Source organism: Stappia sp. TSB10P1A, from assembly GCF_900185725.1.
Classification (GTDB): domain Bacteria; phylum Pseudomonadota; class Alphaproteobacteria; order Rhizobiales; family Stappiaceae; genus Stappia.
The window spans coordinates 55150-169694 of the sequence record NZ_FYAU01000035.1 but is presented as its reverse complement, the minus strand read 5'-3'; the positions used below and the strand labels follow the sequence as shown (position 1 = coordinate 169694).

The 114545-nt window shown below is 68.1% G+C and carries 97 protein-coding genes, 5 tRNA genes and 2 CRISPR repeat arrays (2 of these 104 only partly in view); of the genes, 61 read left to right on the top strand and 41 right to left on the bottom strand.

Features of this window, described 5'->3' with window-relative positions:
• Positions 1-45: the end of a phosphodiesterase gene (locus TSB10P1A_RS18090; RefSeq protein WP_186389337.1), read on the top strand. It extends 777 nt beyond the left edge of the window; 45 of the gene's 822 nt are visible here — the last part of the coding sequence; the start codon falls outside the window, past its left edge; it ends in the stop codon at positions 43-45.
• A gap of 32 nt (positions 46-77) precedes the next feature.
• On the opposite strand, the gene TSB10P1A_RS18085 is transcribed toward TSB10P1A_RS18090, so the two are convergent.
• Complete coding sequence (locus tag TSB10P1A_RS18085; protein WP_186389336.1) at positions 78-1676, bottom strand: Na/Pi cotransporter family protein; 1599 nt, start codon at positions 1674-1676, stop codon at positions 78-80.
• Positions 1677-2021: 345 nt separating this feature from the next.
• Here TSB10P1A_RS18085 and TSB10P1A_RS18080 point away from each other — a divergent pair, with 345 nt between their 5' ends.
• A complete protein-coding gene (locus TSB10P1A_RS18080) occupies positions 2022-4163 on the top strand; it encodes a bifunctional diguanylate cyclase/phosphodiesterase (protein ID WP_186389335.1) in 2142 nt (713 codons plus the stop codon).
• 201 nt (positions 4164-4364) lie between these two features.
• Here the strand turns inward: TSB10P1A_RS18080 and TSB10P1A_RS18075 are convergent, their stop codons facing one another.
• Positions 4365-5378, bottom strand: a complete 1014-nt coding sequence (locus TSB10P1A_RS18075; RefSeq protein WP_186389334.1) for a 1-aminocyclopropane-1-carboxylate deaminase — start codon at positions 5376-5378, stop codon at positions 4365-4367.
• 162 nt (positions 5379-5540) lie between these two features.
• Here TSB10P1A_RS18075 and TSB10P1A_RS18070 point away from each other — a divergent pair, with 162 nt between their 5' ends.
• From TSB10P1A_RS18070 to cas2e, 9 genes are all read left to right on the top strand, one after another.
• Positions 5541-6020, top strand: coding sequence for an Lrp/AsnC family transcriptional regulator (locus tag TSB10P1A_RS18070; RefSeq protein WP_186389333.1), 480 nt, complete (start codon positions 5541-5543; stop codon positions 6018-6020).
• 164 nt (positions 6021-6184) lie between these two features.
• A CRISPR array of direct repeats spans positions 6185-7067; the repeat unit is 29 nt; unit sequence GGTTCCCCCACACGCGTGGGGATAGGCCC.
• 113 nt (positions 7068-7180) lie between these two features.
• Positions 7181-9769 (top strand): CRISPR-associated helicase Cas3', encoded by a 2589-nt coding sequence (gene cas3 / locus TSB10P1A_RS18065; RefSeq protein ID WP_186389332.1) that lies wholly within the window; start codon positions 7181-7183, stop codon positions 9767-9769.
• The gene (locus TSB10P1A_RS18060; RefSeq protein WP_186389331.1) at positions 9766-11364 is read left to right on the top strand and encodes a CRISPR-associated protein Cse1; all 1599 of its coding nucleotides are present in this window, start codon (positions 9766-9768) and stop codon (positions 11362-11364) included. Before cas3 ends, TSB10P1A_RS18060 begins: the two co-directional genes overlap by 4 nt.
• Positions 11354-11935 carry a hypothetical protein gene (locus TSB10P1A_RS18055; protein WP_186389330.1) on the top strand — a complete coding sequence of 194 codons (582 nt, stop codon included), beginning with the start codon at positions 11354-11356 and terminating at the stop codon, positions 11933-11935. Before TSB10P1A_RS18060 ends, TSB10P1A_RS18055 begins: the two co-directional genes overlap by 11 nt.
• On the top strand, positions 11932-13077 hold the full coding sequence (gene cas7e, locus TSB10P1A_RS18050) for a type I-E CRISPR-associated protein Cas7/Cse4/CasC (protein WP_186389329.1): 1146 nt from the start codon (positions 11932-11934) through the stop codon (positions 13075-13077). The genes TSB10P1A_RS18055 and cas7e overlap by 4 nt, the downstream gene beginning before the upstream one ends.
• Complete coding sequence (cas5e, locus tag TSB10P1A_RS18045; RefSeq protein WP_186389328.1) at positions 13070-13813, top strand: type I-E CRISPR-associated protein Cas5/CasD; 744 nt, start codon at positions 13070-13072, stop codon at positions 13811-13813. The genes cas7e and cas5e overlap by 8 nt, the downstream gene beginning before the upstream one ends.
• Positions 13810-14574 (top strand): type I-E CRISPR-associated protein Cas6/Cse3/CasE, encoded by a 765-nt coding sequence (locus TSB10P1A_RS18040; RefSeq protein WP_186389327.1) that lies wholly within the window; start codon positions 13810-13812, stop codon positions 14572-14574. The genes cas5e and TSB10P1A_RS18040 overlap by 4 nt, the downstream gene beginning before the upstream one ends.
• 3 nt (positions 14575-14577) lie before the next feature.
• Positions 14578-15465, top strand: a complete 888-nt coding sequence (gene cas1e, locus TSB10P1A_RS18035; RefSeq protein ID WP_186389326.1) for a type I-E CRISPR-associated endonuclease Cas1e — start codon at positions 14578-14580, stop codon at positions 15463-15465.
• Entirely contained in the window at positions 15465-15782 is a 318-nt protein-coding gene (cas2e, locus tag TSB10P1A_RS18030; protein ID WP_186389325.1) for a type I-E CRISPR-associated endoribonuclease Cas2e, read from the top strand. The genes cas1e and cas2e overlap by 1 nt, the downstream gene beginning before the upstream one ends.
• A gap of 54 nt (positions 15783-15836) precedes the next feature.
• Positions 15837-17634: a CRISPR direct-repeat array (repeat unit 29 nt; unit sequence GGTTCCCCCACACGCGTGGGGATAGGCCC).
• Positions 17635-18192: 558 nt separating this feature from the next.
• Here cas2e and TSB10P1A_RS18025 read toward each other — a convergent pair.
• Both TSB10P1A_RS18025 and TSB10P1A_RS18020 read right to left on the bottom strand, forming a co-directional pair.
• Positions 18193-18268: transfer RNA gene (locus TSB10P1A_RS18025), tRNA-Arg, on the bottom strand.
• A gap of 257 nt (positions 18269-18525) precedes the next feature.
• A complete protein-coding gene (locus tag TSB10P1A_RS18020) occupies positions 18526-18831 on the bottom strand; it encodes an ETC complex I subunit (RefSeq protein WP_186389324.1) in 306 nt (101 codons plus the stop codon).
• Positions 18832-19092: 261 nt separating this feature from the next.
• On the opposite strand from TSB10P1A_RS18020, the gene TSB10P1A_RS18015 reads away from it, so the two are divergent.
• A tRNA-Pro gene (locus TSB10P1A_RS18015) sits at positions 19093-19169 on the top strand.
• Positions 19170-19402: 233 nt separating this feature from the next.
• On the opposite strand, the gene TSB10P1A_RS18010 is transcribed toward TSB10P1A_RS18015, so the two are convergent.
• From TSB10P1A_RS18010 to TSB10P1A_RS18000, 3 genes are all read right to left on the bottom strand, one after another.
• Positions 19403-20383 (bottom strand): diguanylate cyclase, encoded by a 981-nt coding sequence (locus TSB10P1A_RS18010; protein ID WP_186389323.1) that lies wholly within the window; start codon positions 20381-20383, stop codon positions 19403-19405.
• A 711-nt stretch (positions 20384-21094) separates the two neighbouring features.
• The gene (locus TSB10P1A_RS18005; RefSeq protein ID WP_244293176.1) at positions 21095-21604 is read right to left on the bottom strand and encodes a DUF192 domain-containing protein; all 510 of its coding nucleotides are present in this window, start codon (positions 21602-21604) and stop codon (positions 21095-21097) included.
• A 161-nt stretch (positions 21605-21765) separates the two neighbouring features.
• Positions 21766-22350 carry a cold-shock protein gene (locus tag TSB10P1A_RS18000; RefSeq protein WP_186389322.1) on the bottom strand — a complete coding sequence of 195 codons (585 nt, stop codon included), beginning with the start codon at positions 22348-22350 and terminating at the stop codon, positions 21766-21768.
• Between the two features lie 338 nt (positions 22351-22688).
• Here TSB10P1A_RS18000 and gloA point away from each other — a divergent pair, with 338 nt between their 5' ends.
• Entirely contained in the window at positions 22689-23129 is a 441-nt protein-coding gene (gloA, locus tag TSB10P1A_RS17995; RefSeq protein WP_186389321.1) for a lactoylglutathione lyase, read from the top strand.
• 370 nt (positions 23130-23499) lie between these two features.
• Complete coding sequence (locus TSB10P1A_RS17990) at positions 23500-24414, top strand: restriction endonuclease (protein ID WP_186389320.1); 915 nt, start codon at positions 23500-23502, stop codon at positions 24412-24414.
• 28 nt (positions 24415-24442) lie between these two features.
• Here the strand turns inward: TSB10P1A_RS17990 and TSB10P1A_RS17985 are convergent, their stop codons facing one another.
• Entirely contained in the window at positions 24443-24586 is a 144-nt protein-coding gene (locus TSB10P1A_RS17985) for a hypothetical protein (RefSeq protein WP_186389319.1), read from the bottom strand.
• 244 nt (positions 24587-24830) lie between these two features.
• Positions 24831-25169 (bottom strand): helix-turn-helix transcriptional regulator, encoded by a 339-nt coding sequence (locus TSB10P1A_RS17980; protein ID WP_186389318.1) that lies wholly within the window; start codon positions 25167-25169, stop codon positions 24831-24833.
• 338 nt (positions 25170-25507) lie between these two features.
• On the opposite strand from TSB10P1A_RS17980, the gene TSB10P1A_RS17975 reads away from it, so the two are divergent.
• From TSB10P1A_RS17975 to TSB10P1A_RS17965, 3 genes are all read left to right on the top strand, one after another.
• Positions 25508-25583 (top strand) — tRNA-Glu (locus TSB10P1A_RS17975).
• Between the two features lie 305 nt (positions 25584-25888).
• Positions 25889-27088, top strand: a complete 1200-nt coding sequence (gene chrA / locus TSB10P1A_RS17970) for a chromate efflux transporter (RefSeq protein ID WP_186389453.1) — start codon at positions 25889-25891, stop codon at positions 27086-27088.
• On the top strand, positions 27088-27525 hold the full coding sequence (locus TSB10P1A_RS17965; RefSeq protein WP_186389454.1) for a YqaA family protein: 438 nt from the start codon (positions 27088-27090) through the stop codon (positions 27523-27525). Before chrA ends, TSB10P1A_RS17965 begins: the two co-directional genes overlap by 1 nt.
• 236 nt (positions 27526-27761) lie before the next feature.
• On the opposite strand, the gene TSB10P1A_RS17960 is transcribed toward TSB10P1A_RS17965, so the two are convergent.
• Positions 27762-28541, bottom strand: a complete 780-nt coding sequence (locus TSB10P1A_RS17960; RefSeq protein ID WP_186389317.1) for an IclR family transcriptional regulator — start codon at positions 28539-28541, stop codon at positions 27762-27764.
• A 277-nt stretch (positions 28542-28818) separates the two neighbouring features.
• Between TSB10P1A_RS17960 and TSB10P1A_RS17955 the strand changes: the two genes are divergently transcribed.
• The 6 genes from TSB10P1A_RS17955 to menC all read left to right on the top strand — a co-directional run bounded on the left by TSB10P1A_RS17955 (position 28819) and on the right by menC (position 35287).
• The gene (locus TSB10P1A_RS17955; RefSeq protein ID WP_186389316.1) at positions 28819-30396 is read left to right on the top strand and encodes an ABC transporter substrate-binding protein; all 1578 of its coding nucleotides are present in this window, start codon (positions 28819-28821) and stop codon (positions 30394-30396) included.
• Between the two features lie 182 nt (positions 30397-30578).
• On the top strand, positions 30579-31496 hold the full coding sequence (locus tag TSB10P1A_RS17950; protein ID WP_186389315.1) for an ABC transporter permease: 918 nt from the start codon (positions 30579-30581) through the stop codon (positions 31494-31496).
• Between the two features lie 4 nt (positions 31497-31500).
• Entirely contained in the window at positions 31501-32400 is a 900-nt protein-coding gene (locus tag TSB10P1A_RS17945; protein ID WP_186389314.1) for an ABC transporter permease, read from the top strand.
• Positions 32397-33248 carry an ABC transporter ATP-binding protein gene (locus TSB10P1A_RS17940; protein WP_186389313.1) on the top strand — a complete coding sequence of 284 codons (852 nt, stop codon included), beginning with the start codon at positions 32397-32399 and terminating at the stop codon, positions 33246-33248. The genes TSB10P1A_RS17945 and TSB10P1A_RS17940 overlap by 4 nt, the downstream gene beginning before the upstream one ends.
• Positions 33245-34072, top strand: a complete 828-nt coding sequence (locus TSB10P1A_RS17935; RefSeq protein WP_244293175.1) for an ATP-binding cassette domain-containing protein — start codon at positions 33245-33247, stop codon at positions 34070-34072. The genes TSB10P1A_RS17940 and TSB10P1A_RS17935 overlap by 4 nt, the downstream gene beginning before the upstream one ends.
• A 72-nt stretch (positions 34073-34144) precedes the next feature.
• A complete protein-coding gene (gene menC / locus TSB10P1A_RS17930; protein ID WP_186389312.1) occupies positions 34145-35287 on the top strand; it encodes an o-succinylbenzoate synthase in 1143 nt (380 codons plus the stop codon).
• A gap of 944 nt (positions 35288-36231) precedes the next feature.
• Here the strand turns inward: menC and TSB10P1A_RS17925 are convergent.
• A complete protein-coding gene (locus tag TSB10P1A_RS17925; protein ID WP_186389311.1) occupies positions 36232-37308 on the bottom strand; it encodes an ABC transporter ATP-binding protein in 1077 nt (358 codons plus the stop codon).
• 238 nt (positions 37309-37546) lie between these two features.
• Between TSB10P1A_RS17925 and TSB10P1A_RS17920 the strand changes: the two genes are divergently transcribed.
• From TSB10P1A_RS17920 to TSB10P1A_RS17890, 7 genes are all read left to right on the top strand, one after another.
• The gene (locus TSB10P1A_RS17920; protein ID WP_186389310.1) at positions 37547-38245 is read left to right on the top strand and encodes a GntR family transcriptional regulator; all 699 of its coding nucleotides are present in this window, start codon (positions 37547-37549) and stop codon (positions 38243-38245) included.
• Positions 38242-39156, top strand: coding sequence for an alpha/beta hydrolase (locus TSB10P1A_RS17915; RefSeq protein ID WP_186389309.1), 915 nt, complete (start codon positions 38242-38244; stop codon positions 39154-39156). The genes TSB10P1A_RS17920 and TSB10P1A_RS17915 overlap by 4 nt, the downstream gene beginning before the upstream one ends.
• 34 nt (positions 39157-39190) lie before the next feature.
• The gene (locus TSB10P1A_RS17910; RefSeq protein WP_186389308.1) at positions 39191-40408 is read left to right on the top strand and encodes a sugar ABC transporter substrate-binding protein; all 1218 of its coding nucleotides are present in this window, start codon (positions 39191-39193) and stop codon (positions 40406-40408) included.
• Positions 40409-40550: 142 nt separating this feature from the next.
• Complete coding sequence (locus tag TSB10P1A_RS17905) at positions 40551-41468, top strand: carbohydrate ABC transporter permease (protein ID WP_186389307.1); 918 nt, start codon at positions 40551-40553, stop codon at positions 41466-41468.
• Complete coding sequence (locus TSB10P1A_RS17900) at positions 41465-42298, top strand: carbohydrate ABC transporter permease (RefSeq protein ID WP_186389306.1); 834 nt, start codon at positions 41465-41467, stop codon at positions 42296-42298. The genes TSB10P1A_RS17905 and TSB10P1A_RS17900 overlap by 4 nt, the downstream gene beginning before the upstream one ends.
• A 20-nt stretch (positions 42299-42318) precedes the next feature.
• Positions 42319-43206: a sugar phosphate isomerase/epimerase gene (locus TSB10P1A_RS17895; protein ID WP_186389305.1), complete on the top strand. Its 888-nt coding sequence runs from the start codon at positions 42319-42321 to the stop codon at positions 43204-43206.
• The gene (locus TSB10P1A_RS17890) at positions 43203-44198 is read left to right on the top strand and encodes a Gfo/Idh/MocA family protein (RefSeq protein ID WP_186389304.1); all 996 of its coding nucleotides are present in this window, start codon (positions 43203-43205) and stop codon (positions 44196-44198) included. Before TSB10P1A_RS17895 ends, TSB10P1A_RS17890 begins: the two co-directional genes overlap by 4 nt.
• Positions 44199-44253: 55 nt before the next feature.
• Here TSB10P1A_RS17890 and TSB10P1A_RS17885 read toward each other — a convergent pair.
• From TSB10P1A_RS17885 to TSB10P1A_RS17840, 10 genes are all read right to left on the bottom strand, one after another.
• Positions 44254-44329: transfer RNA gene (locus TSB10P1A_RS17885), tRNA-Val, on the bottom strand.
• A gap of 173 nt (positions 44330-44502) precedes the next feature.
• Positions 44503-45399: an aspartyl/asparaginyl beta-hydroxylase domain-containing protein gene (locus TSB10P1A_RS17880; RefSeq protein ID WP_186389303.1), complete on the bottom strand. Its 897-nt coding sequence runs from the start codon at positions 45397-45399 to the stop codon at positions 44503-44505.
• 164 nt (positions 45400-45563) lie between these two features.
• Positions 45564-45839 carry an HU family DNA-binding protein gene (locus TSB10P1A_RS17875; protein ID WP_186389302.1) on the bottom strand — a complete coding sequence of 92 codons (276 nt, stop codon included), beginning with the start codon at positions 45837-45839 and terminating at the stop codon, positions 45564-45566.
• 184 nt (positions 45840-46023) lie between these two features.
• Entirely contained in the window at positions 46024-48447 is a 2424-nt protein-coding gene (gene lon / locus TSB10P1A_RS17870) for an endopeptidase La (protein ID WP_186389301.1), read from the bottom strand.
• A 452-nt stretch (positions 48448-48899) separates the two neighbouring features.
• Positions 48900-50165 (bottom strand): ATP-dependent Clp protease ATP-binding subunit ClpX, encoded by a 1266-nt coding sequence (clpX, locus tag TSB10P1A_RS17865; RefSeq protein WP_186389300.1) that lies wholly within the window; start codon positions 50163-50165, stop codon positions 48900-48902.
• Positions 50166-50409: 244 nt separating this feature from the next.
• Positions 50410-51048, bottom strand: a complete 639-nt coding sequence (locus TSB10P1A_RS17860; RefSeq protein WP_186389299.1) for an ATP-dependent Clp protease proteolytic subunit — start codon at positions 51046-51048, stop codon at positions 50410-50412.
• A gap of 288 nt (positions 51049-51336) precedes the next feature.
• Positions 51337-52677: a trigger factor gene (gene tig / locus TSB10P1A_RS17855; protein ID WP_186389298.1), complete on the bottom strand. Its 1341-nt coding sequence runs from the start codon at positions 52675-52677 to the stop codon at positions 51337-51339.
• 124 nt (positions 52678-52801) lie between these two features.
• Positions 52802-52886: transfer RNA gene (locus TSB10P1A_RS17850), tRNA-Leu, on the bottom strand.
• 125 nt (positions 52887-53011) lie between these two features.
• On the bottom strand, positions 53012-54547 hold the full coding sequence (locus TSB10P1A_RS17845; RefSeq protein WP_186389451.1) for an NAD(P)H-hydrate dehydratase: 1536 nt from the start codon (positions 54545-54547) through the stop codon (positions 53012-53014).
• On the bottom strand, positions 54547-54969 hold the full coding sequence (locus tag TSB10P1A_RS17840; protein WP_186389297.1) for a VOC family protein: 423 nt from the start codon (positions 54967-54969) through the stop codon (positions 54547-54549). Before TSB10P1A_RS17840 ends, TSB10P1A_RS17845 begins: the two co-directional genes overlap by 1 nt.
• Before the next feature lie 407 nt (positions 54970-55376).
• On the opposite strand from TSB10P1A_RS17840, the gene TSB10P1A_RS17835 reads away from it, so the two are divergent.
• Positions 55377-55715 carry a P-II family nitrogen regulator gene (locus TSB10P1A_RS17835; protein WP_186389296.1) on the top strand — a complete coding sequence of 113 codons (339 nt, stop codon included), beginning with the start codon at positions 55377-55379 and terminating at the stop codon, positions 55713-55715.
• 126 nt (positions 55716-55841) lie between these two features.
• Positions 55842-57251 carry a type I glutamate--ammonia ligase gene (gene glnA / locus TSB10P1A_RS17830; protein ID WP_186389295.1) on the top strand — a complete coding sequence of 470 codons (1410 nt, stop codon included), beginning with the start codon at positions 55842-55844 and terminating at the stop codon, positions 57249-57251.
• A 93-nt stretch (positions 57252-57344) separates the two neighbouring features.
• On the opposite strand, the gene TSB10P1A_RS17825 is transcribed toward glnA, so the two are convergent.
• Positions 57345-58169: a cyclase family protein gene (locus TSB10P1A_RS17825; protein WP_186389294.1), complete on the bottom strand. Its 825-nt coding sequence runs from the start codon at positions 58167-58169 to the stop codon at positions 57345-57347.
• 140 nt (positions 58170-58309) lie between these two features.
• Here TSB10P1A_RS17825 and TSB10P1A_RS17820 point away from each other — a divergent pair, with 140 nt between their 5' ends.
• Entirely contained in the window at positions 58310-60208 is a 1899-nt protein-coding gene (locus tag TSB10P1A_RS17820; RefSeq protein ID WP_186389293.1) for an ABC-F family ATP-binding cassette domain-containing protein, read from the top strand.
• A gap of 20 nt (positions 60209-60228) precedes the next feature.
• The gene (locus tag TSB10P1A_RS17815) at positions 60229-60927 is read left to right on the top strand and encodes an HAD family hydrolase (protein ID WP_186389292.1); all 699 of its coding nucleotides are present in this window, start codon (positions 60229-60231) and stop codon (positions 60925-60927) included.
• A gap of 19 nt (positions 60928-60946) precedes the next feature.
• On the opposite strand, the gene TSB10P1A_RS17810 is transcribed toward TSB10P1A_RS17815, so the two are convergent.
• The 3 genes from TSB10P1A_RS17810 to TSB10P1A_RS17800 all read right to left on the bottom strand — a co-directional run bounded on the left by TSB10P1A_RS17810 (position 60947) and on the right by TSB10P1A_RS17800 (position 63742).
• On the bottom strand, positions 60947-62434 hold the full coding sequence (locus TSB10P1A_RS17810; protein ID WP_186389291.1) for a diguanylate cyclase domain-containing protein: 1488 nt from the start codon (positions 62432-62434) through the stop codon (positions 60947-60949).
• Positions 62435-62588: 154 nt separating this feature from the next.
• Positions 62589-63296: a bifunctional 2-polyprenyl-6-hydroxyphenol methylase/3-demethylubiquinol 3-O-methyltransferase UbiG gene (locus TSB10P1A_RS17805; RefSeq protein ID WP_244293174.1), complete on the bottom strand. Its 708-nt coding sequence runs from the start codon at positions 63294-63296 to the stop codon at positions 62589-62591.
• Positions 63293-63742 carry a DNA polymerase III subunit chi gene (locus TSB10P1A_RS17800; RefSeq protein ID WP_186389289.1) on the bottom strand — a complete coding sequence of 150 codons (450 nt, stop codon included), beginning with the start codon at positions 63740-63742 and terminating at the stop codon, positions 63293-63295. Before TSB10P1A_RS17800 ends, TSB10P1A_RS17805 begins: the two co-directional genes overlap by 4 nt.
• 302 nt (positions 63743-64044) lie before the next feature.
• Here TSB10P1A_RS17800 and TSB10P1A_RS23905 point away from each other — a divergent pair, with 302 nt between their 5' ends.
• Positions 64045-64167: a hypothetical protein gene (locus tag TSB10P1A_RS23905; RefSeq protein WP_256376471.1), complete on the top strand. Its 123-nt coding sequence runs from the start codon at positions 64045-64047 to the stop codon at positions 64165-64167.
• 147 nt (positions 64168-64314) lie between these two features.
• Here TSB10P1A_RS23905 and TSB10P1A_RS17795 read toward each other — a convergent pair whose 3' ends face one another.
• Complete coding sequence (locus TSB10P1A_RS17795) at positions 64315-65811, bottom strand: leucyl aminopeptidase (protein WP_186389288.1); 1497 nt, start codon at positions 65809-65811, stop codon at positions 64315-64317.
• A gap of 306 nt (positions 65812-66117) precedes the next feature.
• On the opposite strand from TSB10P1A_RS17795, the gene lptF reads away from it, so the two are divergent.
• The 6 genes from lptF to rsmA all read left to right on the top strand — a co-directional run bounded on the left by lptF (position 66118) and on the right by rsmA (position 74044).
• A complete protein-coding gene (gene lptF, locus TSB10P1A_RS17790) occupies positions 66118-67305 on the top strand; it encodes an LPS export ABC transporter permease LptF (RefSeq protein WP_186389287.1) in 1188 nt (395 codons plus the stop codon).
• Positions 67305-68411, top strand: coding sequence for an LPS export ABC transporter permease LptG (lptG, locus tag TSB10P1A_RS17785; RefSeq protein WP_186389286.1), 1107 nt, complete (start codon positions 67305-67307; stop codon positions 68409-68411). Before lptF ends, lptG begins: the two co-directional genes overlap by 1 nt.
• Positions 68411-70852 (top strand): LPS-assembly protein LptD, encoded by a 2442-nt coding sequence (locus TSB10P1A_RS17780; protein WP_244293172.1) that lies wholly within the window; start codon positions 68411-68413, stop codon positions 70850-70852. The genes lptG and TSB10P1A_RS17780 overlap by 1 nt, the downstream gene beginning before the upstream one ends.
• Positions 70853-71257: 405 nt before the next feature.
• Positions 71258-72175, top strand: coding sequence for a peptidylprolyl isomerase (locus TSB10P1A_RS17775; RefSeq protein WP_208984612.1), 918 nt, complete (start codon positions 71258-71260; stop codon positions 72173-72175).
• Between the two features lie 10 nt (positions 72176-72185).
• Positions 72186-73205 (top strand): 4-hydroxythreonine-4-phosphate dehydrogenase PdxA, encoded by a 1020-nt coding sequence (gene pdxA, locus TSB10P1A_RS17770; protein WP_186389285.1) that lies wholly within the window; start codon positions 72186-72188, stop codon positions 73203-73205.
• Positions 73202-74044: a 16S rRNA (adenine(1518)-N(6)/adenine(1519)-N(6))-dimethyltransferase RsmA gene (gene rsmA, locus TSB10P1A_RS17765; RefSeq protein WP_186389284.1), complete on the top strand. Its 843-nt coding sequence runs from the start codon at positions 73202-73204 to the stop codon at positions 74042-74044. The genes pdxA and rsmA overlap by 4 nt, the downstream gene beginning before the upstream one ends.
• A 9-nt stretch (positions 74045-74053) precedes the next feature.
• Here rsmA and gmk read toward each other — a convergent pair whose 3' ends face one another.
• The 7 genes from gmk to fabD form a co-directional block, all read right to left on the bottom strand.
• Positions 74054-74749: a guanylate kinase gene (gene gmk / locus TSB10P1A_RS17760; RefSeq protein ID WP_186389283.1), complete on the bottom strand. Its 696-nt coding sequence runs from the start codon at positions 74747-74749 to the stop codon at positions 74054-74056.
• 16 nt (positions 74750-74765) lie between these two features.
• Positions 74766-75662: a YicC/YloC family endoribonuclease gene (locus tag TSB10P1A_RS17755; RefSeq protein ID WP_208987133.1), complete on the bottom strand. Its 897-nt coding sequence runs from the start codon at positions 75660-75662 to the stop codon at positions 74766-74768.
• A gap of 54 nt (positions 75663-75716) precedes the next feature.
• The gene (gene mltG, locus TSB10P1A_RS17750) at positions 75717-76895 is read right to left on the bottom strand and encodes an endolytic transglycosylase MltG (protein WP_186389282.1); all 1179 of its coding nucleotides are present in this window, start codon (positions 76893-76895) and stop codon (positions 75717-75719) included.
• 155 nt (positions 76896-77050) lie between these two features.
• Positions 77051-78316 carry a beta-ketoacyl-ACP synthase II gene (gene fabF, locus TSB10P1A_RS17745; protein WP_186389447.1) on the bottom strand — a complete coding sequence of 422 codons (1266 nt, stop codon included), beginning with the start codon at positions 78314-78316 and terminating at the stop codon, positions 77051-77053.
• Between the two features lie 60 nt (positions 78317-78376).
• Entirely contained in the window at positions 78377-78613 is a 237-nt protein-coding gene (locus tag TSB10P1A_RS17740) for an acyl carrier protein (RefSeq protein ID WP_186389281.1), read from the bottom strand.
• A 292-nt stretch (positions 78614-78905) separates the two neighbouring features.
• On the bottom strand, positions 78906-79643 hold the full coding sequence (gene fabG, locus TSB10P1A_RS17735; RefSeq protein WP_186389280.1) for a 3-oxoacyl-[acyl-carrier-protein] reductase: 738 nt from the start codon (positions 79641-79643) through the stop codon (positions 78906-78908).
• A 38-nt stretch (positions 79644-79681) separates the two neighbouring features.
• Positions 79682-80623: an ACP S-malonyltransferase gene (gene fabD / locus TSB10P1A_RS17730; protein WP_186389279.1), complete on the bottom strand. Its 942-nt coding sequence runs from the start codon at positions 80621-80623 to the stop codon at positions 79682-79684.
• Positions 80624-81021: 398 nt separating this feature from the next.
• Here fabD and rpsF point away from each other — a divergent pair, with 398 nt between their 5' ends.
• The 4 genes from rpsF to tyrS all read left to right on the top strand — a co-directional run bounded on the left by rpsF (position 81022) and on the right by tyrS (position 84036).
• Positions 81022-81474, top strand: a complete 453-nt coding sequence (gene rpsF / locus TSB10P1A_RS17725) for a 30S ribosomal protein S6 (protein WP_186389278.1) — start codon at positions 81022-81024, stop codon at positions 81472-81474.
• A 12-nt stretch (positions 81475-81486) separates the two neighbouring features.
• The gene (rpsR, locus tag TSB10P1A_RS17720; RefSeq protein WP_186389277.1) at positions 81487-81735 is read left to right on the top strand and encodes a 30S ribosomal protein S18; all 249 of its coding nucleotides are present in this window, start codon (positions 81487-81489) and stop codon (positions 81733-81735) included.
• A 90-nt stretch (positions 81736-81825) separates the two neighbouring features.
• Positions 81826-82410 carry a 50S ribosomal protein L9 gene (gene rplI / locus TSB10P1A_RS17715; RefSeq protein ID WP_186389276.1) on the top strand — a complete coding sequence of 195 codons (585 nt, stop codon included), beginning with the start codon at positions 81826-81828 and terminating at the stop codon, positions 82408-82410.
• A 372-nt stretch (positions 82411-82782) separates the two neighbouring features.
• Positions 82783-84036, top strand: a complete 1254-nt coding sequence (gene tyrS, locus TSB10P1A_RS17710; protein WP_186389275.1) for a tyrosine--tRNA ligase — start codon at positions 82783-82785, stop codon at positions 84034-84036.
• A gap of 79 nt (positions 84037-84115) precedes the next feature.
• On the opposite strand, the gene TSB10P1A_RS17705 is transcribed toward tyrS, so the two are convergent.
• Positions 84116-87388, bottom strand: coding sequence for an AsmA-like C-terminal domain-containing protein (locus TSB10P1A_RS17705; RefSeq protein WP_244293179.1), 3273 nt, complete (start codon positions 87386-87388; stop codon positions 84116-84118).
• Positions 87389-87586: 198 nt separating this feature from the next.
• Here TSB10P1A_RS17705 and TSB10P1A_RS17700 point away from each other — a divergent pair, with 198 nt between their 5' ends.
• The 3 genes from TSB10P1A_RS17700 to TSB10P1A_RS17690 all read left to right on the top strand — a co-directional run bounded on the left by TSB10P1A_RS17700 (position 87587) and on the right by TSB10P1A_RS17690 (position 90488).
• A complete protein-coding gene (locus TSB10P1A_RS17700) occupies positions 87587-88057 on the top strand; it encodes a peroxiredoxin (RefSeq protein ID WP_186389273.1) in 471 nt (156 codons plus the stop codon).
• Positions 88058-88138: 81 nt separating this feature from the next.
• The gene (locus tag TSB10P1A_RS17695; RefSeq protein ID WP_186389272.1) at positions 88139-88990 is read left to right on the top strand and encodes a ferritin-like domain-containing protein; all 852 of its coding nucleotides are present in this window, start codon (positions 88139-88141) and stop codon (positions 88988-88990) included.
• A 118-nt stretch (positions 88991-89108) separates the two neighbouring features.
• Positions 89109-90488, top strand: coding sequence for a peptidoglycan DD-metalloendopeptidase family protein (locus tag TSB10P1A_RS17690; protein ID WP_186389271.1), 1380 nt, complete (start codon positions 89109-89111; stop codon positions 90486-90488).
• A 90-nt stretch (positions 90489-90578) separates the two neighbouring features.
• On the opposite strand, the gene prfB is transcribed toward TSB10P1A_RS17690, so the two are convergent.
• The 3 genes from prfB to TSB10P1A_RS17675 all read right to left on the bottom strand — a co-directional run bounded on the left by prfB (position 90579) and on the right by TSB10P1A_RS17675 (position 95936).
• Positions 90579-91710 (bottom strand): peptide chain release factor 2 gene (gene prfB, locus TSB10P1A_RS17685; protein ID WP_186389270.1). Its coding sequence is split into 2 segments (ribosomal slippage): positions 90579-91640 and positions 91642-91710, totalling 1131 coding nucleotides; the frame shifts between segments, so codons are not numbered across the junction.
• A gap of 203 nt (positions 91711-91913) precedes the next feature.
• Entirely contained in the window at positions 91914-94364 is a 2451-nt protein-coding gene (locus TSB10P1A_RS17680) for a penicillin-binding protein 1A (RefSeq protein WP_186389269.1), read from the bottom strand.
• Between the two features lie 237 nt (positions 94365-94601).
• Positions 94602-95936, bottom strand: a complete 1335-nt coding sequence (locus tag TSB10P1A_RS17675; protein WP_244293171.1) for an N-acetylmuramoyl-L-alanine amidase — start codon at positions 95934-95936, stop codon at positions 94602-94604.
• A 916-nt stretch (positions 95937-96852) separates the two neighbouring features.
• Between TSB10P1A_RS17675 and TSB10P1A_RS17670 the strand changes: the two genes are divergently transcribed.
• The gene (locus tag TSB10P1A_RS17670) at positions 96853-99519 is read left to right on the top strand and encodes a ribonuclease E/G (protein ID WP_186389268.1); all 2667 of its coding nucleotides are present in this window, start codon (positions 96853-96855) and stop codon (positions 99517-99519) included.
• Between the two features lie 275 nt (positions 99520-99794).
• Here the strand turns inward: TSB10P1A_RS17670 and TSB10P1A_RS17665 are convergent, their stop codons facing one another.
• Both TSB10P1A_RS17665 and TSB10P1A_RS17660 read right to left on the bottom strand, forming a co-directional pair.
• The gene (locus tag TSB10P1A_RS17665) at positions 99795-100316 is read right to left on the bottom strand and encodes a DUF4405 domain-containing protein (protein WP_186389267.1); all 522 of its coding nucleotides are present in this window, start codon (positions 100314-100316) and stop codon (positions 99795-99797) included.
• Between the two features lie 1389 nt (positions 100317-101705).
• Positions 101706-102866 carry a pyridoxal phosphate-dependent aminotransferase gene (locus TSB10P1A_RS17660; RefSeq protein WP_186389266.1) on the bottom strand — a complete coding sequence of 387 codons (1161 nt, stop codon included), beginning with the start codon at positions 102864-102866 and terminating at the stop codon, positions 101706-101708.
• A 307-nt stretch (positions 102867-103173) separates the two neighbouring features.
• Here TSB10P1A_RS17660 and TSB10P1A_RS17655 point away from each other — a divergent pair, with 307 nt between their 5' ends.
• The 6 genes from TSB10P1A_RS17655 to aat all read left to right on the top strand — a co-directional run bounded on the left by TSB10P1A_RS17655 (position 103174) and on the right by aat (position 108721).
• Positions 103174-104658 carry a M48 family metalloprotease gene (locus tag TSB10P1A_RS17655; RefSeq protein WP_186389265.1) on the top strand — a complete coding sequence of 495 codons (1485 nt, stop codon included), beginning with the start codon at positions 103174-103176 and terminating at the stop codon, positions 104656-104658.
• 64 nt (positions 104659-104722) lie between these two features.
• On the top strand, positions 104723-105475 hold the full coding sequence (locus tag TSB10P1A_RS17650) for a DsbA family protein (RefSeq protein WP_186389264.1): 753 nt from the start codon (positions 104723-104725) through the stop codon (positions 105473-105475).
• 160 nt (positions 105476-105635) lie between these two features.
• Positions 105636-106076, top strand: a complete 441-nt coding sequence (gene aroQ / locus TSB10P1A_RS17645) for a type II 3-dehydroquinate dehydratase (RefSeq protein WP_186389263.1) — start codon at positions 105636-105638, stop codon at positions 106074-106076.
• A 50-nt stretch (positions 106077-106126) separates the two neighbouring features.
• The gene (accB, locus tag TSB10P1A_RS17640) at positions 106127-106585 is read left to right on the top strand and encodes an acetyl-CoA carboxylase biotin carboxyl carrier protein (protein ID WP_186389262.1); all 459 of its coding nucleotides are present in this window, start codon (positions 106127-106129) and stop codon (positions 106583-106585) included.
• A 14-nt stretch (positions 106586-106599) separates the two neighbouring features.
• Positions 106600-107949, top strand: coding sequence for an acetyl-CoA carboxylase biotin carboxylase subunit (gene accC, locus TSB10P1A_RS17635; protein WP_186389261.1), 1350 nt, complete (start codon positions 106600-106602; stop codon positions 107947-107949).
• 82 nt (positions 107950-108031) lie between these two features.
• Positions 108032-108721, top strand: a complete 690-nt coding sequence (gene aat, locus TSB10P1A_RS17630; RefSeq protein ID WP_186389260.1) for a leucyl/phenylalanyl-tRNA--protein transferase — start codon at positions 108032-108034, stop codon at positions 108719-108721.
• Positions 108722-108727: 6 nt separating this feature from the next.
• Here the strand turns inward: aat and parA are convergent, their stop codons facing one another.
• Positions 108728-109378: a ParA family partition ATPase gene (gene parA / locus TSB10P1A_RS17625; protein ID WP_186389259.1), complete on the bottom strand. Its 651-nt coding sequence runs from the start codon at positions 109376-109378 to the stop codon at positions 108728-108730.
• Between the two features lie 223 nt (positions 109379-109601).
• On the opposite strand from parA, the gene TSB10P1A_RS17620 reads away from it, so the two are divergent.
• On the top strand, positions 109602-110309 hold the full coding sequence (locus TSB10P1A_RS17620; protein WP_244293170.1) for a fumarylacetoacetate hydrolase family protein: 708 nt from the start codon (positions 109602-109604) through the stop codon (positions 110307-110309).
• A 4-nt stretch (positions 110310-110313) separates the two neighbouring features.
• The gene (locus TSB10P1A_RS17615; protein ID WP_186389257.1) at positions 110314-111102 is read left to right on the top strand and encodes a 1-acyl-sn-glycerol-3-phosphate acyltransferase; all 789 of its coding nucleotides are present in this window, start codon (positions 110314-110316) and stop codon (positions 111100-111102) included.
• 45 nt (positions 111103-111147) lie between these two features.
• On the opposite strand, the gene TSB10P1A_RS17610 is transcribed toward TSB10P1A_RS17615, so the two are convergent.
• On the bottom strand, positions 111148-111996 hold the full coding sequence (locus tag TSB10P1A_RS17610) for a hypothetical protein (protein WP_186389256.1): 849 nt from the start codon (positions 111994-111996) through the stop codon (positions 111148-111150).
• Between the two features lie 268 nt (positions 111997-112264).
• On the opposite strand from TSB10P1A_RS17610, the gene TSB10P1A_RS17605 reads away from it, so the two are divergent.
• The 4 genes in view from TSB10P1A_RS17605 to TSB10P1A_RS17590 are tightly spaced (at most 3 nt apart) and all read left to right on the top strand, a layout consistent with a single transcriptional unit that may run on beyond the window.
• Positions 112265-112537, top strand: a complete 273-nt coding sequence (locus TSB10P1A_RS17605; protein WP_186389255.1) for a phosphopantetheine-binding protein — start codon at positions 112265-112267, stop codon at positions 112535-112537.
• Positions 112534-113751 carry a beta-ketoacyl synthase gene (locus TSB10P1A_RS17600; RefSeq protein ID WP_186389254.1) on the top strand — a complete coding sequence of 406 codons (1218 nt, stop codon included), beginning with the start codon at positions 112534-112536 and terminating at the stop codon, positions 113749-113751. Before TSB10P1A_RS17605 ends, TSB10P1A_RS17600 begins: the two co-directional genes overlap by 4 nt.
• Positions 113752-113754: 3 nt before the next feature.
• Positions 113755-114159, top strand: a complete 405-nt coding sequence (locus TSB10P1A_RS17595; RefSeq protein ID WP_186389253.1) for a hypothetical protein — start codon at positions 113755-113757, stop codon at positions 114157-114159.
• Positions 114156-114545 carry the 5' portion of a MaoC family dehydratase gene (locus tag TSB10P1A_RS17590; protein WP_186389252.1) on the top strand. Its footprint extends 30 nt past the window's final position, so 390 of the gene's 420 nt are visible here — the first part of the coding sequence; the start codon lies at positions 114156-114158; its stop codon lies off the right edge, out of view. The genes TSB10P1A_RS17595 and TSB10P1A_RS17590 overlap by 4 nt, the downstream gene beginning before the upstream one ends.

The window sequence follows — 114545 nt, the reverse complement described above, 5'->3', positions numbered from 1 at the left end:
CGCGGCCCGTTCCCGTTCTACGCCGACGAAGGCGTGAGCTGGTAGGCAGCCGCCAGCCTCGCAGCCGGCACTCGACCTCACACGCGGGAGAGATGGCGCACGATCCGCCACTGGTGATGGGCGACCCGTGCCAGCCATCTCTGCCCGTCGAGGCGGGCCAGCGCGGTTTCCGCGTCGATCTCGCGCGCCGCGGCGGCATCGATCGCCCCGGCGCGCAGCCGGTCGCTCTGCTTGCGCAAGGTGTGCTGGAACCGGGCGAGCCGCGCCTCCGCCGGCAGCCGGCCGCTCTCCCCGCCGCCCTGCGCGCCCACCTTGCTCATGTCCGAAAGCTGGCCCGCCGCCAGCCGCGCCAGGCCGGCCAAAAGGTGCGCCCGCCGGCCGAGGCGCGCATCGTCGTGCAGCCCGGTGATCCGCCGGTCCTCCCCCGCCCGCGCCGACAGCCGCGACAGATGGTCGAGCGCGTGGCGCAGCGACAGGTTGCGCGAATGCGCCGCCCGGTCGCCCCGGTCGGTGCGCAGCCCGTCGACATAGGTCCGCAGGGCGGAAATGCCCGCCGCAACCTCGTCCAGCCGGCCATTGCCGGCGTCCGGCTCGTCCGCCTCCAGCTTGTCCGCCACCACCGTGAAGAGGCCGGCGGCAAGCTCGCGCGCGCTCACCCCGGCCGCATCGAGCGCTGCCGCCGGTTCGGCCAGCAGTGCCGGATCGAGCCGCCCGGCGGCCAGCGGTTGACGGTCCGGCACCATCCATTCGATGACCCTGGCGAACGTCCCGGCGAAGGGCAGGATCACCAGCACCCCGAGCACGTTGAAGCCGGTGTGGAAGGCGACCAGCGCCAGTTGCGCATCGCCCGCCCCGCCGCCGCCGCCCGCGGCCAGAATCGAGAACGGCGTCAGCAGCGCGAAGGCGAGCGTCGCCGTCATCAGGTTGTAGACCACATGGGCAACGCCCGTGCGCCGCATCGCCACCGAGCCGCCGAGCGAGGCGAGCAGCGCCGTCGCGGTGGTGCCGATGTCCATGCCGATCACCAGCGCCGCCGCCTGCGGCAGCGAGATCGACCCGGCGGCGAGCGCCGCCAGCGCCATCACCACGCCGGCGCTCGACGACTGGGTGACCAGCGTCACCAGGATGCCGATGCCGACCAGTTGCAGCCGGCCGAACAGCGTGTCGCCGGGAAAACTCTCCGGCGTCACCACGCCCTGGAAGGCGGCGAGCCCGTCCTTCAGCGCGTCGACGCCGAGGAACAGCAGGCTGAAGCCGGTCAGCGCCCAGCCCGCCTGCGCCATCCGCCCCTGCCCCAGCAGCCGCAGCAGGGCGCCGGCCAGCAGCAGCGGCAGGGCCACCATGCCGAGATCCAGCTTGAAGCCGACCAGCGCCACCACCCAGCCCTTGGCGGTGGTGCCGATATTGGCGCCGAGCACGATGCCGAGCGCCTGCGGAAAGGTCATCAGGCCGGCGCCGACGAAGCCCACCGCCGTGACGGTGGTGGCACTCGACGACTGCAGCACGGCGGTGCAGCCGGCGCCCGCCAGCACGCCGCTGGCCGGGCTGTCGGTCATGCGGGCGAGCGTGCGCCGCAGCGAGCCGCCGGCCAGCGCCCGCAGCCCGTCGGTCAGAATCACCATGCCTGTGAGGAACAGCCCGACCCCGCCGAGCGCCAGAAGTCCGTCCGCGATCATGCGCCGATCATGCGCTGGCCAACGGCGCAGGGCAATCGCAAGCCGCGTGCTGCGGCCGCCTGTCCACCGGCTCGCGCAGCGCGAGATTTGCAATTTGCGAGCGCAAGTGCAGCGTAAGACGCGCGTATACCAAAAACCAAATCAGCGGGCCCGGCGGCAGAATTATCAATTTTCATTATGCGTATAATGGACTTACACTCGTCAGGCGCGCATCGGAGGGGCCGTGGCGCGCTGGCGGCTGCAACCGTTCGCCGCACCATCGACAGGTCAGGTCGGCGTCCGCCGGTCGGTATCCGCCGATCGGTGACGGCCGGTGAATGTCAGCGAAAGAGCCGGACGGAAGTCGTGACGAGTACATCGGCGAAACCGGGATCCAATGAGCGCAGCAGCGCGAAAGCACCTGCGCTCGACAACCCGGCGGCACGGTTGATGCTGACCAATCTCCTGCCGGTGGCCATCATGCGCCTGTCGCGCACCCCCTCGCGCGGGTTCCAGATCGACTATCTCAGCGAGAGCAGCGAAGCCCTGTGGGGCCTGTCCCTGCCGGAGATCGGCAAGTGCCCGCGCCGCCTGTGGCGCCGCATCCATCCCGACGACCTGCCCCATCTCCACGACCGGCTGCGCGAGGCCGGGAAAGGCCGGACGGAGTGGTCGGCGACCTTCCGCATCCGCACCGAAGGCTCCGAGAAATGGGTGGTCGGCCGCGGCCTTCCCCGCCCGGACCTGCCGGGCGATGCCTGGAACATCACCGTCACCGACATCACCGCGCAGATCCAGGCCTATGCCGACCTGCAGGCCAGCGAGGCCCGCTTCCGGGCGCTGACCGAGAACATCCCCGGCGCGATCTTCCGCTATCGCCTGCGCACCGACGGCACCCACCAGATCTTCGACATGACGCCGGGCTGCATCGGCATCTGGGAGCTCCCGGCGGAGGTGATCAACACCGATCCGACGCCGATCTGGAACATGATCCATCCCGACGACGTGCCGCCGATGCGGGCCTCTGTGGTGGACTCGGCGCGCAGCCTCAAGCCCTGGCACTATATCTGGCGCCTGACCACGCCGTCCGGCCGCTTCAAGTGGCTGGAGGGGCGCGGCCTGCCGCATCGCGAGGCGAATGGCGACACGGTCTGGCACTCCGTCATTCTCGACGTCACCGAGCAGCGCAGGAAGGACGAGGAGATCCGCCGGCTTGCCGAGCGCGACGAGCTCACCGGCCTTGCCAACCGCACCCTGCTGCGCCGCCGCCTCGAAACGGCCCTGCGCCAGCGCCTTGCCGATCGCGCCGGCGGCGCGCTGATCCTGATCGATCTCGACCATTTCAAGGACATCAACGACACGCTCGGCCACGATGCCGGCGACATCTTCCTGCGCGCCACCGCCGAGCGGCTGACCGAAAGCGCCGGGCGCGACGACGTCGTCGCGCGGATCGGCGGCGACGAATTCGTCGTGGTGCTGCCGCGGATCTCCGGCGAGCAGGCCGTGCTCGACACCATCGCCCGCATCGACGCGCGCCTGTCCCAGAATGTCCATATCGACGGGCGGGATCTCTCGGCCACCGTCTCCATGGGCGTCGCGCTCTTCCCCCGCGACGGCGACACGCCCAACACCTTGCTGAAACACGCCGACATCGCCCTGTTCGAGGCCAAGGCCGCCGGGCGCCAGACCCATGTGTTCTTTTCCCGGGCGCTGAGCGCGGTGCGCGAACGCCGCCAGAGCCTGGCCGAGGCGCTGCGCGGGGCGATCGTCGCCGACACGCTGCGCGTCGCCTTCCAGCCCATCGTCGAGGCCGGCAGCGGCCGTCACAAGGGCTTCGAGGCGCTGGCCCGCTGGACGCTGGACGGACAGGCGATCTCGCCGGCCGAATTCATTCCGCTGGCCGAGGAGACCGGCCTTGCCGTGCCGCTCGGCCGGCTGCTGCTCACCCGCACCCTGCGCCTGGCGCGCCGGCTCGCCGACACCGGCATCGACCCCGGCACCATCTCCGTCAATGTCTCGGCCGCCCAGCTTCGCGAGCCGGACTTCGCCGCCAGCATCGCCGCCGCCCTGCGCGACTACGGCTTTCCGCCTCAGCGGCTGGAGATCGAGGTGACGGAAACGGTGATTCTCGGCCGCTCCGCCGAGCGCATCGCGCTGACCCTGCGCGAGTTGCGCAGGTTCGGCACCCGCATCGCGCTCGACGATTTCGGCACCGGCTATGCCTCGCTCGCCCATCTCAAGCGGATCCGCGTCGACCGGCTGAAGATCGACCAGTCCTTCGTCCGCGACATCGAGACCGATGCCGACGACGCGGTGATCGTGCGCACGGTGATCAGCCTCGCCAAGTCGCTCGGCATGGACGTCGTCGCCGAAGGGATCGAGACCCGCGAGCAGCTCGCCTTCCTGCGCCACTATGGCTGCGATCTCGCCCAGGGCTATCTGTTCGGCCGCCCGACCACCTCCGAGACCGACCTCGTCAGCTATCTCTCCGGCATCGGCCAGGCCTGATCCGAGCGCACCTGACCCGGGCGCACCTGACCCGGCCCCTCTCCCGCCCCGTCTCGCAGGCCCCGCTCGGGTCCCGGACACGCGCACGGGCGCGGAACCCTCGTCCCGCGCCCGCCCGCTGTCTATCGTTCATCCCAGGACCGGGAACGCCCCAGCCCTTCGGCCCGTCAGCCGCTGCGGCCCGTCAGCCGTTGCGGCCCGTCAGCCGTTGCGGAACGTGTAGCCGTAGCCGTTCAGCGCCGGGGCGCCGCCCAGATGCGCGTAGAGCACCTTGGAGCCTTCCGGGAAATAGCCCTTCTTGACCAGGTCGATCATGCCCTGCATCGACTTGCCCTCGTAGACCGGGTCGGTGATCATGCCTTCCAGGCGCGCGCACAGGCGGATCGCCTCCTTGGTCTCGTCCGACGGCACGCCGTAGATCGGATAGGCATAATCTTCCACCAGCACCACGTCGTCCTTCTCGATCGGCCGGCCGAGTTCGACCAGTTCGGCCGTGCGCGAGGCGATCTCCAGCACCTGGTCGCGGGTCTGTTCCGGGGTTGCCGAGGCGTCGATGCCGATGACGTTGCGCGCGCGCCCGTCCTTGGCAAAGCCGACCAGCATGCCGGCATGGGTGGAGCCGGTCACCGTGCACACGACGATATAGTCGAACCTGTAGCCGAGCGCCTCTTCCTGCGCCCGCACTTCCTCGGCGAAGCCGACATAGCCGAGGCCGCCATACTTGTGCACCGAGGCGCCGGCGGGGATGGCGTAGGGCTTGCCCCCCGAGGCCTCGACCTCGGCGATCGCCTCTTCCCAGCTCCGGCGGATGCCGATGTCGAAGCCCTCGTCGACCATTTGCACGTCGGCGCCCATGATGCGGCTCAGCATGATGTTGCCGACCCGGTCATAGACCGCGTCCTCATGCGGCACCCAGCTTTCCTGCACCAGGCGGCACTTGAAGCCGATCTTGGCCGCCACCGCCGCCACCATGCGCGTGTGGTTGGACTGCACGCCGCCGATGGAGACCAGCGTGTCGGCACCGCTGGCGATGGCGTCCGGCACGATATATTCCAGCTTGCGCAGCTTGTTGCCGCCGAAGGCGAGGCCCGAGTTGCAGTCCTCGCGCTTGGCATGGATCTCGACCTTGCCGCCCAGATGCTGGCTCAGCCGCTCCAGCTTCTCGATGGGCGTGGGGCCGAAGGTGAGCGGATAGCGTTCGAATTTCCCGAGCATGCCTGTCCTCGCCGGTAGGGGCCCGTTGCGGGCCTTGTGGAACCGGCGAAAAAGCTAGCAACGAAGCCGTGAAATGTGCTCTCTAATTCAAGGCCTGAACCTCCATACAGACCGCATGAAAACGCCGTTATCCCCCGCAAGCTTTCGATCAAGAGACATAAAATGAAAGATCCTTCCACGGCAGGTCGCCTCGACCGCACCGACCTGAAGATCCTCAAGCTGCTGCAGGAGGACGGCCGGCTGACCAATGCGGAACTGGCGCAGCGCACCAACACCTCGCCGGCCACCTGTCACCGGCGCACCCAGCGGCTGTTCGCCGAAGGCTATATCCGGGGCGTGCGCGCGATGATCGCCCCGGAGAAGGTCGAGCGCGGCTCCTTGGTGCTGGTCGGCGTGGTGCTGGACCGCTCGACGCCGGAGAGCTTCAGCGAATTCGAGGCGGCGGTGCGCAAGCTCGCCTTCGTCCTCGACTGCCATCTGGTCGCCGGCGATTTCGACTACATGCTGAAGATCCGCGTGCGCGACATGGCCGACTTCAACCGCCTGCACGGCGACAAGCTGATCGCCCTGCCCGGCACCCGCCAGACCCGCACCTTCTTCGTGATGAAGGAGGTGATCGACAACGCCCTGCTGGAGTTTTGAGGCGGCGCGGGACGTACCGGCACTGGCACGGCACGCGGCCAGCTTGACCCCGGCCGGAGCCCGCCGATAGACTTGCCGCGCGCGGGGCCTGCCCCTCGCTTTTCAAACCGGCCACCCGGTGTTCTTTGACACTGTCGAGGAAAGTCAACCTCTTGGGCCCTAGGGGTTCCCCCACACGCGTGGGGATAGGCCCCAGTCTCCCCCCTCGTCGTCGTCTTCGAAGTCGGTTCCCCCACACGCGTGGGGATAGGCCCCCCTATCGTCCTGCCCGATAGCAGCGGCTATGGGTTCCCCCACACGCGTGGGGATAGGCCCAGCAGCGACCCGCCGGCCGGCAGCGAGCGCAGGGTTCCCCCACACGCGTGGGGATAGGCCCAGAGACCCGATAGTAGTGGCCCTTGTTCCCATGGTTCCCCCACACGCGTGGGGATAGGCCCGGCAAAATGCCCGACGATTCCGAAGAACGTAGGGTTCCCCCACACGCGTGGGGATAGGCCCTCGTCCAAGGCCTGCCGCAGCTTGCTCTGGAGGGTTCCCCCACACGCGTGGGGATAGGCCCGTGAAGCTTGAGGCGGCGAAAAAGCAGCTTCTGGTTCCCCCACACGCGTGGGGATAGGCCCGTCTGATGGGGGACGTGACAGCCGGGAGAGACGGTTCCCCCACACGCGTGGGGATAGGCCCTCTGCGACCATTGGCGGCATCGCATACCTGCAGGTTCCCCCACACGCGTGGGGATAGGCCCCTACAAGCTGCGCGAGCCGGAATCGCTGCCGCGGTTCCCCCACACGCGTGGGGATAGGCCTCAGTGCGACACGCCCGCGTCCCGCCTTGATCTGGTTCCCCCACACGCGTGGGGATAGGCCCCGGCGGGTCCTTCTGCGCCGCCGACCAGCACGGGTTCCCCCACACGCGTGGGGATAGGCCCCCGTCCGAGGCAGGTCCCGAGCGCATGTGGGGGGTTCCCCCACACGCGTGGGGATAGGCCCGCCGACACGCTTTTCCTGACGGACAGCGCAACGGTTCCCCCACACGCGTGGGGATAGATCCTTGCCCGGTCGGCCGGCGGGCAATCAGGACAGGTCTGCTGTCTTGACGCAAGGGAGAAGACACTTCTACCCTGTCTTCAAAGTTGCACTGATATTTTTTCCATTAGGCGTTTCATGCCAGTAACCGACACTGACCTTGGCGAGCCCTGGGGCAAACTGCAAGACGGGGCTCGCCACCATCTCTTGCACCATTGCGCTGACGTTGCGGCCTGTTTCGACCTGCTGGTCCGCCTGCCGGTGGTGCGGGCGCGGCTGGAGCGCGCCGCGGCGCGAAAACTGACCGAGACCGATCTCAGCCGGCTTGCCGTGCTGGCCTTCCTGCATGACTGCGGCAAGCTGCATCCCGGCTTCCAGGCCAAGGGCTGGCCGCAAGGGATCTGGCATGCTGCCCTGCGCGGCCACTTGCGCGAAGGCGCGTCGATCTTCATGGCAAGGGACCGGCCGTTCCAGGGCCGCATGGCGGAGCACCTTTGCCTGGGCGAGTTGCTGGACTGGGGCGTCGGGCCGGATCTCCTGCTCGCCGTCCTTGCCCATCACGGCCGGCCGTTCGCCCTCGACATGTCCGGCGCGGCGCGGGACTGGCAGCCGGTGGCGGCCAGCGGTTACGATCCGCTGGCCGCCGGCGCGCAGATGGGTGCCTGCCTGCGGCGCTGGTTCGCCCCCGCCTTCGCGTCGAGCGGCCAGCCGCCCCTGCCCGATGCGCCGGACTTTCAGCATCTCCTGTGCGGCCTGCTGTCGCTTGCCGACTGGCTCGGCTCCGATGCGCGCCTGTTCGCCTTTCAGGCGCGGCTCGATCCCGACTATATCGAAACGGCGCGCGCCCGTGCCGGCACCATGCTGTCCGGGGTCGGCCTCGTGACGGAGCCCTGGCGCGCAGCGATGCCGGCGCCGGACCGGATCTTTACGGCCCTGTCGCGGCACGGCGCGCCCCGCCCGGCGCAGGCCGCCCTGTCCGACTGGCCGCTCGACGATCCGCTGGTCATCCTGGAAGCCGAGACCGGCTCGGGGAAGACCGAAGCCGCGCTCTGGCGCTTCGCCCGGCTCTTCGCCGCCGGGCAGGTGGACAGTCTCTATTTCGCCCTGCCGACCCGCGCCGCCGCCAAGCAGATCCATGGCCGCGTCGACGCGGCGATGCGGCGCCTGTTCGGCGACGGCGCCCCGCAGGCGGTGCTCGCCGTGCCCGGCTATCTCGCCGCCGGCACCGCCACGGGGCGGGCCCTGCCCGAATTCAAGGTGCTGTGGGACGACGATCCGGGCGAGCAGGCCGCGATCGCCCGCTGGGCGGCGGAGAGCGGCCGCCGCTATCTCGCCGCGCCGATCGCCATCGGCACGGTCGACCAGGTGATGCTCGCCGCGCTGCAGGTGAAACACGCGCATCTGCGCGGCGCCGCCCTGTCGCGATCCCTTCTCGTGATCGATGAAGTCCATGCCTCCGACCCCTACATGTCGGCGATCCAGTCGCTGCTGCTCGACATCCACCTTGGGCGCGGCGGCCATGCGCTGCTGATGTCGGCGACGCTCGGCGCCTCGGCGCGCAGCCGCTGGCTCGGCGGCGCCAGGACGCGGCCGCCGCCCTTCGCGCAGGCCGCCGACACGCCCTATCCGGCTCTCTGGGGCAGGCACCGGCAAATGCCCCAGGCCGTAGAAAGCGAGGGCCGCGCGAAAGCCGTCGCCATGACGCTCGCCCCGTCCTGGGAGGCGGACCAGGCCGCCGAAATCGCCCTCGATGCCGCCCGGCGCGGCGCCAGGGTCCTCGTCATCCGCAACACCGTCGCCGCCGCCGTCGCAACGCTCGAGGCCGTGATCGCGGCGGACGGCCGGGACCTGCTGTGGCAGGTGGAGGGCGGCCCGGCGCTGCATCATTCCCGCTTCGCGCCCGAGGATCGTGAACTGCTCGACACCGCGGTGGAGACCGCCCTTTCGCCGGACCCGGCCGTTCGTCCTCGCGGTAGCGTCATAGTTATATCTACAAGCACAACTGAAAAATCCCTCGATATCTGCGCCGACATGCTGGTCACCGACCTCTGCCCGGCCGACGTGCTGCTGCAGCGCATCGGCCGGCTGCACCGGCATGCGCTGCCCCGGCCGGCAGGCTTCGAGGCCCCGCGCTGCATCGTGCTGGCGCCGGCCGGCGGGCTGGCGCCTCTCGTCGCCCCCGCCTTCGAGAACGGCCTTGGCAGCTTCCGCGACGGCGGCGGCGTCTATCGCAACCTGCATGCCTGCGAGTTGACCCGCCGGCTGGTGCTCGATCATCCGCTCTGGGTGATCCCGCGGATGAACCGCCTGCTGGTGGAAAGCGCCACCCATGACGAACGGCTCGAGGCGCTGAGCGACGAGCTCGGCCCGGCCTGGGCCGCCTATTGGAACACCCAGTATGGCCGCGATCTCGCCGACACCGCCGGCGCCGGCCATGTCGCGCTTCGGGTCACCGACCCGTTCAGCGAGATCGGCCTCTTTCCCGACCAGGATGAAAAGATCCGCACCCGGCTCGGGGCGGAAGGCGCATCGATCCGCTTCGCCGAGCCGGTTCCCGGCCCCTTCGGCCGGATGATCGGCGGCATCACCCTGCCCGCCCACTGGAGCAAGGGCATCGTCGCCGACGAGCCGGTGCGGCCGGCCCCCGCCGGAGACGGCACACTCCGATTCGAGGCCGGCGGCAGGCCCTTCCTGTATGGCCGGCTTGGCCTTGCGAGGACCACATGACCGACGCCCCGCTGAACCTCCTCTCCCGTCCGCTGATCACCGCCGAGCCTTGCGGCGCGCTGACGCTGCCCGGCGTGCTCGCGGCGCTGGCCCGCGATGCGGTGACGGGCTTTCCCGCGCTGCGCCCGCATCAGGCGATGTTCTGGCACATGTTCCTGGTGCAGCTCGCCGCGCTGGCGCTGCACCGGGCCGGTCTCGCCGACATGCCGGAGAGCGAGGACGACTGGCGCGAGCTGCTGCGCGGCCTCACCCCCGACTTTCCCGAGGACGAGCCCTGGTGCCTCGTCGTCGACGACCGGTCGCGGCCCGCCTTCCTGCAGCCGCCGGTGCCGGACGGGGTGAAGCTCCCCAATGACGTGCCGACGGCGGACGCGCTCGACCTGCTCATCACCTCGCGCAACCACGACCTGAAACAGGCCATTGCCCGGCAGGGCGCCCCGGAAGACTGGATCTTCGCGCTTGTCGCGCTGCAGACCGGCGAAGGCTTTGGCGGCGCCGGCAATTACGGCATCGCCCGCATGAACGGCGGTTCGTCCTCGCGCGCGCTGCTGACGCTGGCGCCCCTTGCCGGCGGCGCCTCGGCGAAGGACATGGCGCCGCGTCCCGGCGCCTGGATCCGCCGCGACGTCCGGCTGCTGCTGGGCAATCGCGCCGCCTGGCACACGCTCGACTATCCGGACCAGGGCGGCATCGGCCTGACCTGGACCCGGCCCTGGCCGGAGGGCGCGCAGTTGCGCACGCGGCAGCTCGACATCTGGTTCATCGAGGTCTGTCGCCGTGTCCGCCTGCGCCTGCGGGACGGCGTGCTGGCCGGCGTCAAGGGCACCTCGGCCGCCACCCGCATCGACGCCAAGCCCCTCAAAGGCGCCGTCGGCGACCCCTGGGCTCCGATCCACAAGACGGAGGCCAAGAGCTTCACCCTCGCCGGCGGCGACTTCGACTATACCACGCTGATGGAGCTGCTGTTTTCCGGCACCTGGGCCGTGCCGCCGCTGGCCCGTCCGGCCGGTGCCGAAGGGAGCGCCGGCGGCCCCGGCGTGACCATCGTCGCCATGGCGCTGGCGCGGGGCAATTCCAAGACCGAAGGCTACAGGTCCCGCCTCATTCCGGTTGCCGGCAAGGCCGCGATCGCCCTCGGTCCCTCTCGCGACGAACTGCACCGGATGGCCAAGGCCCAGGCGGACACGGTCGCCGCCTTCGACAAGGCGCTCGCCTATGCGCTGGTGCTGGCCGCCGCCGGGGGCGAGCGGGAGCGGATCCGGCGCGATGCCTATGCTTTCGCCCGCCCGGCGCGCGACAGTCTCGCCCGCTTCGCCGACAACATCTTCTTTGAGCACCTGTGGGCGCGTTTCGAGGCCGAGGAGGCCGACGCCGAGGCGAGACGCGCGGCGGAGCTCGCCTTCGCGGCCCGGCTCAAGGAGTACACCTGGGCGCTGTTCGACGAAGCCCTGCCGACGATGCCCTCCCCCTCGCTCTACCGCCACCGCGCCGAGGCGCGGGCGCGCCGCGCGCTCTACGCCCGCGCCCTGCGTGATGCGTGGCCGGAGCTGTTCCCGCAAGCCCCGCAAGGGAGGACCGCCAGCGATGCCGCCTGAACCGACAGCCCACCCCGCATCCCAACCGCCCCCCGAAACCCCGCCGGCCCGGGAGACGGACGGCCCCGCCGCCACCGTCGCCAGGCTCGCCGCCGCGATGCTGCGGCTCGATCCGGGCCAGCTCGCGCGCCTGCGCCGGATGGAGGTGGACGGCCCCGGCGAGCCGGAGTTCTGGAAGCTTGCCGTCGACTGCGGCCTTCAGGGCGAACCGCGCGACCTGAGGCTCGTGCGTCTCCTCGCCCTGTTGGCGCCGAAGGGCGCGCGCTCCACCCGCGTGCCGTTCCACAAGCCCGGAGCCGAGCACGCGCTCGGCCGGGCGCTGCACAAGGCCGGTCTCTCCGAGGCCCGGCTCGCCCGGTTCCTCGCCCTGCCGCGCGGCGGGCGGGCGGACGCGCTCGAACGCTTGGTGCGCCTGCTTGCGGCGGGCGGCGCGTCCGCCGCGGGCATCGACTGCACCGACATCGCCCGCCTGGTCTGGTTCGACACGCCCAGGGACCTGCGCAAGCTCGCCGAAACCTATTATCGCGGCCTCGACGCGGCCGCCATCAACGCCAAGGACACCGCCCGATGACCGCGCCCCGCTTCCTGCAGATCCACACGCTGCATTCCTACACCGCTGCCCTGCTGAACCGCGACGACACCGGCCAGGCCAAGCGCCTCGCCTATGGCGGCACCAACCGCACCCGCATCTCGTCCCAATGCCTCAAGCGGCATTGGCGCATGGCGGAAACCGACCCGCATGCGCTGCAGACCCTTGCCGGCTATGTCGGGTCCTTCCGCTCCCGCGAACTGGTCACCGAGAAGGTGATCGCGCCCCTGCGCGGCCGCTATCCGGACGAGATCGTCAACGCGCTGGAGCCGGAGTTCCAGCGGCTCGTCTATGGCAAGAACGCCGACAAGGGCAAGAAGAGCCGCCAGACGCTGCTGCTCGGCCAGCCGGAACTCGAGTGGCTCGCCGCCCGCGCGGAAGAGATCGCCGCCGCCTCGGCCGATGCCAAGGCCGCCGAGAAGGCCGTCGCCGACTGGGTCAAGGACAAGAACTTCAAGGCGATGGCGGAGAACACCGCCGTTCCCGGCGGTCTCGCCGCCGCCCTTTTCGGCCGCATGGTCACGTCCGACCCGGCCGCCAATATCGAGGCGCCGGTCTATGTCGCCCATGCCTTCACCGTCCACGCGGCGGAAGCGGAGGGCGATTATTTCACCGCCGTCGACGACCTCAAGCACGACGAGGACGACAGCGGCGCCGACACGATCCAGGAGACCGAACTCACCTGCGGCCTGTTCTACGGCTATGTGGTGGTCGATCTGCCGGGCCTGATCGGCAATTGCGGTGGCGACCGGGATCTGGCCGCGCGCGTGCTGCACAACCTGCTGCACCTGATCGCCGAGGTCTCGCCGGGGGCCAAGCTCGGCTCCACCGCCCCCTTCGGCCGCGCCGACCTGATGCTGGTGGAAGCCGGCGACCGCCAGCCGCGTTCGCTCGCCACCGCCTTCCGCAAGGCCCTGCGGCATGATGCCGACGCGGCCGTCGCGGCGCTGAGCGCCCACCTGGCGAAGATCGACGGAGCGTATGCGACCGGCGAGCAGCGGCGCTATCTCTCCACCGCCGACACGCCGCTCGAAAGCCCGGCCGACAGCGGGCTCGCCTGCCTGTCGCTCGCGGATCTGGCGCAATGGGCGGCAGGCCGGGTCGAGGCCGCTCCCGATGCCTGACCACCGCTGGCTCGCGCTTGTGCTGGAAGCGCCTCTGCTCGCCTTCGGCGGCGTGCGGATCGATCATGTCGGCGTCACCCGCGACTTTCCGGCCGCCTCGATGCTGACCGGACTGCTGGCCAATGCGCTCGGCTGGCGCCGGACGGATTGGCAACAACACCAGGCGCTCCAGGATCGCCTGGTCTTCGCCGCCCGCCGCGAGCGGGAAAACCCCGCCGGACTGCTGACCGACACGCAGAACGCCCGGCTGGAGAAGACCGAGAGAGGCTGGACCACGTTCGGCGTTCCGGAAGGGCGCGACGGCGCCAGCTACGGCGCCCCGCATCGCCGCCAGCGCGATTTCCACATGGATGCGCGCGTCGGCATCGTCCTTCGGCTGCAGCCGGCCGACGAGACGCCGGACCTCGACGCGCTTGCCGACGCGCTGCAGCGTCCGGCCCGGCCGCTCTTCATCGGCCGCAAGCCCTGCCTTCCCACCGCCGGGCTGTTCTCCTGCTTCGTCGCGGCGGAGACGGCCTTCGAGGCGCTGTGCCGCCTGCCGGTCGGCGAGGGGGACGCGCGCGCCCTCCCCCATGCCATGCGGGCGCTGTGGCCGCTCGGCGAGGGCCCCGTCGACGGCGCCGATGTGGAGCGCATCGTCGAACTGCCCGACCTGCGCAACTGGCGCACCGGCCTGCATGGCGGCGCGCGCAAGGTCGTCGAGGGCCGGATCCGGATGGAAGGAGCCGCGGCATGAGCCAGCCCCTCAACATGGTCAGCCTGCCGGTCCACCTGCGGGATCTGCGCCGCCTTGCCGCCCATCGCGGCCATGGCGACGACGAAGGCCGCGCCCTGCACCACCTGCTCGGCGAGACCTTCGGACCAAAGGCGCTGCAACCCTTCCGCCTGATGGTCTCGCCCGGCGGGCGGGCGGCGACGCTCTACGCCTACACACCAAGGAGCGGCGAGGACCTGCGCGACACGGCGGCGGCGGTCGGAGCGCCGGAAGCGCTGGCCGCCTTCGCCATCGACCGGCTGGCGGTCAAGACCATGCCCGACGCCTGGAAGACCGGCCGCCGCCTGGCCTTCGACCTGCGGGTGCGCCCGGTGCGGCGGCTGCTGAAGCCTCTCGCCCAGGCCGGCCCCGCGACGGACGGCAAGCCCTTCGCGGCGAAAGCCGAGGTCGACGCCTTCCTGGTCGATGCGATCCGCCGTCATCCCGACGGCCCGCCGGCGGACGCGGAGACGCCGCTGCGCCGCGAGGAGGTCTATCGCGACTGGCTCGCGCACCGGCTGAAGGACGCGGCGGAGCTGATCGTGCACGGCACGCATCTCGTCGGCTTCGAACGGCGGCGGGTGCGGCGCGGCTCGTCCGTTTCCGAAGGTCCCGACGCGACGTTCCATGGCGAGTTGCGGATCGGTGATCCGACCGCCTTCGCCCGCCTGCTCGCCACCGGGGTCGGGCGCCATGCCGCCTATGGCTACGGCATGTTGCTGCTCAGGTCGGCCGGGAGGTGAGCGGTGCTGGTCGGCCGTCTGGGGCTTGAAAAGGCCCGCATCCCCCATGCCGACCGGCATGGCCTCGTCTGGCTGGACCGGGGGCGGCTTGAGGTCGAGGATGGCTGCCTGCGCTTCCTGACCGCCGGCGGCGGCGAGCTTGCCGCCGGCGACTACCAGATCCCGCACCAGTCGCTGTCCATCATCCTGCTCGGCCCCGGATCGAGCGTCACCCACGATGCGCTGCGGCTGCTGGCGCGGCATGGCTGTGCGCTGGCGGCCATCGGCGAAGGCGGCGTGCGCTTCTACACCGCCCCTCCCCTGATGCCCGACAGTTCGGCGCTGGCGCGCGAGCAGGCCCGCCTGTGGTCGGACCCCGGTACCCGGATGGAGGTCGCCCGCGCCATGTATGCCATCCGCTTCGGCGAGATCGTCCGCACCCGCGACATCGACGTGCTGCGCGGGCAGGAAGGCGCGCGGATCAAGCGCAGCTACCAGCTTGCCGCCGAACGCCACGGCGTTCCCTGGAAGGGGCGCAACTATGACCGCGCCAATCCCAATTCCGGCGACCTGCCCAATCAGGGCATCAACCATGCGGCCAGCGCCATGCGCGCCGCCGCCTCGGTCGCCGTCGCCAGTCTCGGCGCCATCCCGCAGCTCGGGTTCATCCACGAGGACTCCGGCCAGTCCTTCGTGCTCGACATCGCCGACCTCTACCGCCACGACCTGGTGCTGGACATCGCCTTCGGCGCCGCCCGCGAGGCGATCAAGTCGGGCGAAGCGGTCGAGCGGCTGACCCGGCGGCGTGCGGCGCTGCTGTTTCGCCAGCGCTCGGTCATTCCCTCGATGATCGACCGTATCAAGTCGCTGATCGGCCCCGGCGAGGAGACCGACACGGAGGCGCCCGCCTGATGCCGATGGTGGTTGTGATCACCCGCGATGTCGAGGGGCGCTACCGGGGGTTTCTCGGTTCGGCGATGCTGGAACTGTCGGCCGGTGTCTATGCCCATCCGCGCATGAGCGCGGGGGTGCGCACGCGGATCTGGGATGTGCTGCGCGACTGGCACGGCCAGTTGCGGCGTGGCAGCATCGTCATGACATGGGTGGACAGCTCCGCCAATGGCGGCCTCGGCCTGCTGGCGCTCGGCGAACCGCCGAAGGATATCGTGCCGCACGACGCCATGCTGCTGGTGCGCCGGCCCTTGCCGGAAATGAAGGGTTTTGACTGAACCCTCCATTGTTCTTTGACATTGTCGATAGGAATCAGCATCTTGGGCCCTAGGGGTTCCCCCACACGCGTGGGGATAGGCCCGGGGCACAGAGGGCGCAGGAAGTACCTTTCCCGGTTCCCCCACACGCGTGGGGATAGGCCCATAGAGCTTGCGAGCGAAGCCCGTGGTCGGCAGGTTCCCCCACACGCGTGGGGATAGGCCCGCAGCACATTTGCGCAAGGTGCTGGGGCGCGAGGTTCCCCCACACGCGTGGGGATAGGCCCGCCCTGGTAGTACTGCTCGTATGAGTGCGACGGGTTCCCCCACACGCGTGGGGATAGGCCCAGGGAAGAGGACGACTTTCTCATTCTCTACAAGGTTCCCCCACACGCGTGGGGATAGGCCCAAGAGAGTATGGCGCGCGCGGTCATGACGCGGGGTTCCCCCACACGCGTGGGGATAGGCCCCGGGGCAGGTATTCAGGAATCCTCTTGACTGCGGTTCCCCCACACGCGTGGGGATAGGCCCTGCTGGAGAGCGGCGAGCAGGGTATCGTGCGCGGTTCCCCCACACGCGTGGGGATAGGCCCTGGCGGCATTCCAGCTCGACCTGGCGCAGGCGGGTTCCCCCACACGCGTGGGGATAGGCCCGCGGCGGCGCTGCAAAAGAAGATCCGCGACAAGGTTCCCCCACACGCGTGGGGATAGGCCCGGGTCGATGTCGTAGAGCCGCGCCAGCCGCAGGGTTCCCCCACACGCGTGGGGATAGGCCCCCGAGATTGCTGCACATCGAAGCGATCCTGAAGGTTCCCCCACACGCGTGGGGATAGGCCCTACTTATCATCGGCGCGCTGCGGAGACATCAAGGTTCCCCCACACGCGTGGGGATAGGCCCCACTTCGTACCGCGCCGGGCCGTAGCCAATCGGGTTCCCCCACACGCGTGGGGATAGGCCCTGGACCCAAGTGACCCCGTAAAGATATGGATGGGTTCCCCCACACGCGTGGGGATAGGCCCGGCGAGGTGCTGTATGGCACGGCAGACGAGCGGGTTCCCCCACACGCGTGGGGATAGGCCCACGGAAAAGAAAGTTGGATTTCCGCCATCCGCGGTTCCCCCACACGCGTGGGGATAGGCCCGCCGACCAAGCGGGACAAGAGGCTGGACTCCTGGTTCCCCCACACGCGTGGGGATAGGCCTCACGCTGGGCAGGTCCGATCTAAGATCCTTGGGGTTCCCCCACACGCGTGGGGATAGGCCCCACGCCCAAGCCGCTAAAGATCCTGCGGGAGAGGTTCCCCCACACGCGTGGGGATAGGCCCTATCCAGACCACCATAGGCACTGGCTCAGGGCGGTTCCCCCACACGCGTGGGGATAGGCCCATCGCCCGAGGCGCCCGGGGCGGCCCGCGGCGGGTTCCCCCACACGCGTGGGGATAGGCCCGAAGCGTGGCCGGCGGGCAAAGGAAGAAAAGGGGTTCCCCCACACGCGTGGGGATAGGCCCGACGTCATCAAGGCGCTCGATCGGCTGGCGAGGGTTCCCCCACACGCGTGGGGATAGGCCCCCATTTGGCGCCATTGCAGTCGCTGTAACAGCGGTTCCCCCACACGCGTGGGGATAGGCCCCGGAGACTGATCGAAGGTGAAGGACATTGTCAGGTTCCCCCACACGCGTGGGGATAGGCCCGATGCAGACCCAGTCCTCATGCGGAGGTGCCTGGTTCCCCCACACGCGTGGGGATAGGCCGGCGTATCCGTGGTATACGATCCGGAACACACAGGTTCCCCCACACGCGTGGGGATAGGCCCGGCCCGGCGATGATGCTGACCACCTCGCCGATGGTTCCCCCACACGCGTGGGGATAGGCCATGGTCATCGGGGTCGTGTGCCGAGAGTTCGGAAGGCACTTCGAACTCGGAGCCAGAACCACGACCGCGCGACCGGCCGGTCAGCCCCCCGGCTCCGCGCTTGCGCGCGGTCGAGGTCACGGCAAAAGGGATACGAGGCCTACCCTTTGCATTGGCCGTCATCCCGGCCGCGGGCGCAGCCGGAGAGCCGGCGGGGCCAATGCCGGCTCACGGTCTCACAACGACCAGGGGCCCAACGGCCTGCGTCCCGCCAGCATCATGACACAGCCCGGACATACAGGGACCCATTGGCACCCCCGGCAGGTGTTGCCCGCTCTGCCCTCTCCTTGCGTCTTCCCGGACGAGGCCGAAGGCCGACGATCCGGGACCGGGGAGCCACGGCGGTTGCGGTGTCTCTCGCGCGCCGTATGCTCTCGGCTTGCCGGTGCCGGGGCTCGCCGGTGCCGGGGCTCGCGATGCCGCCCGGAAGGACGCAGGGCAAGCGCAAGACTGCCCCCTGTCTCAGGGGCCGTCCGTTACCCATGTCTGCGGGCCGCACACGGGCCTTGCACAGAAATAATGGCGACCCCGGCAGGATTCGAACCTGCGACCATCGGCTTAGAAGGCCGGTGCTCTATCCACTGAGCTACGGGGCCGTCGCGGCGCGCGGCGCCATTCCTTGAAACCAGTCACTCCGAAAACTGGCGGGCTTGCCGCAGCCTGCCCCGCCTCGCGGCCCCGCCCCGGATCTCCTCAACAGGATCTCCTCAAGGCCGACCCCTGACATGGCGGGCCCGGCCAGAGGGGGCCATGCCGCGCAAAGCGCATCATCCTTGGCACACCGTCCCTGGTGCCCCCTTGGCGGGTCCTGCCGCCGGCAGACCTGCCGGACCGCGATGCCCGCCGGCCCGCGTCAATGCGTCCAGGGCATATAGCGGTCGTAACGGAAATTGTCCGAATAGGCGATCTTCGGCACCCGCCGCTCGCGCGGCAGTTCCACCCGGTAGGCGATGCCGTTCTTGCGGGCGTAGGCTTCCGCCTCCTCCTGCGTCTCGAAGCGCAGGCGGAGCTGCTGCTTCATGTCGGTGGAGGAGGTGTAGCCCATCAGCGGCTCGATCGTGCGCGCCTGCTCCGGCTCGAACTCCAGCACCCAGTCATGGGTCTTGCCGCGCCCCGACTGCGTTGCCGTCTTCGCCGGGGAATAGATGCGTGCGACCATCGTGCGATGCCCCTCAAGATGTCCCGCGGCGCGCTCAGCGCTCCGCCTTTCCCGTCGGTTATTCCTTGGTTCGGCCGAGGAAGTCAACTCGCCAAAACGCCTCCCCCGCTTTCGGCCCCCAGTGTTCGCACCCGGTGTACGCTCCCGGCGTTCTCCGGCTTTCCGCCGGCTTTCCCCGCCTGCGCCGCGCGGCGGCGCCCGCCCGCCCTTCAGCCTTGACGCCCCGGCGCATCCCCGATACACCGCAGAAATTCAGGACGTCGGGGTATAGCGCAGCCTGGTAGCGCATCTGCTTTGGGAGCAGAGGGTCGCAGGTTCGAATCCTGCTGCCCCGACCATTTCCCGGCCCCTTTCCCTTTCCCGGCCCCTTTCCCTGAAAGTCCCTCCCCAAGCCCGTTTTCCCGCCCCTTATCCGGTCCTTTCGCCAGAAAATCCGGCCGCTTGCGGCCGTTTCCTGAAGCATCGCGCGAACAGGGCGCACGGCGCGTCTGCTCTCGCCCGCCTTGGGTTCAGGAATGCTTGGGCTCAGGAATGCTTGAGTTCAGGCAGCTTGGGTTCAGGCAGCTTGGGTTCAGGCATGGCCGCCGGCGCGCCGGCGCTCGCGTTTCACGCCATACATGCCGGATTCCGCGTTGCGCAGCACGCTCTCGAACGACATGTCGGTCTGGCGCACGGTGAACAGGCCGGCGGAGGCCGAGGTGACCAGCAGGCAGGCGGGGCTGCCGTCCGGCGGGTTCCAGTGCATCGGCTGGCGGATCCGGTCGATGATCTCGTCCATCCGGTCGGTGATGTCGCTTGCCTCCGCATCGGCGAAGCCGATCATGAACTCGTCGCCGCCCATGCGCCCGACGATGTCGCCGGCCCGCACCGCCCGCTTGAGGATGCGGGCGATGGAGCGGATCACCATGTCGCCGGCAAGATGGCCGAAACGGTCGTTGACCTGCTTGAAATTGTCGAGATCGAGATAGGCGAAGCTGGCGCAGGCGGTGTCCAGGCCGATCCGGGCGATCATCCGCCCGGCCTGCAGGCGAAACTCGACCGGGTTGAGCAGCCCGGTCATCCGGTCGGTCGCCGAAAGCTGCCGCAGGCGCTGCGCCTCCTCGCGCAGCCGGTGCTGCTGCTGCAGGCTGTCGGCCAGCCGCTCGCGATGCGCCGCCGCCTCCTGCGACACCGCCAGGAAGCGCGCCGCCAGCGACTTGGTCTGGTCGTATTGCAGGATGGCGAGCGGCTCGCCATCCGCCCCCGGCACGCCGAGCCGCCAGCCGGAGAAGGTCAGGCTGGCGCCGTCCTCGCCGGGCAGCCCGATAAAGGCGGAGGTGGTGGAACGGAACGCCCGGCCCACCCGTTCCAGCAGTTCCTCCGGCGGCAGGGTCGACAGGGCGAAGACGCCCCTGGTCTCCAGCCCGTCGAACTGGCGCAGCGCCTGCCGGTTGGCCAGCCACACCCGCCCGCTCTCGTCGAGCACGATCGTCGCGCGCGGCATGTTCTCCACCGCGGCACGGATGCCCTCCATCAGCAGGTCGATGTCGGGGCGGTGGTCCAGGGTTGCCATCACCGCCCTCCCCACCCGCCGGCGGCAGCCGGCATAAGCAAAAAAGCTCCGGCGGCAGCCGGCATATGCAAAAAAGCGCCGGCGGCAGCCGGCAAAACCTTGAAACTCCCGGCGGCGGCCGGCGTCAGGGGACGAGCTGTGAGCGAACGAGCGCCGGGCGCGCCCGGGGATCGCGGGATGCCGGCCTCGCTCGAGTTCGTCTTCTCGCTCGAGTCCGTCTTGCAGTTTCCGACAGTGGCCGACACCATGCTCGCAGCCCTTCCCCGTCCTCGACACGGTCTTCCCGGCGCGCCCAAAGGGCTACCGCGGACGACATCTGCAAACGGCCGGCGCGCTTCGCTCCATAACGAGGCGACCTGCCGCCATGAACTCCGTTCGGCGGCCCACCCGATCCGACCGCCCCAATCCGACCCGACCAGCCGACCCGACCACCCGATCCGACCGCCCCAATCGGGCGCCACCAGACCGGAACACCAGACCGGAACCACCACCGGCAATCGGCCGCGCCGCCTCGGCGCCCCCGCTTCGCGGCAGGCCACCGGCGCCGTCCCTGCCGGGATGGTACGGACAAATCCTAGGGTGATTCGTTCCGGTGATTCGCAGCTTACGCGGAAAAAACCCTAATCAACCCCCCCTTGCCGGGGGCTGATAGGGCGAAATAACGATGCAATAACGGGGGAATGACGCCGCAAATAAGGGCTTGACAGGATTTCAGCGGGGCGCCGCATCCTGGATCGTCGGACTGTCGACCCGGTCGCCGATGCCGATGCCGAGCGCCGCGCTGGTGCCGCCCGGCACTTCCAGCACGAAGCGGACCACGGCACCGGAGGGCACCAGGGCCTCCGACAGCGGCACCGTGTTCTCGGCGATGCCGGCGATGCGGCCGCCGCGCTCGATGAACAGCATGTCGAGCGGGATCAGGGTGTTCTTCATCCAGAAGGCGACCTGGCCGTCGCTCTTGAAGTCGAACAGCATGCCGGCGTCGGCGGCAAGAGCCTCCCGGTACATCAGCCCGCGCGAGCGGGCGGCCGGCGTGTCGGCGATCTCCACCTCGAAGCGGTGGATGGTGCCGGCGGCGGTGGTGACGCTCAGCGCCTCGCGCCGCAGCGTCAGCTCGCCGTCGCGGGCAGTGCCCGGCAGGGAGACCAGCACGACCAGCAGCAGCGCCGGACCAAGCCGGCTAAGGAACAGGCGAGCCGGCAAAAAATCGAGGGAAAACAATCGGCGCGCCGCCGCCCAGCCTTGGATCGTCCGAAACGACAGTGCCCGTGCGAGCCCCGCGCCGGTGCGGGCCCTGCCCGCTCCCAAGCTCGCCCCCAAACTCGCTTTATGAGTAGGGCTCGGATCAGCAAGGCTCGAAGGGGCGTGCCGCAAGGCCGGCCTCAATGCGAGGAGGGAATGTGGACGCCCTCGCCGTCGGGGCGGATCTCGGCGGCCATGCGGCCTTTCGGCCCTTGTCCGAAGCGCACCAGCACGGTCTGTCCGGGCCGCAATTCGGTGATGCCGAAGCGGCGCAGCGTCTCCATGTGCACGAAGATGTCTTCCGTGCCCTCGCCCTGGGTCAGGAAGCCGAAGCCCTTGACCCGGTTGAACCACTTGACGACCGCCGGCTCGTAGCCGCCTTCCGGCGTCACCTGCACATGGGTGCGCGAGGGCGGCAGTTGGGACGGGTGCACGGCGGTGGACTCGTCCATCGACAGCACGCGGAAGGCCTGCAACCCGCGGCTGCCCGGCGTCACCTCGCAGACGATGCGCGCGCCCTCATAGGCGGTGCGGAAACCGTCGCGTCGCAGGCAGGTGACATGCAGGAGAATGTCGGGCTGTCCGTCGTCGGGGACGATGAACCCGTAGCCCTTGGCCACGTCGAACCATTTGATCGAGCCGGCGACGACCGTCAGGTCGACCCCGGACTCCTCCGATCCCGCGTCCCGCGAGGCCACAACCGGCTTTGCCCCCAAGTCCTTCATAGTCCCGCCTCTGATACGCCGTAAGCTGGATCCGTGAGCGCACAACCGGAAAACCCCCGATTCCGCAAGGCCAAGGATAGCATCCCACGGCCCCGGAACCAGTGCATTTTGCGAAAAAGTGCCATGGTTACTCTCCTGCAACAGTTTCTCCGGCTCGCGCCGATTCGCAAGCCTTGCGCGGGACGTCGCCTCGGAAAGATCGCAAGCTTCCATTGAAGTCGCCGCGCAAGACCATATTCTCTTGCGCGACGCCGGCCCCAGCCGCGCCCCCGCCGCGCCGCGCTGCGTGGGGTCCACCCCAGACACCAGACACCAGACACCGAAACGAAGAGGCAGTCATGCGTTACCTGCACACCATGGTCCGCGTCCGCGACATCGACCAGTCGCTGGACTTCTACTGCAACAAGCTCGGCATGCAGGAGGTCCGCCGCCACGAGAGCGAGGCCGGCCGCTTCACGCTGATCTTCCTCGCCGCCTCTGAAGACGTGGAGGCGGTGCGCGCCGGCCAGGCGCCGGCGCTGGAGCTGACCTACAACTGGGACCCGGAAGACTATCAGGGCGGGCGCAATTTCGGCCATCTCGCCTATGAGGTCGACGACATCTACGAGACCTGCGCCAGGCTCCAGGCCGCCGGCGTCACCATCAACCGCCCGCCGCGCGACGGCCGCATGGCCTTCGTCCGCTCGCCGGACAACATCTCCATCGAGCTGCTGCAAAAGGGCGGCGCGCAGGAGCCGAAGGAGCCCTGGGCCTCCATGGGCAACACCGGAAGCTGGTAAAGCGGCCGAAATCCGGGAGGGGCGCGAGGCGCCTCTCCCTTGCGCTCAAAGCGGCCGCAAAGACGGCAGGGCCTGCTGCGCCGGGCTTATGGCGGGAAGGGCCGCAGGTTCAAGTCTTGCCTTCGCGACTAGAACAATGGCGCCAAGTCAAAGACTTGGCGTCGTTTTGCTTTGGGCCCCGCGTCGAAAGAGAACGCAACGCGAAGCCGCGCGAAATCAAAAGCTTACGACCGCTCCCGGCTGTTCGGTGCAACACGGACGGGACAAGGGGCCTAGCCGATGTTCGCGGGGCATTCACACCATCCCGGGCTAGTGTGCGAGTAATTGCCCTGTCATAATCGAGAGCAACATAGTTGCTCCGAGTGGTGATATGCCGATTCCAGATTTCCAGACGCTGATGCTGCCTGTCCTTCGTCTTGCCGATGCGGGTGAGATCAAGGTTGCGGAGGCCGTAGATCGTATTTCCAGTGAGTTCGCGCTTACGGATCAGGAGCGGGAGGAGCTCCTGCCGAGTGGACGCCAAGCGAAGATCGCGAACCGGGTCCACTGGTCAGTAACTTACCTTGTGAAGTCTGGCCTGGTCGAGCGTCCGCAGCGTGGCCACTTCGCGATAACGCCCAAGGGGAAGTCCGTCCTATCGAGCCCACCCGAACGAATCGACATCGCGTTCCTCTCACAGTTCGACGGCTTCGACGAATTCCGGACCAAGGCCAATGAGGATCATCCGGCCGAAGTCGAACCGACGCAGGATCTTGCTGCCGGAACCCCCGAGGAACGAGTGGAGGCAGCATTCGAGGATCTGAACGCCGCGCTACGGGAAGAATTGCTCGAACGCATCCTGGTGATGCATCCGACCGCGTTCGAGAAGCTGATCGTCGATCTCATGCTCGGGATGGGCTACGGCGCAAATGGATCCGGCGAGCGGCTCGGCCGTACGAGCGACGGCGGGATCGACGGCGTTATAAACGAGGACGTGCTCGGCCTCGACATTATCCACCTCCAGGCCAAGCGCTACGCCACAGGCAACAGTATCGGCGTGGAAAAGATCCGAGAATTCGCTGGGGCGTTGGACGAACGCGGCGCCACGAAGGGCGTGTTCGTGACCACCAGCCACTTCGCATCAGCCGCGCTCCAATATGCACAGCGAAGCCCGAAGCGCCTGATCCTGATCGACGGTGAAGAGTTGACCCGGCTGCTGGTGAAGTACGGCGTGGCAGTTCGAAGCTACCGCATCCTTGAGCTGAAGAAGGTCGACACGGATTACTTCGACGAGGCAGAGGGTTAATTCGGGTCCAGCTACGCAATTGCCTGTCTCAGCAGAAGCACAGCAGCCGCGACCGTGCTGACATGTCATCAATGAACATCATCAGGGAAACGCCGAAATAGTAGGCCGACAGGGCGGTGGACCTCTCCAGAAGGCCATCAAATTCGGCCTTCCTGCTGATGAATGCGCTCAACGCCCTATCGTTCTCACCTTCGCTGATCGGGGCCTCCGCGCTGTGCCATCGCGAAGAAGCGATCCATAGGCGCGCGGCGAAAGCGAGCAGTTACAACGCGTTTCGCGCTCATCACGCCACCACCGTCTCCCCCATCCAGCCGCACCGCGACGCTGGTCATCCCGTTCTCGGCCGCCTCAACGGCGATGCCCATGGGGAAGCCCCCGGCAGCCAGATCCACACATAGGCTTCGTCCTGGCCCGGCCTAGAAGTCATCTTTCACCGCCTTCCGGCCCTGGCGAACCGCCTTGGGAAGCAGGGTCAGCTTGTCACGAACCAGGCCGAGGTGACGGGTGAGCGTCGTCGGCCCGGCCTCGAACAACGGCACGCCGACGATCGCCGCCACTTCGAAGGCCGCGCCGATGGAGCAGCCCATGTCGCCGCTCTCGATCCGGTGGACGAGGCCGCGCGAGATCCCGGCCCGCTCGGCCACGTCCGTGATCGTCATCTCCCGTTCGATCCGGGCGCTGCGGATCATATGGCCGAGCAGCTCGGCGGCCTCCTGCCCGTAGCGCGAGTAGCTGCGTGTCGCCGGCTTGCTCATCCGCGTCTCGTTGTTCCGTAAAAAGAGCCGATAGCGGCTTGCCGCTCCGTTTATGGACCACCCTACCACGAAATCCCGTCGAAAGGCCAGACATGTTCCATAAACGGCTCGCAAGACCTTAATCGGATCTATTCATGGAACGAAGTCGCCCCATTGCGGACGGACTCGACCACCCTTCCCGGTGGCGCGGCGCATCCCGGCCGGGCAAGAGCGCGAAGATCGGCGCCGAATTCCCCGCGCCGCCCTCCCCCTCCTCACCAGCCTGTGGACGATGCGTCACCTACCCCCTTGCCCGCCGGGGCAAAGCTGCTTATAACCCGCGCACATCGACGGACCGGGCGCCCATCGTCTAGCGGTCTAGGACGCCGCCCTTTCACGGCGGAAACACGGGTTCGAGTCCCGTTGGGCGTACCACTCCACCGCTTGCCTTCCCATCCCTCTCCCGACATTGTCCTTTGCCGATCGCCGCCGTGCCGCCATCCTGCGCCCGTGTGGGCGGCGGGTGCCGTCACGCGCCCGCAACACCGCGCGGCTATACGGCCCCGTCCGGAAAAGAGGCAGGAGAGACCGACGTGACGACGAGCGCGCCCGTGAGCGGGAACGACGGCCCCCAGACCGACACCCCCCAAACGGGCGCCCCACAAACCGGCGCCCCCCAGACCGGCGCCCCCCAGACCGGCGCCCCCCAGACCGGCGCGCCCGAGAACGACGCACCCGCAATGCTGCCGCAGGGCAGCACAGGCGAGGTGTTCCGCGCCTTCCTGAAGCTCGGCCTCACCTCCTTCGGCGGCCCGATCGCCCATCTCGGCTATTTCCGGCAGGAGCTGGTGCTGCGCCGCAAATGGCTGGACGAGGCCGCCTATGCCGATCTCGTCGCCCTGTGCCAGTTCCTGCCCGGCCCGGCCTCCAGCCAGGTCGGTTTCGCGCTCGGGCTGATGCGCGCCGGCCCGCTCGGCGCCCTTGCCGCCTGGGCCGCCTTCACCCTGCCGTCGGCGCTGCTGCTCGTCGCCTTCGCGCTCGGGGCCTCGCTGTTTTCCGGCCCGCTCGGCCAGGGCCTCGTCGCGGGGCTGAAGCTGGTCGCCGTCGCCATTGTCGCCCATGCGGTGCTCGGCATGGCGAGGGCCCTGTGCCCCGACCGGGAGCGGGCGACGCTGGCGCTCGCCGCCGCCGCCCTCGTGCTGCTGGTCGCCGGCCCGCTCGCCCAGGTCGGCGCCATCGCCCTTGCCGCCCTCGCCGGGCTGATGCTGAGGCTTCCCGGCGCGGCTTCCGGCCAAGGGCCCGCCGCCGCCGCCCGCGCACCCGTCTCGCGCAGGACCGGCCTTGTCTGCCTCGCGCTCTTCGCCCTGCTGCTGGTCGGCCTGCCGCTCGCCGTTCACCTGGTGCCGTCGCAGGCGCTTGCCGTGGTCGATGCCTTCTACCGCGCCGGCGCGCTGGTCTTCGGCGGCGGCCATGTGGTGCTGCCGCTGCTGGAGGCCGAGGTCGTGCGCGGCGGCTGGGTCGACGCGCAGAGCTTTCTCGCCGGCTATGGCGCGGCACAGGCCGTGCCCGGCCCGCTCTTCACCTTCGCCGCCTATCTCGGCGCGGTGCTCGCCGTGCCGCCGAACGGCATTGCCGGCGCGGCGCTGGCGCTCGTCGCCGTGTTCCTGCCCGGCCTGCTGCTGCTGGTCGGCGTGCTGCCGTTCTGGCAGGCGTTCCGCGCCCGCACGGGCGCGCGCGCGGCGATGGCCGGGGCCAATGCCGCCGTCGTCGGCATTCTCGGCGCTGCGCTCTACGACCCGGTCTTCACCAGCGCGGTGACGACGCCGGCGCAGTTCACCCTGGCGCTTGCCTGTTTCGTGCTGCTGACCGCCTGGAAGGCGCCGCCCTGGGTGGCGGTCCTCGTCGCCGGGCTCGGCGGCATGGCAATCGCAGCCGCATGATGGTCGAGATCGGGGTCTATGGCGGTCTGTTCCTTGCCGCCTTCGGGGCGGCGACGCTGCTGCCGATGCAGTCGGAGGCGGTGCTGGTCGGCCTGTTGCTCAGCGGCCGTCCCGTGCTGCTGCTGCTTGTCGTCGCCAGCCTCGGCAACACGCTCGGCGGGATCGTCAACTGGGCGCTGGGGCGCGGCATCGAGCGCTTCCGCCACCGCCGCTGGTTCCCGGTCAGCGAGGCGGCGCTTACCCGCGCGCAAGGCTGGTATAGCCGCTGGGGAAAGTGGTCGCTGCTGCTGTCCTGGATGCCGGTGATCGGCGATCCGCTGACGCTTGCCGCCGGGGTGATGCGCGAGCGCTTCCTCACCGTGCTGGTGCTGGTCGCCATCGCCAAGACCGGCCGCTATGCGGTGCTCGCCGCCGTCACGCTCGGCCTGTTCGGCTAAACGGCGACCCTTGATCCAAACTCGCTCCTGCGAGCCGAATGGCGTGGTTTGCGAGAACCGGAGCGCAGCGTACATTCGGGTACGTGAGCACCGGAAGCGCAGAAAACCGCGGCAGATCAGCGGACGTCCGCGTTTCGGACGTCCAGAAGCTGATCGCTCTCAGCTCGCAGAGCAACTTTCCGCGTCCAAGAGGACGCGGGTTGCTCTGTCGGCCGCGGGAGTAGAGTTTCCTGCCTTTACGCGAGAGCCACAACCGAGGAAATCGTCCGCGACGCATCGGTGATCGCCGGGACGAGTTCGCGCCTGACCCGCTCCTCGCTCCATTCGGGGATATAGACCGGCATGCTGATCGCCGCGACCGCCTGGCGGTTGGCGCCGATCACCGGCGCGGCGATGACAATTTCCTGCAGCATGATCTGCTGGTTGGTGATGACATAGCCGTCGCGCTGCGCCTGCGCGACGCGCGCCCGCACGATTGTCGGGTCCTGGCAGGTGAAGGGCGTCACCGGCTCCGGCAGGCCCGGCTCCATCATCCGCTCCAGCACTTCGGGCGGCGAGAAGGCGGCGATCACCTGGCCGATCGCCGTCACCGCCGCCGGCTGGCGCACGCCGATCAGCGTCGCGTCATAGGCAAGGCTGGTGTGGGGGATTCGCGCCTTGTAGACCACCTCGTGCCCGTCCAGCACGCCGAGATTGATGGTGGTGCGCAGCATCCGGCTGACCTCGATCATTCGCGGCAGGGCGCGCTCCAGCAGCCGGTCGTGGATCAGGAAGGCATAGGCGAGATCCAGCATCCTCAGGCCCGGCCGGTAGCGGCGGGTCTTGTCGTCGCGGTCGAGATAGCCGAGCGCGTGCAGCGTATAGGTCAGCCGCTGCGCCGCGCTCTTTTCCAGCCCGGCTGCCTCGGCGATCTCGGTCAGGCTCAGCGCCGCGTGGTGGTCGCGAAACAGCGCCAGCACGCGCATGCCCCGTTCCAGCGTGCTCGCCAGCACCGGCGGCCTGGTCTGTCCGCTCATCCTGCCATCGTCTCCCCCGAACGTCCGCCCCACGCTCTAGGGCGAAAACCGCTGCACCGTGAATGCCTTGATCTGTCCCGCGCCGCCGGACCGGCAAGGCGGGACATCTTTTCCCTAAGCCGCACGATAGAGCGCCGCTTGACAAGCCTCATGTTGTCACATTTAAATATCAATGTCGATAATCACTATTCGATAAAAAACACAAAATATCGATCACAGCCGGCGCCTATCGCGCCTGACATCGATCAAGGGCGATCCAGCGCCCAGGAGGTCTCGAATGTCCCGAAGCATGTCCCGCAGCACGTCCCTTTCCGCATCGCTGAAGTCCCTCAAGCTCGGCACCGCGCTCGCCGCCGCGCTTGCGCTCGGCGCCCCCCTCGCCCCGGCGCTCGCCGGCCCGGCCGACAACAGCCTGGTCTGGTCCGCCCAGAAGGAGCTGACCGCCGCCGACACCTATTTCGACACCTCGCGCGAGGCCGTCGTCGTCGCCCAGCATGTCTATGACGGCCTGGTCTTCTGGGATCAGGAGGCGCAGGAGTTCAAGCCGCTGCTGGCCGACGAATGGCGCCAGATCGACCCGCTGACGCTGGAATTCGACCTGCGCGAGGGCGTCACCTTCCATGACGGCAGCAGCTTCGGCCCGAAGGACGTGGTCTACACGCTGAACTTCGTCACCGACGAGAAGAACGGCGTTCTCAACTATGGCGACATCAAGTGGATCAAGTCGACCGAGCAGGTCGGCGAGCGCACCGTCCGCATCCACCTGAACGAGCCGTTCCCGGCCGCGCTCTCCTATCTGGCGCTGGTCCTGCCGATCCTGCCGGACGGGCATTTCGACAAGGCCGAGACCGGCAGCGACGGCAACAAGCGCTTCGCCGCCGTGCCGCCGGTCGGCACCGGCCCCTACAAGGTCACCAGCTTCGGCAATGGCGACACCGTCGTGATGCAGGCGAACGAGGCCTATTTCGACGGTCCCAAGGGCAAGCCGCAGATCGGCACGCTGACCTACCGCACCATCGCCGACGGCGCGACGCAGATCGCCGAGCTGATGACCGGCGGCATCGACTGGGTCTGGGGCATCAGCAACGACCAGGCCGAGAACCTCGCCCAGGCGCCGCACCTCACCTCGGTCAACGCGCCGACCATGCGCATCAGCTACCTGACCTTCGACCTGAAGGGCACCAGCGGCACCGACGTCTTCACCGATGCGCGCGTGCGCAAGGCCGTCGGCCATGCCATCGACCGCGCCAACATCGCCCGCCACCTGATGGGCGAGAACAGCCAGGTGGTCAACGCCGCCTGCCATCCGGTGCAGTTCGGCTGCACCAGCGACGTCACCGCCTATGACCACGATCCGGAAAAGGCCAAGGCCCTGCTCGCCGAGGCCGGCAAGGCCGGCGGCTTCACCGTCGACCTCTACGGCTATCGCGACCGCGAGGTCACCGAGGCGATCATGGGCGATCTCGCCAAGGTCGGCATCAAGGCCAACCTGCGCTGGCTGCAATATTCCGCCGCCCGCGACCTGATCCGCGAGGGCAAGGTGCCGGTCGCCAACATGAGCTGGGGCTCGTCCTCGATCCCGGACGTGTCGGCCATCACCAGCTACTTCTTCGGCGGCGGCCCGGACGATCCGGCCAAGGACCCGGCGCTGCAGGAGGCCATCCGCCGCGCCGATCTCGCCAGCGATCCGGACGTGCGCCTCGCCAGCTATGCCGAGGCCCTGCAACTGATCGCCGACGAGGCCTACTGGCTGCCGCTGTTCAGCTACACCAAAAACTACAGCTACAACGCGCAGCTCGACTTCACCCCGTCGGCTGACGAACTGCCCCGCTTCTACGCCACGAGCTGGAAGTAACGGCAGGACCGGTGCCGCGCCCGGATGCGGCACTGGTCCATTTTCGCGCGCATGAGGAGGCTCGGCGGCGCTGCCGGCGGTGATCCCCCGTTGACTGCTATGGTGGGCCGCTCCCGTTCGGCTGCCCCATTTGGGCTGTCCCGTATGGCGTCTATCCGGTCCCTGTTCCGCAAAGGCCTGGCATGATCCGCTTCACCCTGAAACGCCTGGCGATCGCCGCGCTGGTCGCCCTCGTCGTCTCGGGCATCAGCTTCGGCCTGATGTTCGTCTCCGGCGACCCCGCCATCGCCATTGCCGGCGAGGGCGCGACGGAGGACGATCTCGTCGTCATCCGCGCCCGCTACGGCCTCGACCGCCCGATCCCGGTGCAATATGCCGAATGGGTCGGCCGCGCCGTCCGGGGCGACTTCGGCGACAGCATCTATTTCAGCAAGCCGGTGGTCACCCTGCTGGCCGAGCGCTTTCCGGCCACCGCGACGCTCGGCGTGCTGGCCATCGGCGTCGCCATCGTGCTGGCGATCCCGCTCGGCATCATCGCCGCCATCCGCCAGAACCGCCTGCCCGACCGCGCCGCCCTCACCTTCGGCACCATCGGCCAGGCGACGCCCAGCTTCTGGCTCGGCCTGATGCTGATCTGGCTGTTCGCGGTCAAGCTGCGGGTGCTGCCGGTCTCCGGCTCGCAGACGCTCGCCCATTTCGTGCTGCCGGCCCTGGTGCTCGGCTACTACGCGGCGCCCTCCATGCTGCGCCTGTGCCGCGCCGGCATGATCGACGCGCTGTCGTCCGACTATGTGCGCACCGCCCGCGCCAAGGGTCTGCTGCCGCGCCAGGTCCTGTTCGGCCATGCCATCCGCAACGCCATCCTGCCGGTGATCAGCGTCGCCGCCGTCGAGTTCGGCTTCATCCTCGGCGGCTCGGTCGTGGTGGAAAGCGTCTTCGGCATCCGCGGCATCGGCCTGCTGGCGTGGGAGAGCATCGCCCGCAACGACTTCCCGACCATTCAGGCGATCATTCTCGTCTACGCCATGATCTATGTCTGGCTGACCTTCCTCGCGGATGTGATCAACGCCTGGCTCGACCCCCGCATCCGCGTGAGCTGACCCCATGACCGCCCAATCCCTGCCGGCAACGGCCAAGCTCCCCCACCCCTCGCCGCGCCGCATCATGCTGAAGCGGGCGCGGGCCCATCGCGGCCTGCTGATCGGCGGCGCCATCGTCCTGGCGGTCGTGCTGATCGCCCTTTTCGCGCCGCTGCTGGCTCCGCACGACCCGTATGCCCAGGATCTGTCGCGGCGGCTGCTGCCGCCGGTCTGGTCGGACAAGGGAAGCTGGGAGCATATCTTCGGCACCGACGCCCTGGGGCGCGACTATCTTTCGCGCATTCTCTTCGGCGCCCGCATCTCGCTGCTGATCGGCATCACCGCCGCCATCGGCTCCGGGCTGATCGGCACCACGCTCGGCCTGCTCGCCGGCTATTTCGGCGGCCGCGTCGACAGCATCGTCACCTTCATCATCTCCGTGCGCCTGGCGCTGCCGGTGGTGCTGGTGTCGCTCGCCGTCGTCTCGCTGTTCGGCGGCGACCTGTGGATCGTCGTCACCGTGCTCAGCCTCTTGCTGTGGGACCGCTTCGCCGTCGTCGTGCGCTCGGCGACCCAGCAGTTGCGCAACCAGGAATTCGTCACCGCCGCCCGCGCCATGGGCGCCTCCACCCCGCGCATTCTGATCGTCGAGCTGCTGCCCAACCTCATCGGCCCGCTCGTCGTCATCGGCTCGCTGGAGGTCGCCCACGCCATCCTCTTGGAATCGGCGCTCTCCTTCCTCGGCCTCGGCGTCCAGCCGCCCACCCCCTCCTGGGGCCTGATGGTCTCGGAGGGCAAGGGCCTCGTCTTCTTCGACGCCCGCCTGATCGCCATTCCCGGCGCCGCCATCGCCATCCTGGTGCTCGGCATCAACCTGATCGGCGACGGCCTGCGCGACGTGCTGACCCCGGAGAGCCGGGCATGAGCGTCCTTTCCGTCCGCAACCTCAAGGTCACCATTCCCACGCATGGCGAGCCGCTGCAGGCGGTGCGCGGCGTCGATATCAAGGTCGGCGCCGGCGAGACGCTCGGCATCGTCGGCGAGAGCGGCTGCGGCAAGTCGGTCACCTCGATGGCGATCATGCGGCTGCTGCCCGAGCGCATCTCCGTCAAGGCCGACGAGATGCGCCTTGGCGACACCGATCTTCTCGCCCTGAGCGAGCGGCGGATGGCCGACATCCGCGGCGACCGCATGGCGATGATCTTCCAGGAGCCGATGACCGCGCTCAATCCGGTGCTGACCATCGGCCGGCAGATGACCGAGACCTGGACCCGCCATCGTGGCGGCGGCAAGCGCGAGGCGCGCGAGCGCGCCCTCGACCTGCTCGACCGGGTCGGCATCCCGCATCCGCGCGAGCGGCTCGGCGTCTACCCGCACCAGCTTTCCGGAGGTCTTCGCCAGCGCGTGATGATCGCCATGGCGCTGCTCTGCGACCCGGACCTGATCATCGCCGACGAGCCGACCACCGCGCTCGACGTCACCGTCCAGGCGCAGATCCTCGACCTGCTCGCCTCCCTGCAGCAGGAGCGCGGCCTCGCCATGATCTTCATCAGCCACGACATCGGCGTCGTCGCCCGCATCGCCGGCCGCGTACAGGTCATGTATGGCGGGCGCACCGTCGACAGCGGCCCGGTCGGCGAATTGCTTGGCGCGCCCAAACACCCCTACACGCGGGCACTGCTCTCCTCCGTGCCCCGCCGGGGCATGCGCTGGGGCCGCGACACGCTCGGCGCCATCCGCTGGAGCGACGACACGCCGGAGGCCTCCTCATGAGCGACCAAGTCATGAGCGGGAAAGCCATGAGCGACATCGTCATGGAGCTGCGCGACGTGCGCCGCACCTACCGCCTCGGTGGCGGCGTCTTCGGCACCCCGCGCGACCTGCATGCACTCGACGGCGTCAGCCTGCAATTGCATCGCGGCGAGGTGCTGGCGCTGGTCGGCGAATCCGGTTCCGGCAAGAGCACCCTGTCGCGCATCCTGCTCGGGCTCGAGGCGCCGACCTCCGGCGAGGTGTTTCTCGACGGCGCGCCGGTCGCCTCGATTCGCCGCCGCGCCTTCGCCGCCCGCGTCCAGCCGGTGTTCCAGGATCCCTATTCTTCGCTCAACCCGCGCAAGACCGTGCGCCAGATCATCGAGGCGCCGCTGGTCATCGCCGGCGGGGTCGCGGCGGCCGAGCGGCTGCGCCGGGTGCGCGAGCTGCTCGACATCCTGCGGATGCCCGAGCGCATGCTGGAGGCCTATCCGAGCCAGATGTCCGGCGGCCAGCGCCAACGCGTCGCCATCGCCAGGGCACTGATTTCGCGGCCCGAGATCGTCGTCTGCGACGAGCCGACCTCGGCGCTCGACGTCTCCGTCCAGGCGGAGGTGCTGAACCTTTTGATGGAGCTGCGGGCCGAGTTCGGCCTCACCTATCTCTTCATCAGCCACGATCTCGCGGTGGTCGAATATATCGCCGACCGGGTCGCGGTCATGCAGTCCGGCCGCCTCGTCGAGGTCGCCGAGGCCGAAACCCTCTTCGCCTCGCCTCAGCACGACTACACCCGCCGCCTGCTCGCCTCCGCGCTCACCGTCCCGGCCGCCAGCCCGAACCCCTGAACTCGTCTGCCTTTCCCGAAGCCGGCCCCACCCTTGTCTGGCCGGCTTCCCACTCCCCAAAAGGTCAATAAAATGACACGCCCCATCGCCACCCGGCACCTGCCCCTTTGCATCGACAGCGCCGAGCTGCACATCGTCCGCCTGCCGCTGATCTCGCCCTTCACCACCTCCACCGGCACTATGCACGAGAAGGTGTTTCCGCTGCTGATCCTCAAGTCCGGCGAACTCGAAGGCTATGCCGAAGGCGTGATGGACCCGCTGCCCGACTATCTCGACGACACCATCTCCGCCACCACCTACTTCCTGCGCGAGGCGATCCTGCCCAACGTCGTCGGCAAAAGCTTCGAGAACCCGCAGCAGTTGGAAAAGGTGCTGGCCCCCTGGCGCGGCCACTGGATGGCCAAGGCCACCGTCGAGATGGCGTTCTGGGACCTGTGGGCCAAGGCGCTCGGCCTGCCGCTCAAGACCCTGCTCGGCGGCAGCGGCGACAGGGTCGCCGTCGGCGTTTCGCTCGGCATCGAGGACGTTGAGGCGACCGTCGCGGCGGCCAAGCGCCATCACGCGGCCGGCTACAAGCGCATCAAGCTGAAGATCGAGCCGGGCCATGACCTCGATCTCGTCGCCCGCGTGCGCGCCGCCCTGCCGGACGCGAGGATCAGCGTCGATGCCAACACCGCCTACTCGCTCGCCGACCTGCGCACCCTCAAGGCGCTCGACGCCTTCGACCTGGAATATATCGAGCAGCCGCTCGCCTATGACGACATCCACGACCACGCCGTGCTGCAGTCGCGCATCGCGACGCCCGTCTGCCTCGACGAGAGCATCCGCTCGGCCGCCGATGCCCGCAAGGCGCTGGCAAGCGATGCCGCCCGCGTCGTCAATATCAAGGTCGGCCGCGTCGGCGGCCATCTGGAAGCCCGCCGCATCCATGACATCGCCGAGGCCTGGAGCGTTCCGGTATGGTGCGGCGGCATGCTGGAGTCCGGCATCGGCCGTGCCCACAACATTCACATGTCGACCCTGCCGAACTTCCGCAAGCCCGGCGACACGTCGAGCGCGCGGCGCTACTTCCGCAAGGATCTGACGGTGGAATGGCTGGAGACCGAGGACGGCATGATGCCGGTGCCGGAAGGGCCCGGCATCGGCGTTCGCCTCGACCGGGCGTTCCTCGACACCGTCTCCAGCGACCGCGAGACCTTCGGCGCGGCCGCGTAAGGCGGCAGGCGCGACGGGCGGCCCGCGCGGCGGGAGGAACGGCGGCCCCACCTTCGGCCGTCACACCGGGCAAGCGCAGCGCGACCCGGTGCCCATTGGCTGCCAGAGCGGCGGCGAGGGCACGCCGCCCCTCCCGCGTCCTCCCGGACGGCGCCCGCTCTCGCGCACCCGTCGCCCGGCACGCACCACGCTCTCAGTTCGTCCTCCCGGACGGCGCGCAGCGCCGAGCCGGGACCGGCGAGCCGAGGGCCTCGCGGCCGCGCTCCCCGAACGACGCCACACGCACCGTGCCTCTCCGGTTCCGGCTCGCGGCTGCGCCTTGGCCGGAATGACGCCAAGAGAGGTTGGGGCAAAGGAGGGAACGGCGGAGATGCCGACCGCCCCCCCGGCCGTCACACCGGGCAAGCGCAGCGCGACCCGGTGCCCATTGGCTGCCAGAGCGGCGGCGAGGGCACGCCGCCCCTCCCGGCGTCTTCCCGGACGGCGCCCGCTCTCGCGCACCCGTCGCCCGGCACGCACCACGCTCTCAGTTCGTCCTCCCGGACGGCGCGCAGCGCCGAGCCGGGACCGGCGAGCCGAGGGCCTCTCGGCCGCGCTCCCCGAACGACGCCACACGCACCGTGCCTCCCCGGTTCCGGCTCGCGGCTGCACCTTGGCCGGAATGACGCAAAGAGAGGTTGGCGCGACGGGAGGGACAAAGAGCGAAGCAGCTACGCGGAAGAAATCCCCGGGGAGGCAGCGCGAGGCCGCCGCCTCACCCTCACCAAGGTTATCCCCGCGCCGGACACGCCGGAGCGCGGCGCGGGGACGGCCCGCCGGCCGTATCCGGGGTTGACGCGGCTTGAGACGCAAAAATCAAAAAAACGCGATTTTGAGACGGAATTTCGCAAAATCCGTCTCAATTTCAGATCAACACATAACTAATTGATTTAAAACACAAAACATCAATTCACCTCAAGTCTCGCGCCGCTGTCGCGCTCGAAATAATGCAGGTCCGCAAGATCGTAATCGAGGCTTATCCTCTCGTTGCGGCGCAGCGCCACGGTCGGCGCCAGCCGCGCCGTCAGCTCCTGATCGCCGAACCGGCAGATCGCCATCGTGTCGGAGCCGAGCGGTTCGAACACCTCGACCACCGGCGCGATGGCGCCGTCCCTGTCCCCGGCAAACGACAGGTGCTCGGGACGGATCCCCACGTCGATCCGCGCCCCGTCGGGGGCTGCCACCTCGCCCAGCCTGAGCGCCGCATCTCCCACCCTCAGCACCGGCGAAGCCCCTGATCTGTCGAGGTTTCCGCTGAAGATGTTCATCTGCGGCGAGCCGATGAACTCGCCGACGAAGCGACAGTTCGGCCGGCTGTAGAGCTCGATCGGGTGGCCCTGCTGCACGATGTTACCCCCGCGCAGCACCACCACCCGGTCGGCCAGCGTCATCGCCTCGGTCTGGTCATGGGTGACATAGACCGTCGTGGTCTTCAGCATCGCATGCAAGCGCTTGATCTGCGTGCGCATTTCGACGCGCAGCTTGGCGTCGAGGTTGGACAGCGGCTCGTCGAACAGGAACACCGCCGGCTTGCGGACGATGGCCCGGCCCATCGCGACGCGCTGGCGCTGGCCGCCGGAAAGCTGGCCCGGCTTGCGGTCGAGATAGGGCTCGATCTGCAGGATACGCGCCGCCTCGCGCACCTTCGGCGCGATCTCGGCAGCCTTCAAGCCTCTCATTTTCAAGCCGAATCCGATGTTTTCGGCAACGCTCATATGCGGGTAGAGCGCATAGTCCTGGAACACCATGGCGACGTCCCGGTCGCGCGGCTCGACATTGTTGACAACCCGCTCGCCGATCTTCAGCACGCCGCCGGAGATCTCTTCCAGCCCGGCGATCATCCGCAGCATGGTCGACTTGCCGCATCCCGACGGCCCGACAAAGGCGACAAACTCGCCATCGCGCACATCGAGGTCGACGCCATGGATCGCCCGCACCGAGCCGTAATTCTTGACGATCCCTTCCAGCCGGATTTCGGCCATGGCGCTCTCCCTGTTCGCCGCCCTCGTTCCGGGGCTTGCATTATCGATAATTTGGATGTTATCGATATCGATAATGAAGCGCAAGCCCGGTCGGGAGAGCGGATATCCCCGCCGGGTCCCGCCACCGACGTTCCGGCCACCCTGGCAATCTCGGGCCGGCGGACGGCGGCAGCGGGGCAAAAAAGCGCGGAAAAGCTGGGCCGGCGCGGGTCCGGCCGCAGGAAGGAGCCGATGTTCGATGGCCGTTGAGAGTTTCTCGACCGCGTCCGTGATGGATCTTGTCCCCCGCCAGTCGAGCCGGCGCAGCCATGCCGTCTTCGTGGCGCTGCAGCGGGAAATCGTGCTCGGCGACCTGCCGCCGGACTCCGCCCTGACCGAGATGGAACTGGCCCAGCGCTTCCACTGCAGCCAGAGCACCGTGCGCGAAGCCCTGATGCAGCTCTCCGAGGAGGGCCTGGTCAAGCGCCTGCCGCATCGCGGCACGCTGGTCGCCCCCTGCCGCACGGAGGACGCCCGCGCCCTCATCAACATCCGCCGCGAGGTCGAATGCGGCTATCTCGAACGGGTGCTCGCCAATGCCGGGCGCGGCCTTGTCGGCCAGCTTCGCGACGAACTCGACGCCATGCGCAACGCCGCCCGCGACGGCGACGAATACCGCCTTTCGGTTCATGACCGGGCGTTTCACACCGCCCTCTTCGCCGCAGCCGACCTGCCGCTGGTGGTGCCGATCCTGACCCGCTGCCTGATCCACAATCACCGCTACAAGATCATGAATTCGCAGCCGAACCGGGCGCTTGAAGAGACAGCCGAACGGCATGTCCCCATCGTCGAGGCCTTGCGCGCCGGCAATATCGACCATCTGCGCGCGGTGCTTGCGCACCACATCTCGACCATCGTCGACTTCGGCCCGGACCTCACCGGGAGACCCTGCGCATGACCGCCCGCCAGCCCAGCCCGGCGATGCGTGCCCTGCTCGACCGCCTCGCGCGGGAAGATCAGGGTCTTGCCGACCCGACCACGCTGGAGCCGCAGGCCGGGCGCTCGCTCGCCGCGCTCACCAACATCCGCTGGAACGACGACCTGCCGCCGGTCGCCGAAAGCCGCAACCTGATGCAGGCCGGCCTGCCCGCCCGCCTCGTCGTGCCGAAGGGCGACACGGGGCGCGACGCGATCCTGCATGTCCATGGCGGCGGCTGGGCCTTCTGTTCCGCCGCGACCCACGAGGCCGCCGCCCGGCGCCTTGCCGATGCGACCGGCGCCCGCGTGCTGACGATCGAGTATCGCCTGGCCCCAGAACACCCCTACCCTCAAGGACTTGAGGATGTGCTGGCGGCCTGGACCGCGCGCGATCCCGGTTTTCGCTGGTCGATCGCCGGCGACAGCGCCGGCGCCAATCTGGCGCTCGCCGCCATGCTGCGGCTGGTCGAGGACGGCAGCGCGCTGCCGGCCCAGGCGCTGCTGTTCTATGGCGTCTATGGCGCCGACTTCGCCACGCCCTCCTACGAGGCCTACGCGGACGGGCCGGGTCTCACCCGGGCGAAGATGCAGCGCTACTGGAACTGGTATGCGGCGCGCGATCTGCGCGGCCGGCCGACGGTGTCGCCGCTGGCGGCCAGCGATGCGGCGCTCGCCGCCCTGCCGCCGCTCTATCTCAACGCCGCCGGGATCGACCCCCTGTGCAGCGACACCGAACTGCTGGTCGCGCGCCTGCGGGCGCTCGGCCGCGACGACCCTTTCGATCTCATCGAGGGCGTCGTCCATGGTTTCATGCAGATGGGCTCGGCCCTGCCGGAGGCGCGCGGCGCCTTCGAACAGGCCGGCACCGTCTTCAGAAAACGGGCCGCCTGAGGAGCGGCCCATCATCCAGGGAGGAACCAACAAGATGAAAATACTGAGGAAACTCGCTGTCGCCGCCAGCGCGCTGACGCTGATGGCCAGCCTTGCCCATGCCGACAGCACTGTCCGCTTCTGGTATCATTTCGACAATGCCGACAACCCGATGGACGCCCTTGTCGCCGAGTTCGAGGCCCAGAATCCGGGCATCAAGGTCCAGGCCGAGAACATTCCCTGGAACAGCTATTACGACAATCTCTACACCGCGATCGTCGGCGGCAACGCGCCCGACGCGGCGATGGTCAAGATGTTCGCGCAGCCGCGCCTCGTCGAAATGGGCGCGCTGGAGCCGATCGGCGCGCAGATCGACGCCTGGGACGGCAAGGATCGCCTTGAGGACAATCTTCTCGACCTGACCCGTGCCGCCGACGGCAACACCTATTACCTGCCGGTCCAGTATGTCGTGCTCTATCTCTACTATCGCCAGGACATGCTGGACGAGCTCGGCCTCCAGGTGCCCGCCACCTGCGACGAATTCCGCAGCGTTGCCAAGGCCCTGACCCGCGACACCGACGGCGACGGCCGGCCCGATGTCTACGGCTTCGGATTTCGCGGCGGCAAGGGCGGCCATGACCACTGGGCGAGCTTCGTGCTCGGCCGCGAGGGGGTCGACCTCCAGCAGGGGCTGACCTCGGAGGCGGGGATTGCCGGCAGCCAATACGTGGTCGACCTGTTCCGCGAGGACGGCATCTTCCCGCCCTCCGCGCCCAATGACGGCTTCCAGGAAATCCTCGGCGCCTTCAAGGCCGGCAAGACGGCGATGACCATCCATCACATCGGCTCGGCCAACGGCCTTGTCGAGGTGCTTGGCGACAAGGTGTCGGCCGCGCCGGTGCCCGAATGCGGCGGCGGCCGCTGGACCGCCTTCGGCGACGAGAGCACCGCCATCCTGTCGTCGGCCTCCGACAAGGAGGCGGCCTGGAAGTGGATCTCGTTCCTGTCCTCGCCGGTCAACAATGCCCGGTTCAACGAGGCGACGGGCCAGCTTCCGGTGGTCCGCTCGGATGCGGAACGCTGGTCTTTGCACCCGCGCCGCTTCGTCAAGGCGACGGTGGACTCGCTTCCTCACGCTCACCTGCTGCCGAATGTCTCGCAGACCTCGGACTTCGTGAACACCGTCTGGCCGGTCAACATGCAGCGCGCCCTGACCGGCGAGATCTCGGCGAAAGAGATGAACGAAAAGATCGCCGAACTCTACGCAAACTAGCCGGAACCGGCCCCATCGCCGCCGGGGAGGCCTGCCGCGCGCAGCCTTCCCGGGTCTCCCGCACCCTGGAATCGATCAGCCACGGGACGGCCGGGCGTTTTCGCCCGACCGTCCGCTGATCCAGCCGACGGCCAGACAGACCATGACCGATACAACCGTTCCCGATGCCGGGCCGACCGGACGGCCGCTCGGCCGGCGCGTGCTTCCCTATGCCATGCTATCCCCGGCGGTGCTGGTGACGCTCGCCATCGTCTTCTTTCCCATGCTGCAGACGGCCTGGATGAGCCTGCACGACTATGTGCTGTTCCGGCCGCACCGCTTCGAGTTCCTCGGCCTCGACAACTACCGCAAGGCGCTGGCCGACGAGGTGTTCTGGATCTCGCTGCGCCACACCGCGATCTGGATCGGCATCACGGTTCCCGCCCAGTTGCTGCTCGGCCTTGCCACCGCCCTGCTGCTCAACCAGGACTTCCCCTGGCGCCCGCTCGCCCGCGCGCTGATCATCATTCCCTGGGCGCTTCCCTCCGTCGTCATCGCCCTGATGTGGGTGTGGATCTACGACAGCAATTACGGATTGATGAATGATTTCCTGCTGCGCCTCGGCCTGATCGAGCAGGCGATGCCCTGGCTCGCCCGGCCGGACACCGCGCTCGGTGCCATCATCCTGACGTTGACCTGGCAGGGCTTTCCGTTCTTCGCGGTGATGATCCTCGCCGGCCTGCAATCGATCCCGCGCAGCTATTACGAGGCGGCGGCCATCGACGGGGCCAGCGCCTGGCGCCAGTTCTGGCACATCACGCTGCCCGGCATTTCCAGCGTCCTGGTGACGGCGGTGCTGCTGCGGATGATCTGGGTCGCCAATTCCTTCGACGTCATCTTCGTGATGACCGGCGGCGGGCCGGGCTACAGCACCTACACGCTGCCGCTCTACGCCTTCATCAAGGCGCGCACCAATCTCGACTTCGGCTACGGGTCGGCGCTGGCCGTCCTGTTCACCCTGCTGCTGATGGGGGTCGTGCTGATCTACCTGCGCCGCACCGGAAAGGCGGTGAGCCGATGAGACTGCGCAAGACCCCGCTGTGGCGGCGGATCCTGACCGTCGACCTGCCGATGCTGGCGATCCTCGCCTTCACGCTCGGACCTTATGCCTGGATGTTCCTCACCTCGGTGACGCCGGAGGCCAGGCTTTTCGTGGAGGGTCCGTCGATCCTCGGCGCGACCTTCGAAAACTATGCCCGCCTGTTCCGCACCGTCGGCTTCGGCCGCAACCTGCTCGACAGCCTGATCGTGGCGGGCGGCACGGTGGTCGTCGGCCTGTCGCTGTCGATCACCGCCGCCTACGCGTTCTCGCGCTTCGAGTTCAAGGCCAAGCGCCTGTTGATGATGCAGTTCCTGCTGATCAACATGTTTCCGCTGGTGCTGCTGATCCTGCCGCTCTTCGTGCTGATGCGCGTGCTCGGCCTGCTCGACACCCATGCGGCGCTGATCATCGCCAACTCGACCATCGCCATCCCCTTCTCGGTCTGGATGATGGTGAGCTACATGAACGGCATTCCCCGCTCCCTCGACGAAGCGGCGATGACCGACGGCTGCACCCGCCTCGGCGCCCTGCGCCGGGTGATCCTGCCGCTCTGCGCGCCGGGCATCGTCGCCACCGGCATCTATATCTTCATCACCGCCTGGAACGAGTACCTCTACGCGCTGACGCTTGGCGGCCGCAACGTGCGCACCATCACCGTCGCCGTGCAGACGCTGATCGGCGAATACGAGGTCCAGTGGGGCCTGCTCACCGCCGGCGGCATCATCGGCGCCATGCCCGCGACCGTTCTCTTCCTGCTCGTCCAGAAACGCCTCATCTCCGGCCTCACCCAGGGCGCGGTGAAGGGCTGAGCCTCGAAAGGACCCTCCTCTTGAAGAACCCGATCGGCATCATCTCCATGCAGTTCGCCCGCCCCTTCACCGGCGCCGACCTGCATCACTTCGCAAGGGCGGCGAAGCTCGGCTTCGACTTCGTCGAACTGCTGGTGCCCGAGCCCGAGGACGGGCTCGACCTTGCCGAGACGCGCCGCGCCGCCGAGGACGCCGGCCTCTTCCTGGTGCTCGCTGCGCGCGTCTCGCCGACCCGCTCCATCGCCTCGAACGATCCCGCCAACCGCCAGGGCGGGCTCGACTACCTCAAGCGCTGCGTCGAGGTGGCGGACGGGCTCGGCGCCCGGATGATCGGCGGCCCGCTCTATGGCGAGCCGATGGTCTTTGCCGGACGCCCGCCGGTGCCGCGCAGCGATGCCGACATCGCGGCGCGCGCCGAACGCACCATCAAGGGGCTGAAGCAAGCCGCCGCCGTTGCCCGCTCCGCCGGCAAGGTACTGGCGCTGGAAGCGCTGAACCGCTTCGAGACCGACGTGATCTCCACCACCCGGCAGGCGATCGAAGTTGTCGACGCGGTCGGCGATGCCGGCCTCGGCCTGATGCTCGACACGTTCCACATGAACATGGAGGACCGCTCGATCCCCGACGCGATCCGCGCCGCCGGCAGCCGCATCGTCCATTTCCAGGCCAACGAGAACCATCGCGGCCATCCCGGCACCGGTCATATCGACTGGCCGGCGGTGATGCGGGCGCTGCATCAGGTCGGCTACAAGGGGCCGATCTCGCTGGAGCCCTTCCGCCGGGCCGACGACCGGGTGGCACTGCCCATCGCCCATTGGCGCGCGCCGCGCGAGGACGAGAGCGACAAGCTGATGGCGGGCCTCGGCGTCATCCGCAACGCGCTGGCGCTGGCGGAGGTCGACCAATGATCAACATCGGCTGGATCGGCTGCGGCCGCCACGCACGGCAGATGCTGCTGCCGCAGCTCGGCCGCAACGGCTTTCGCATCGCCGCCCTGTGCGACCGCGACACGGCCGCTCTTGGCGAGGCGGCGGCGAATTACGGCGTCACCTCCCTGCATCAGGACTACCGCGATCTGATCGCCCAGCCGGGATTGGACGCCATCGGCATGGCGGTCGGGCCGGAGCTGCACCGCCTCGCCGCCCTCGCGGCGCTCGATAAGGGCCTGCCGGTCTTCATGGAAAAGCCGCCGGCCGCCGATGCGGCCGGCGCCCGCGAAGTGGCGGCGGCCTCGCAGAAGGCCGGCAAGCCCGTCATCGTCGGCTTCATGAAGCGCTATTCGACCGGCAACAGGATCGCTCGCAACGTTCTGGACGGGGGCAGCTTCGGCACGGTGCTCGGCATCACCGGCAGCTACATGACCGCACCGACCTATTTCGTCGGCGAGCCGGACTATACCGGCTTCTTCCTGCATCACTGCGTCCACTACATGGACCTCATCCCCTGGTTCGTCGGCGAGGACTTCGGCGACATGCTGGTGCGCTCGGTCTGCCCCGCGCCGGGCAAGCTGCTGCTGCATGTCAACTTCACCACAAGGGGCGGGGTGATCGGCAATGTGGTGATGGGCACGGTGCAGTCGCGCGGCACGCCGATGGAGGAACTCCGCATCATGGGGGACCATGCGCGGCTCGAAATCGACAACATCATCCATGTGCGGCTCTACCGCGACCCGCCGTTCAAGGCGGACGATCCGGCCGCGACCTTAGACCCGGCCTGCGACACGCTGTCGTGGACGCCCAACTTCACCGCCGCCGCCAACGAGGACCACAAGGGCTATGCCGCCCTGCTGGCCGACACGGCGCGGGCGCTGCGCGGCGAAGCGACCCATGCCCCCGGCATCGAGGCCGGCGTGCGTGCGATGGAGCGGCTGGAGCGGATGATCGCGCAGATCAAGGCGTGAGGCCCCGGCCTCTTGGCCGGGCCCACGGCGCCACGACAGATGCCGGCGGCGAAAATGGTGGGCGGTGAGAGACTCGAACTCCCGACATCCTCGGTGTAAACGAGGCGCTCTACCAACTGAGCTAACCGCCCCTTCCCGCGACCGCCCGGAATATCCGGGGCCATGCCGCCTGGGGATGGCCCTGCGGCCCGCCGCAAGGCTCGTGCCTTGTAAGCCGAGCCGCAGGCGAATTCAACCGGTCAGATCCGCTTGAATTCGCCTTGTCCCGGCCTGACAGGCAAGGCCCGTTCGCAGCCGTGCGGGATCAGTCCGGCGCGTCGAGCGAGCGGGTGATCTTGCCGAAGCGCGGGAAGACCGGATCGGACAGGACCGCGACCTCCTCCTCGTCAAGCGCCGGGTGCCAGGTGTCGACCGACAGAATGACCCGGTCGCCGCCGCTGCGATGCTCCACCGAATGGGCATAGGCGTCGTCGAAGGCCATGCAGCGCCCGGCGATCCAGGGGCGCGACACCCCGTCGACGGTCATCGCCGCATCGGTGTCCTCGGCCACGGCGAGCGCCAGATGCCGCCGCAGCCGCAGATTGGTCGAGCCGGAATGGGCGTCGATCGACGTGCCCGCCACGGTTCCGGCGAAGAACACGAAGCCGAAATTGCCGCAGACCGGCAGCGCATCGATGAGCGGCATCAGATGCGGCAGCCGCGCCCGCAGGCCGGGTGCCTCGCCGCCCGCGCCAATGACGATGATCGCCGGCCAGGCGCCACGGCTGACGATCTCGCCGCTGTCGGGATGCGGCTGCATGGTCTCGCGAATGCCGGTGAAATCGGCGAGGATCTCGGCATGCGCGGCCTCCAGCCGGCGGTCGATCGCATCCGGCTCGAACCAGGGCCGCGTCGGCAGGTCGGGCAAGTGCCAGACGCTCGGCGTCACCTCACCGGCGCGCAGTTCCGGCGCCGGCTTCCAGCCGATCCGCCCGAAGCCATGCGCATCCTGGTGGACGCCGCTCGAGGCGATCAATTCCTCCTGCAGAGCCCGCGAGGAGGCGACCTCCAGCACCGGCCGGCCGAACCAGCGCAGCCCTGCAAGCCGCGCGCGGCCAGGCGCCCCGAGCAGCCGCGCCACATGGGCACAATCCTCCCGAAAGGCCTCGGCCCAGCCTTCGGCACCGCGCCCTTCGGGCGCCCTCTCCACCTGTGCAGACATCTGCTTTCCTCCGATCCTGTGCGCGGAGCGTAAAAGACAGCCCGCAGCGCCGCAAGCGATCCGCGTGGGTCGCGCAAGGCAGAGCACGGGCGATCAAACGCAAAACGGCCCCGGCGGGCATCCCGCGGGGGCCGTCAGCGGAAGGGTTCGAACGGCCGCGCCAATCAGGCGTTGACGGCGTCCTTGAGGCCCTTGCCGGCCTTGAACTTCGGGGTCTTCGACGCCGGGATCTGGATCGTCTCGCCGGTGCGCGGGTTGCGGCCCTCGGAGGCGGCGCGCTCGGAGACGGAGAAATTGCCGAAGCCGATGATGCGGACTTCATCGCCGCTCTTCAGCGTACCAGTGATCGCGTCGAGCGCCGCGTCGACAGCCTCGCCAGCCTGCGCCTTGGTGAGGCCCGTCTTCTCTGCGACAGCGGCGATCAGGTCGTTTTTGTTCATGGCAGTCCCTTTCCTCGAAACAGCAAGCCCGACGATTCGTGACAGGCTTCGGGGAGGGACACTCTTGCGAAAACCCGCTCGTGGCAAGCTGAAAAGCGCAGAAATCCGCGATTTTCCGGCTTTTCTCATGACAAAGGGGCGCCTGCTTCCGCCGGCGCCCCTTTTCCTGTGAATAAGCGGTGGATCAATGGGCGACGAGCTTGGCCGCCTCATCCTCCTGCACCACCGACTTGGCCGCCGCGGCAGCCGCCGCCTCGTCCCATTCGATGGGCTCGGGGGTGCGCACCAGCGCGGTCTTCAGCACATCCTCCATCCGCGACACCGGGATGATCTCCAGCCCGTTCTTGACGTTGTCGGGGATGTCCGCGAGATCCTTGGCATTGTCCTCCGGGATCATCACGGTGGTGATGCCGCCGCGCAGCGCCGCCAGCAGCTTCTCCTTCAAGCCGCCGATCGGCAGGATCCGCCCGCGCAGGGTGATCTCGCCCGTCATCGCCACATGGCGGCGCACCGGAATGCCCGTCATCACCGAGATTACGGCGGTGGCCATGGCGATGCCGGCCGACGGCCCATCCTTCGGCGTCGCGCCTTCCGGCACGTGCACGTGGATGTCGCGCTTGTCGAACAACGGCGGCTCGATGCCGAAGTCGACCGCCCGCGAGCGGACATAGGACGCCGCCGCGGAGATGGACTCCTTCATCACGTCGCGCAGGTTGCCGGTGACCGTCATCTTGCCCTTTCCGGGCATCATGACGCCCTCGATGGTGAGCAACTCGCCCCCCACCTCGGTCCAGGCAAGACCGGTGACGACGCCGACCTGGTCCTCCAGCTCCGCCTCGCCGTAGCGATAGCGCGGAACGCCCAGGAACTCCTCGACCACCGCCTCGTCGACCTTGATGGCCGGCTTGTCGGACATCAGGATCTCCTTGACCGCCTTGCGTGCCAGGGTCGCCAGTTCGCGCTCCAGGTTCCGCACGCCCGCCTCGCGGGTGTAGCGCCGGATCACCATCCTGAGCGCCGCGTCCGACACCTCGAACTCGCCGGCGCGCAGCCCGTGGTCCTTCTCGGCCTTGGGCAGCAGGTGACGGCGGGCGATTTCCACCTTCTCGTCCTCGGTGTAGCCGGCGATGCGGATGATCTCCATCCGGTCCATCAGCGGCGCCGGGATGTTGAGCGTGTTGGCCGTGGTCACGAACATCACGTCCGAAAGGTCGTACTCGACCTCCAGATAGTGGTCCATGAACGACGAGTTCTGCTCCGGATCCAGCACCTCCAGCAGGGCCGAGGACGGATCGCCGCGGAAATCCATGCCCATCTTGTCGATCTCGTCGAGCAGGAAGAGCGGGTTGGACTTCTTCGCCTTCTTCATCGACTGGATGACCTTGCCGGGCATCGAGCCGATATAGGTGCGGCGGTGACCGCGGATCTCGGCCTCGTCACGCACGCCGCCGAGCGACATGCGCACGAACTCGCGGCCCGTCGACTTGGCGATCGACTTGCCGAGCGAGGTCTTGCCGACGCCCGGAGGGCCGACGAGGCAGAGGATCGGCCCCTTCAGCTTGTTGGCGCGCTTCTGCACGGCGAGATACTCGACGATACGGTCCTTGACCTTCTCCAGGCCATAGTGATCCGCGTCCAGCACCGCCTGGGCGTGCTTGAGGTCGTGCTTGACCTTGCCCTTGCGGCCCCAGGGAATGCCGAGCAGCCAGTCGAGATAGTTGCGCACGACCGTGGCTTCCGCCGACATCGGGCTCATCTGCTTGAGCTTGCGCAGCTCTGCATTGGCCTTTTCGCGCGCTTCCTTCGACAACCTGGTCTTGATGATCCGATCTTCCAGTTCGGCCACCTCGTCGCGGCCTTCCTCGCCGTCGCCGAGCTCCTTCTGGATCGCCTTCATCTGCTCGTTGAGATAGTACTCGCGCTGGGTCTTCTCCATCTGGCGCTTGACGCGCGAGCGGATGCGCTTTTCCACCTGCAGGACGGAGATCTCGCTCTCCATCAGGCCGAGAACGCGCTCGAGCCGACCGGCAACCGAGGTGATCGCGAGGATCTCCTGCTTCTCCGGGATCTTCACCGCCAGATGCGAGGCGATCGTGTCGGCCAGCTTGGAATTGTCGTCGATCTGGCCGATCGCGCCGAGCACTTCGGGCGAAACCTTCTTGTTGAGCTTCACATAGTTGTCGAACTCGGCGACAACCGAGCGCGACAGCGCCTCCACCTCGACCGTGTCGGTGTCGGTGTCGGGCAGCACCGTCGCATGCGCTTCGAACAGGTCGCTGCGCTCCGTGAAGGAGGTGATGCGGGCACGCGACACGCCCTCGACCAGCACCTTGACCGTGTTGTCCGGCAGCTTCAGGAGCTGCAGAACGGTGGCCAGCGTGCCGACCTCGTAAATGTCGGAGGACGAGGGCTCGTCGTCGGAGGCGTTGATCTGCGTCGCCAGCAGGATCTGCTTGTCGGCGCTCATCACCTCTTCGAGCGCGCGGATCGACTTCTCGCGGCCGACGAACAGCGGCACGATCATGTGCGGGAACACGACGATATCGCGCAAGGGGAGGACGGCATGGAGGGTGGTATCGCCCTCGGTCCGCGCATCGAAATCAGTCATGGATCTTCCTTTCCTTGCGAACCCGCCGCCCCGGGGAGTGGCAGACACGACGGGTGCATGCGGAAGCGGTGTCGGGATCATCTCGCCCCGCGCCGGTCGCCGAAGACCGCCGGAAGCTGGCGTCCAGACCGGCCGACCACCCCCGCCCCGTTGGGCACGTTGGCGGTCGCCCCGCTTGCCTGTTATGCCAATAGGTGGCGAGCCCCCTGCAACGTGTCAAGGCACGCTGACCGAACGGCCGCCCCGCGTTGATCTGAGTCTAAGCGCAAACGGCCTTGATTCGCCGAAAATCTGCGCCTCCCACCAGGGCAAACGGTGGAAATCCGGGGAAATCCCCCCATCGCATCCCCCTAAGCAAGATGCTTGCCGCCGCGCCGGATCCTTTGACGGCAAAGGCCCCGATCCGTCGCCGGACCGGGGCCTTCAGCATCATTAGGCAGATATGCGTGGCCTCAGGCCGAGGTGGCGGACGTCTCGGCCCGGTCCTCGTAGATGTAGAGCGGGCGCGCCTCGCCGGTGACGACCTCGGCCGAGATCACCACTTCCTTGACGCCCTTCAGGCCCGGCAGCTCGTACATGGTGTCGAGCAGGATCGCCTCGAGGATGGACCGCAGGCCACGGGCGCCGGTCTTGCGCTCGATCGCCTTGCGGGCCACCGCCTTCATCGCCTCGTCGTGGAATGCCAGCTCGACATTCTCCATCTCGAACAGGCGCTGGTACTGCTTGACCAAGGCGTTCTTCGGCTCGGTCAGGATCTGCACCAGGGCCTCTTCGTCGAGATCGCCCAGCGTCGCGATCACCGGCAGACGGCCGACAAACTCCGGGATCAGGCCGAACTTCAGCAGATCCTCCGGCTCCAGCTCCTGGAACAATTCGCCGGTGCGCCGGTCTTCCGGCGCCTCGACATTCGCCTTGAAGCCGATCGAGGTCTTGCGTCCGCGCTCGGAGATGATCTTCTCCAGCCCCGCGAACGCGCCGCCGCAGATGAACAGGATGTTGGTCGTGTCCACCTGCAGGAACTCCTGCTGCGGATGCTTGCGCCCGCCCTGCGGCGGCACGGAGGCGACGGTGCCTTCCATGATCTTCAGCAGTGCCTGCTGCACGCCCTCGCCCGACACGTCGCGGGTGATCGACGGGTTGTCGGCCTTGCGGCTGATCTTGTCGACCTCGTCGATATAGACGATGCCGCGCTGCGCCCGCTCGACATTGTAGTCGGCCGACTGCAGCAGCTTCAGGATGATGTTCTCCACGTCCTCGCCGACATAGCCGGCCTCGGTCAGCGTGGTCGCATCCGCCATGGTGAAGGGCACGTCGAGGATGCGCGCCAGCGTCTGGGCCAGCAGCGTCTTGCCGCAGCCGGTCGGGCCGACGAGCAGGATGTTCGACTTGGCCAGCTCCACGTCGTTGTTCTTCGACGCATGGTTCAGGCGCTTGTAGTGGTTGTGCACCGCGACGGACAGAACCTTCTTCGCGGGCCCCTGGCCGATCACGTAATCGTCAAGGACGGCGCGAATCTCCTGCGGCGTCGGAATGCCGTCGCGGGACTTGACCAGCGAGGATTTGTTCTCCTCGCGGATGATGTCCATGCACAGCTCGACGCACTCGTCGCAGATAAATACGGTCGGGCCGGCGATCAACTTGCGCACTTCATGCTGGCTCTTTCCGCAGAAAGAGCAGTAGAGCGTGTTTTTCGAGTCGCCGCCGCTGGCCTTAGTCATCAGGTAAACCCCGCGTGCTTCGGAAGGATCTTGCCCTTCCGCTGTGTCTTGCGAGAAGAACGCATTCGTTCTCCTCTTTTCCGGAACCGGACCAGAGACCCGCCCGCACTCGTCCCGTAAATGTCATCATGCTTCCACCTCAAAAATCAATATACGTTTAAGGCGAAGCCATGGCGCCGGCCTTGACGGTCCGGAGGGACGCCGCACGCCGCCCTGAGGCGGGTCCGGCCTTGGCACCGTTACGTCACTTCGACTTGCCGTCCCCGCCGAGGCTGGTCCGGCTGGAAATGACACCGTCGATGATTCCGAACTCCTTGGCCATCTCCGGCGTCAGGAACTTGTCGCGCTCCAGCGCTTCCTCGACGGCGTCCAGCGACTGGCCGGTGTGCTTCACATAGATCTCGTTGAGCCGCTTCTTCAGGCTCAGGATTTCCTGCGCATGCAGCATGATGTCCGCGGCCGTACCGCGGAAGCCGCCGGACGGCTGGTGCACCATGACCCGCGAATTCGGCAGCGAGAAGCGGCTGCCCTTGGCACCGGCCGCCAGCAGCAGCGAGCCCATCGAGGCGGCCTGGCCGATGCACAGCGTCGAGACTTCCGGGCGGATGAACTGGATCGTGTCGTAGATCGCCAGGCCCGAGGTCACGTAGCCACCGGGCGAATTGATATAGATGGCGATCTCCTTGCTCGGATTCTCCGCCTCAAGATAGAGCAACTGCGCACAGACGAGCGTCGCCAGATGATCCTCGATCGGTCCGGTCAGGAAGATGATGCGCTCCTTGAGGAGCCGCGAATAGATATCGAACGCGCGCTCGCCCCGGTTCGTCTGCTCGACGACCATCGGCACGAGTGAGTTCACGGCGAAATCGACTGGATCCTTCATGCCTCGTCCATGCTTTGGAGGAACGTTCCCGGGCTCCGCCGCTCTCGCGGAGCCGCCACCCCTTCACTCAGGTCGCCGCTGGCAGGCGGGCAGGAACGGTCTCTGTCTCGGTCTTGAGTCGAAAAAGCGACACCCATTCATAAGGGATGTCGCCGCGTATCGGAAGATAGGTGCTGACGGGCCGCGAACAAGGGTTAAAGCGCGAGTGATAAGGCTGCCTTTCCTTGCGAATCCGGCCCCGGAGGTCGTCCGGGGCCGGTCCGTCAAACCGTCATGACACCGCGAGGATCAGGCCTCGTCCTCGTCATCCGCCATCAGCTCGTCCTTGGTGACCGTCTTGTCGGTAACCTTGGCAAGCTCGAGGATATAGTCGACGACCTTCTCCTCGTAGATCGGCGCCTGCAGGCTGGCGAGCGCCGTCGGGTTGTTGCGGTAGAAGTCGAAGACCTGCTTCTCCTGGCCGGGGAACTGGCGAACCTTCTCGTAGAGGGCGCGCTGCACCTCCTCGTCGGTCACCTTGACCTGATTCTGCTCGCCGACCTCGGACAGGACCAGACCGAGACGAACACGCCGCTCGGCGATCTTGCGATACTCGCCGCGCGCCTCGTCCTCGGTCGTCTCCTCGTCCTCGAAGCTCTTGCCGGAGCGCTGCATGTCCTGCTCGACCTGGCGCCACACGCCGTCGAACTCGGACTGCACCAGCCGCTCGGGCAGGTCGAACCGGTAGACCTCGTCCAGCTTGTCGAGAAGCTGGCGCTTCACCTTCTGACGGGTCATCGCGCCATACTGGCTCTCGATCTGGCCGCGGATGATCTCCTTCAGCTTGTCGAGACCCTCAAGGCCGAGGCCCTTGGCGAAGTCGTCATCGATCGCCACCTCGCCCGGCGCCTGGACTTCCTTGACGACGATGTCGAAGGTGACCGGCTTGCCGGCCAGGTGCTTGGCCGGATAGTCCTCGGGGAAGGACACCTCGATGACCTTCTCGTCACCGGCCTTCAGACCGACGAGCTGCTCCTCGAAGCCGGGGATGAACTGCTTGGAGCCGAGCACCAACTGGCCGTTCTCGTCGGCGCCGCCGTCGAACGGGGTGCCGTCCAGCTTGCCGAGATAGCTCATGAGGACGCGGTCGCCCTCCTCAGCCGCGCCGTCCTTGGTCTCGAACGGCTTGTTGCTCTCGGCGATCCGGGCGATCTGCTCGTCGATCTCCGCATCGGCGATCTCGACCACCGGGCGCTCGATCTCGACCGTCTTGAAGTCGATCAGCTCGAACTCCGGCAGGATGTCGTAGCTCATCTTGAACGAAATGTCGGCGGAGCCGGACAGGATCGCCTCGGCGTCGCCGTCCGGCAGATCGATCTCGGGCTGCAGCGCCGGCTTCTCGTTGCGCTCCTCGACCGCCTTGCGGGTGGTCTCGTTCAGAAGCTCGTTGAGGATCTCGGCGGTCGCCTGGCGCCCATAGAGGCGCTTCAGGTGCGCAGCCGGCACCTTGCCCGGCCGGAAGCCCTTGATCTTCACCTTGTCCTTGAGGTCGTCAAGGTAGGTTTCGAGGCGGCTAGCAAGCTCAGACGCCGGAATGACGACTTTCAGTTCGCGTTTCAGCCCCTCGGCCAGCGTTTCGGTTACCTGCATGGTCGTGTGCTTCGTCCTTGATCGAGAACGTCTTTCCGACTGCTCTTGTGATTGTATGGCCCGCTTCGGGATTGCCTGACCGGTTTCGCTGCCAAAACGGGAGCGCATCGCCTGAGGCCTGACGTGGTGCGGGCGGAGGGACTTGAACCCCCACGGCTTGCGCCACCAGAACCTAAATCTGGCGTGTCTACCAGTTCCACCACGCCCGCGACATGCTTTCAAGCGCCCGAAGTCAAGGCGCGGCCTCTATAGCACCCCGCCCGGCGCGGTCAAAGAAAAAACGGGGTCTGTCGACAGGCTTTGCAACGAACTTACGGCCGACTGCAACGCCCTCTCAGCGCCCGGCGGAAAAGAACTCCACAAGCGTCTGCCGCAAGGCCGGCTCAAGATCCTCCGCCGTCAGCGCCGCGCCGGCCAGCGCCCCGGCGCGGCCATGCAGCCAGACGCCCGCGCAGGCCGCGGCAAAGCCGTCCAGTCCCTGCGCCAGGAGGCCGGTAATGATGCCGGACAGCACATCGCCGGAGCCGGCGGTGGCGAGCCAGGCGGGAGCATTGTCGTTGATCGCCGCCCGCCCGTCCGGCGCGGCAATCACCGTGTCCGCCCCCTTCAGCACCACCACGGCGCCGGCGGCCCTGGCGCCGGCGCGCGCACGGGCCAGCCGCGAGGCTCCGGCATCGGCTGCGGTGCCCTCGCCGAAAAGGCGCGCGAACTCCCCGTCATGCGGCGTCAACACCACGTCCGCCGCCCTCTCACCCGCTCTTGCGGCGACAGCGCCGGCAAGCCTGTCCGCCTGCCCGGCGAAGGAGGTGATGGCATCGGCATCGAGCAGCACCGCGCGCGCGCCGGCAAGGCAGGAAAGCGCAAGCGCAAGCGTCTCCTCCCCGACCCCGGCGCCCGGTCCCAGCGCCACCGCGTTCAGGCGCCGGTCGGCCAGCATCTCGCAGAGCCCCTCGCCGCCCCGGAAGGATCGCACCATCACCGCCGTCAGATGGCTGGCATTGACCAGCGCGGCCGAGGGCGGAGTGGCAACCGTGACGAGCCCGGCCCCGGACCTCAGCGCGGCACCGGCCGCCAGCCGTGCCGCGCCGGTCGACAGCGCCGGCCCGGAGACGACCACCGCATGGCCGCGCGCGTATTTGTGGCCGTCGAGCGCTGGCGGGCGGATCGCCCCGCCCCATAGCGCCGGATCATTGCGCCAGACCTTTCCGTGCTCAGCGCCATGCGCCTCGGCAAGGACCGAAGCCGGGATGCCGATGTCGGCAAGTTCCACCCGGCCGGCAAGCAACCGCCCCGGCAACAGCAGATGGCCGGGCTTGAGGCGGAAGAAGGTCACCGTCCGGCTCGCGCGGATCACCGCGCCCGGCGCCCCGCCGCTCGCCCCGTCCACGCCGGACGGCAGATCGACGGCCAGCACCGGCAGTCCGGACGCATTGACCCGCTGGATCGCCTCCGCCGCCAGCCCCTCCGGCGCGCGCGCAAGACCGGCGCCGAACAGCGCGTCGACTACCAGCGACGCCTGCCCCGGCACGAGACCCAGCGTGTCATGGGAAAGCACCGCGGCGCGAAGGCCGGCGGCGATCATATCGGAGAAGGCAAGCCGCGAGTCGCCCGCGAGCCGCTCCGGATCTCCAAGCAGCAGCACCTCGACCCGATAGCCACGCTGGCGCAGCACCTTCGCCGCGACGAAGCCGTCGCCGCCGTTGTTTCCGGGGCCGGCCAGCACCAGAACCTGGCCGGAATGGCCGACGATCCGGCTGCAGGCATCCGCGACCGCCAGCCCGGCCCGGCGCATCAGCTCGATGCCCGGCACGCCGCCGGCAATGGCCAGCGCATCGGCGCGGCCCATTTCCCGCGGAGTCAGAAGCTCGATCAAGCTCCCTCCCCCGCCGCAGGCGCCGCGCCGGCAATCACCACCGCCTGCGGTTCGGAAAGTTCGATCAGATTGCCGTCGGGATCGCGGACATAGACGGACCGCAGCGGCGACAGCGCTCCGGTGCGCGACACCGGCCCTTCCTCGATCGGCACGCCGGTCTCATGCAACCGGGCGATGGCGGCGTCCAGCGAGGCAACGAGAAAGCACAGGTCGCCCGCCCCCGGGGTCGGACGCTTTGCCGCCGGCGAGAACTCGGCGCCCGCCAGGTGCAGGTTGATCTTCTGGGCGCCGAAGCGCAGCGCCCGCCGGCCGCCGCCGAACACCACCTCCTCCATGCCCAGCACGCCGCAATAGAAGCCGACGGTCTCGTCGATATCCGCGACCGTCAGAACCAGATGGTCGAGCGCCTCGATCCGCATTCCCCTCTCCCCGTGTTTGCCGAGTTCATGCCATGCAGGCTGTGCCGGCACGAGTTTCGCCGATTGCAGCAGCCGTGCAAGCCGCTTTCCACATCCGGGCGGCGACCAGGGCCTGCCCGCGATTTGAGCGGTGCGATCAGGATTGTGGCAGGTTCCATCCCCACCGCCCTCGTCTCACCCCCCGTCGAACGCACGGAGATTCGCATAAATATTGGGCAATCAGACCAATATTTGGTCATACTCAGATCGACGGCCGCCGGACCATCGCGAAAACCCTGCGGAGACTGCCCGATTTGCAGGCTCTTTTTTCGGCAGGCAAACTTGGCACGGGGCGTGCTAGTCAGGGGATGGCACAGGCCCGGAACGGCCGGCATTTCGAAACCGAATGACGCGAAGTGGCGGAGGCGATGAAAAAAATCGAGGCAATTATCAAGCCGTTCAAGCTCGACGAGGTCAAGGAAGCCCTCCAGGAGGTCGGCCTCCAGGGCATCACCGTGACCGAGGCCAAGGGCTTCGGCCGCCAGAAGGGCCACACCGAGCTCTATCGCGGCGCCGAATACGTGGTCGACTTCCTTCCCAAGGTGAAGGTCGAGATCGTGCTGACCGACGACCTGGTCGACAAGGCGGTCGAGGCGATCCGCAATGCCGCCCAGACCGGGCGCATCGGCGACGGCAAGATCTTCGTCTCCACCGTCGAAGAAGCCGTCCGCATCCGGACCGGCGAGACCGGCACCGACGCGATCTGAGGCTCCGGTCGAATTTTCGGCCACACTTCCGGGCAGCCCGGCCGGCCCTTGCGGGCCTCATGCCACAGCCGCCCTCTGCAAGACCCCCAACGGGACCGACCCCAAGGAAAACAGGGAACATCTTAAATGACGAGCGCCAGCGACATTCTCAAGCAGATCAAGGACAAGGACATCAAGTTCGTCGACCTGCGGTTCTCCGATCCGCGCGGCAAGCTGCAGCACGTGACCATGGATGCGGGCCTGGTCGATGAGGACATGTTCGCGGAAGGCGTCGCCTTCGACGGCTCGTCCATCGCCGGCTGGAAGGCGATCAACGAGTCCGACATGATGCTCGTGCTCGATCCGGACACGGTCCACGTCGATCCGTTCTTTGCCCAGTCGACCATCTCGATCATCTGCGACATCGTCGATCCGGTCTCTGGCGAGGCCTACAACCGCGACCCGCGCACGACCGCCAAGAAGGCCGAGGCCTATGTCAGCTCGCTCGGCGTCGGCGACACCGTCTTCGTCGGCCCGGAAGCCGAGTTCTTCATCTTTGACGACGTCCGCTTCACGTCCGACCCGTACAACACCGGCTTCAAGATCGACAGCATGGAACTGCCGTCGAACATGGGCTCGGAATACGAGACCGGCAACCTCGGCCACCGTCCGCGCACGAAGGGCGGCTATTTCCCGGTCCCGCCGATCGATAGCTGCCAGGACATCCGGTCGGAGATGCTGACCGTCCTGACCGAGATGGGCGTCACCGTCGAGAAGCACCACCACGAGGTGGCCGCGGCCCAGCACGAGCTCGGCATCAAGTTCGACACGCTGACCCGCAACGCCGACAAGATGCAGATCTACAAGTACGTCGTGCATCAGGTCGCCCATGCCTATGGCAAGACCGCGACCTTCATGCCCAAGCCGATCTTCGGCGACAACGGCACCGGCATGCACGTGCACCAGTCGATCTGGAAGGATGGCAAGCCCGTCTTCGCCGGCAACCAGTATGCGGATCTGTCCGAGACCTGCCTCTACTACATCGGCGGCATCCTCAAGCATGCCAAGGCCCTGAACGCCTTTACCAACCCGTCGACCAACTCCTACAAGCGTCTGGTCCCGGGCTACGAGGCGCCGGTGCTGCTGGCCTATTCCTCGCGCAACCGCTCGGCCTCCTGCCGCATCCCCTTCACCTCCTCCCCGAAGGCAAAGCGCATCGAGGTCCGCTTCCCGGATCCCTCGGCCAACCCGTATCTCGCCTTCGCGTCGATGCTGATGGCCGGCCTCGACGGCATCAAGAACAAGATCCATCCGGGCGACGCGATGGACAAGAACCTCTACGACCTGCCGCCGGAGGAGCTGAAGGAAATCCCGACCGTCTGCGGTTCGCTCCGCGAGGCTCTGGAGTCGCTCGACGCCGACCGCGAGTTCCTGAAGGCCGGTGGTGTCATGGACGACGACCAGATCGACGCCTATATCGACCTGAAGATGGAAGAGAACATGCGGTACGAGATGACGCCGCATCCGGTCGAGTACGACATGTACTACTCGGTCTGATCCGCAAGGCTCCGGCCAAGCGATCATCGCCTCTCGAAGCCCCCGACGGTCATCCGCCGGGGGTTTTTCGTTTCGCGGTCCGCAAGGACCAGATCACACCAGCGCGAAGACCCGGCTCGGCCCGCCGGTCGCGCCCTTGATCTTCGGGGCTCCCAGAACCAGCGTCGCGCCGGTGGCCGGCACCTCGTCGAGGCCGGCAAGGCATTCCAGCCCCCAGCGGCCGGACGGCAGCCAGGTGTAGTGCACATCGAAGGTCTTGGATGCGCCGTGGTCCAGCGACAGCGTGTCGACCGCCATGCCGACCACGCCCTTGTCCATCATGTAGAGGCAGGCCTCCTTGGAGAAGCCGGGAAAGTGCATGCCGCCGTCGGCATCGGCATTGCGGTAGCGCTCGCTCGCCACATGCTGCGCCCAGCCCGAGTTCATGGCGACACAGCCGCCGGCCGGAAGATCGCCATGCGCTGTCTCGAAGGCCCGCAGGTCGCCGATGGAGAGCTGGTAGTCGGGATTGGCCTCCGCCTTCTCGCGAATGTCCACCACCACGAGCGGCACGACCAGCTGGTCGGTCGGGATCTCGTCCGCCCCCACCCCGTCGGCGGAGAAATGCAGCGGCGCATCGAGATGGGTACCGGTGTGCTCGTCGAGATGCCACTGGTACATGTTGAAGCCGTCCTTGGAAAACTCGGCCGTCCTCTCCATGCGCAACTGCGGCTTGCCGAAGAAGGTCGGGAAATCCTCGCCAAGCGCATGAGTGAGGTCGACGACCCGGCCGAACGAGATGTCCGAGGCAAGGGCGGGACGCGGCGGCGGAAAGGCCGCGAACGCCGCGGCGCCCGCCGTCGTGCCGACGAGCCCCTTCAGCAATCCGCGGCGGCTCAGCCGGCGGGCAACGACTTCCTGGCATCCTGGAACGCACATGTCTGTTTCCCCTCTTCTGGAACAGGTTGCCGTCCATGCTAGGCCGCGTTCGCGCCGGCTTGCAATCGGCCTTTCGCCGACCTGCCCTCGCCCTCTCCTCCCCCTTGCGCAGGCAGGCATTTCCGGCCATTGATCCGCCCATGCTGCAGATCACCGACCTCACCTACAGGATTGCCGGACGCACGCTGCTGGAGCGGGCGAGCGTCTTGCTGCCCTCGGGCGCCAAGACCGGCTTCATCGGCCGCAACGGCGCCGGCAAGTCCACCCTGTTCCGCCTGATCACCGGCGAGGCCGCGCCCGAAAGCGGCGAGATCCGCGTGCCCAAGGGCCTGCGCATCGGCCAGGTGGCGCAGGAGGCGCCAGGCACGGAGCAGACGCTGGTCGAGGTGGTGCTGGCCGCCGACACCGAGCGCGCGCGCCTGCTGCAGGAAGCCGAGACGGCTACAGACCCGCTGCGCATCGCCGAGATCCACACCCGGCTTGCCGATATCGACGCCCATACGGCGGAGGCACGCGCGGCGCGCATCCTCGCCGGCCTCGGCTTCGACGCCGAGGCGCAGGCCCGGCCCTGCTCGTCCTTTTCCGGCGGATGGCGCATGCGCGTGGCGCTGGCGGCCGTGCTGTTCTCCGAGCCGGACCTCCTGCTGCTCGACGAGCCGACCAACTATCTCGACCTGGAAGGCACGCTCTGGCTGGAAAGCTACATCGCCCGCTACCCGCACCAGGTGCTGCTGATCAGCCACGACCGCGACCTGCTCAACAAGGCGGTCGATTCCATCGTCCATCTCGACCAGTTGAAGCTGACCTTCTATCGCGGCGGCTATGACAGCTTCGACCGGCAGCGGCGCGAGTCGCTGCTGCTGCAGGAGAAGAACCGCGAGAAGCAGGAAGCCCAGCGCAAGCACATGCAAGCCTTCGTCGACCGCTTCCGCGCCAAGGCGACCAAGGCACGCCAGGCGCAGTCGCGGCTGAAGATGCTGGAGAAGATGGAGCCGATCGCCGCGGTGGTGGAGACGGACGCGCTGCCGATCTCCTTCCCCGATCCGGACGGCCGGCTCGCCCCGCCGATCATCCGGCTGGAGAATGTCGCCGTCGGCTATGGCGACACGACCATCCTGTCGCGCCTGTCGCTCAACATCGACAATGACGACCGCATCGCCCTGCTCGGCTCCAACGGCAACGGCAAGTCGACCTTCGCCAAGCTGATCGCCGGGCGGCTGGAGCGGCAGTCCGGCGAGATCACCCGCGCCACCAAGCTGAAGGTCGCCTTCTTCGCCCAGCACCAGCTCGACGAACTGGTGCCCGCCGACAGTCCCGTCGCCCATGTCCGCCGACTGATGCCGGACGCGCCGGAGGCGAAGGTGCGCGCCCGCGTTGCCCGCTTCGGCCTGCCGACCAGCCGCATGGAGACGCCGGCGCGCGACCTGTCGGGCGGCGAGAAGGCGCGCCTGCTGCTCGGCCTGGCGACGTTCCATGGACCGCACCTCCTGATCCTCGACGAGCCGACCAATCACCTCGACATCGAGAGCCGCGAGGCGCTGATCCAGGCGGTCAACGCGTTCGACGGGGCGGTGATCCTGATCTCGCACGACCGCCACCTGGTGGAGGCCTGCGCGGACCGGCTGTGGCTGGTCGCCGACGGCGGCGTGCGCAGCTTCGACGGCGACATGGAGGACTATCGCCGCCTCATCCTGCAGAAGGACAAGGCCGAGCGCGGCAACGGGCGCGACGCGGCAAAAAGCGCTGCCCCCGCCGAGACCGAGGACGAACGCAAGGCCCAGGACAAGCGCCGCTCGGCGGCCGAACGGCGCGCCCGCCAGGCCCCGCTGCGCAAGGAGATCCAGGCGGCGGAAAAGGAAATCGCCCGCCTGCAGGAAAAAATCGGCAAGCTCGACGAGGCGCTGGCCGATCCCGACTTCTTCCGCAAGGATGCGGAACGGGCAACGAAGTTCGCCAAGGAGCGGGCCTATCTGGAGAAGAAGCTCACCCGCACGGAGGAGCAGTGGCTGGAACTGTCGACCGAACTGGAAGACGGCTGAGGGCTGCGCGAGGAACGATCATGGTGACGCTGACGACCATCGGCTTCGATGCCGACGACACGCTCTGGCACAACGAGCGCAATTTCCGCCTGACGGAAGAGCGGTTCACCGGCCTGCTTGCCGACTACAGCGATCCGGAGAACCTGACGGAACGCCTGCTGGCGGCGGAGCGCCGCAACCTGCGCCTTTACGGCTATGGCGTGAAGGGCTTCACCCTGTCGATGATCGAGACCGCCATCGAGGTGACCGAAGGCAAGGCACCCGCCTCGGTGATCGGACAGATCCTCGAGGCCGGCCGCGACATCCTCTCCCACCCGGTGGAACCGCTCCCGCATGTGGAGGAGACGCTGGCCGCCCTGTCCGGCAATTTCCGCCTCGTTCTGATCACCAAGGGTGACCTCTTCGACCAGGAGCGCAAGATCGCGGAATCGGGACTGGCCGAGCATTTCGATGCGGTCGAGATCGTGCCGGAAAAGACCGTCGACACCTATCGCACGCTGTTTTCCCGCCACGGCGACGGCGCCGGGCGCGCGATGATGGTCGGCAATTCGCTGAAGTCGGACATCGTGCCGGCACTCGATGCCGGCAGCCACGGCGTCCATGTGCCTTACGAGATCACCTGGGCGCTGGAACAGGCCGACACGCCGGCCGGCCGAGACCGCTTCCACCAAGTGGCGCATCTGGGAGAGTTGCGGGCACTGCTGTCGCGTCTGGGGTGACATACGGCGCCGCGCGAACTCAACAGGGCGGCGGCTGGCAGGTCTGCTCCATTTGCGGATGATATTCCAGCGCCCGGAACTTGCCCGCTGCCTTGGCCCGGTACATCGCCACATCCGCACGACGCATCAACTCGGCCGGATCGATCGGTTCGGTGATCGAGGCGTGCCCCATGCTGGCGGTGACGCGCAACTCGCGGCTACCGACGGTGAAGGGACGGGCGAAGGCATCGACCACCCGCTGTGCCAGCATCTCCGGCGGTATCGGCTGCGTCTCTGGGTCTGTCTCTGTCAAAGCCTGGGCCGGTTTGCGTTCCGGTACCTGTACGGGCATCTGCGTCTGGGCCAGCGCGAACTCGTCGCCACCCAGCCTGCCGGTGGCGACGAAGTGCCCCCCGAATCCGGCGAGCCTGACTGCCACGGCCGCGATCAGCATGTCCCCGACCGCATGCCCCCAGGTGTCGTTGACCTGTTTGAAGCCGTCGAGATCCAGCATGTGAAGGGACAGCGGCCGGGTCGGCGAAGCTTGCGCCGCCAGCGTATCCAGCATGTCCAGAAATCCGCTGCGATTGAGCGTGCCGGTGAGCCTGTCGCGCTTCGCCTCGTATTCGGCCGCGGTTGCAATCCGCCGCAGGCGCAACGATTCCAGCAAACCGGCCGCCAGCACCATCGCCAGGAATACGACCAGCGTCGCGCCGGCCAGCGCAAGGAGCGAGCGGTGATCGTCGAACGCCTGATCGCCGGGCTTACGGCTGGGCCATGAGAGATAGCCAAGCACCTGCCCGGAGCCATCCTCAAGGGCAAGGTTGAGACTGTCCGGCGCCCTCTCCTCTCCAAGGGTCAGACCGGCGATCTGATAGTCGTTGGACATGATCGAGAGGATCGACGCATCGACGAGCTTGAACAGGATGAGGACCGGCCCGGGTCCCTCGGGAGCTGGCGCCGAGAACGGGCGTATGGTCATCGCGGCTGCCGCGGCGATCTCGTCGCCGACGCGCATCAGACCGGCAACGGCCGCGTCCGAGCGCTGCGCGCTGATCGCGTACTCCACCATCGTCCGATCCGCACCACCTGGCGGGGCGAAGGCCGCTCCCTTGAGGTAGGCGGACATCATCGACAGATCTCTGCCGAATACGACCACCCCATCATAAACAGGATAATCGGTACTCGGCCCTCCCCAGTTCTCGCGGATCCAGTCATGACCGCGCTCGGAAAGGACCGCGTCATACGCCTCGTCCCACTCCGCATTGTCGAGCGCAATCAACGACAGGCGCCGCTCCAACGCCGCGACCGCGGCGCTCGCCGCAGCGATGGCGCGCTGATCGTCTATGTCGTTGGTGGTCTGGCGCATCGACAGGACAACATGGGACACGATGAGCACGAGCCCCAGCGCAACGGCGAAGAAGAGACCGGTCGCGGCAGCTATCGACCAGATCTGACCACGCGTGACGAGCGGATGCAGAACCCTGCGTGGCTTAACAGCGTTCCGAGCCTCGCCCTGCCCCATCATCTTGATCCATCTGGTGCCGTCGTCTCAGCCGTCATCAACAGCTAGATAGATGCAGGATCTTGAGGCCGGACGGCAAAACATAAAGCCCTGACACTAATACCTAGTGCGATTCGGCAGGCTCGCCAGCGCCGGCTGGGCGCCGGGAGAAAAAGACTTATCCCACCCGCCGCCAAACGTCGCGGACATGCGGAATGACGCGCTCACCCTTGAGGATATCGTAAGCATGGCGGTCGATATGCTCCAGTCCGAGCGACGAGAAGCGCTCCAGTTCGGAAAGCGCCAACGGCCAGGGCGGCCCATCGGGCGTGCTTGCCTCTGGTGCTGTCCGCGTCAGCAGCAGCAGCCGGCCGCCGGGAGCAAGGAGAGAGGCGACGGCGGTGAAGGCGCGCACGCGCAACTCGCCCGAAAGCGCCTGCAGCGTGTAGCACTCGTGCACCAGATCGAAACGGCCGATCCAGTCCGCCGGCAGGTCGAAAAGATCGGCGGCGCGGTAGTCGACGGCACTGTCCGGGAAGCGCTGCCGCGCCCACCCGACCGCCTTCGGCGACAGATCGAAACCGGTGGTGCGGTAGCCGGCCTGCGCCAGCGCCTCGGCATTGTCGCCAAGCCCACATCCGACGTCGACGGCGAGCAGCCCCTCGCCCGGATGCGTCTCCAGCCAGTCGACCAGTTCCGCCTTGGGAGCAAGGTCCGCCCAGGGTACCGCCGCTGCATCGCCGTCGGCGGTCTCGTAGACCGCATCGAACCAGGCGGAGCGATCCTCCCGCTTGCCGCCCTTGGCACCGAACAGCCCGTCGAGCCGCTCGCGCGCGGCATCGCGCCGGTCCATGAAGCCCGCCTTGTTCGGACCTTCCCCGCTCATGCCTTCTTCTCCCATCGGCCGGCCTCGTTCTGCTGCCAGTAGGTGATGTCGTGGCCGGCGTCCTTCATCGCCTTCCAGTGCCGGCGGGCGTCGGCGACCGCCTCCGGGTCCTGCCCGTCGAACAGGAAGACCCCGCGCTGATAGGGCGTGAGGTCCGGCGGGCTCGCCCGGTCGACGAGGAAGCGCACCACCGCGCCGTTCGGGTTCTCCTCACCGTCCGTCAGATAGATCGGCTGCGCTGCGGCATGGCCGTCGGCGGACGTCCCATGCGGCAGGAACGCGTCGTCGCGATAGGTCCACAGCCACGAATCGAGCGCCTCGCAGCGCTCCCGCGAGCCGGTCTGGACGACACAACGCCAGCCGCGGGTCAGGCAGGTTTCCAGAAGCCCCGGCAGCACCTCTTCGAGCGGCCTGCGGGTCAGATGATAGAACAGGACTTCGCTCACGCGGCCCCCCATGTGTGCACTGCGGCACCCATGCAACAGCCCCGGCGCGAAGTGCCGTGGGACGAGAAACGGGCTTTGATTTGCCAGTGATTCACGATTAACGGTTTCCCAACTTCGGCCCGGCAGAGTGACGAGCGGGCCGGACCCGGCCGATTCGGCCGTCGCCGTGTGCGCCTCCGACCCGTCCGTCCTGTGGTCGCCATCACAGTGGAACCGGCAGGACCGAGTTTAGGTTGGGTCTCATGGAAGCGACAGGCGGGACGGTAGAGCCGTAACGGAGCCGGGGCAACGGGAGACATTCGATGGCTGTGCGGATTGCTTTGTTTTTCGGTCTCGTGCTCGGATTGGCGGGCGTGACCACGGCGATGGGGACGGTGGTTGTCGAGCCGACTGCCAGTGACTGCGAAGCCTACAAGACCTGCTGACATCCGACCTGCTTCCGCCGGTCGACAAAGCCCGCCGCAAGGCGGGTTTTTTGTGTCCGCCACTGCGGCCCCCGCGCATCCTCTTGCAGCACCTGCGGCGGGGCCTGGGACCACGGAAGGCTTCTCCCGCGGTCCCGGGCAGCGACCTTAGCCTTCGTAGTGGTCGCGGACCAGACGATCGAGCAGCCGCACGCCGAAGCCGGAGGCCCAGCCCTTGCTGAGATCGGTCTTCGGGCTGCCCATGGCGGTGCCGGCGACGTCGATATGCACCCACGGCACGTCGTTGACGAAGCGCTGCAGGAACTGCGCGGCGGTGATCGAGCCGGCGGAGCGGCCGCCGGTGTTCTTCATGTCCGCGTTCGGCGTGTCGATGAGCTTGTCGTAATCCTTCGACAGCGGCAGGCGCCAGACCTTCTCGTCGGTGGCGAGCCCGGCCTCGGTCAGCCGCGCGGCCAGTTCGTCGTTGTTGGAGAAGATGCCGGCGTGATGGTTGCCGAGCGCGATGATGATCGCGCCGGTGAGCGTCGCCAGATTGATCATGAAGGCCGGCTTGAACCGGTCCTGCGTGTACCAGAGCGCGTCGGCCAGCACGAGGCGGCCTTCCGCATCGGTGTTGATGATCTCGATGGTGGCGCCCGACATCGCCGTGACGATATCGCCCGGCCGCTGCGCCTTGCCGTCCGGCATGTTCTCGACGAGGCCAATGACGCCGATGGCATTGACCTTGGCCTTGCGGGCGGCCAGCGCGTGCATCAGGCCGGTGACGGCAGCGGCGCCGCCCATATCGCCCTTCATGTCCTCCATCGAGGCGGCCGGCTTGATCGAGATGCCGCCGGTGTCGAAGACGACGCCCTTGCCGATGAAGGCGAGCGGAGCCGCGTCCTTCTTGCCGCCGTTCCAGCGCATGATCACCAGCCGCGGCGGGCTTTCAGAGCCCTGTGCCACGCCGAGCAGCGCGTGCATCTTGAGCTTCTTCATCGCCTTCTCGTCGAGGATCTCGATCTCGACGCCGAGCTTGGAAAGCTCGCTGGCGCGCCGGGCGAACTCGACCGTTGTCAGCACGTTGGCCGGCTCATTGACCAGGTCGCGGGCAAGCAGCGTGCCCTCGCTCACCGCATCCGCATCGGCCCAGGCCTTCTTCGCCGCCTTGGCATCGTCCACCAGCAGCGACACCTTGACCGAACCGCTCGCCTCCTCGTCGTCGCCCTTCTTGCTCTTGTAGCGGTCGAAGACATAGGCGCGCAGCTTCATGCCCATCGCGAAGGCGGCGGCGTGATCGGCCGCAACGGTGCCGGCCGGCACCTCCAGCAGCACCTCGGCCACCTTCGCCTTGCCGAGCTTGCCCATCACGGTGCCGCCGAGCGCCGCCCAATCGGTGTCGCCGAGCCCGGAGACCGCATCTGCCTTGCCGAGGCCGACGACCAGCAACCGATCGACGCCGAGGCCGGCCGGAGCGAGCAGGTCCAGCACCGTCTTCGACTTGCCGGAAAAGCCGGCGGCTTCCGCCGCGCGCCGGATGAGGTCCTGCAGCCCCTCGCCGAGGCCGGCCGCGCTGGCGCCGGTCGCCAGCATGTCGTCGGCGAGGAGGACGGCCACGCCCTTTTGCGGCGCGGCGGACTTTGCGAAAGAGATCTTGGGGAGCAAGGGGAAACCTCATGTCTGGCGGGATGATGGATATCCGGGCCGCCGGAAATCGCGGAATGCGCCTAGAATGGGACCTGTTTCTCCGCTCGGCAAGCGTCCTTGCCCGGCATCGTCACCAGGTAATCTCCGGTTAACCCTTTTTCTTCTCGGAGTATTTACCTAAACTGCCGCCTAATCGGATGCGGACCGGCGCCCGGCCGGCCGCACGATGACGCGGGCCGCGGCTGCCGCCCCAACACCAATGCCTCTGTAGCGGCCGACGACTTTGTGGCAGAAGCCCCCAGGGGCTTACGTGACGCGGACCTGATGACAACGTTCGAGCGGTATGTTTTCCGGCGGCTCTCAGCCGTCTTCCTGGTGACGCTGGCGGCACTGGCCGGCGTCGTCTGGGCGACGCAGGCGCTGCGCCAGCTCGACCTCGTCACCGCCAAAGGCCAGACCATCGTCCAGTTCATCGGCATGACCATGCTGGCCATGCCCTTCCTGGTGCAGGCGATGGCGCCGTTCGCGCTGCTGATCGCCATGCTGGTGGTGCTCAACACCCTGTCCAACGACAGCGAACTGATCGTCATCAACGCGTCCGGCGCCTCGCGCGCGATTCTGCTGCGCCCGATTCTGGTATTCGCCACCGTGATCAGCCTGTTCAGCGCCTCGTTGTCGCTGCTGCTGGCTCCCGCCGGCCTTGCCGCCCTGCGCGACGAGATCACCCAGGTGCGCGTCGACCTTGTCGCCAACATCGTCCGGCCGGGCCGCTTCATCGGCATCGAGGACGGCCTCACCTTCCATATCCGCAACCGCGGCGGCGACGGCCAGTTGGAAGGCCTCCTGATGCATGACGAGCGGGCCGAGGACACGGTCTTCACCTATGAAGCCGCGCGCGGGCGAATCGTCGAAGCCGCCGACCGCACGCTGCTGGTGATGCAGGACGGCACGATCCAGCGGCGCAATCGCGGCAACGGCAGCATCTCGATCGTCCGCTTCCAGTCCTACGCCTTCGACCTGTCGAGCATGGTGCCGACCAGCACCGTCTCCACCTACAAGGCGAGCGAACGCTCCACCCTCGACCTGCTGTCGCCGGACCCTGAAGACGTCTACGCGGCCGAGAACCGCACCCGGCTGATCGCCGAACTGCACGACCGGCTGAGCCAGCCGCTCTATCCGCTCGCCTTTGCGCTCATCATCTTCCTGTTCGCCGGCGAGCCCAAGACCACCCGGCAGAACCGCCACGCCGCAACGCTGGCAGCGCTGGTGTCGGCAATCCTCCTGCGCACCGGCGGTTTCGGCATCCTGACCCTCGTTCCCAGCATGCCGGCGGCCCGTTTCGCCCTCTATCTCCTGCCGCTCGGTGCCATTGTCCTGGTCGGCTGGATGGTCGCGATGGGTCGCAAGCCTCGCTGGATGGCGGCGATCGGCAGCCTCGCCGAGCGCATCGGCGAGCGGATCGAGGCCCTGGTCGCCCGGCTTCAGGGCCAGCAGCAGGGGGGCGCCGCCTGATGCTGTCGTCCCTGCGCTCCGGCCACACGCTCGCGGTCTATTTTGCCCTGCGCTTCGTCAGCGCGATTCTCGGGCTGTTCCTGCTGGCCGCGGTGCTGATCTTCATCTTCGACGCGCTGGAACTGCTGCGCCGGGCGGGCGACCATGAGGGCGCCGGGCTGCTGCGGATCGGCGCCATCTCTCTGCTGCGCGTTCCGCAACTGATGGAACAGGTGCTGCCCTTCACCGTCCTGTTCGGCGCCATCGCCGCCTTTCTCGGCCTCAGCCGCAAGCTGGAACTGGTCGTTGCCCGGGCCGCCGGTGTCTCCGTCTGGCAGTTCACGGCCCCTGCCCTTGTCGTCGGCCTGCTGATCGGCATCAGTGCGGTGCTCGTCTACAACCCGCTGGCCGTCACCCTGCGCACCCAGTCGGACGAACTCGCCTCCGGCATCTTCGGCCGCGAGCAGAACTTCCTGCTGCAGACGACCGGCGACATCTGGCTGCGGCAGGATGGTTCCGAGGGCGAATCCGTTCTGCACGCCAAGCAGATCCTCAACTCCGGAGAGCGGCTGCTGGGGGTGACCCTGTTCACCTTCGATCGGAAGGGCCGGTTCCAGGAGCGCATCGAGGCGGCGGAGGCGGCGCTGGGAGACCGGACATGGCGCCTGGCGGACGCGACGGTCTATACGACCGGCAGCGATCCGAGCACCCATGAGAGCTACGCGGTCTCCACCTACCTGACGCCGACAGAGGTCCGCGAGAGCATCGCGGCACCCGAATCCATCGGTTTCTGGGACCTTCCGCGTGTGATCGAATTGTCACAGCGCGCAGGATTGCCCGCATATCGGTATTCGCTTCAATATCAGACACTTCTGGCAAGACCCGCACTTTTGGCCGCAATGGTGCTGATCGCGGCCTGCGTTTCCCTCAGGGTTTCCAGAATGGGCGGTATCGGCCGCCTGATTCTGGGTGGAATCCTCGCCGGGTTCGTGCTTTACGTTCTGTCGGAGCTCGGCAAGGACCTGGGTGGCGCGGGAATCGTGCCTCCGGTCATTGCCGCGTGGGCACCTGGAGTGTTTGGAGTCTTGATGGGGATCACGATCCTCCTGCACCTGGAGGACGGCTGATGGTCTTGGCCGTTCCTGCAAGCATGACCGATCGGCAGATCTGCCCGCGCCGCGCCGGCCGGGCGGGCGCATCCCCGCGTGCGCGCTCGTTGCGCGCCTCGATGCTCGCCGGCACGCTGCTGTCGGGTACGGCGCTGGCACTGGCCCTCGGCCTCGCCGTCACGCTGCCGCCGCGTCCCGCCCTTGCCCAGAGCAGCGCCTTCGATTCGCTCGGCGCGCAGGTCGATCCGGCCGAGCCGCTGCTGCTTGAGGCGGATGAGCTGCGCTACGACTTCGACCGGGACATCATCTCGGCCGTCGGCAATGTGCAGATCTATTATGGCGGCAACACGGTAGAGGCCGAGCGCGTCGATTTCGACCGCCGCAACAACCGCCTGCGCGCCAGCGGCAATGTCCGCCTGACGGAGCCGACCGGCAATGTCCTGCGGGCCGCGTCCATGGACCTGTCCGAGGACCTGCGCGACGGCTTCGCCAGCGCGCTGCAGCTCGACACGCCGGAGCGGACCCGCTTTCTGGCCGATGGCGCGCGGCGCGAGGACGGCAACCGCACCACCTTCGACAACGGTCTCTACACGGTCTACACCAGCGACCAGAATCCGCCGGAAAAGCCGCCTCTGTGGCGCATCCGGGCGCAGACCATCGTCCACGACCAGCAGGAACAGACGATCGAGTTCGAGAAGGCCTCCTTCGAGTTCTTCGGCAAGTCTCTCGTCTACCTGCCCTATCTGTCGCTGCCCGACCCCAGCGTGAAGCGCAAGTCGGGCCTGCTGATCCCCTCCTTCGTCTATGGCAGCCGGGTCGGGGCCGGCATGCGGATTCCCTATTACTTCGCCATCGACCAGTCCCGCGACCTGCTGCTCTCCGCCACACCGCTGACCAAGCAGGGCGTGCTCGGTCAGTTCGACTGGCGCCAGAAGCTGATCGACGGCGCCTATTCGATCCACGGCGCCGGCATCTTCCAGGCGCAGCCCGGCGAATACGTCACGACCAGCGGCGATCGCCGTTTCCGCGGCGTGATCGCCTCGGAGGGCGAGTTCGACATCAACGAGCGCTGGAAATGGGGCTGGGACCTGTCCTGGCGCACCGACCGCTCGTTCCTGCGCGACTACAAGTTCGCCTCGCTCGGCAATGCCAGCGATGTGTCGAAGCTCTATCTGACCGGCCAGACCGAGCGGAACCGTTTCGATCTGCGCGCCTATGCCTTCCGCATCTCGCAGGAGGATTATGCCGCGCTGCCGGGCTTCAACGCGCCGGGCTTCCTGCCCGTCGGCAGTCGCCTGCAGGACAAGCAGCCCTTCGTTCATCCGGTGCTCGACTGGAACTACATCTTCGAGAACCCGATCGCCGGCGGCGAACTGTCGATGACCGGCAATCTCACTAGCCTGACGCGCGACCAGACCGACGCCATCAACATCGGCGGCGTCACCCGCTTCCGCGGCGTCGAGGGCACCTTCACCCGCGCCAGCCTCGAGACCGAATGGCGCTCGACCCTGATCGATTCCTTCGGCCAGGTGTTCACGCCTTTCGCCTATGTGAAGGGCGACCTCTATTTCCTCGCCTCGCAGGACAAGAACGTCGCGGCGATGACCGACGAGAGCTTCGTCGGCCGTGTCATGCCCGCCGTCGGCATCGATTACCGCTTCCCGTTCATCGGCACCTTCCAGGGCGGCCACCAGATCTTCGAGCCGGTGGCCCAGGTGATCGTGCGCCCCGGCGAGACGCGCATCGGCGAGTTGCCCAACGAGGACGCGCAGAGCATCGTCTTCGATTCCACGACCCTGTTCGAATACGACAAGTTCTCCGGCTTCGACCGCAGCGAAGGCGGCACCCGCGCCAATGTCGGCCTGAAATACAGCCTGAACCTCGACCAGGGCTACAATATCAGCGCCCTGTTCGGCCGCTCCTTCCATCTGGCCGGCACGAACTCCTTCAAGCAGGCCGATATTCTCGGTGCGACCACCAGTTCAGGTCTTGCCACCAATTACAGCGACTATGTCGGCAGCCTCTATTTCGACACCCGACACGGCTTCCGTCTCGGCGCGCAGGCCCGCTTCGACCACAAGAGTTTCTCGGTGCGTCGCGGCCAGGTCGAGGCAACGGGCATCTACGGTCCCGTCACCGGCAACCTCGCCTATGCCTATCTTTCGGCTCAGCCCAACCTCGGCATCACTACTCCGCGCGAGGAGATCATCGGCTCGGCCAGCCTGCGGCTCCAGGAAAACTGGCGCGTGTTCGGCTCGATCCGCTACGATCTGGAGCGGCGGAACATGGTGCGCGACAGCTTCGGCATCGGCTATGACGACGAGGGCTTCTCGCTCTCCTTCGCTTATTCGCAGGACCGCAGCCGCAACAACGGCCAGACGACGGATACGTTGCTCTATTTCCGCTTTGGGCTGCGCACGCTCGGCGATACTCAGTTCTCGACCACCGGAAGCAACTAGTAGGGCGCATTTGACGTTTGTCCCCGGCCGGCCGCGAGCGCCAGTTCAGATGTCGAGTTGACAAGCCTTACTGGAAACATGGGTTCACTGGTGGCCCCTTTGCTTCCGGCACTTGCTCCCGGACCCGCAACTCCGGGATGCATATTCTGGAATGCGGACCGCTGGCACTTACGGAATGCTGTCGCATCGACGGATTTTGGCCGTTTTCTGGTGTCACAGCAGTCCGGCTGGACGAACTGTGAAGCCGTCCGGGCCAGGGGCAGGTGCACGCGCCCCTCGCCATCGCCACGCAAACCTCGCCACGTCCGCAAGGCCGTGCGGGACAGGCGGAAGACCGCCAGCATAGGCGACGGGACGAGATGACACTGGACGCGGCGATACTCGACGCGACGACAGGGGGAATGAATGACTGCAAAACGCTGGATGCTCGCGGGCCTGGCGCTTCTGATCGCCGCCACCGTTTCCGGCGGACCGCTTTCCGCGCAGACCGCCATCAAGGTGATCGTCAACAACAAGCCGATCACCACCTATGACATCAATCAGCGGGCCCAGCTCCTGCGCCTGACCGGCAGCCGCGGCGGCGCCAAGCAGGCCACCGAGGAGCTGATCGACGAGGTCCTGAAAATGGACGCGGCCGAACGCGCCGGCATCCGGATCAGCAAGGCCGACGTTGACGACGCCTATGCGACGCTTGCCACCCGCGTGAAGCTGACGCCTTCGCAACTGACACAGGCGCTTGGGCAGTCGGGCATCAAGGCCGACACAATGCGCCGCCGCATCCAGGCAGAGATCGCCTGGACGCAGCTCCTGCGCGCCCGTTTCCAGGCAGAGGTGCGCATTTCTGAATCCGACGTGATCGCCGCCCTGCGCAAGCAGGAGGACAAGAGCAGCGACACCAGCATGGAATATCGCATCCAGCCGATCGTCTTCGTGGTCCCCGCCAAGACCTCCGCCGCCAACAAGAGCCAGCGCCGCCGCGATGTCGACACGTTCCGCTCGCGCTTCTCGTCCTGCAACGAGGCCCAGGCGCTCGCCAGCGAGTTCCGCGAGGTGGTGGTGATGCCGATGGTGACCCGCCTGGAGACCGAGCTGCCGCCCACCGTCAAGACGCAGTTGGACAAGACCGCCGTCGGCAAGGTGACCGCACCCGAGGACACGTCGAAAGGGTTCGAGGTCTTCGCCGTCTGCGACAAGCGCGAAATCGCCAGCAATGCGGCGGCGCGCATGGAGATCGAGGACGAATTGCGCAACAAGGAAGGCGAACAGCTCTCTCGGCGTTACCTGCGCGAATTGCGCGGTCGCGCCATCATCGACTATCGCTGAGCCGCCCGGCATGCGCACCAGCCTCCGCCCTCTGGCCGTCACCCTCGGAGATCCGGGCGGGATCGGTCCCGATGTCGCCCTCGCCGCCTGGATGAGCCGCGTCCAGCGCGAGCTTCCTCCCTTCTACATCCTGGCCGATCCGGCCTTCCTCACCGCCCGTGCGATCCGTCTCGGGCTGGATGTGGCCATTGCCGAGGTCACGCCGGAGGAGGCGCTGGAAGCCTGGAGCGAGCGCCTGCCCGTCGTGCCGATCGGCCACGAGATACCGGATCGTCCGGGGGTTGCCGATCCAGCCAACGCTGCCGCCGTGATCGCCTCGATCGACCGCGCCGTCGCCGACACGCAGCAGGGGCGCGCGGCGGGCCTCGTCACCAACCCGATCAACAAGAAAGCGCTCTACGACGCCGGCTTCACCCATCCGGGACACACCGAGTATCTCGGCGAGTTGGCGCGGCGCGCGGGAGCGCAGGACGCGACCCCGGTGATGCTGCTGGCCGGTCCCGACCTGCTGGTGGTGCCGGTCACCGTCCACATCCCGCTGCACAACGTGCCGAAGGTGCTGACCAGCGACCTCATCGTCGATGTCGGGCGCATCGTCCACCGGGACCTGGTGCGGCGTTTCCGCATCGACGCGCCGCGCATTGCCGTCGCCGGCCTCAACCCGCATGCGGGCGAAGGCGGGACGATCGGCTACGAGGACGAGGAGATCATCGCCCCGGCGGTGGCGCGCTTGCGCGCTATGGGCATCGATGTTCGCGGCCCCCTGCCCGCCGACACCATGTTCCATGCCGAAGCCCGTGCAAGCTATGACTGCGCCCTGGCCATGTATCACGACCAGGCGCTGATTCCGGCCAAGACGCTCGCCTTCCACGAGGCGGTGAACGTCACCCTCGGCCTCCCCTTCGTGCGCACCTCGCCCGACCACGGCACCGCCCTCGGCATCGCCGGCACCGGCAGCGCCCGGCCCGACAGCTTCGCCGCTGCGGTCCGGCTTGCCGCCGTGCTCGCCGATCCGGGCCTGATCGAATGAGCCAGATCGACGACCTGCCGCCGCTGCGCGATGTCATCCGCATCCACGACCTGCAGGCCCGCAAATCCCTCGGCCAGAACTTCCTGCTCGACCTCAACCTGACGCTTAAGGTCGCCCGCACCGCCGGCGACCTGAGCGATTGCACGGTGCTGGAGGTCGGCCCCGGGCCGGGCGGCCTCACCCGCGCCCTGCTGGTGGCCGGCGCCAGGCGCGTCGTGGCGGTGGAGAAGGACCCGCGCTGCCTGCCGGCGCTGGCGGAGATCGCCGCGCGCTATCCCGGCCGGTTGGAGATCCTGGAAGCGGATGCGCTGACAATCGATCTGGAGCGCATCGCAGATGGCGGGCCGCTGAAGATCGTCGCCAACCTGCCCTACAATGTCGGCACCCAGCTTCTCGTCGACTGGATCACCAGCCCGTGCTGGCCGCCGGCCTGGCAATCGCTCACCCTGATGTTCCAGAAGGAAGTGGCCGAGCGCATCGTTGCCGCTCCCGGCAGCAAGGCCTATGGCCGCCTCGGCGTGCTGGCCGGCTGGCGCTGCCACGCGACGCTGGCGTTCGAGGTCGGACCCAAGGCCTTCACGCCGCCGCCCAAGGTGACCTCGGCGATTGTCCACCTCACCCCGCGGAAGGCGCCGCTCGACTGCGATCTGACCGCGCTCGAACGCCTCACGGCCGCCGCCTTCGGCCAGCGCCGCAAGATGCTGCGGGCGAGCCTCAAGCCGCTGGCCGCCGATGCGGAGGCGCGCATTGCCGCAGCCGGCATCGCGCCGACCCAGCGCGCCGAGCAACTGGACATTGCCGATTTCGTGAAACTCGCCAACGCTTTCGCGAACGGATAAGCGAGACGCTCAGGCCTCGCCTGTCTCGCGCTTCAGATCCTCGACCATGCCCTCGATGAACGGGCCGATGGCGGGGCTGCGTTCGCGCCGCAGGCGTTCGGCGCGCAGGATCGACAAGGCCCCCTCGAAGGCGGTCTGCAGATCGTCGTTGACGATCACATAGTCGTAGTCCTGCCAATGCTTCATCTCGCCCACAGCCGTCTTCAGGCGGCGCTGGATGACATCCTCGGCATCCCCCGCCCGCCGGTGCAGGCGCGACTTCATCTCGGCGATGGACGGCGGCAGGATGAACAGCGACACCACATCGGAGCGCATCTTCTCGTAGAGCTGGAACGTGCCCTGGATATCGATGTCGAAGAGCACGTCGCGCCCGCCCGCCAGCGCCTCCTCGACCGGATCGCGCGGCGTGCCGTAATAATTGCCGTGCACCTCGGCCCATTCGAGCAGTTCGCCGCGATCGCGCATCTGTTCGAAACGCTCGCGCGAGATGAAGTGATAGTGCACCCCTTCGATCTCGCTCGACCGGCGCGGCCGGGTCGTCACCGAGACCGAAAGCGTGAGGCTGGTCTTCTCGCGATCGAGAAGCTGGCGCGCGATGGTCGACTTGCCCGCCCCCGAGGGAGAGGACAGCACCAGCATCAGCCCGCGCCGACGCGCCTCCGCCTCCCTGGAGGTGACCACCGTTCCGCCATTCCGTGTCGTCATGCCCGCCCCGTCCCCGTCATTCCAGGTTCTGAATCTGCTCGCGCATCTGGTCGATGACCGTCTTCAGCTCCAGCCCGATCGCCGTCAGCTCCGTTCCGTTCGACTTGGAACACAGCGTATTGGCCTCGCGATTGAACTCCTGAGCCAGAAAGTCGAGCCGCCGCCCGACCGGCCCGCCGGCGTCGAGCAGTTCGGTCGCCGCCTGGACATGGGCGACAAGCCGGTCCAGTTCCTCGCGAATGTCCGCCTTGGTGGCGAGCAGCGCCGCCTCCTGATGCAGCCGTGCCGCATCGAGCGCCATGCTGCTGCCGACAAGCGCCTCGACCTGCGCCGCCAGCCGCGCGCGGATCGCCTCCGGCGCCCGGCAGGGCGCGGCCTCGGCCTGGCGGGTCAGCTCGGCAATGGTCGCAAGCTGGCCGCGCAGCACGGTGGCGATGGCCGCCCCCTCGCTGCGGCGCATGCGGACAAGCTCCTCGAGCGCGCTGTCCAGCGACGCCTTCAGCGCCCCCAGCATCGCCTCGCGCTCGGCCGGAACCTCTTCCGGTTCCTTCCATTCGATGACGCCGCGCTGCGCCAGGATGCCGTCAAGCGCGACGGGGGCCGCGTCCGGCAGCCGTCGCCGTACGGTCTCCAGCGCGGAGAGAACCGCGTTGAGCGCCGCCTCGTTGATCTGCGGCACCGCTTCGCCCTGACTGCGCTGGTAGCTCAGTCCGATGGTGACATTGCCGCGCGTCAGATGGCGGCCGGCTGCTTCCCGGCAGACGCCTTCCAGCTCTTCCAGCCCGTTCGGCAGGCGCATGCGCAGGTCGAGACCCTTGCCGTTGACCGAGCGCAGTTCCCAGGTCCAGCGGGCCACGCCAAAGGCACCTTCGGCGCGCCCGAAACCTGTCATGCTGGAAAGCGGACGTGCCATGTCACCACCTGTCTCAAGCGACCCGGAAAACCGCGGCTCTCGCCATCCTCGAGATCAACCGCCGCTGCCGCTGCTCGCGGGCTGGTCCTGGGCTTCCCGCTCCCGGCGCTCGCGCTCCACCTGGCGCCAGCGCGCGACATTGCGCTGATGCTGCTCGTAGGTCTCGGCGAAGACGTGTCCGCCCGTGCCGTCGGCCACGAAGTAAAGATCCTTGGTACGCGAGGGATTGGCCACCGCCTCCATCGCCGCGCGCCCCGGATTGCCGATCGGTCCCGGCGGCAGACGGTCGATCTGATAGGTGTTGTAGGGGGTTCGGGTGTCGAGCTGCGAGCGGGTGATCGCGGAGCGATCCTGCAGCCAGGCCTCACCGCCATAGATCCCATAGAGGATGGTCGGATCGGACTGCAGCCGCATGCGCTGGCGCAGACGGTTGACGAAGACGCCGGCGACCCGCGGCCGCTCGTCGGCCCGCGCCGTCTCCTTCTCGACGATGGAGGCCAGCACTACCAGTTCCTCCGGCGTCTCGACGGGCAGACCTTCCGTGCGCCGATCCCAGATGTCGGCCAGCGCCTTCGCCTGTGCGTCCTTCATCTGCTGGATGATCTGGGCCCGCGTCGTGCCGCGCGTGAACGTATAGGTCTCCGGCAGCAGCGAACCTTCCGCAGGGATCTCGTCAAGCGGGCCGGTCAGCACCGGATGCTCACGCACCCGGGCGACGACCTGGGCGCTGCTCCAGCCCTCGGGCACCGTCACCGTGTGGTAGACCGCCTTGCCGCCGACAAGGTCCTCCATCACCTGACGCATCGAGACGCCCGGCGCGAAGGCATATTCGCCGGCCTTCAGTCGGGCGGCGTTCTTGTAGGCCTGGACACCGGCCCAGAACACGTTGGAATCCTCGATGACACCCTGGTTCTCCAGCGTGTCGGCGATCACCCGCAAGCCGCTGCCGGAGGGAATGATCACAGTCTTCTCGACCGTCAGCGGTCCGGGCGAGTCGAACTCCGCCTTGCCCCAATAGAGCAATGCGCCCGTGCCGATCACCACCAAGAGGGCCAGCGACAGCAGCGCATTGATGACGATGACGAACGGATTGCGGACATGCCGCGAGCGCAGCGGCGGCGGCGGAGCCGGCTCGGGCTGGATCGCCTCGCGCGGGCTCTTGGGATTCGGGCGATAGGGCGCGTCCTCCTCGCGGGAGGCGGTATCGGGCTCTCGGCCTGGCGTCTCGGTCATCTGTCCTGTCCGGTCCTTTTGATCGAGGCAATGGACACGCCACTTGGCCCGAAATTATGGCCAAACCGGGAAAGACTGGGCTTCCCGGCGCAAGTGCGGACCAGTTGCGCCGGCGGAACAGACATCCTGCTCCCGCCCGGCGGCGGAAGCTCCTGTCAGGCAGCGACCTTGCGGAACACCAGCGATGCGTTGGTGCCGCCGAAGCCGAAGGAGTTCGACAGCGCGGTGTCGACGGTCATCCGCTTGGCCACCTTCGGGACCAGGTCGATCTCGGTGTCGACGGACGGATTGTCGAGGTTGATCGTCGGCGGGACGATGCCGTCCCGGATCGACAGCAACGAGAAGATCGCCTCGATGGCGCCGGCGGCTCCCAGCAGATGGCCGGTCGACGACTTGGTCGAGGACATGGTCAGCCGCGCCGCGTTGTTGCCGGCCAGCCGCTGGATCGCGCCGAGTTCGATCTCGTCGCCGAGCGGCGTCGAGGTGCCATGGGCGTTGATATAGTCGATATCCGACGCGGCAAGGCCGGCCCGCTTCAGCGCCGCCTGCATGCAGCGATAGGCGCCGTCGCCATCGGCAGCCGGAGCGGTGATGTGATAGGCGTCGCCCGAAAGACCATAGCCGACCACCTCGCCATAGATCGTCGCGCCGCGCGCCTTGGCATGCTCGTATTCCTCGAGCACGACAATGCCGGCGCCCTCGCCCATGACGAAACCGTCGCGATCCTTGTCATAGGGCCGCGAGGCGGCTTCCGGGCGATCGTTGAAGCCGGTCGACAGCGCCCGCGCGGCGGCAAAGCCCGCCAGCGACAGACGGCAGACAGGCGACTCTGCTCCGCCCGCCACCATGATGTCGGCATCGTCCAGCGCGATCAGCCGCGCCGCGTCGCCGATGGCATGGGCGCCGGTCGAACAGGCCGTCACCACCGCGTGGTTCGGCCCCTTCAGGCCGTGGCGGATGGAGACATAGCCACTGACCAGATTGATCAGCCGGCCGGGAATGAAGAAGGGGGAGATGCGCCGCGGACCCTTGTCGCGCAGCACATGGGCAGTGGCCTCGATGCCCTGCAGGCCACCAATGCCGGAGCCGATCAGGACGCCGGCGCGATTCTGGTCTTCCGCCGACTTCGCGGTCCAGCCGCTGTCGCGGATCGCCTGTTCTGCGGCCGCCATGCCGAAAATGATGAACTCGTCGACCTTGCGCTGTTCCTTCGGATCCATCCAGTCGTCCGGATTGAAGGTTCCGTCCGACCCGTCTCCGCGGGGGATCTGGCAAGCGATCTGACAGGCGAGATCGTCGACCTCAAAATGGCTGATGCGGGAGGCCCCGCTCCTGCCCTCGAGAATTCTGGCCCAGCTCTCCTCGACACCGCACGCCAAGGGCGTGACCATGCCAAGGCCGGTAACGACTACTCGCCTCATCATGAACCTGTATCTGGCGCGTCGGGCGGACACGAAGCCCGCCCGATGCGGAAAACTGTATCAGCCGGCGTTCTTTTCCAGGAACTTCACGGCGTCGCCGACGGTCAGGATCGTCTCGGCGGCATCGTCCGGAATCTCCACGCCGAACTCTTCCTCGAAGGCCATGACCAGCTCGACGGTGTCGAGGCTGTCGGCGCCCAGATCGTCGATGAAGCTCGCCTCCATGGCAACTTTGTCGGCATCGACGCCGAGATGCTCGATAACGATCTTCTTTACCCGATCCGCGATGTCGCTCATTTCAGAATTCCTCAGTTGCTTCCAACGGTTTTCGCTAGTTCAGCGCTCAGCGCCGCACCTCGTACCCGATCTCCGGAACGCGATGCCGGAACGAGGCGAATGGGATCCAGCCCGCACCATGCCCGAGCCGGCAACCTTGGCCGGCCGGACAGGCCGCGCCCGAGCGCCGATCATTCGTGAACGGGTTCGCTGGCCGGCGGGTTCGTAACACACTTTATGGGGCTTGACCAGCCGGCGCGCCAAGCTGCGAAACGCCAGTTCCACAGGGCCCGCTCCGTCCGGGTTTGCCAAGTCAAATCATAGCCATACCGCCGTTGATGTGCAGCGTCTCGCCGGTCACATAGGCCGCTTCCTCGCTGGCAAGATAGAGCGTCGCCGCGGCGATCTCCTCCGCCCTGCCGAGACGGCCAGCCGGCACCGTGGCAAGGATCGATTCCTTCTGCTTGTCGTTGAGCGCGTCGGTCATCGGGGTCTCGATGAAGCCGGGCGCGATCGTGTTCACCGTAATGTTGCGCGAGGCGACCTCGCGCGCAAGCGACTTGGCCATGCCGATGAGGCCGGCCTTGGCCGCCGCATAGTTGCCCTGGCCCGCATTGCCGGTGACGCCGACCACGGAGGCGATGTTGACGATGCGGCCGTAGCGGCGGCGCATCATGCCCTTCACCGCAGCGCGGCACAGGCGGAAGCCGGCGGTCAGGTTGACCTCGATGACGTCGTCCCACTCTTCATCCTTCATGCGCATGAAGAGGTTGTCGCGGGTGATGCCGGCATTGTTGACGAGAATGTCGAGCTGGCCCATGGCCGCCTCGGCGGCCGGCACCAGCGCATCCACCGCTGCCCGGTCGGAGAGGTTCGCCGGCAGGACATGCACACGCTCGCCGAGATCGGCGGCCAGCGCCTCCAGCTTCTCGGCGCGGGTTCCGGACAGCGCGACCGTGGCGCCGCGCGCATGCAGGGTTCGGGCGATCGCCTCGCCGAGGCCACCGGTGGCGCCGGTCACGAGCGCGGTCTTGGAAGTCAGGTCGAACATGGGTCTTTGTTCCTTGTCTTGCGATGCGCGCCTTGCTGTCAGGCGAGCCGCTCCAGCAGGGCTGCGATATCGTCCGGCGTGTTGACGGCAATGCCGGTCATATCCTTGGAGATGCGCTTGACCATGCCGGTCAGCACCTTGCCGGTGCCGATCTCGAAGGCCGTGTCGACGCCGGCCGAGGCCATCCACTCGATGGATTCGCGCCAGCGCACCGTGCCGGTCACCTGCTCCACCAGCCGGCGGCGGATCTCGTCCGGGTCGCTGGTCGGGCTTGCGAGCACATTGGCGACCAGCGGCACGGCCGGAGCGTTGAAGGTGACGCTCTCGAAGGCGGCGGCCATCGCCTCGGCGGCAGGCTGCATCAGCGCGCAGTGGAAGGGCGCGCTCACCGGCAGCAGCACCGCGCGGCGGGCACCGCGCCCCTTGGCGATCTCGATGGCGCGCTCCACCGCCGCCGTGTGGCCGGAGACCACGACCTGGCCCGGCGCATTGTCATTGGCGGCCTGGCAGACCTCCCCCTGCGCGGCTTCCGCAGCGACGGCAGCCGCCTCGGCATAGTCGAGGCCGAGCAGTGCGGCCATCGCCCCCTCGCCCACCGGCACCGCCTGCTGCATCGCCGTGCCGCGAATGCGCAGCAGCCGCGCCGCATCGCCGATCGACAGCGTGCCGGCGGCGGCCAGCGCCGAATATTCGCCGAGCGAGTGGCCGGCCACATAGGCAACGCTCGCGGCAAGGTTCAGGCCGCGCGCCTCGGCCGCGCGCATGGCCGCAAGGCTGACCGCCATCAGCGCCGGCTGGGCGTTGGCCGTCAGCGTCAGCTCTTCGGCGGTGCCGTTCCACATGATCTCGCTGAGCTTCTGCCCCAGCGCCTCGTCCACCTCATCGAACACCGCCCGAGCCTCGGCGAAGCTGTCGGCCAGGTCCTTGCCCATGCCGACAGCCTGGCTGCCCTGTCCCGGAAACGTGAATGCGATACTCATTGGCGCTGGCTCCAACATCCCTTGGCGCGGCCGGATTCGCGTCTGCCCGTCCGCCTTGTCGCAAAATGTGCCGCAAAGAGACGTCGCTGGCACACACTGTCAAGGTGGTGCAGAGAAAAATCGCGCACAATCCCGTCGCTCCGCCTTGCGAAGCCGCGCAACTGGTGTATAAGCCACGCTTCGTTCGGAACTCTGGCCGGGGGCTGAACGGAAGGTCCGCCGCATGCCCGCATCTCTTCAGTATAGAGGAGAGGCAGGCGACAGGCGGGCAGGACGGCACAGTGCCGCCCGTCTTCCCGTGTCTCCGCCTTCGAAGTTGCTTCGTCCGCCTTTCTTGAGGGCTCGAAGAGGCTTAGCGCCGGGTTCCGGGAACTGAAACGAAAAGAAAGGCGCATCTCATGCCGCTTTACGAGCATGTGTTCCTGGCTCGCCAGGACGTCTCGGCCCAGCAGGTCGAGCAGATGGTCGAGCAGTACAAGTCCCTGATCTCCGAGAACGGCGGCACCGTCGGCAAGGTGGAGACCTGGGGCCTGCGCACGCTGGCCTACCGTATCAACAAGAACCGCAAGGCGCACTACACGCTGATGAATCTGGACGCCTCTCCGGCCGCCGTGGCCGAGATGGAGCGCCAGATGCGCATCAACGAGGACATCCTGCGCTTCATGACGCTGCGCGTCGAGGAGCACGAGGAAGAGCAGTCCGCGATGATGCAGAAGCGCGACCGTGACGACCGCCGCGGCGGCCGTGGCGAGCGCGGTGAGCGTGGCGACCGCGGTGATCGTGGTGACCGCGGTGATCGCGGCGGCCGTGACCGCGGCGATCGCGGCCCCCGCCGCTTCGACGACGAATAAGGAGCAAACGCAATGGTCGATATCGCACAGCTTCCGACGCGCCGCCCCTTCTTCCGCCGTCGCAAGACCTGCCCGTTCTCCGGCGCCAGCGCGCCGAAGATCGACTACAAGGACATCCGCCTCCTGCAGCGCTACATTTCCGAGCGCGGCAAGATCGTGCCGAGCCGCATCACCGCGGTGTCGGCCAAGAAGCAGCGCGAGCTCGCGCGTGCCATCAAGCGCGCCCGCTTCCTCGGCCTGCTGCCCTTCGTGATCAAGTAAGATCGCGACGTTCCAATCGGCTGGGACAGGCCGGCATGCCGGCCGTCCCTAACCGCGCCAGGCGCGGGACAGACGAAAAGGATTACGACAATGCACATTATTCTTCTCGAGCGCGTCGCCAAGCTCGGCCAGATGGGCGAAGTGGTGCGCGTGCGCGACGGCTTCGCGCGCAACTATCTGCTGCCGCAGGGCAAGGCGCTGCGCGCCACCAAGGCCAACCTGCAGCGCTTCGAAAGCGAGCGTGCGCAGCTTGAGGCCCGCAACCTGGAGCGCAAGTCGGAGGCCGAGTCGGTCGCCAAGACGCTCGACGGCCAGAGCTTCACGGTCATCCGCCAGGCTGGCGAGACCGGCCAGCTCTACGGTTCCGTGTCGACCCGCGACATCGCCGACGTGATGACCGAAGGCGGTTTCTCCTCGGCCCGTTCGCAGGTTCGCCTCGACCGTCCGATCAAGACCATCGGCCTGCACGAGGTCGCCATCGTCCTCCATCCGGAGGTCGAGGTTTCGGTGACGCTCAACGTCGCCCGCTCCGCCGACGAGGCCGAGCGCCAGGCGCGCGGCGAGGATCTCTCCGCCCGCGAGCAGGACACGTTCGAGTTCGAAGAGGACGAGGACGAAGAGGCCGAGGGCGAGGAAGCCGCTGAGGCCGAGGCTGGCGAGGAAGAGGCTCTCTGAGCCGTTCCTCTCTCGCCCCATGAACGAGAAGGCCCTGCTCCGGCGGGGCCTTTTTGTTTTGGTTCTGCGCTCGCCAAGCAAACCTGTCACTGCCGCGTCATCCGCGCCTGCTACCAAAATTCCGATGTCGGCGCGACCCAACCCTCGCCCGGCCTCGACCCGCAAAACTTCACAGCGGCCGGCCTGTCCGGCCGTTTTTTTGTTCGCGGGTCCCTGAGCCCATCCGCCGCTTGCGCTTTTTGCGATGAAGCCGCCAGCGGCCTGATTTCTCCGTGATCTTGGCAAGCAGTTCGGCTAAGAGGTGCGGGCCCGGTGCGTCCCGCGCGGGCGGTCCGGGTTTCCACACACCCTTTCAAAATGGACACAAGGGAAATGACCGCTTTCAAATCGGAGTTCTTGAAGACCCTCAGCGAACGGGGCTTCATCCATCAGATCTCGAACCCGCAAGGGCTCGACGATCTGTATCGGTCCGAGACGGTCACCGCCTATATCGGCTTCGACTGCACGGCCAAGAGCCTGCATGTCGGTTCCCTCGTCCAGATCATGATGCTGCACTGGATGCAGAAGACCGGGCACCGCCCCATCGCCTTGATGGGCGGCGGCACCACGCGGATCGGCGACCCGTCGTTCCGCGACAGCGCCCGCCCGCTGCTGGACGATGCCCAGATCGAGGAGAACAAGGACGGCATCCGCAAGGTGTTCGACCACTTCCTCACCTTTGGCGAGGGCCCCAAGGACGCCCTGATGCTCGACAATGCCGACTGGCTGATGAGCATCAAGTATGTCGAGTTCCTGCGCGACGTCGGCCGACACTTCTCGGTCAACCAGATGATCCAGCGCGATGCCGTGCGCACCCGCCTGGAGCGCGAGCAGCACCTCTCCTTCCTGGAGTTCAACTACATGCTGCTGCAGGGCTACGACTTCGTCGAGCTCTACCGGCGCACGGGCTGCCGGGTGCAGATGGGCGGCTCCGACCAGTGGGGCAACATCGTCTCCGGCGTCGATCTCGGCCGCCGCATGGAGGAAATCGAGCTCTTCGCGCTGACGACACCGCTGCTCACCACCGCCTCGGGCGCCAAGATGGGCAAGACGGCGGAAGGCGCGGTCTGGCTCAACCCGGACATGCTGTCGGCCTATGACTACTGGCAGTTCTGGCGCAACACCGAGGATGGCGATGTCGAGCGCTTCCTGAAGCTGTTCACGGTGCTGCCGCTCGACGAGATCGCCCGCCTTGCCGCTCTCGGCGGGTCGGAGATCAACGAGGCGAAGAAGGTGCTCGCCACCGAAGCGACCGCCATGGCGCATGGCCGCAAGGCTGCCGAAGAGGCCGCCGAGACCGCGCGCCGCGCCTTCGAGGAAGGCGCGCTGGCCGAGGGCCTGCCGACGGTGGAGGTTGCCAAGGGCGAGCTGGAAGCGGGCCTCGGCCTGCTGGCCGCCTTCGTCACGGCAGGCCTGTGCGCCTCCAACGGCGAGGCGCGTCGTCAGGTCAAGGGCGGCGGCCTGCGCGTCAACGATGTGGTGGCCCAGGACGAGAAGCGCGTTCTTGGGCCGACGGATCTCGTCGAGGACGGCGTCATCAAGCTCTCCCTCGGCAAGAAGCGCCACGTGCTGCTGAAGGCCGTCTGAGCCGTCAAGCCACTGCCGACACGACTGCAGACCCCCGGGCGCGCGCGCCCGGGGGTCTGTCGTTCTGGGGGCATCGCCCTCAGCGGTATTCGAAGATCTTGCGGAAGATGCCCGGCGCCATCGCCGAGGCCGGGTTCACCGTCAGCACCGGATCGGCGAGCGACCCCGTCAGCCGATAGGTGACGCCGATCAGCCCCTCGTCGGCCCCGCCGCCAAGCGCGAAGCCGAGGATCGGGATCTTGGCGAAGAGATTGTTGATGGCGAAGGCCGGCACGAACGTGCCCGTCATGTCGAGCGAACGGGTCGCGAGATCGACATTGCCCGAGACCGTGCCGCCGATCGTCGGGCCGGCCAGCGTGCCTTCGGTGACGGTCAGCATGTCGCCGCTGCGGCGGAACACCAGCTCCAGCACGCTGAAACTCGCCTCGCCACGACGCTCCACTCCGGCAAGGACCTGGTTGCGGCGCGGGTCGCGCGCATCCAGCACCGCCGGGCTGCGCGCCAGCGCCTGGATCGCCGGATCCTCGGTGATCGCCAGCCGCTTGATCTTGAAGTTCCCGTTCCAGTCATTGGCCGTCGGCATGGCGATCGAGAGAATGCCGACACCGCCCCGCATGCGCTGGTAGAGATTGGCGAAACGCAGGATTGCGCCCGTATCCTGGAAGGTGCCGGTCACTTCGCGGCCCGCCCCTTCCCCGGTCATCCTCACCTGGAACACCGACCTGCCGCCCGACGAGCCGGACAGGTCGAGCGCCCGCAGATCGCCGCCCGTCTTCGACATGGACAGCGACACGCCCGACAAGGTGACGCCGTTGAAGCCGATCAACTGCCCGACCTCGGCGGTGATCTTCAGCGCGGTCTTGTCGCCGCCGCCGGGTCCCCCCTTGCCGCTGAGATTGGCGACCAGCCCGCGCGCGTCGAGCCGGTTCGCCCGCAGGTCGACGGTGATCTGCTTGCCGCGCTTGGACAGCCGCAGGCTGGCATCGTCGCTTGCCCGCAAGGCGAAGCGCGAAAACTCCGCCCGCTCCAGATCGCCCGCTGCAGTCAGGGTGATGTTGCCCTCGACCTCCACGCCCTCCGAGGTCAGCCGGAACCCGCGGATCTCCCGCTGTCCGCCACTCTCGCTCATGCGGAATTGCGCGCGCGCGGCAACGCCGGGGCTCTTGCTCCAGCCCAGATCCGCCAGTTCGATGGAGGCCCGCGTGAGATCCACCTGATAGGACTGCCCGGCCTCCGTCTCCTCGGTCGTCAGCTTGAGCGGACCGTTGACGAAGCCGCGAATGTCGATGCCGCGCTCGGCGAGCTGGGCTGCCGTCGCCTCGATCACCACCCCCTGACGGGCGGCGACCGCCTTGCCGTCGGCGTTGTCGAAGGGCACCACCAGGTCCAGATTCGCCGGCAGCCCGTCGAGCTTTCCGCGTCCCTTCAGCGACAGGCTGCCCTCGTCGACGTCGAATGTGAGATCGGCGCCGCTCAGCTTGTGTCCCCGGATCGCCCGGCTGTTGGAGAAGCCCTTGAGCGAGCCGGACAGGTCCCAGTCGACATCGTCGACACGAACATCCTTGACCAGCGCAAAGCGTGCGTTGAGCGTCATCGCGCCGGATCCGGCGACGTCCTCCGGCGCCAGGTCGTTGCGCGACAGCACCGTGAACGGCTCGGCGTCGAGCAGCGTCGCCAGCGACTTCGCCGGCCCCTTCGCCGTCAGCTTGAGCACGCCGGTCTTGGTGCCGCTCTCGCGCAGATCCGGCACCTGGAACACGGTGTCGCTGATGGCAATCTGCTCGCCCGGCCGCGCCACCATCACGCCCGAGGACGACGTGACGGTCAGCACTTCGTCGGCGACATGGATACGCCCCGACAGGCCCTGGGCCACCGGCACCGTGCCGACCGTGCTGAGGCTCAGATCGGAAAAGGCAATGTCGACCTGCACGTCGTCGCCCGACCACCCGGCTTCCGGATCGTCGACGTCGAAGGCGGCCGGCCGCAGCGAGACCATCGCCCTGCCGCTGTCGATCCGCCCGTCGACCAGATGCTCGATCACCCAGGCCCGCGCCGGCGGCATCATGGTGATCGGCCACAACCGCTTCAGGCTCGCGACCGACATCGGGCCGCTTTCAACCGCAAGGGCCATGTAGAGGCCGTCATCGCCGGCGCGCACCGACCCGGCGCCATCCATCTCGGCCGCACCCGAACGCAGCGCCAGCTTGTCGAAATGGAGCTCTCTCTCCTTGAGGTCGGCGCGCCCCTCCGCCAGGAACGCCTCCATCTCGAAAGGCGGGCCCGCCACGTCCGAGGGGCCGATGCGCGCGTCCCGCGACACGATGCGGAAGGACCACATGTCCTGCCATTCCCGCGGCGGCTCCACCAGCCCCTCGAACGGCAGGACCGTGTTGCCGTACTGGTAGAGGGACGGAACCACGCGAAAGCCCGGGGTTCCGGCCTCCCAATAGAGTTGAATGTCGATCTTGTCGAAACCGACCACGGTGTGACCGGTGTTGATCCAGCCCGGCGAGACAATGACGCCGGCCCGCGTCGTGTCGAACGCCCCGTCCGCGCCCATGGCCACGTCGAGCCGGGCCCGCACCGGGATGCCGAGCCCCTTGCCCGCGTCGACCGAGGACTCGACGGAGACGAACTCGCCCAGCGTGACGTCGTACAGGTCGACCCGCATCAGGCTCTCGCCGGTCTCGGGGTCGACAGAGCGGCGGGCCTTGGCCTTCCACTGGCCGAGCCGGCCGGCGATCTCGGCATCCGCCTGCAGCGTGCCGTCGTCGGCCCTGGTCAGTTCGGCGTCGATGCCGCGCATGCGATAGGTCTTCTCGCCCTCCGCGACGATCTCCGCCGAGACCAGTTCGATCCGGGCGATGCCGCGCTGCGCCAGTTGCGCCGTGGCAAGCCGCGCCATGCGATCGGCCGCCTCGGCGATCACCGCCATGTCCGGGATCTCGCTCGACGAGGCGGAGCGCGCCGCATTGGCAATACTCAGGCGCGCATGTTCGAGCCGGATCTCGGACAGGCGCATCTCGCCTTGCAGAAGCGCCAGCGGGTCGAGCGGCGCGGACACGCGCGGCACTTGCAGCGAGAGGCCGTCATCCGCCTCCGCCTCGATCGACAGGTCCAGCAATTCGGCCTTGGGCGGCAGACCTTCGGAGAGATCGATGGTCACCGCCCCCACCCGCAGCCGCGCCCCCGGCGCCAGCGCGCCCTCGGAGAGATACTGCGCCAGGTAAGGCATGGAGACCGGCCCGCTGCCGAAGGTCACCGCCAGCCCGCCAAGGGCGGACACGGCCAGGATGCCGACGATCACCAGCACCACCCGCCAGGGTCGGCGACGCCGCCGGCCATGCAGCACGTCCCGCAAGGGCCTGTCACGATGTATGAGGCGTTTAAGCAGTGTCCCGGTCCTTTGGGCGTGGCAGGCTGATCATCCGCGAATCGGAATGATCATACTATGTCCGCGAAAGGGGATCCGAGCCCGTCGGTAATACGTATCCGCAACTGGCAGGGATTCGTGGACTATCCCTCCCCCAAATGACCAAAGGAAGGCAGCATGACGGAAATCACGACAGGAATCGCCGCACCGGATTTCGAGCTCGAGCGGGACGGCGGCGGCACGCTGCGCCTGTCCGATCTGCGCGGCCGCAAGGTCGTGCTCTACTTCTACCCCAAGGACGACACGCCGGGCTGCACCAAGGAGGCCATCGCCTTCACCGCCCTGGCCTCGGAGTTCGAGGCAGCGGGCGCGGTCGTCGTCGGCATCTCGCCGGATACGGCGGCCAAGCACGACAAGTTCAAGGCCAAGCACGACCTCTCGGTGATCCTCGCCGCCGATCCGGACGCCGCGGTCGCCACCGCCTGGGGCGTCTGGGTGGAAAAGTCGATGTATGGCAGGACCTATATGGGCGTGGACCGCTCGACCTTCCTGATTGACGGGGCCGGCCAGATCGTCGAGACGTGGCGCAAGGTCAAGGTTCCCGGCCATGCCGAGGCCGTGCTGGAGGCCGTCCGCGCGACCCGGTGAGCCGTCGTGGGGCCCGCCGCCGCGAAGCACTCCGCATGAGAGCCGCGCGGCGGCGCCGCCCGTAACGCCTTCGGAGCTTGCATGCGCGTCTCACCAGGCAAGGCCGACACGGCCGACTTCACTCCCGCATCCCTTGCCTGCGGCGCGCGCCGCGTCGTGGCGGCCCGCTCGCTGGACGAGAAGACCGCCGTGGCCCATGCCACCGCCCGCGCCTGGTTCGGCCGCACCTTGTCGCTGCGCCGGCGCACCGGCGGCGAGCGGATGCCGGACCAGCCCGGCCGTCCCGACACGCCGATCCTGCTGCCGCCCCGCGACATGCCCAAGCGCGCCATCGGCGGCACCTCGGGCCGCATCGCCCTGCTGCATTCCCTCGCCCATATCGAGCTCAACGCCGTCGACCTCACCTGGGACATGGTCGGCCGCTTCGCCGACCGCCCCCTGCCCCGCTCCTTCTTCGACGACTGGGTGCGCGTGGGGCTGGAAGAGGCCAAGCATTTCTCGCTGCTGCGCCGGCGGCTGGAGGAGCTCGATTCGCATTATGGCGCCCTGCCCGCCCATCACGGGCTGTGGGAGGCGGCCGCAAGCACGGGCGATGATCTCGCCGGCCGGCTGGCGGTGATTCCCCTGGTGCTGGAGGCGCGCGGCCTCGACATCACCCCGCCGATGATCGAGAAGGCGCGCGAGCGCGGCGACCCGGAAACGGCCGCGATCCTGGAAATCATCTATCGCGACGAGAAACGCCATGTCGCCTTTGGCGCCAAGTGGTTCCGCTATCTGTGCGACCAGGACCGCCGCGATCCCGAAGCCCGCTTCCAGGAGTTGGTGCGCCGCCATTTCAAGGCCGGCTTGAAGCCGCCGTTCAACGACCGGGCGCGCTCGGAAGCCGGACTGACGCCAGGTTTCTACCGCCCGCTGGTCCGCCTTACCGGCTGATTGGATTCTCGAATTCGGACAGTTCCTTAGCTTTTGTTAACCTTAACGGGCGCATGATCGGAGCCGAACGAGGTGCCGCGTGAGTGTCTGGCACCGCCGGGAACGGGTCCACAGACGCATGACAGGACACGCTGCAAACGGCCGCAGGGACTTCGGCAAGCGCAAGGAGCCGCATCGGGTGATCATCGCCCGCGGCGACCATGTCCGCAGCTTCACCATCTCCCCCCTGATGGCGGGTCTGGCGACGACGGTCGTGGCCGCGCTTGCGGTCGGCTATATCGGCGCCACCGCCTATCTCGTCCTGCGCGACGACATCATCCAGTCTTCTGCCGAACGTCAGGCGCAGATGCAGCTCTCCTACGAGGACCGCATCGCCTCGCTGCGCTCGCGCATCGACCAGCTCACCAGCCGCCGCGTGCTCGAACGCCGCAGCATCGAGGAGCAGCTCGCCGACGTCGTCGAGCGCCAGCGCGATCTCGACACCCGTCAGGCGCGCGTCTCCGGACTGCTCGCCAAGGCGGCCGAAAGCGGCATTCGCGTCGCGGTCGCCGGACCGGTGCCGCCCGCAAAGCCGGCCAGCCTCGCCATCGACACGACCAATGCGCCCACCGGCATCGGCGGCACGCCGGAGCCGATCGAGATCTCGCCACTGCTGAGCCTGCGCGGCACCCGCTCCGAAGACAATGCCGCCGCCGAGGCCGCCGCCCGTCAGGGCGCCGCCGCCCCCGGCAAGCCGCTGCGCGACCTCGCCCCGGCCGGGCCCTCTGCCGAGGGCGCCGCCGCCGGTCCCGACCGGCGCATCGAGATCATCGAGGACGTCAATGCCGCGCTCGACCGCATGGACAGCGAGGCGCACGCGGCGCTCGACGTGATCGCCGTCACCGCCGAGCGCGACGCGGCGACCATCGCCGATGCCGCCGACCAGCTCGGCCTGCAGCTTGCCGGCGCCAAGCATCTGCCGGCCTCCGGCCAGGGCGGCCCGTTCGTGCCGCTCGCCGACACCGATTTCGATTCGCGCATCCAGCGGGCGGAGACGGCGCTTCTCGCCCTCTCCCAGGTCAAGGACGCCGCCCGCGGCATCCCGCTCGCCTCGCCGCTTCCCGGCGCCGAGCTCTCCTCCTCCTTCGGCCCGCGCGTCGACCCCTTCCTCGGCCGCATGGCCATGCATACCGGCCTCGACTTCCGCGCCGCCACCGGCGAGGTGATCCGTGCGCCGGCGCCGGGCAAGGTGATCTTCGCCGGGCGCAACGGCGGCTATGGCAAGTCGGTCGAGATCCGTCACCCGAGCGGCGTCGTCACCCGTTTCGCCCATATGAGCCGGATTTCGGTGAACGAGGGCGATACGGTCGCGACCGGCGCCCGGCTCGGCACCGTCGGCTCCACCGGCCGCTCCACCGGCCCGCACCTGCATTACGAAATCCGGGTCAACGACCGGCCGCTCAATCCGGCCCGCTTCCTGCGCACCGGCGAGAAGATCAGCCCGCTGCTCGGCGACTGACCACCGCTCCTGCAGACCCACAAACGCGAAACGGCGCCCGCGGGCGCCGTTTCCTGTTGCCTGGTCTCATACTGGCGAGCGGAGCGGCCGTCAGTCCACGTCCTCGACCGTCTCGGGCGCGCCGCCAAAGGCGCGCTGCGCCAGCGTCGCTTCCATGAAGTCGTCAAGGTCGCCGCCCAGCACGCCGGTCGGGTTGGTGCTCTCGACGCCCGTGCGCAGGTCCTTCACCAACTGGTAGGGCTGCAGCACATAGGAGCGGATCTGGTGGCCCCAGCCGATCGAGGTCTTCGAGGCAGCCTCGGCATTGGCCTTCTCCTCGCGCTTCTGCAGCTCCAGCTCGTAGAGCCGCGCCTTCAGCATCGACCAGGCGGTCGCCCGGTTCTTGTGCTGCGAGCGCTCCGACTGGCACTGCACCACGATGCCGGTCGGCTGGTGGGTGATGCGCACCGCCGAGTCGGTCGTGTTGACGTGCTGGCCGCCCGCGCCCGAGGCACGGTAGGTGTCGATACGGCAGTCGCTCTCGTTCACCTCGATCTCGATCGAGTCGTCGATGACCGGATAGACCCACACGGAGGCGAAGCTGGTGTGCCGCCGCGCCTGGCTGTCATAGGGCGAGATGCGCACCAGCCGGTGCACGCCCGATTCCGTCTTCAGCCAGCCATAGGCGTTTTCGCCCTTGACCTTGAGCGTCACCGACTTGATGCCGGCTTCCTCGCCGTCATGGAGCTCGAGCACCTCGACCTTGTTGCCGTGCTGCTCCGCCCAGCGGGTGTACATGCGCAGCAGCATGCTCGCCCAGTCCTGGCTCTCGGTGCCGCCGGCGCCGGAGTTGATTTCCAGATAGGCGTCGTTGCCGTCGGCTTCGCCCGACAGGAGCGAGGCGATCTGGCGCTTGTTGACCTCGCTGCGCAGCGCCTTCAGCGCCGCCTCGGCCTCGCCGATCACCTCCTTGTCGCCTTCCATCTCGCCGAGTTCGATCAGCTCGAGATTGTCGGCAAGGTCGGCTTCCAGCTTGCGCACCCCGCTCAGCCCGTCATCGAGCTGCTGGCGCTCGCGCATCAGCTTCTGCGCCTTGGCAGGGTCGTTCCAAAGGGTCGGATCTTCGGACGCAGCGTTCAGTTCATCCAGACGGACAATCGCGTTGTCCCAGTCAAAGATGCCTCCTCAGCAGGCTTATGGCCTGCTTGATTTCGTCGACCACGGCCTCGGTTTCAGCGCGCATCGCCGTCCTTTCTCGCCAGTTGGGGGTTGCAGTTCGAAAAGAGGGACGCGGCGACGGCCAAAGGCCCGGCGGCGCGTCCGTTTCGGTCGCGGACCATAGTTGATCGGCCCGCCGATCGCAAACGCCGCGACCGGGTCTCCCCCGCCGCGGCGCCGAAGATTTCAGGTCCAGACATACGGCAGTGCCGAAGCGGACGCGTCAGGTCAGTACAGGCCGCCGGTGCCGCTCATCACCGCCTGCCCCGCCTCCGGCGAGACCGTGCGCGGAATGCCGATCTCGTCCTGGAAGCCGATGATCGAATATTCGTCCGGCGGCGCCGTGCCCGGCTTGAAGCCTTCCAGGATCGTGCCCGGCGTGCCGGCGCCCGCGCGCAGGCCCGTCTGCCGGTTGATCGGGATGAGCTGCAGCCCCTTGGGCACGCGGAACTCGACCGGCGGGCTGTCCTTCAGCGCCGCCTGCATGAATTCGGTGAAGATCGGCGCCGCTACCTGACCGCCGGTCGCGCCGCGCCCCATCGGCTTCGGCGTGTCGTAGCCGACGAACACGCCGACCGTCAGATCGGGCGTGTAGCCGACGAACCAGGCGTCCTTCTCCTCGTTGGTCGTGCCCGTCTTGCCGGCGACCGGACGGCCGAGGACCTTGATGCTTGTGGCGGTGCCGCGCTGGACGACGCCTTCCATCATCGAGGTGATCTGATAGGCGGTCATCGGATCGAGCACCTGCTCGCGATTGTCGATCAGCTCCGGCTCGCCCTGGCTCGCCCAGTGATCGGTGGCGCAGGTCTCGCAGATCCGCTCGTCATGGCGATAGACGGTCTTGCCATAGCGGTCCTGGATCCGGTCGATCAGCGTCGGCTGCACCTTGCGACCGCCATTGGCGATCATCGCATAGGCGGTGACCATGCGCATGACGGTGGTCTCGCCGGCGCCGAGCGACATGGACAGCACCGGGGTCATCGCATCGTAGATGCCGAACCGCTTGGCATACTCGGCGACCAGCGGCATGCCCATGTCCTGTGCCAGACGCACCGTCATGACGTTTCGCGACAGTTCGATGCCGACGCGCAGGGTCGAGGGGCCGTAATACTTGCCGCCATAGTTCTGCGGCCGCCACATCGGCAGGCCGGGGCCCTGCGCCATCTCGAACGGCGCGTCCATGACCACGCTGGAGGGCGTGTAGCCGTTGTCGAGCGCCGCCGCATAGAGGAACGGCTTGAACGACGAACCCGGCTGGCGATAGGCCTGCGTCGCGCGGTTGAACTCACTCTGCGAGAAGGAGAAGCCGCCGACCATCGCCAGCACGCGGCCCGTATAGGGATCCATCGCCAGCAGCGCGCCGGAGACGCTCGGGAACTGGCGCAGCTCGTAAGCCCCGTCCGCTCCCTTCTCGACATAGACCACGTCGCCGGGCGACAGCACGTCGCCGACGCTGTTCGGCGAGCGGCCGCTGACCCGCGCCCATTTCATGCCGGCGAGCGGCAGGGACACCCGCTCGCGCTCGCTCGACAACTCGCCGCTGGCCAGCCGGCCCGGCTTGAGGCCGACCTCGGCGCGATCGCCAGACGTCGACAGGACCACGGCAAGCTGCCACTCCGGCACGTCGGACATGCCGTCGATCCGGGACAGGTCCGCGCCCCAGTCGCCCGCGCCCAGCTCGATCTTCTGCACCGGGCCGCGCCAGCCGCCGCGGCGCTGGTCGAAGGCGATGAGACCGTCCATCAACGCCTTGCGCGCGATCACCTGCAGCTTCGGGTCGAGGGTCGAGCGCACCGACAGGCCGCCTTCGTAAAGGCGCGTCTCGCCATAGAGATTGGCGATCAGCCGGCGCACCTCCTCGGAGAAATATTCAGAGGCGAAGAGGTGGGTGCCGCGCGAGCGCAGCTTGACGGTCAGCGGCTTGGCCTTGGCTTCCTCGCCCACGAGGCTGTCGATGTAGCCGTTCTCGACCATCCGGTCGATCACCCAGTTGCGACGCTCGATCGCCGCATCGCGTTCGCGGAACGGGTGGTAGTTGTTCGGCCCCTTCGGCAGCGCGGCGAGATAGGCCACCTCCTCCAGCGTCAGCTCGTGCACCGACTTGTCGAAATACAGCAGCGAGGCGGCGGCGACGCCATAGGCGCCGACCCCGAGATAGATCTCGTTGAGATAGAGCTCGAGGATCTCGTCCTTGGTGTAGGCCTGTTCGATGCGCAGGGCGAGGATCGCCTCCTTGACCTTGCGCTCCATCGACACTTCGTTGGTCAAGAGGAAGTTCTTCGCCACCTGCTGGGTGATGGTCGAGGCGCCCTGCGGCCGGCGGCCGCTGCCGTAATTGCGGAAATAGGCGACCGCCGCACGGGCGATGCCTTCCGGATCGATGCCGAGATGGGAATAGAAGTTCTTGTCCTCGGCCGAGATATAGGCCTGCTTCAGCAGGTCGGGGACCGCCTGGATCGGCAGGAACAGGCGCCGCTCCTTGGCATATTCGGCCATCAACTGGCCGTCGGCCGCATGCACGCGGGTCATCACCGGCGGCTCGTAGTTCTTGAGCGCGGTATAGTCCGGCAGGTCCTCGGACAGGTCCTGCAGGAACAGCCAGATGCCCGCGGCCACGAGCAGACCCAGCACGGCACCGATGCCGAACAGGTAGCCGAAGAGTTTGATCAGGAACTTCATATATCCGGCTCGTCTATCCCGGTAATCTCGATCTTGCGATGCGCTGGCCGGTCTTCCGGCCGGCCCGGACGGAGCGGACTTGCGCCGCGCCGTCATGCCCCCGTTGCGATCCCGGCGCAATAGCGGATCGGGACCGCGCTGCCCCTTGTTCCCTGTCGCGGGCGCCGCTCGCGGCCGCGTTTGAGAACCCCCACTCCTTCCGCGACCAATATGGCGATGCTGAGGCGGAGCCCCACCTCACTCCACCTGCTCCTCCGCGTCGGTCTTGGCGGTGACCGCGGTCGTGTGCGAAAGCTTCATCGCGCCATCGCCGAAGCGGCGCCCGAAATAGCCGTCGATCGCCGCGACCAGCGCCTGCGTCATGCGTCCGCGCCACTCCTCGGTGGTCATCAGCTTCTCGTCCAGGCGGTTCGACAGATAGCCGAGCTCGACCAGCGCGGACGGCACGTCATGCGCCGTCAACACGCGGAAACCGGCGGATCTGTGCGGATTCTTGACCAGTTGCGCAGTGCCGCGCAGCTCGTCCACCAGCGTCCGGGCGAACAGGAAGGAGAACTTCTTGGTTTCCTGGCGGGCCAGGTCGATGAGGATGTCGGTGACGTCGTCCGGCTCGTTGGCAAGGTCGATGCCGGCGATCACGTCCGAGCGGTTCTCGCGCTCGGCAAGGGCGGCGGCGATCTCGTCGCTCGCCGTCTCCGACAGGGTGTAGACGCCGGCACCGCGCACCTGGTCGCGGCCGATTCGCACCGAATCCGCATGGATCGACAGCAGCAGGTCGGCCTCCACCTCGCGGGCGATGCGCACCCGTTCGCGCAAGGGAACGAACACGTCTTCGTCCCGCGTCATCCGCACCTCGTAGCGCCCGCTCGCCATCAGCCTGTCGCGCAGCAGTCGGGCGAAGTCGAGCACGATGGCCTTTTCCAGCGTGCCGGTGGTGCCCCTCGCGCCCGTGTCGATGCCGCCATGGCCGGGGTCGAGCACGATCAGCGGCTTGTCGCGGCGGCGGGTGGCGGTGAGCTTGTCGCCCTTGCGCGCGGCCTGGGGCGCCGGCGTCTTCGCCGTCTCCAGGAACGTCTCGCGGCTGGTGCCGACAAGATCGAGCACCAGCCGCGCCGGCTGGTCGGAGACCGGCGGCAGCACGAAGGACTTGTCGACCGCGACCGGCCCGGAAGCATCGAGCACGATGCGCGACTTGCCGGCCGCGAACATGCCGAAGCGCCAGGCGGTGATCAGGCCGCGCCCGTCCTGCCCGGCCGTCGCCGGCAGGTCGAAATTGACATGCGGCAGGTCGATGACGACGCGATAGGGATCGGACAGGGTCGAGACCGCGAAGTCCACCGGCGCGGACAGGTCCATGATGAAGCGGGTGCGCGCCTCGTCGCCGGCGATCCGCGCCTCGCGCGCCACCGCCTGCCCCGACGCGCTCCCGGAGGCCTGTTCGGCCAGGGCCGGACCTCCAGCAAGCACCAGGCCGGCGGCCAAGACCAGGCCGCTCGCCAGCACAGGGCCGCGGGCCGGCGCCAGACGGGCAACCAGCGCCAGCAGACCTGTCATGCGCGCGATGATCGTCACTCGATATGCCTCTCGCCGGTCCCTGCCCGCCCCGCCGGTTTACTGCAGCAAGATGTACCTCGGGGCAAGTTAACCTTTCATTGACGATACGACGCCCGCTGCACGGATGCGAGGCAGAAGCGGCCCGATGCAAGCCTGGGTCAGTGTCCTTCCGTCAGCCTACTTGCCATATGCCTTCCGCGACCGTAAAAGAAATGCGACGGGTCCGGGAGTTGAAGCTGATTCAGCCTGGATCGTTCTGGTGCCATCTGGCGGCGTCCGGTCAAGCCAACTGTACTTTCGTAAACAGCGAACGATCAATTGGCAGCGGCGCCCGGCAGGGTGGCCATCGAATTCGTGCGTTCCCGGTCTGCGTGGCGAAGGCCGAACACCGGGAACCGGTCGATGGTGCCGCGTGTCAGCGATGCCTCGTGCCAGCAACGGCGCGCCGCGTGTCGACGACACCCCGCATTCCGGACGCTTGCGTCCCGACCGGCGTTCCGCAGCGCTCCTGGCCCCGCTCATCGGCGGCGCTTCGGGCATCGGCGACGGAACGAGGCGCATGAAGCGTCCGGCAGCGCACTGCGCGGCCGGCACACGATGGCCGCAAGGCTGGCCGGAGCCCCGTCTCGGCTTGCCACCGACGGCCGCCTCAGCGCCCGGCAAGGCAGCCGACAGGACTGACACATCCGGCCCGCCGCAAGGCGGCGGCCGCCGCAACATGGCTTACTGGGCGCTGCAATGAACCAATGCGCGAAGACGATCCTGAAGGGACACGAGGCCGCCGTCACCGGCGTCGCCGGGTCCGGACGGATCGCCGCGCGGTGCAGCACCCCTTCGTCTTTCATCACACCGCAGAACAGGACGGCCGCCTTCGCGCGGATCCGGGCCGGCGTAACAAGCCGCCCGGGCGCGACGGTCGTGGAGACATCCATCAATGGCAAACAAAATGCTGATCGACGCCGCGCACCCGGAGGAGACCCGGGTCGTCGTGGTGCGTGGAAACAGGGTCGAGGAATTTGATTTCGAGGCCGCGAACCGCAAGCAGCTTCGCGGCAACATCTATCTGGCCAAGGTAACGCGGGTCGAGCCGTCGCTGCAGGCGGCCTTCGTCGACTATGGCGGCAACCGGCACGGCTTCCTCGCCTTCGGCGAGATCCACCCCGACTACTATCAGATCCCGGTCGCCGACCGGCAGGCCCTCATCGAGGAAGAGGAGGCCGAGGCCGCCCGCGCCGACGACGACGAGCGCCCCTCGCGCCGCAAGCCGAAGGCCGCCAAGCCCGCCAGCCAGGAGAACGGCGAGGCTGTCGCCTCCGAGGAGAGCGAGAACGGCGAGGACGACGTCGAGTCGGTCGGCGCCGAAGACGCGATGGAGGAGGTTCCCCAGCGCGTCCGCAAGCACCGCAAGCAGTACAAGATCCAGGAAGTCATCAAGCGCCGGCAGGTGCTCCTGGTGCAGGTCGTCAAGGAGGAGCGCGGCAACAAGGGCGCGGCGCTGACCACCTACCTGTCGCTGGCCGGCCGCTATTCGGTCCTGATGCCGAACACCGCCCGCGGCGGCGGCATCTCGCGCAAGATCACGACCCCGACCGACCGCAAGCGGCTGAAGAAGATCGCCTCCGAACTGGAAGTGCCGCAGGGCATGGGCGTGATCCTGCGCACCGCCGGCGCCAGCCGCACCAAGGCCGAGATCAAGCGCGATTTCGAATACCTGATGCGGCTTTGGGAGAACGTGCGCGACCTGACGCTGCAGTCGTCGGCGCCCTATCTCGTCTATGAGGAGGGATCGCTGATCAAGCGCTCGATCCGCGACCTCTACAACAAGGACATCGACCAGGTGCTGGTCGCCGGCGACGACGGCTATCGCGAAGCCAAGGACTTCATGCGCATGCTCATGCCGAGCCATGCCAAGAACGTCCAGCCCTACAAGGAGGCGACGCCGGTTTTCTCGCGCTTCATGGTCGAAAGCCAGCTCGATGCGATGTTCTCGCCGCAGGTGACGCTGAAGTCGGGCGGCTACATCGTCATCAACCAGACCGAGGCGCTGGTCGCCATCGACGTCAACTCCGGCAAGTCGACGCGCGAACACAATATCGAGGACACCGCCGTCCAGACCAATCTGGAAGCGGCGGAGGAAGTGGCGCGCCAGCTCCGGCTGCGCGACCTTGCCGGCCTGATCGTGATCGACTTCATCGACATGGAGGAGAACAAGAACAACCGGGCCGTCGAGCGCAAGCTGAAGGACTGTCTGAAGAACGACCGGGCGCGCATCCAGGTCGGCCGCATCTCGCATTTCGGCCTTCTGGAGATGTCGCGCCAGCGCATCCGCACCGGCGTCCTGGAAAGCTCGATGACGCCCTGCCCGCATTGCCACGGCACCGGCATGATCCGCTCGGTGGAATCGGTGGCGCTGCATGTGCTGCGTTCGCTCGAAGACCACCTGCTGAAGGGCGCGACGCACAATCTGATCGTCCGCACGACGACCGAGGCGGCGCTCTACATCCTCAACCAGAAGCGCGGTCACCTTGCCGACCTGGAGGAGCGGTTCGGCCTCGAGGTCACCGTGCAGGCCGGCCATATGGACAATGGCCAGCACTATGTGCTGGAGCGCGGCGAGCCGATCGAGGCGCGCCCGAACATCGCCCCGCGCATGATCCAGCCCTCGACCGTGATGCCGATGACGGTGGACGAGGCCGACGAGATCGATGAGATCGACGAGATCGAGGAGGACGAGGAGGCCCCGCGGTCGTCGTCCGGCCGCGACGAGAGGGCCCGCGACGAGAGCGACGGCGAGGACGGCGCCCGCAGCAAGCGCCGTCGCCGCCGCCGGCGCCGGCGTCCGTCCTCCGACGAGGACCAGCAGCGGACGCAGGGCGTTGCCGGCGACCGGGCTGACGAGAGGACCGGCGAGAGCGACGACGAGAGCCTTGAGGACGGCGAGCCGGACGGCGAAGCCGAGGCCGGGGCGAGCGAACGCGGCGAGGACGGCGACGAGGACGAGCGGGCCCGCCGCAAGCGCCGCCGCGGCCGCCGGGGTGGCCGCCGCAGCCGCCGCGACGGCGAAGGCGAGAACGGCGAGAGCGAGAGCGACGAGCCGGTCGCGCAGGCGTCGGAGACCTCCGGCGACGGCGAGAGCGACGCCAATGCCGAGGCCGGGACCGAGGCTGTTGACAGCGTGAGCGAGGCCGCCGACGAAGGGGCGGAGAGCCCCGACGCGCCGGCGGACGAGGCTCCGGCCGAGGCGGTTTCCGAAACGGCGTTGGCGGCAGACGAGCCGGTGACCGAGCCGGCCGCGGAGGCAGCGCCCGAGGCCGAAGCCGAGGCCGAGGCGCAGGAGCCGGCAGCACAGATCGCCGCGGAGGCGGAAGCTGCTGAAGAAACGAGCGAAACCGCACCTGAAGACCGTTCTGGGGACGCGCCGGCGGAAGCTGTCGCCGAGGAGGCTACGCCGGCGGCCGAGCCCGTGGTTGCGGCCGAACCGGCAGCTCCCAGCGAGCCCGTCGTGGTGCGCGAGACCGTCTCCAAGGACGGTAGCAGCGAGGAAACCGACCCGGACGGCCCGAAGCGGTCCGGCTGGTGGCAGCGCCGCAGCTTCTTCTGATCTTTCATCAATGACATGACGACGGCGCCCGGGGACATCCGGGCGCCGTTTTCGGTTTTGCGGAATTTTGAGAAATTTCGAGACGAATTTTGCAAAATTCCGTCTCGAAATCGCGAAAATTCGAGACACGCGCGCAAATTCGGCCGGCGATCCGGATCGGCCGGCGGCGGGGATAAGCCGGGACCGGCGCACCTCGCCTGCCCCCTCGCGTGATTACTGTGTCCCCGCGCTATCCCCGGGCCACGCGAAACTTGTCCCCGCCCGCGGACCTGCGGCTATAGTCCTTGAGCGAAGGCGACGTCGGCGATCAGCGCCGGGCCGGCGGGCTTGCCCGAGGCGCTGGCGATCTCGGCCAGCGAGGCGGCGGCGAGGTCGCCGTCCGGCGCCACCCGGTAGCCCTTGGCGGCAAGACGCTCAGCCAGCGCCCGCGGCGTCAGGTCGAACAGCGGCGCGACCTCGGCGATGCTCCCCTTCTCCAGGGCGCCGAGGGCGGCGCGCATCGGATTGCCGCCGCTGGTCCCGGCGGTCAGGACCGGCACGGCAAAGGCCAGGGAGGCGGCAAGGCCGAGGGCGGCCGGGACGAGAAGCTGGCGGCGCTTCAGATAGACGGTGAAGCCGTTCCAGTTGCGCCACAGGTGCAGGGCGACGGGCGCGAGCAGCAGCATCGACAGCCATTCGTGCATGCCGTGAAACACGGCGCTGCTCCAATGGAAGAACAGGGCGACGCCGGACACGGCGGAGACGGCGAAAAGGATGATGGTGAACGTGGTTCCATGGGTTTTCAGGACGCGCAGCATGGGGCTCTCCGAAACTGATCTGCCTCCTCTGCGGCAAGGCGTGGCAGACCGGCGCGCGCCCGGCAATGGCCAGACTGTAACGGAGTGTCGCAAGGCGTGGCGCCGCGACAGATCCGGACAGTTTTGATGGGCGGGCGAGAGGACCGCGTGGGCGAAGCGATGCCCTGGAGGTGAGGCATTGCCGTGCAGGGCGGCTTGTTCTCACGAACGCTCTGGCAGCCAATGGGCACCGGGTCGCGCTGGCGGGTTCGGTCGCAAGTGCCTTCGCGAGGCCCCCGGCTCGCCGGTCCCGGGTCGCGGCTACGCCTTGCCAGGGATGACGAAAGGAGAGGATTGCGTCCAGGAGGACGCACGGAAACGGACGAGCGCGGGAGGGCGAAACGCGAGCGCGGTGTGCCGTCTCGGCTGCTCTGGCAGCCAATGGACCCCGGCTCTGCGCTTGCGCGCGGCCGGGGTGACCTCGGAGGGTGGGGTGACGGCAGGGGCACCGAAGGGACGCCCCCGAGGGTAGGTTGACCGGCGCGTGCTTGCGCGCGACCGGGGGTGACCTCCGAGATGGGGTGAGGCCGTGCCCCCCCACGGAGGTCATCCCGGCCGCAGGCGCAGCCGGAGAGCCGGGAACCAGAGGTGCCCTCAGCGGATATTTGTCGCACATGCCTCTCCCCGCGTCCTCCCGGACGAGGCCGAAGGCCGACGATCCGGGACCGGGGAGCCACGAACGTTCGTGGGGACGGCCGGGAGCGTTTCGGGCAGGCCCCCGGCTCGCCGGTCCCGGGTCGCGGCTACGCCTTGCCCGGGATGACGAAAGGAGAGGATTGCGTCCAGGAGGACGCACGGAAACGGACGAGCGCGGGAGGGCGAAACGCGAGCGCGGTGTGCCGTCTCGGCTGCTCTGGCAGCCAATGGACCCCGGCTCTGCGCTTGCGCGCGGCCGGGGTGACCTCGGAGGGTGGGGTGACGGCAGGGGCACCGAAGGGACGCCCCCGAGGGTAGGTTGACCGGCGCGTGCTTGCGCGCGACCGGGGGTGACCTCCGAGATGGGGTGAGGCCGTGCCCCCCCACGGAGGTCATCCCGGCCGCAGGCGAAGCCGGAGAGCCGGGAACCAATGGCGCCCTCAGCGGATATTTGTCGCACATGCCTCTCCCAGCGTCCTCCCGGACGAGGCCGAAGGCCGAAGATCCGGGACCGGGGAGCCACGAACGTTCGTGGGGACGGCCGGGAGCGTTTCGGGCAGGCCCCCGGCTCGCCGGTCCCGGGTCGCGCTAGCGCGCGCCCGGGATGACGAAAGGAGAGGATTGCGTCCGGGAGGACGCACGGAAACGGACGAGCGCGGAAGGGCGCGCCGTCCGGAAGGACGAAACGCGAGGGCGGAGTGAACTGCGCGCCCATCACCCGGCCCGGGGCAGCCAGTCGGCGAGGCGGTCGACGGCCTCGGCGATGACCGCATGGTCGCCGGCGAAGGAAAAGCGCATGTAGGAGCGGCCGTTGACCGGGTCGAAATCCGGGCCCGGCGTTGCGGCGATGCCGGCCTCCTCCAGCATCCGCGAGGCGAAGGCGAGGCTGTCATTGGCGAAGGGACGGATGCCGGCATAGAGGTAGAAGGCACCGTCGACGGGGAGCAGTTCGGTGAAGCCGAGCGCCGGCATGCGCTCCAGCAAGAGCGCGCGGTTGCGGGCATAGCCGGCCTTCACCGCCTCCAGCTCGTCGCGCGCGCCGAAGGCGGCGGCCGCCGCCCGCTGCGACAGTTCCGGCGGCGAGATGTAGAGGCTCTGAGCGATGCGCTCGACCGGGCGGACCAGATCCTCCGGCAGCACCATCCAGCCGATGCGCCAGCCGGTCATGCAGTAGTATTTCGAGAAACTGTTGATGACGATGGCCTTGTTCGTGAAGGAGAGCGCCGTCTCCTGCTCGCCGTCGAAGACGAGGCCGTGATAGATCTCGTCGGAGATGAAGCGGATATCGAGCGCCTCGCAGGCATCGCTCAGGTCCTTGAGCGCCTGCGGCGTCATCATCGTGCCGGTGGGATTGGCCGGCGAGGCAACCAGAACGCCCTTGAGCGGGCCCTCGCGATGGGCAGCTTCGAGCAGTGCCGGCGTCAGGGCCCAGCGGGTGTCGGCGCCGACCTCGATCTCGGCCGGGACGAGACCCAGCGCCTTGAGAATGTTGCGATAGGCCGGATAGCCGGGCGCGGTGATCGCCACCCTGTCGCCGACATCGAAGGCGGCGAGGAAGGCGAGGTTGAAGCCGGCCGACGAGCCGGTGGTGGCGACGATCCGCGACAGCGGCACGTCGAGGCCGTGGGTGTCGCGGTAGTAGCCGGCAATCGCCTGGCGCAGGCCGGCGAGCCCGCGCGCCTCGGTATAGCCGATGCGCCCGCCCTCCAGCGCCGCGCGGGCCGCCGCGAGCACCGGCGTCGGTGCCGGCGCGCCGGGCTGGCCGACCTCCATATGCAGGATGCGGGCGCCCTCCGCCTCCAGGGCATTGGCGCGCGACAAAACGTCCATGGCGAGGAACGGCTCGACGTCGGAGCGGCGGGAGGGATGCGGCATGGAAAGGTCCTGTGTACGCTCATGACGGCAAAGTGACGGAAAACGCCCCGGTCTGCCTATCTCGCGCCGCATTTGCCGCGTCAAGACAGGGAGGCAGAGAGGCAGACAGACGGGCAGACAGACGGGCGGGCAGGCAGGGGCGCCGGAGCAGTTGACCGCCCGTCACGGGCTCCCTACCCTTCGCGCGGGCCGCTGTCGAGGCTCGCGGCGCGGGAGGAGCGGGATTTTGCCCGCCGGCCCGGCTGACAGCAGACAGATCCGGCAACAGGCTGATCCGGCAAGAGGCACAACAGGCAAGAGGCAGAAGATGGGGTCCTTCCGCTCGCTCGACCGAACCGGCACGGCATCGCCCGCGGTGCGCCGCACGGATGCAAGCCGCAGCCCGGCGCGCGGGCTGCTGCGCGGACTTCTGCACGGACTGCTGCGCCGGGGCGCCGCGCTGGCAATGGCCGGCGTGCTGGCGCTCAGCCCCATGGGCACGGCCGCGCGGGCGCAGGGCAGCCTGCCCCTGGTGCGCGACGCGGAGACCGAAGCCTTGATGCGCGACTATGCCGGGCCGATCTTCGACGCCGCCGGCATCGCCCGCCAGCAGGTCGACATCATCCTGGTCAACCGCAACGATTTCAACGCCTTCGTCGCCGATGCCCGCCGCATCTTCATCAATGTCGGGGTGATCATCGACGCCGAGACGCCGGGCGAGGTGATCGGCGTGCTGGCGCATGAGATCGGCCACATCTCCGGCAACCATCTGGTGCGGCTGCGCCAGGCGCTGGCCAATGCCCAGGTGATCGCGGTGATCGGCGCGGTGCTGGGCGCCGGCGCCATCGCCGCCGGCTCCAGCTCCGGCTCCAGCGACATTGCCCAGGGCGGCGCCGGCGCGCTGACCGCCGGCGCGGGGCTGGCCCACCGCTCGCTGCTCGCCTATCGGCGCGGCGAGGAATCGGTCGCCGACCGCGCCGCCCTCACCTATCTGCAGAAGCCCCGCCAGTCGGCGCGCGGCATGCTGAAGACCTTCTCGCGCTTCGCCGACCAGACGCTGTTCTCGGCCCAGTACACCGACCCTTACGCGCAGAGCCACCCGATGCCGCGCGAACGGCTGACCCAGCTCGAGACGGTGGCGCGCCAGAGCCCCTACTGGGACACGCCGGAAGATCCGCGACTGCAGGCCCGCCACGACATGGTGCGGGCCAAGCTGATCGCCTTCACCGCCCATCCGAGCACGGTGGCGCGCGACTACCCGCGCTCCGACAGCTCGCTGCCGGCCGAATATGCGCGGGCCGTCGTCACCATGCGCACGCGCAGCCGCAGCGAAGCGGTCGAGGCGATCGACAAGCTGATCCGCCGGCAGCCGGACAACCCCTATTTCCACGAGCTGAAGGGCCAGGCGCTGCTGGAATCCGGCAACCCCAAGGCGGCGATCGCGCCGTTCCGCCAGGCCTTGAGCCTGCGCCCGCGCGAGGCGCAGTTCCAGATCTGGCTCGGCTTCGCGCTGGTCGCGGCCAACGACAACGCGCTGCTGCCGGAGGCCGAGAAGATCCTCAAGGCCGGGCTGCAGGTGGACGAGAACTCGCCGATCGGCCATTCGCAGCTCGCCATCGCGCTCGGCCGCCAGGGCAAGACGGCGGAGGCGGATGTGGCGACCGCGCGCGGGCTGATGGCGCGCGGCGACTTCCAGGCGGCCAAGCGCTACGCCGCCCGCGCACAAAAAAATTTGAAGCCCGGCACGCCCGCATGGCTGCAGGCCGATGATATCGTGTCCTATAAACCGCCGCAGCTTCCCGGCCGCTCGTGAGCGCAAGCGACACTGCGACGGCACCCGCCAACGAGGCCGGACCACCCGGCCGCTGGAGACCCGAATGAAGAAACTCGTACTGGCCGCCGCCGCGACGCTGGCCCTCCTCCTGTCGCCGCTGGCGCTCGCCCAGGACACGCCGCTGTCGCGCGGCGATGTCGAGACCATCGTGCGCGACTACCTCGTCCAGAACCCGGAGGTGATCCGCGAGGCGCTGGAGGAGCTGGAGCGCCGCGAGATCGCCGCCGCCAACAAGGCCCGCTCCGACGCGCTGTCGACGGTGGCCGACATCCTGTTCGATTCCACCCGCCAGGTGGAGCTCGGCAACCGCGAGGGCGACGTCACGCTGGTCGAGTTCTTCGATTACAATTGCGGCTACTGCAAGCGCGCCATGGTCGACATGGAACGGCTGCTGAAGGAGGACGGCAAGCTGCGGATCGTCCTCAAGGAATTCCCGGTGCTGGGCCAGGGCTCGGTCGAGGCGGCGCAGGTGGCGGTCGCCGTCAACCTGGTGGCGCCGGAGAAGTATCACGACTTCCACCGCGAGCTGATGGGCGTGCGCGGCCAGGCCAACAAGGCCTCGGCGCTGGCCGCCGCGACGGCCGCCGGCATCGACGCTGCCAAGGTCGAGGAGACGCTGGGCAAGAGCGAGGTCAACACCACCCTCGAGGAGGTCTACATGCTCGCCAACCGGCTCGGCCTGACCGGCACCCCGTCCTATGTGATCGGCGACGAGGTGGTGATGGGCGCGGTCGGCTACGACCAGCTCAAGGGCAAGGTCGCGGCCATGCGCAATTGCGGCCAGGCGACCTGCTGAGCGCCGAAGCCAGGGGCGCGGGCAGCGGCAAGATGAGGTCTTTTCCTCATCCCCGCTTGTCCCTATAAGAGGCAGGTATCGTGACGCGGCGCCTTGTGCGGCGCGTCGTCCCTTGCGGGCCCCGTTGCGGAGCCTTCAAGGGACCCTCAACGGGGAATCCATGTCCGCCGCCATCTATGTCCTCAACGGGCCGAACCTCAACCGGCTCGGAACACGGGAGCCTTCCACCTACGGAACGGCGACGTTGGCCGATATCGAGCGGCTGTGCCGCGATGTCGGCGAGGATCTGGACCTGGACATCGAGTTCCGCCAGACCAACCACGAGGGCGTGCTGGTCGACTGGATCCAGGAGGCGGGCGACGTCGCCCAGGGCCTGGTGATCAACCCGGCGGCCTATACCCACACCTCGGTGGCGCTTCACGACGCGATCCGGGCGGTGCAGATCCCGACCGTCGAGGTCCATCTGTCCAACGTCCATGCCCGCGAGGCGTTCCGCCACCGCTCCTACGTGTCGCCGGTCGCGCTCGGCGTGATCTGCGGCTTCGGCCCGACGGGCTACCGGCTGGCGCTGGAAGCGCTGTCGACCGTCATCCGGCCATGACCTTCGGGCGCGCGGCGCCCGACCAACCACGAAAAGACCAAGACAAGCCCATGTCGGAAAAGAAAGACCAGATCGACCAGGACCTGATTCGCCAGCTCGCGATGCTGCTCGACGAGACCAATCTGACCGAGATCGAGCTGGAGCGGGACGACTTCCGCGTCCGCGTCGCCCGTCAGGTGACGGTCGAGGCTCCGGTCTCCTTCGCCCGCGCCGCCGCCGCCGCGCCGGCGCCGGTCGTCGCCACCCCGGTTGCCGCCGCCGAGGCGGCAAGCCATCCGGGCGCGGTGCTCTCGCCGATGGTCGGCACCGCCTACCGCTCGCCGGAGCCGGGTGCGCGCACCTTCGTCGAGATCGGCGACACGGTCGCCGCCGGCGACACGCTGCTGATCGTCGAAGCCATGAAGACCATGAACCAGATCCCGGCGCCGCGCGCCGGACGGGTGACCGCGATCTTTGTCGACGACGGCCAGCCGGTGGAGTACGGCGAGCCCCTCGTCGTCATCGAGTGACGGGGACCGAGCCCATGTTCACCAAGATCCTGATCGCCAATCGCGGCGAGATCGCGCTGCGGGTGCTGCGCGCGTGCAAGGAGCTTGGCATCCAGACGGTGGCCGTGCACTCGACCGCCGATGCCGATGCCATGCATGTGCGCCTTGCCGACGAAAGCGTCTGCATCGGCCCGCCGCCGGCGCGCGACAGCTATCTCAACATCCCGCAACTGCTCGCCGCCTGCGAGATCACCGGCGCCGACGCGGTGCATCCCGGCTACGGCTTCCTGTCGGAAAACGCCCGCTTCGCCGAGATCCTCGAAGCCCATGACATCGGCTTCATCGGCCCGACCGCCGAGCACATCCGCATCATGGGCGACAAGATCGCCGCCAAGCAGACGGCGCGCGACCTGGGCATCCCGGTGGTGCCCGGCTCCGACGGCGCGGTGACGCCGGCGGACGACGCCCATGCCATCGCCCGCGAGATCGGCTATCCGGTGCTGGTCAAGGCGGCGGCCGGCGGCGGCGGACGCGGCATGAAGGTGGCGCTCAGCGAAAAGGATCTCGACACCGCGCTGTCGACGGCCCGCTCGGAAGCCAAGGCCGCCTTCGGCGACGATGCGCTCTACATGGAGAAGTATCTCGGCAAGCCGCGCCACATCGAGATCCAGGTGCTGGGCGACGGCCGGGGCAACGCCATCCACCTCGGCGAGCGCGACTGCTCGCTGCAGCGCCGCCACCAGAAGGTCTGGGAGGAAGCCCCCTCCCCGGCGCTGAACGCGGCGCAGCGCAAGGAGATCGGCGAGATCGTCGCCGCCGCCATGCGCAAGCTGAAATACCGCGGCGTCGGCACGATCGAGTTCCTCTACGAGGACGGCCAGTTCTACTTCATCGAGATGAACACCCGCCTGCAGGTGGAACATCCGGTGACTGAAATGATTACCGGTATCGACCTGGTCAACGAGCAGATCCGCATCGCCTCCGGTGCCGAACTGACGCTGCGCCAGGAGGATGTGGTGTTCGAGGGCCATGCCATCGAATGCCGGATCAATGCGGAGAACCCGCGCAGCTTCGCGCCTTCGCCGGGCAAGATCACCTATTACCACCCGCCCGGGGGTCTCGGCGTACGCGTCGATTCCGGCGTCTATCAGGGCTACCGGATCCCGCCGCATTACGACAGCCTGATCGGCAAGCTGATCGTGCATGGCCGCAACCGGGTGGAGTGCATGATGCGGCTGCGCCGCTGCCTCGACGAATTCGTCGTCGACGGCATCGAATCGACCATTCCTCTGTTTCGCGACCTGGTCGACAACCAGGACATCGCCAACGGCATGTACGACATCCACTGGCTGGAGAAATATCTCGCGGCCAAGACGGACGTCTGACGGGACGGATGGCGCCGCCAGCCGGCGCCGTCCCCCAACGTTTGCCGGCGCCCGAACGGGGCAACCGGCAGGAAAGGCAGCCATGGGCCGGAACACCCGCGATCCGCTGGTCATCACGCCGCAGGTGCTGCTCAAGGCCTATGCCTGCGGCATCTTTCCGATGGCCGAGTCGGCCGAGGACCCCAACCTGTTCTGGATCGAGCCGGAACACCGCGGCATCCTGCCGCTCGACGGTTTCCACATCCCGCGCCGCCTGCGCCGCACCCTGCGCCAGGACGTGTTCGAGATCCGCATCGACCACGATTTCCAGGGCGTGATCGACGGCTGCGCCGCCCCCACCGACGACCGCCGCAAGACCTGGATCAACAGCGAGATCCGCCGCCTCTATGGCGCGCTCTATGACATGGGCTATTGCCACACGGTGGAGGCCTGGCGCGACGGGCAACTGGTCGGCGGGCTCTACGGCGTGTCGCTGGGCGCCGCCTTCTTCGGCGAGAGCATGTTCGCCCGCGAGCGCGACGCCTCCAAGGTGGCGCTGAGCCATCTGGTGGCGCGGCTGATCGCCGGCGGCTACGAGTTGCTGGACGCCCAGTTCGTCACCGAGCACCTCTCCCAGTTCGGCGCGCTGGACGTGCCCAAGGCCCGCTACGACAGGCTGCTTGGCAACGCGCTCGCCCGCTATGGCGATTTCCTGACCCTGCCCGACCGGGTGAGCGGCGAAGAGGCGCTGGCCGTCATCGACGGCGCGCAGGATGACGCGGCCGGGGGCTGACCGCTTCTAAACCTCCAGGCCGAGCAGCCGCGCGACCTCTTCGGCAAGCAGGCGGGCCTCGTCCGCGCCCTTGCCGCGCGCTTCCGTCTCCAGGATCGTCAGCCCCTCGCCCATCGAGGCGGCGAAGGCCGTGCGGTTGCCGAGCCGGGCGGAGGCGACGGTGAAGCCGTTCTCGCCGATCAGCCCCATCACCTCGGCGGTCAGCGCGGCGCGCGGCGGCACGCGGTTCAGAACGACGAGCGCGTCGGTGCCCTCGCGCCGGGCGATGTCGACCGTCTGGCCGGTGGCCCACAGGTCGACCTGCGTCGGCTGCATCGGCACCAGGACGAGGTCGGCGGCCTCGATCGCCGGGCGCACGTCGGAGTCTGTCTTGGGCGGCGTGTCGAGGATGACGAGGCCGTGGTCGCGGGCGAGCGAACGCGCCTCGCGCCGGGCGCCCCAGCCGCTGGAGGTGCGGAAGGAAAGACCGGTCGCGCCGTCGCCGAGCGAGTCCTCGCGGGCCTCGTACCAGGTGCCGAGCGAGCCTTGCGGGTCGATATCGACCACGGCGACCGGAAAGGCGCCGCGCGCGGCCAGCGCCACGGCAAGATGCGCCGCCAGCGTCGTCTTGCCCGAGCCGCCCTTTTGCTGCGCGACCGAAATGATACGCCCCGTCATCGTCCGCTCCCACAGGTCTCGTTCACGCTGTTGTTGCCGCCATTGTTGCATTGCAAAAAAACAAAGACAATCGTCATCGCCACATAGCCGGCGCCGCCCCGCCAGGCATGCTCCGCCGCCCACTGGACCGACTCCCGGCAAGGGCGTAAACAGGAGCGCCCCGCATGCCGGAGCGGAGCTTCGCCGGCGCCCCGCACGCGGCCCCCCCGAGAGGAGACTTTCCGTGACAGACTACGTGATTGCCCCGCCTCCGGCCGCCGATGTCGCGGTCGAGGGGACGGACGCACGCTTCCCGATCCGCCGGGTGTTCTGCGTCGGGCGCAACTATGCCGCCCATGCCCGCGAGATGGGCAAGGATCCGGACCGGGAACCGCCGTTCTTCTTCACCAAGCCGGCCGACGCGGTGTGCGATGCCGGCGGCACCATCCCCTATCCGCCGCTGACGGCGGACCTGCATCACGAGGTGGAGCTGGTCGTCGCCATCGGCCGCGGCGGGCGCGACATCGCCCCTGAGGAAGCGGAAAGCCACATCTGGGGCTACGGCATCGGCCTCGACCTGACGCGCCGCGACCTGCAGCAGCAGGCCAAGGACCTCGGCCGGCCCTGGGACTGGGGCAAGGCCTTCGACCGCTCCGCCCCCTGCTCGCCGCTGGTGCCGGCAAGCCGCATCGGCCACCCGAAGAGCGGGCGCATTTCCCTGAAGGTCAACGGCGAGCTGCGCCAGCAGGGCGACCTTGCCGACCAGATCTGGCCGGTGGCGGACATCGTCGCGATCTGCAGCGCCGCGGTGGAGCTGAAGCCGGGCGACCTGATCTTCACCGGCACCCCGGCCGGCGTCGCGGCGCTGCAGCCCGGCGACCTCCTGGAGGGCGAGATCGAGGGCGTGGCGCGGCTCAGCCTTGCCATCGGCGCGCCGCGGGACCGGGACTGACCCCATGGCCGCAGACGGAGCCCCAGTGCCTGCTCCCGCCGTCTGGACACCGCCGCGCGCGAGCGCGCGCGTGGTCTTGCGCTCGCTCGCCTTCCAGGGGCTGGTGATCGCCAGCCTGGTGCTGCTGGCACCGGCCTGCATCCTGATGCTGCTGCCGCGCGCGGTGACGCGCAAGGTGGCGCGCCTCGTCGTGCATGGCTGGCTGGGCCTGCTGCGGCTGACCGTCGGGCTCGCCTACGAGGTGCGCGGGCGGGAAAACCTGCCGGAGGGGCCCTGCCTGATCGCCGCCAAGCACCAGTCGGCCTTCGAGACGCTGGCGCTGCAGGTGATCCTGACCGACCCGGCCTTCGTGCTGAAGCGCGAGCTGACGCTGATCCCGGTCGCCGGCTGGGGCATGTGGCGGCTCGGCCATATCGCCATCGACCGGAACGCCGGCGCCAGCGCCCTGATGAGCCTGATCCGCCAGGCGAAACGGCGCATCGCCGACGGCCGGCAGGTGGTGATCTTTCCCGAAGGTACGCGCAGCGCGCCGCTCTCCGCCCCGAACTACCGTCCGGGCGTCGCCGCGCTGTACCGGGCGCTGCAGGTGCCCTGCGTGCCGGTGGCGCTGAATTCCGGCCTGTTCTGGCCGCGCAACAGTGCGTGGAAATTTCCCGGCCGCATCACCATCGAGATCCTGCCGGCGCTTGCCCCCGGACTGTCCAGCGGCGCCTTCATGGCCGAGTTGCAGCAGGCGGTGGAGCCGCGCTCGGCGGAGCTTGCCCGCGAGGCGATGGCGACGCCCCGGCCCTGACGGCTCAGGCGCCGGGGATCAGCGCCCTGGATCAGGCGCCTTGGATCAGGCGCCCCGGATCAGGCGACGGGAGCGCGATCCGCCGGCGAAATCGCGGGCCATCCGGTAGATCTCCGGCGCATAGAGCATGAAGTGGACGATATAGGCCGAGATGGTGACGATTTCCTGCACCGTATAGGCATAGTAGATGTCGTATTCGGGGATCGGCAGGTCCAGCCCCTTGACCAGGAACAGCAGCACATAGAACCCGGCAAGGCCGGCGGTGACGAAGGCAAGGTCGCGGCGCAGGCGCGTGTAGCGCGAGCCGAGGCGCAGATAGGTCGGGCGTCCCGTGTCCGGCAGGCGCAGCAGCCGGGTGGTGAGAATGCCGCTCATCAGGATCGACAGGGCCTGGAACACGAAGAACAGGTAGCTGCCGAGCATGTGCAGGTCGTGATCGTGGCGGAAGGTCACCTGGGTGCAGATGACCATGCCCGTGGTCCCGAGCGCCTGCATCACCAGGAACACCGCCATCAGCCGCCGCAGGCTGGTCGCAACGCGCGGCAGATGGCCGGCGCGCGCGGAAATCGCCCCGAGGAAGGCAAAGGACAGCGGCACCATCGCCAGCGCGATGACGATGGCGACGGCAAGGATCGCGGCGGCGAAGGGGTCGCCGATGGCCGGATCGGTAATGGCGCGGCTGACGGTCGGCGCGCTGCGCAGGATATAGTCCGGGTGGCGCTCGTAGAAGGCCCAGCGGGCCCAGACCATCATGTAGATGGCAAAGCCGGGAATAATCACCACCGGCAGCGCCGCGACCCACCCGGCGAGCCGGGCGCCGCGCGAGGCGTCCGCCGCCGCCGCCGACCCGTCGGCCGATGCCTCCCCCGCTCCGGCTTCCAGAGACTGTTCCATGCCGTGCCGTTGCCCCGATTCTGCCTCGTCTTGCGCCCGGCTTGCGGCCCGGCCGTGTCGCCCTAGCCATACGGACAGGACGTCAATAGTGGAGCCGCCGCGATCCCGCAAGCCGCGCGGCCAAGCGCGCGAAGGGAGGCGGCCTGCCGGTACCTGCCGGGAGGGGCGCCGGGGCGCGACCTTATTTTCACTTTCCTGCTGGAACCAAGTCGGCTTACCCCTTATGACATCGGCAAAACACGTTGCAAATCGCAGGTACGAGGCTGACATGGCACAAACGGCCGAGGGGATGGATAGCGCAACGATCGAGCGCCTGCTCGATCTGGTGGCGAAGGAAGGCATGGTCGGGCGCGAGGCCTTGGTGCCGGAAGCCAGCTTCGAGGATCTCGGCATCCAGTCCGCCGATATGGTCGTCATCCTGATGGCGATCGAGGAGGAATTCGGCGTCTATATTCCCGTCGACGGCGATCTGGCCGAGGCCAGCACGGTGGGCGACTTCCTCAAGGTCCTCGCCGCGCGGATGAAGGAAGCCGCCGCGTGACGGCGGCAGGCCGGCGCGTCGTCGTCACCGGACTGGGCGCGATCACCGCTGCCGGCTCCGGGGTGCCCGCCCTGTGGGAGGCCGCGCGCGAGGGACGCAGCGGCGTGTCGGACTTCCGCCTCGACCGCTATCCGCGCCAGCGCATCACCCGCGCCGCGCATATCGCCGGTTTCGATCCGGCCGCGCATCTGAGCGAGCAGGAACTCAAGACCACCGACCGTTTCGCGCAGCTCGCGCTGGTCGCCGCCGCCGAGGCGCTGACACAGGCCGGCCTCGACACGGGCGCGCCGCTCGGCCCCCGCTTCGGCGCGATCATCGGCTCGGGCATCGGCGGCTCCTGGACCACCGACGACGGGCACTATGCCTTCTACGTCACCGAGACGCGCACCGACCTGCTGACCATCGCCAAGGTGATGCCGAATGCCGCCGCCTCGCAGATCAGCATGCGCTACGGCGTGCGCGGCCCCTCGCTGGCGATCTCCAGCGCCTGCGCCTCCGGCACCCAGGCGGTCGGCTACGGCTTGCAGATGATCCGCGCCGGCATGGCCGATGCCATGCTGGTGGGCGGCAGCGAGGCGCTGCTGACGCCGGCGACCTTCCGCGCCTGGGAGGTGCTGCGGGTGATGGCGCCGGAAACCTGCCGGCCGTTCTCCGACAAGCGCAACGGCATGGTGCTGGGCGAAGGCGCCGCCGTGCTGGTGATCGAGGAGCTGGAGCACGCCTTGAAGCGCGGGGCGACGCCGCTGGCCGAGATCGCCGGCTACGGCACGACCAGCGATGCCGGCGACCTGCTGCGCCCGACGGTCGAGGGACCGGCCGCCGCCATGGCCAATGCGCTGGCCGATGCCGGCCTGACGCCGCGGGACATCGGCTATGTCAACGCCCATGGCACCGGCACGGTGCTCAACGACATTTCCGAGAGCGAGGCGCTGCGCCAGGTGTTCGGCGCCCATATCGGCGAGGTTTCCGTCTCCTCGACCAAGCCGATCCACGGCCATGCCTTGGGCGCGGCGGGCGCCATCGAACTGGTGATCACCGTCCAGGCGCTGCGCGACAACATCGCCCCGCCGACGATCAACTGGCTGGCGCCGGACCCCAAATGCCTGGCCGACCCGGTGCCCAACACCGCCCGCGCCCGGCCGATCGATGCGGCGATCAGCAATTCCTTCGCCTTCGGCGGGATCAACGCCACCATCGCCATCCGGAAGGTCTGACCGATGGGCGGAGCGGGCGACACGGGCTGGACCGGGATCGCCGAGCTGGAGCTTGCGACGGACCGTGCCGCCGTCGCCGCCTTCGCCGCCGCGCTCGGAGCACCTGCCGGCTTGGTGCCGGCGACCTATGCCTTCACCGTGTTCTCCCATCCCAAGGTGCTGGCGATGCTCGCCGAGCTTGCCGCCGAGCGCGCCGCCGCGCTGGTCCACCAGGCGCAGGACTTCGTCTTCCACGCGCCGCTGCAGATGGACCGCCGCTACACGGTCGCCGTCGACTGGAAGCGGCACGAGGAGCGCGCCGACCGCCTCACCCTGCGCGGCCGGGTGCGCGGCGAGACGGAGGGCACGTTCCTGCAGGAGTTTCGCGCCGAGATCGTGCTGTTCGAGAATCGCGAGCGCGCGCCATGAGCACCCTTGCCGTCGGCCACCGCTTCGACGACACGAAGCTCGCCCACCTCGATGCGGCGGCCGTCGCCGCCTATGCGCAGGCCTCCGGCGACCGCAACCCGATCCATCTCGATGCGGCGGCCGCCCGCGCCGCCGGCCTGCCCGGCCCCATCGTCCACGGCATGCTGGTGATGGGCCGCCTTGAGGGCGCGATCCGGAACTGGCTGCCGGGCGCGCGGCTCAAAGGCCTCTCCACCCGCTTCGTCAAGCCGCTGGCAGTCGGCGACGGCATTGTCATCGGCGGGCGCCTCGCGCGGATCCGTCCGCTGGAGGGCGGAGGCACGGAGCTGGTCCTGCGCCTCACCATCGCCAATGGCGCCGGCACGATGATCTGCATCGGTGAGGCC

Bases quoted from the DNA above. Each gene is read 5' to 3' on its own strand.
- TSB10P1A_RS18085 (WP_186389336.1), bottom strand. From the start codon at position 1,676: ATGATCGCGGACGGACTTCTGGCGCTCGGCGGGGTCGGGCTGTTCCTC.
- TSB10P1A_RS18075 (WP_186389334.1), bottom strand. From the start codon at position 5,378: ATGCTCGGGAAATTCGAACGCTATCCGCTCACCTTCGGCCCCACGCCC.
- TSB10P1A_RS18070 (WP_186389333.1), top strand. From the start codon at position 5,541: ATGAAAGATCCTTCCACGGCAGGTCGCCTCGACCGCACCGACCTGAAG.
- cas3 (WP_186389332.1), top strand. From the start codon at position 7,181: ATGCCAGTAACCGACACTGACCTTGGCGAGCCCTGGGGCAAACTGCAA.
- TSB10P1A_RS18060 (WP_186389331.1), top strand. From the start codon at position 9,766: ATGACCGACGCCCCGCTGAACCTCCTCTCCCGTCCGCTGATCACCGCC.
- TSB10P1A_RS18055 (WP_186389330.1), top strand. From the start codon at position 11,354: ATGCCGCCTGAACCGACAGCCCACCCCGCATCCCAACCGCCCCCCGAA.
- cas7e (WP_186389329.1), top strand. From the start codon at position 11,932: ATGACCGCGCCCCGCTTCCTGCAGATCCACACGCTGCATTCCTACACC.
- cas5e (WP_186389328.1), top strand. From the start codon at position 13,070: ATGCCTGACCACCGCTGGCTCGCGCTTGTGCTGGAAGCGCCTCTGCTC.
- TSB10P1A_RS18040 (WP_186389327.1), top strand. From the start codon at position 13,810: ATGAGCCAGCCCCTCAACATGGTCAGCCTGCCGGTCCACCTGCGGGAT.
- cas2e (WP_186389325.1), top strand. From the start codon at position 15,465: ATGCCGATGGTGGTTGTGATCACCCGCGATGTCGAGGGGCGCTACCGG.
- TSB10P1A_RS18020 (WP_186389324.1), bottom strand. From the start codon at position 18,831: ATGGTCGCACGCATCTATTCCCCGGCGAAGACGGCAACGCAGTCGGGG.
- TSB10P1A_RS18010 (WP_186389323.1), bottom strand. From the start codon at position 20,383: ATGGCAACCCTGGACCACCGCCCCGACATCGACCTGCTGATGGAGGGC.
- TSB10P1A_RS18000 (WP_186389322.1), bottom strand. From the start codon at position 22,350: ATGAAGGACTTGGGGGCAAAGCCGGTTGTGGCCTCGCGGGACGCGGGA.
- gloA (WP_186389321.1), top strand. From the start codon at position 22,689: ATGCGTTACCTGCACACCATGGTCCGCGTCCGCGACATCGACCAGTCG.
- TSB10P1A_RS17990 (WP_186389320.1), top strand. From the start codon at position 23,500: ATGCCGATTCCAGATTTCCAGACGCTGATGCTGCCTGTCCTTCGTCTT.
- TSB10P1A_RS17980 (WP_186389318.1), bottom strand. From the start codon at position 25,169: ATGAGCAAGCCGGCGACACGCAGCTACTCGCGCTACGGGCAGGAGGCC.
- chrA (WP_186389453.1), top strand. From the start codon at position 25,889: ATGCTGCCGCAGGGCAGCACAGGCGAGGTGTTCCGCGCCTTCCTGAAG.
- TSB10P1A_RS17965 (WP_186389454.1), top strand. From the start codon at position 27,088: ATGGTCGAGATCGGGGTCTATGGCGGTCTGTTCCTTGCCGCCTTCGGG.
- TSB10P1A_RS17960 (WP_186389317.1), bottom strand. From the start codon at position 28,541: ATGAGCGGACAGACCAGGCCGCCGGTGCTGGCGAGCACGCTGGAACGG.
- TSB10P1A_RS17955 (WP_186389316.1), top strand. From the start codon at position 28,819: ATGTCCCGAAGCATGTCCCGCAGCACGTCCCTTTCCGCATCGCTGAAG.
- TSB10P1A_RS17950 (WP_186389315.1), top strand. From the start codon at position 30,579: ATGATCCGCTTCACCCTGAAACGCCTGGCGATCGCCGCGCTGGTCGCC.
- TSB10P1A_RS17945 (WP_186389314.1), top strand. From the start codon at position 31,501: ATGACCGCCCAATCCCTGCCGGCAACGGCCAAGCTCCCCCACCCCTCG.
- TSB10P1A_RS17940 (WP_186389313.1), top strand. From the start codon at position 32,397: ATGAGCGTCCTTTCCGTCCGCAACCTCAAGGTCACCATTCCCACGCAT.
- TSB10P1A_RS17935 (WP_244293175.1), top strand. From the start codon at position 33,245: ATGAGCGACCAAGTCATGAGCGGGAAAGCCATGAGCGACATCGTCATG.
- menC (WP_186389312.1), top strand. From the start codon at position 34,145: ATGACACGCCCCATCGCCACCCGGCACCTGCCCCTTTGCATCGACAGC.
- TSB10P1A_RS17925 (WP_186389311.1), bottom strand. From the start codon at position 37,308: ATGGCCGAAATCCGGCTGGAAGGGATCGTCAAGAATTACGGCTCGGTG.
- TSB10P1A_RS17920 (WP_186389310.1), top strand. From the start codon at position 37,547: ATGGCCGTTGAGAGTTTCTCGACCGCGTCCGTGATGGATCTTGTCCCC.
- TSB10P1A_RS17915 (WP_186389309.1), top strand. From the start codon at position 38,242: ATGACCGCCCGCCAGCCCAGCCCGGCGATGCGTGCCCTGCTCGACCGC.
- TSB10P1A_RS17910 (WP_186389308.1), top strand. From the start codon at position 39,191: ATGAAAATACTGAGGAAACTCGCTGTCGCCGCCAGCGCGCTGACGCTG.
- TSB10P1A_RS17905 (WP_186389307.1), top strand. From the start codon at position 40,551: ATGACCGATACAACCGTTCCCGATGCCGGGCCGACCGGACGGCCGCTC.
- TSB10P1A_RS17900 (WP_186389306.1), top strand. From the start codon at position 41,465: ATGAGACTGCGCAAGACCCCGCTGTGGCGGCGGATCCTGACCGTCGAC.
- TSB10P1A_RS17890 (WP_186389304.1), top strand. From the start codon at position 43,203: ATGATCAACATCGGCTGGATCGGCTGCGGCCGCCACGCACGGCAGATG.
- TSB10P1A_RS17880 (WP_186389303.1), bottom strand. From the start codon at position 45,399: ATGTCTGCACAGGTGGAGAGGGCGCCCGAAGGGCGCGGTGCCGAAGGC.
- TSB10P1A_RS17875 (WP_186389302.1), bottom strand. From the start codon at position 45,839: ATGAACAAAAACGACCTGATCGCCGCTGTCGCAGAGAAGACGGGCCTC.
- lon (WP_186389301.1), bottom strand. From the start codon at position 48,447: ATGACTGATTTCGATGCGCGGACCGAGGGCGATACCACCCTCCATGCC.
- clpX (WP_186389300.1), bottom strand. From the start codon at position 50,165: ATGACTAAGGCCAGCGGCGGCGACTCGAAAAACACGCTCTACTGCTCT.
- TSB10P1A_RS17860 (WP_186389299.1), bottom strand. From the start codon at position 51,048: ATGAAGGATCCAGTCGATTTCGCCGTGAACTCACTCGTGCCGATGGTC.
- tig (WP_186389298.1), bottom strand. From the start codon at position 52,677: ATGCAGGTAACCGAAACGCTGGCCGAGGGGCTGAAACGCGAACTGAAA.
- TSB10P1A_RS17840 (WP_186389297.1), bottom strand. From the start codon at position 54,969: ATGCGGATCGAGGCGCTCGACCATCTGGTTCTGACGGTCGCGGATATC.
- TSB10P1A_RS17835 (WP_186389296.1), top strand. From the start codon at position 55,377: ATGAAAAAAATCGAGGCAATTATCAAGCCGTTCAAGCTCGACGAGGTC.
- glnA (WP_186389295.1), top strand. From the start codon at position 55,842: ATGACGAGCGCCAGCGACATTCTCAAGCAGATCAAGGACAAGGACATC.
- TSB10P1A_RS17825 (WP_186389294.1), bottom strand. From the start codon at position 58,169: ATGTGCGTTCCAGGATGCCAGGAAGTCGTTGCCCGCCGGCTGAGCCGC.
- TSB10P1A_RS17820 (WP_186389293.1), top strand. From the start codon at position 58,310: ATGCTGCAGATCACCGACCTCACCTACAGGATTGCCGGACGCACGCTG.
- TSB10P1A_RS17815 (WP_186389292.1), top strand. From the start codon at position 60,229: ATGGTGACGCTGACGACCATCGGCTTCGATGCCGACGACACGCTCTGG.
- TSB10P1A_RS17810 (WP_186389291.1), bottom strand. From the start codon at position 62,434: ATGATGGGGCAGGGCGAGGCTCGGAACGCTGTTAAGCCACGCAGGGTT.
- TSB10P1A_RS17805 (WP_244293174.1), bottom strand. From the start codon at position 63,296: ATGAGCGGGGAAGGTCCGAACAAGGCGGGCTTCATGGACCGGCGCGAT.
- TSB10P1A_RS23905 (WP_256376471.1), top strand. From the start codon at position 64,045: ATGGCTGTGCGGATTGCTTTGTTTTTCGGTCTCGTGCTCGGATTGGCG.
- lptF (WP_186389287.1), top strand. From the start codon at position 66,118: ATGACAACGTTCGAGCGGTATGTTTTCCGGCGGCTCTCAGCCGTCTTC.
- lptG (WP_186389286.1), top strand. From the start codon at position 67,305: ATGCTGTCGTCCCTGCGCTCCGGCCACACGCTCGCGGTCTATTTTGCC.
- TSB10P1A_RS17780 (WP_244293172.1), top strand. From the start codon at position 68,411: ATGGTCTTGGCCGTTCCTGCAAGCATGACCGATCGGCAGATCTGCCCG.
- TSB10P1A_RS17775 (WP_208984612.1), top strand. From the start codon at position 71,258: ATGACTGCAAAACGCTGGATGCTCGCGGGCCTGGCGCTTCTGATCGCC.
- pdxA (WP_186389285.1), top strand. From the start codon at position 72,186: ATGCGCACCAGCCTCCGCCCTCTGGCCGTCACCCTCGGAGATCCGGGC.
- rsmA (WP_186389284.1), top strand. From the start codon at position 73,202: ATGAGCCAGATCGACGACCTGCCGCCGCTGCGCGATGTCATCCGCATC.
- gmk (WP_186389283.1), bottom strand. From the start codon at position 74,749: ATGACGACACGGAATGGCGGAACGGTGGTCACCTCCAGGGAGGCGGAG.
- TSB10P1A_RS17755 (WP_208987133.1), bottom strand. From the start codon at position 75,662: ATGGCACGTCCGCTTTCCAGCATGACAGGTTTCGGGCGCGCCGAAGGT.
- mltG (WP_186389282.1), bottom strand. From the start codon at position 76,895: ATGACCGAGACGCCAGGCCGAGAGCCCGATACCGCCTCCCGCGAGGAG.
- fabF (WP_186389447.1), bottom strand. From the start codon at position 78,316: ATGAGGCGAGTAGTCGTTACCGGCCTTGGCATGGTCACGCCCTTGGCG.
- TSB10P1A_RS17740 (WP_186389281.1), bottom strand. From the start codon at position 78,613: ATGAGCGACATCGCGGATCGGGTAAAGAAGATCGTTATCGAGCATCTC.
- fabG (WP_186389280.1), bottom strand. From the start codon at position 79,643: ATGTTCGACCTGACTTCCAAGACCGCGCTCGTGACCGGCGCCACCGGT.
- fabD (WP_186389279.1), bottom strand. From the start codon at position 80,623: ATGAGTATCGCATTCACGTTTCCGGGACAGGGCAGCCAGGCTGTCGGC.
- rpsF (WP_186389278.1), top strand. From the start codon at position 81,022: ATGCCGCTTTACGAGCATGTGTTCCTGGCTCGCCAGGACGTCTCGGCC.
- rpsR (WP_186389277.1), top strand. From the start codon at position 81,487: ATGGTCGATATCGCACAGCTTCCGACGCGCCGCCCCTTCTTCCGCCGT.
- rplI (WP_186389276.1), top strand. From the start codon at position 81,826: ATGCACATTATTCTTCTCGAGCGCGTCGCCAAGCTCGGCCAGATGGGC.
- tyrS (WP_186389275.1), top strand. From the start codon at position 82,783: ATGACCGCTTTCAAATCGGAGTTCTTGAAGACCCTCAGCGAACGGGGC.
- TSB10P1A_RS17700 (WP_186389273.1), top strand. From the start codon at position 87,587: ATGACGGAAATCACGACAGGAATCGCCGCACCGGATTTCGAGCTCGAG.
- TSB10P1A_RS17695 (WP_186389272.1), top strand. From the start codon at position 88,139: ATGCGCGTCTCACCAGGCAAGGCCGACACGGCCGACTTCACTCCCGCA.
- TSB10P1A_RS17690 (WP_186389271.1), top strand. From the start codon at position 89,109: ATGACAGGACACGCTGCAAACGGCCGCAGGGACTTCGGCAAGCGCAAG.
- TSB10P1A_RS17680 (WP_186389269.1), bottom strand. From the start codon at position 94,364: ATGAAGTTCCTGATCAAACTCTTCGGCTACCTGTTCGGCATCGGTGCC.
- TSB10P1A_RS17670 (WP_186389268.1), top strand. From the start codon at position 96,853: ATGGCAAACAAAATGCTGATCGACGCCGCGCACCCGGAGGAGACCCGG.
- TSB10P1A_RS17665 (WP_186389267.1), bottom strand. From the start codon at position 100,316: ATGCTGCGCGTCCTGAAAACCCATGGAACCACGTTCACCATCATCCTT.
- TSB10P1A_RS17660 (WP_186389266.1), bottom strand. From the start codon at position 102,866: ATGCCGCATCCCTCCCGCCGCTCCGACGTCGAGCCGTTCCTCGCCATG.
- TSB10P1A_RS17655 (WP_186389265.1), top strand. From the start codon at position 103,174: ATGGGGTCCTTCCGCTCGCTCGACCGAACCGGCACGGCATCGCCCGCG.
- TSB10P1A_RS17650 (WP_186389264.1), top strand. From the start codon at position 104,723: ATGAAGAAACTCGTACTGGCCGCCGCCGCGACGCTGGCCCTCCTCCTG.
- aroQ (WP_186389263.1), top strand. From the start codon at position 105,636: ATGTCCGCCGCCATCTATGTCCTCAACGGGCCGAACCTCAACCGGCTC.
- accB (WP_186389262.1), top strand. From the start codon at position 106,127: ATGTCGGAAAAGAAAGACCAGATCGACCAGGACCTGATTCGCCAGCTC.
- accC (WP_186389261.1), top strand. From the start codon at position 106,600: ATGTTCACCAAGATCCTGATCGCCAATCGCGGCGAGATCGCGCTGCGG.
- aat (WP_186389260.1), top strand. From the start codon at position 108,032: ATGGGCCGGAACACCCGCGATCCGCTGGTCATCACGCCGCAGGTGCTG.
- parA (WP_186389259.1), bottom strand. From the start codon at position 109,378: ATGACGGGGCGTATCATTTCGGTCGCGCAGCAAAAGGGCGGCTCGGGC.
- TSB10P1A_RS17615 (WP_186389257.1), top strand. From the start codon at position 110,314: ATGGCCGCAGACGGAGCCCCAGTGCCTGCTCCCGCCGTCTGGACACCG.
- TSB10P1A_RS17610 (WP_186389256.1), bottom strand. From the start codon at position 111,996: ATGGAACAGTCTCTGGAAGCCGGAGCGGGGGAGGCATCGGCCGACGGG.
- TSB10P1A_RS17605 (WP_186389255.1), top strand. From the start codon at position 112,265: ATGGCACAAACGGCCGAGGGGATGGATAGCGCAACGATCGAGCGCCTG.
- TSB10P1A_RS17595 (WP_186389253.1), top strand. From the start codon at position 113,755: ATGGGCGGAGCGGGCGACACGGGCTGGACCGGGATCGCCGAGCTGGAG.